106 protein-coding genes, 1 other RNA gene and 1 pseudogene are annotated in these 115,343 nt (G+C 37.5%); 36 read left to right on the top strand and 72 right to left on the bottom strand.

What is annotated here, in order from left to right:
• The first annotated feature begins 116 nt into the window (after positions 1–116).
• Positions 117–299, top strand: a complete 183-nt coding sequence (locus LKW28_RS00545) for a YhzD family protein (protein WP_229138391.1) — start codon at positions 117–119, stop codon at positions 297–299.
• Positions 300–370: 71 nt separating this feature from the next.
• Here the strand turns inward: LKW28_RS00545 and LKW28_RS00540 are convergent, their stop codons facing one another.
• The 7 genes from LKW28_RS00540 to LKW28_RS00510 all read right to left on the bottom strand — a co-directional run bounded on the left by LKW28_RS00540 (position 371) and on the right by LKW28_RS00510 (position 8,504).
• Positions 371–1,159, bottom strand: coding sequence for an enoyl-CoA hydratase (locus LKW28_RS00540; protein ID WP_229138390.1), 789 nt, complete (start codon positions 1,157–1,159; stop codon positions 371–373).
• 108 nt (positions 1,160–1,267) lie between these two features.
• Positions 1,268–2,887 (bottom strand): long-chain fatty acid--CoA ligase, encoded by a 1,620-nt coding sequence (locus LKW28_RS00535; RefSeq protein WP_229138389.1) that lies wholly within the window; start codon positions 2,885–2,887, stop codon positions 1,268–1,270.
• Between the two features lie 38 nt (positions 2,888–2,925).
• The gene (locus LKW28_RS00530; protein ID WP_229138388.1) at positions 2,926–4,065 is read right to left on the bottom strand and encodes an acyl-CoA dehydrogenase family protein; all 1,140 of its coding nucleotides are present in this window, start codon (positions 4,063–4,065) and stop codon (positions 2,926–2,928) included.
• 223 nt (positions 4,066–4,288) lie between these two features.
• Positions 4,289–5,803 (bottom strand): coproporphyrinogen III oxidase, encoded by a 1,515-nt coding sequence (locus LKW28_RS00525; RefSeq protein ID WP_229138387.1) that lies wholly within the window; start codon positions 5,801–5,803, stop codon positions 4,289–4,291.
• A 120-nt stretch (positions 5,804–5,923) separates the two neighbouring features.
• The gene (locus LKW28_RS00520; RefSeq protein WP_229138386.1) at positions 5,924–6,787 is read right to left on the bottom strand and encodes a Cof-type HAD-IIB family hydrolase; all 864 of its coding nucleotides are present in this window, start codon (positions 6,785–6,787) and stop codon (positions 5,924–5,926) included.
• A gap of 139 nt (positions 6,788–6,926) precedes the next feature.
• Positions 6,927–7,283 carry a YlbF family regulator gene (locus tag LKW28_RS00515; RefSeq protein WP_229138385.1) on the bottom strand — a complete coding sequence of 119 codons (357 nt, stop codon included), beginning with the start codon at positions 7,281–7,283 and terminating at the stop codon, positions 6,927–6,929.
• An 87-nt stretch (positions 7,284–7,370) separates the two neighbouring features.
• Positions 7,371–8,504 carry a DUF445 domain-containing protein gene (locus LKW28_RS00510; RefSeq protein ID WP_229138384.1) on the bottom strand — a complete coding sequence of 378 codons (1,134 nt, stop codon included), beginning with the start codon at positions 8,502–8,504 and terminating at the stop codon, positions 7,371–7,373.
• A gap of 171 nt (positions 8,505–8,675) precedes the next feature.
• Here LKW28_RS00510 and LKW28_RS23085 point away from each other — a divergent pair, with 171 nt between their 5' ends.
• The 8 genes from LKW28_RS23085 (at position 8,676) to LKW28_RS00470 (ending at position 16,337) form a co-directional block, all read left to right on the top strand.
• On the top strand, positions 8,676–10,034 hold the full coding sequence (locus LKW28_RS23085) for a YheC/YheD family protein (protein WP_229138383.1): 1,359 nt from the start codon (positions 8,676–8,678) through the stop codon (positions 10,032–10,034).
• Positions 10,035–10,064: 30 nt separating this feature from the next.
• Complete coding sequence (locus LKW28_RS00500; RefSeq protein WP_229138382.1) at positions 10,065–11,138, top strand: YheC/YheD family protein; 1,074 nt, start codon at positions 10,065–10,067, stop codon at positions 11,136–11,138.
• Positions 11,139–11,151: 13 nt separating this feature from the next.
• Complete coding sequence (locus tag LKW28_RS00495) at positions 11,152–12,510, top strand: YheC/YheD family protein (RefSeq protein WP_229138381.1); 1,359 nt, start codon at positions 11,152–11,154, stop codon at positions 12,508–12,510.
• Positions 12,507–13,691 carry a YheC/YheD family protein gene (locus LKW28_RS00490; RefSeq protein WP_229138380.1) on the top strand — a complete coding sequence of 395 codons (1,185 nt, stop codon included), beginning with the start codon at positions 12,507–12,509 and terminating at the stop codon, positions 13,689–13,691. Before LKW28_RS00495 ends, LKW28_RS00490 begins: the two co-directional genes overlap by 4 nt.
• A 12-nt stretch (positions 13,692–13,703) precedes the next feature.
• The gene (locus LKW28_RS00485; protein WP_229138379.1) at positions 13,704–13,913 is read left to right on the top strand and encodes a YheE family protein; all 210 of its coding nucleotides are present in this window, start codon (positions 13,704–13,706) and stop codon (positions 13,911–13,913) included.
• 51 nt (positions 13,914–13,964) lie between these two features.
• Positions 13,965–14,150, top strand: a complete 186-nt coding sequence (locus LKW28_RS00480; protein WP_229138378.1) for a hypothetical protein — start codon at positions 13,965–13,967, stop codon at positions 14,148–14,150.
• Between the two features lie 72 nt (positions 14,151–14,222).
• The gene (locus tag LKW28_RS00475) at positions 14,223–15,131 is read left to right on the top strand and encodes a PucR family transcriptional regulator (protein WP_229138377.1); all 909 of its coding nucleotides are present in this window, start codon (positions 14,223–14,225) and stop codon (positions 15,129–15,131) included.
• 108 nt (positions 15,132–15,239) lie between these two features.
• Entirely contained in the window at positions 15,240–16,337 is a 1,098-nt protein-coding gene (locus LKW28_RS00470) for an ABC transporter ATP-binding protein (RefSeq protein ID WP_229138376.1), read from the top strand.
• Positions 16,338–16,464: 127 nt separating this feature from the next.
• Here LKW28_RS00470 and LKW28_RS00465 read toward each other — a convergent pair whose 3' ends face one another.
• Positions 16,465–16,707 (bottom strand): hypothetical protein, encoded by a 243-nt coding sequence (locus tag LKW28_RS00465; protein WP_229138375.1) that lies wholly within the window; start codon positions 16,705–16,707, stop codon positions 16,465–16,467.
• Positions 16,708–16,994: 287 nt separating this feature from the next.
• Between LKW28_RS00465 and LKW28_RS00460 the strand changes: the two genes are divergently transcribed.
• From LKW28_RS00460 to LKW28_RS00450, 3 genes are all read left to right on the top strand, one after another.
• Complete coding sequence (locus tag LKW28_RS00460; protein ID WP_229138374.1) at positions 16,995–17,204, top strand: alpha/beta-type small acid-soluble spore protein; 210 nt, start codon at positions 16,995–16,997, stop codon at positions 17,202–17,204.
• Positions 17,205–17,354: 150 nt separating this feature from the next.
• Positions 17,355–17,576: a YozQ family protein gene (locus LKW28_RS00455; RefSeq protein ID WP_229138373.1), complete on the top strand. Its 222-nt coding sequence runs from the start codon at positions 17,355–17,357 to the stop codon at positions 17,574–17,576.
• A 17-nt stretch (positions 17,577–17,593) separates the two neighbouring features.
• Positions 17,594–17,983, top strand: a complete 390-nt coding sequence (locus LKW28_RS00450) for a hypothetical protein (protein WP_229138372.1) — start codon at positions 17,594–17,596, stop codon at positions 17,981–17,983.
• 52 nt (positions 17,984–18,035) lie between these two features.
• Here LKW28_RS00450 and LKW28_RS00445 read toward each other — a convergent pair whose 3' ends face one another.
• Positions 18,036–19,301, bottom strand: a complete 1,266-nt coding sequence (locus LKW28_RS00445) for a hemolysin family protein (RefSeq protein WP_229138371.1) — start codon at positions 19,299–19,301, stop codon at positions 18,036–18,038.
• Between the two features lie 259 nt (positions 19,302–19,560).
• Here LKW28_RS00445 and LKW28_RS00440 point away from each other — a divergent pair, with 259 nt between their 5' ends.
• Positions 19,561–19,944, top strand: a complete 384-nt coding sequence (locus tag LKW28_RS00440) for a globin (RefSeq protein WP_229138370.1) — start codon at positions 19,561–19,563, stop codon at positions 19,942–19,944.
• 287 nt (positions 19,945–20,231) lie between these two features.
• Here the strand turns inward: LKW28_RS00440 and LKW28_RS00435 are convergent, their stop codons facing one another.
• The 13 genes from LKW28_RS00435 to LKW28_RS00375 all read right to left on the bottom strand — a co-directional run bounded on the left by LKW28_RS00435 (position 20,232) and on the right by LKW28_RS00375 (position 30,999).
• Positions 20,232–21,251, bottom strand: coding sequence for a thiazole biosynthesis adenylyltransferase ThiF (locus LKW28_RS00435; RefSeq protein WP_229138369.1), 1,020 nt, complete (start codon positions 21,249–21,251; stop codon positions 20,232–20,234).
• Positions 21,252–21,359: 108 nt separating this feature from the next.
• Positions 21,360–21,674, bottom strand: coding sequence for a YbjQ family protein (locus LKW28_RS00430; RefSeq protein ID WP_229138368.1), 315 nt, complete (start codon positions 21,672–21,674; stop codon positions 21,360–21,362).
• Positions 21,655–21,864, bottom strand: a complete 210-nt coding sequence (locus tag LKW28_RS00425; RefSeq protein ID WP_229138367.1) for a hypothetical protein — start codon at positions 21,862–21,864, stop codon at positions 21,655–21,657. Before LKW28_RS00425 ends, LKW28_RS00430 begins: the two co-directional genes overlap by 20 nt.
• Positions 21,861–22,064 (bottom strand): sigmaY antisigma factor component, encoded by a 204-nt coding sequence (locus LKW28_RS00420; RefSeq protein WP_229138366.1) that lies wholly within the window; start codon positions 22,062–22,064, stop codon positions 21,861–21,863. Before LKW28_RS00420 ends, LKW28_RS00425 begins: the two co-directional genes overlap by 4 nt.
• Positions 22,048–22,410: a YxlC family protein gene (locus tag LKW28_RS00415; RefSeq protein WP_229138365.1), complete on the bottom strand. Its 363-nt coding sequence runs from the start codon at positions 22,408–22,410 to the stop codon at positions 22,048–22,050. Before LKW28_RS00415 ends, LKW28_RS00420 begins: the two co-directional genes overlap by 17 nt.
• Positions 22,364–22,927 (bottom strand): RNA polymerase sigma factor SigY, encoded by a 564-nt coding sequence (sigY, locus tag LKW28_RS00410; RefSeq protein ID WP_229138364.1) that lies wholly within the window; start codon positions 22,925–22,927, stop codon positions 22,364–22,366. Before sigY ends, LKW28_RS00415 begins: the two co-directional genes overlap by 47 nt.
• A 167-nt stretch (positions 22,928–23,094) precedes the next feature.
• Entirely contained in the window at positions 23,095–24,630 is a 1,536-nt protein-coding gene (locus LKW28_RS00405) for a flotillin family protein (protein ID WP_229138363.1), read from the bottom strand.
• Positions 24,627–25,172 (bottom strand): NfeD family protein, encoded by a 546-nt coding sequence (locus LKW28_RS00400; protein ID WP_229138362.1) that lies wholly within the window; start codon positions 25,170–25,172, stop codon positions 24,627–24,629. The genes LKW28_RS00405 and LKW28_RS00400 overlap by 4 nt, the downstream gene beginning before the upstream one ends.
• Positions 25,173–25,322: 150 nt before the next feature.
• Positions 25,323–27,365 carry a transglycosylase domain-containing protein gene (locus LKW28_RS00395; protein ID WP_229138361.1) on the bottom strand — a complete coding sequence of 681 codons (2,043 nt, stop codon included), beginning with the start codon at positions 27,363–27,365 and terminating at the stop codon, positions 25,323–25,325.
• A gap of 104 nt (positions 27,366–27,469) precedes the next feature.
• Positions 27,470–28,156 carry a TenA family transcriptional regulator gene (locus LKW28_RS00390; RefSeq protein ID WP_229138360.1) on the bottom strand — a complete coding sequence of 229 codons (687 nt, stop codon included), beginning with the start codon at positions 28,154–28,156 and terminating at the stop codon, positions 27,470–27,472.
• Positions 28,157–28,168: 12 nt separating this feature from the next.
• Positions 28,169–29,188, bottom strand: a complete 1,020-nt coding sequence (locus LKW28_RS00385; protein WP_229138359.1) for a GNAT family N-acetyltransferase — start codon at positions 29,186–29,188, stop codon at positions 28,169–28,171.
• The gene (locus LKW28_RS00380; protein ID WP_324254995.1) at positions 29,185–30,234 is read right to left on the bottom strand and encodes a DUF3419 family protein; all 1,050 of its coding nucleotides are present in this window, start codon (positions 30,232–30,234) and stop codon (positions 29,185–29,187) included. Before LKW28_RS00380 ends, LKW28_RS00385 begins: the two co-directional genes overlap by 4 nt.
• A 15-nt stretch (positions 30,235–30,249) precedes the next feature.
• The gene (locus tag LKW28_RS00375; protein ID WP_229138358.1) at positions 30,250–30,999 is read right to left on the bottom strand and encodes a hypothetical protein; all 750 of its coding nucleotides are present in this window, start codon (positions 30,997–30,999) and stop codon (positions 30,250–30,252) included.
• A 292-nt stretch (positions 31,000–31,291) separates the two neighbouring features.
• Here LKW28_RS00375 and LKW28_RS00370 point away from each other — a divergent pair, with 292 nt between their 5' ends.
• The 4 genes from LKW28_RS00370 (at position 31,292) to LKW28_RS00355 (ending at position 34,588) form a co-directional block, all read left to right on the top strand.
• Positions 31,292–31,912 carry a DUF47 domain-containing protein gene (locus LKW28_RS00370; protein ID WP_229138357.1) on the top strand — a complete coding sequence of 207 codons (621 nt, stop codon included), beginning with the start codon at positions 31,292–31,294 and terminating at the stop codon, positions 31,910–31,912.
• A gap of 15 nt (positions 31,913–31,927) precedes the next feature.
• Positions 31,928–32,926 (top strand): inorganic phosphate transporter, encoded by a 999-nt coding sequence (locus tag LKW28_RS00365; RefSeq protein WP_229138356.1) that lies wholly within the window; start codon positions 31,928–31,930, stop codon positions 32,924–32,926.
• A gap of 72 nt (positions 32,927–32,998) precedes the next feature.
• Positions 32,999–34,078 (top strand): hypothetical protein, encoded by a 1,080-nt coding sequence (locus tag LKW28_RS00360; protein ID WP_229138355.1) that lies wholly within the window; start codon positions 32,999–33,001, stop codon positions 34,076–34,078.
• Between the two features lie 141 nt (positions 34,079–34,219).
• Positions 34,220–34,588, top strand: a complete 369-nt coding sequence (locus LKW28_RS00355) for a potassium channel family protein (RefSeq protein WP_229138354.1) — start codon at positions 34,220–34,222, stop codon at positions 34,586–34,588.
• Positions 34,589–34,623: 35 nt separating this feature from the next.
• Here the strand turns inward: LKW28_RS00355 and LKW28_RS00350 are convergent, their stop codons facing one another.
• Positions 34,624–35,370: a GTP cyclohydrolase II gene (locus LKW28_RS00350; RefSeq protein WP_229138353.1), complete on the bottom strand. Its 747-nt coding sequence runs from the start codon at positions 35,368–35,370 to the stop codon at positions 34,624–34,626.
• A gap of 109 nt (positions 35,371–35,479) precedes the next feature.
• Positions 35,480–37,942, bottom strand: a complete 2,463-nt coding sequence (locus tag LKW28_RS00345; RefSeq protein WP_229138352.1) for a YhgE/Pip domain-containing protein — start codon at positions 37,940–37,942, stop codon at positions 35,480–35,482.
• A 246-nt stretch (positions 37,943–38,188) separates the two neighbouring features.
• Here LKW28_RS00345 and LKW28_RS00340 point away from each other — a divergent pair, with 246 nt between their 5' ends.
• The 3 genes from LKW28_RS00340 (at position 38,189) to LKW28_RS00330 (ending at position 40,517) form a co-directional block, all read left to right on the top strand.
• Complete coding sequence (locus LKW28_RS00340; protein ID WP_229138351.1) at positions 38,189–38,605, top strand: MarR family winged helix-turn-helix transcriptional regulator; 417 nt, start codon at positions 38,189–38,191, stop codon at positions 38,603–38,605.
• A gap of 17 nt (positions 38,606–38,622) precedes the next feature.
• Entirely contained in the window at positions 38,623–39,837 is a 1,215-nt protein-coding gene (locus LKW28_RS00335; RefSeq protein ID WP_229138350.1) for an MFS transporter, read from the top strand.
• A gap of 116 nt (positions 39,838–39,953) precedes the next feature.
• Positions 39,954–40,517 (top strand): FAD-dependent oxidoreductase, encoded by a 564-nt coding sequence (locus LKW28_RS00330; RefSeq protein WP_229138349.1) that lies wholly within the window; start codon positions 39,954–39,956, stop codon positions 40,515–40,517.
• A gap of 42 nt (positions 40,518–40,559) precedes the next feature.
• Here the strand turns inward: LKW28_RS00330 and crcB (LKW28_RS00325) are convergent, their stop codons facing one another.
• Both crcB (LKW28_RS00325) and crcB (LKW28_RS00320) read right to left on the bottom strand, forming a co-directional pair.
• Entirely contained in the window at positions 40,560–40,919 is a 360-nt protein-coding gene (crcB, locus tag LKW28_RS00325; protein WP_229138348.1) for a fluoride efflux transporter CrcB, read from the bottom strand.
• Positions 40,916–41,299 carry a fluoride efflux transporter CrcB gene (gene crcB / locus LKW28_RS00320; RefSeq protein ID WP_229138347.1) on the bottom strand — a complete coding sequence of 128 codons (384 nt, stop codon included), beginning with the start codon at positions 41,297–41,299 and terminating at the stop codon, positions 40,916–40,918. The genes crcB (LKW28_RS00325) and crcB (LKW28_RS00320) overlap by 4 nt, the downstream gene beginning before the upstream one ends.
• Before the next feature lie 125 nt (positions 41,300–41,424).
• Between crcB (LKW28_RS00320) and LKW28_RS00315 the strand changes: the two genes are divergently transcribed.
• The 3 genes from LKW28_RS00315 (at position 41,425) to LKW28_RS00305 (ending at position 43,545) form a co-directional block, all read left to right on the top strand.
• Positions 41,425–42,249 carry an EcsC family protein gene (locus LKW28_RS00315; protein ID WP_229138346.1) on the top strand — a complete coding sequence of 275 codons (825 nt, stop codon included), beginning with the start codon at positions 41,425–41,427 and terminating at the stop codon, positions 42,247–42,249.
• Between the two features lie 97 nt (positions 42,250–42,346).
• Positions 42,347–42,958 (top strand): hypothetical protein, encoded by a 612-nt coding sequence (locus LKW28_RS00310; RefSeq protein ID WP_229138345.1) that lies wholly within the window; start codon positions 42,347–42,349, stop codon positions 42,956–42,958.
• Between the two features lie 119 nt (positions 42,959–43,077).
• Positions 43,078–43,545, top strand: coding sequence for a hypothetical protein (locus tag LKW28_RS00305; RefSeq protein ID WP_229138344.1), 468 nt, complete (start codon positions 43,078–43,080; stop codon positions 43,543–43,545).
• 187 nt (positions 43,546–43,732) lie between these two features.
• On the opposite strand, the gene LKW28_RS00300 is transcribed toward LKW28_RS00305, so the two are convergent.
• From LKW28_RS00300 to LKW28_RS00290, 3 genes are all read right to left on the bottom strand, one after another.
• Positions 43,733–44,263: a CBO0543 family protein gene (locus LKW28_RS00300; RefSeq protein ID WP_229138343.1), complete on the bottom strand. Its 531-nt coding sequence runs from the start codon at positions 44,261–44,263 to the stop codon at positions 43,733–43,735.
• A 116-nt stretch (positions 44,264–44,379) separates the two neighbouring features.
• Entirely contained in the window at positions 44,380–45,858 is a 1,479-nt protein-coding gene (locus tag LKW28_RS00295; protein ID WP_229138342.1) for a SulP family inorganic anion transporter, read from the bottom strand.
• 274 nt (positions 45,859–46,132) lie between these two features.
• The gene (locus tag LKW28_RS00290) at positions 46,133–46,492 is read right to left on the bottom strand and encodes a putative zinc-binding protein (protein WP_229138341.1); all 360 of its coding nucleotides are present in this window, start codon (positions 46,490–46,492) and stop codon (positions 46,133–46,135) included.
• A 336-nt stretch (positions 46,493–46,828) separates the two neighbouring features.
• Between LKW28_RS00290 and LKW28_RS00285 the strand changes: the two genes are divergently transcribed.
• Positions 46,829–49,861 carry an efflux RND transporter permease subunit gene (locus tag LKW28_RS00285; RefSeq protein WP_229138340.1) on the top strand — a complete coding sequence of 1,011 codons (3,033 nt, stop codon included), beginning with the start codon at positions 46,829–46,831 and terminating at the stop codon, positions 49,859–49,861.
• Between the two features lie 39 nt (positions 49,862–49,900).
• Here LKW28_RS00285 and LKW28_RS00280 read toward each other — a convergent pair whose 3' ends face one another.
• Positions 49,901–51,313, bottom strand: a complete 1,413-nt coding sequence (locus tag LKW28_RS00280) for a SpoVR family protein (RefSeq protein ID WP_229138339.1) — start codon at positions 51,311–51,313, stop codon at positions 49,901–49,903.
• A 122-nt stretch (positions 51,314–51,435) separates the two neighbouring features.
• Complete coding sequence (locus LKW28_RS00275; protein WP_229138338.1) at positions 51,436–51,789, bottom strand: DUF3889 domain-containing protein; 354 nt, start codon at positions 51,787–51,789, stop codon at positions 51,436–51,438.
• A 201-nt stretch (positions 51,790–51,990) separates the two neighbouring features.
• Here LKW28_RS00275 and LKW28_RS00270 point away from each other — a divergent pair, with 201 nt between their 5' ends.
• Entirely contained in the window at positions 51,991–52,230 is a 240-nt protein-coding gene (locus LKW28_RS00270; protein WP_099353313.1) for a YhdB family protein, read from the top strand.
• A gap of 168 nt (positions 52,231–52,398) precedes the next feature.
• Here LKW28_RS00270 and LKW28_RS00265 read toward each other — a convergent pair whose 3' ends face one another.
• The 3 genes from LKW28_RS00265 to glpK all read right to left on the bottom strand — a co-directional run bounded on the left by LKW28_RS00265 (position 52,399) and on the right by glpK (position 57,852).
• On the bottom strand, positions 52,399–54,129 hold the full coding sequence (locus LKW28_RS00265) for a phospho-sugar mutase (RefSeq protein ID WP_229138337.1): 1,731 nt from the start codon (positions 54,127–54,129) through the stop codon (positions 52,399–52,401).
• A gap of 438 nt (positions 54,130–54,567) precedes the next feature.
• Entirely contained in the window at positions 54,568–56,229 is a 1,662-nt protein-coding gene (locus LKW28_RS00260; RefSeq protein WP_229138336.1) for a glycerol-3-phosphate dehydrogenase/oxidase, read from the bottom strand.
• Positions 56,230–56,361: 132 nt separating this feature from the next.
• Complete coding sequence (gene glpK, locus LKW28_RS00255; protein WP_229138335.1) at positions 56,362–57,852, bottom strand: glycerol kinase GlpK; 1,491 nt, start codon at positions 57,850–57,852, stop codon at positions 56,362–56,364.
• 161 nt (positions 57,853–58,013) lie between these two features.
• Between glpK and LKW28_RS00250 the strand changes: the two genes are divergently transcribed.
• Positions 58,014–58,259, top strand: coding sequence for an HPr family phosphocarrier protein (locus LKW28_RS00250; RefSeq protein ID WP_229138334.1), 246 nt, complete (start codon positions 58,014–58,016; stop codon positions 58,257–58,259).
• Between the two features lie 72 nt (positions 58,260–58,331).
• Here LKW28_RS00250 and LKW28_RS00245 read toward each other — a convergent pair whose 3' ends face one another.
• From LKW28_RS00245 to LKW28_RS00170, 16 genes are all read right to left on the bottom strand, one after another.
• Complete coding sequence (locus tag LKW28_RS00245) at positions 58,332–59,294, bottom strand: formylglycine-generating enzyme family protein (protein WP_229138333.1); 963 nt, start codon at positions 59,292–59,294, stop codon at positions 58,332–58,334.
• A gap of 78 nt (positions 59,295–59,372) precedes the next feature.
• A complete protein-coding gene (locus tag LKW28_RS00240) occupies positions 59,373–60,620 on the bottom strand; it encodes an anaerobic sulfatase maturase (protein ID WP_229138332.1) in 1,248 nt (415 codons plus the stop codon).
• A gap of 108 nt (positions 60,621–60,728) precedes the next feature.
• Positions 60,729–61,673, bottom strand: coding sequence for a 1-phosphofructokinase (pfkB, locus tag LKW28_RS00235; RefSeq protein ID WP_229138331.1), 945 nt, complete (start codon positions 61,671–61,673; stop codon positions 60,729–60,731).
• 97 nt (positions 61,674–61,770) lie between these two features.
• Entirely contained in the window at positions 61,771–62,646 is an 876-nt protein-coding gene (gatY, locus tag LKW28_RS00230; protein WP_267497815.1) for a tagatose-bisphosphate aldolase subunit GatY, read from the bottom strand.
• A gap of 60 nt (positions 62,647–62,706) precedes the next feature.
• Entirely contained in the window at positions 62,707–63,852 is a 1,146-nt protein-coding gene (nagA, locus tag LKW28_RS00225; protein WP_229138330.1) for an N-acetylglucosamine-6-phosphate deacetylase, read from the bottom strand.
• 25 nt (positions 63,853–63,877) lie between these two features.
• Complete coding sequence (locus LKW28_RS00220; protein ID WP_229138329.1) at positions 63,878–65,026, bottom strand: SIS domain-containing protein; 1,149 nt, start codon at positions 65,024–65,026, stop codon at positions 63,878–63,880.
• 40 nt (positions 65,027–65,066) lie between these two features.
• Positions 65,067–66,578 carry a sulfatase gene (locus tag LKW28_RS00215; RefSeq protein WP_229138328.1) on the bottom strand — a complete coding sequence of 504 codons (1,512 nt, stop codon included), beginning with the start codon at positions 66,576–66,578 and terminating at the stop codon, positions 65,067–65,069.
• A complete protein-coding gene (locus LKW28_RS00210; protein ID WP_229138327.1) occupies positions 66,544–67,470 on the bottom strand; it encodes an ROK family protein in 927 nt (308 codons plus the stop codon). The genes LKW28_RS00215 and LKW28_RS00210 overlap by 35 nt, the downstream gene beginning before the upstream one ends.
• Positions 67,471–67,570: 100 nt before the next feature.
• Positions 67,571–68,302, bottom strand: coding sequence for a GntR family transcriptional regulator (locus tag LKW28_RS00205; RefSeq protein WP_229138326.1), 732 nt, complete (start codon positions 68,300–68,302; stop codon positions 67,571–67,573).
• 188 nt (positions 68,303–68,490) lie between these two features.
• Positions 68,491–69,090 carry a YesL family protein gene (locus tag LKW28_RS00200; protein ID WP_229138325.1) on the bottom strand — a complete coding sequence of 200 codons (600 nt, stop codon included), beginning with the start codon at positions 69,088–69,090 and terminating at the stop codon, positions 68,491–68,493.
• A 61-nt stretch (positions 69,091–69,151) separates the two neighbouring features.
• On the bottom strand, positions 69,152–70,351 hold the full coding sequence (locus tag LKW28_RS00195) for a glycoside hydrolase family 88 protein (protein ID WP_229138324.1): 1,200 nt from the start codon (positions 70,349–70,351) through the stop codon (positions 69,152–69,154).
• Positions 70,348–71,790 carry a sulfatase gene (locus tag LKW28_RS00190; RefSeq protein ID WP_229138323.1) on the bottom strand — a complete coding sequence of 481 codons (1,443 nt, stop codon included), beginning with the start codon at positions 71,788–71,790 and terminating at the stop codon, positions 70,348–70,350. The genes LKW28_RS00195 and LKW28_RS00190 overlap by 4 nt, the downstream gene beginning before the upstream one ends.
• 118 nt (positions 71,791–71,908) lie before the next feature.
• Complete coding sequence (locus tag LKW28_RS00185) at positions 71,909–75,295, bottom strand: polysaccharide lyase family 8 super-sandwich domain-containing protein (protein ID WP_229138322.1); 3,387 nt, start codon at positions 75,293–75,295, stop codon at positions 71,909–71,911.
• Between the two features lie 107 nt (positions 75,296–75,402).
• The gene (locus LKW28_RS00180; RefSeq protein ID WP_324254991.1) at positions 75,403–76,284 is read right to left on the bottom strand and encodes a carbohydrate ABC transporter permease; all 882 of its coding nucleotides are present in this window, start codon (positions 76,282–76,284) and stop codon (positions 75,403–75,405) included.
• Positions 76,285–76,315: 31 nt separating this feature from the next.
• On the bottom strand, positions 76,316–77,215 hold the full coding sequence (locus tag LKW28_RS00175; RefSeq protein ID WP_229138321.1) for a carbohydrate ABC transporter permease: 900 nt from the start codon (positions 77,213–77,215) through the stop codon (positions 76,316–76,318).
• A gap of 86 nt (positions 77,216–77,301) precedes the next feature.
• On the bottom strand, positions 77,302–78,603 hold the full coding sequence (locus LKW28_RS00170) for an ABC transporter substrate-binding protein (protein ID WP_229138320.1): 1,302 nt from the start codon (positions 78,601–78,603) through the stop codon (positions 77,302–77,304).
• A gap of 150 nt (positions 78,604–78,753) precedes the next feature.
• Between LKW28_RS00170 and LKW28_RS00165 the strand changes: the two are divergent.
• Both LKW28_RS00165 and LKW28_RS00155 read left to right on the top strand, forming a co-directional pair.
• Positions 78,754–80,252, top strand: a pseudogene (locus LKW28_RS00165) (sensor histidine kinase).
• Between the two features lie 28 nt (positions 80,253–80,280).
• Positions 80,281–80,964, top strand: a complete 684-nt coding sequence (locus LKW28_RS00155; protein WP_229138318.1) for a response regulator transcription factor — start codon at positions 80,281–80,283, stop codon at positions 80,962–80,964.
• A 39-nt stretch (positions 80,965–81,003) separates the two neighbouring features.
• Here LKW28_RS00155 and LKW28_RS00150 read toward each other — a convergent pair whose 3' ends face one another.
• A complete protein-coding gene (locus tag LKW28_RS00150; protein ID WP_229138317.1) occupies positions 81,004–82,983 on the bottom strand; it encodes an alginate lyase family protein in 1,980 nt (659 codons plus the stop codon).
• A gap of 11 nt (positions 82,984–82,994) precedes the next feature.
• On the bottom strand, positions 82,995–83,654 hold the full coding sequence (locus LKW28_RS00145; RefSeq protein ID WP_229138316.1) for an HAD family hydrolase: 660 nt from the start codon (positions 83,652–83,654) through the stop codon (positions 82,995–82,997).
• A gap of 179 nt (positions 83,655–83,833) precedes the next feature.
• Here LKW28_RS00145 and LKW28_RS00140 point away from each other — a divergent pair, with 179 nt between their 5' ends.
• Together LKW28_RS00140 and LKW28_RS00135 are read left to right on the top strand one after the other, a co-directional pair.
• A complete protein-coding gene (locus LKW28_RS00140) occupies positions 83,834–84,274 on the top strand; it encodes a disulfide oxidoreductase (RefSeq protein ID WP_229138315.1) in 441 nt (146 codons plus the stop codon).
• A gap of 2 nt (positions 84,275–84,276) precedes the next feature.
• Positions 84,277–84,756 carry a thioredoxin family protein gene (locus tag LKW28_RS00135; protein ID WP_229138314.1) on the top strand — a complete coding sequence of 160 codons (480 nt, stop codon included), beginning with the start codon at positions 84,277–84,279 and terminating at the stop codon, positions 84,754–84,756.
• Positions 84,757–84,861: 105 nt separating this feature from the next.
• On the opposite strand, the gene LKW28_RS00130 is transcribed toward LKW28_RS00135, so the two are convergent.
• Positions 84,862–85,263 (bottom strand): DUF5365 family protein, encoded by a 402-nt coding sequence (locus LKW28_RS00130; protein ID WP_229138313.1) that lies wholly within the window; start codon positions 85,261–85,263, stop codon positions 84,862–84,864.
• A 360-nt stretch (positions 85,264–85,623) separates the two neighbouring features.
• On the opposite strand from LKW28_RS00130, the gene LKW28_RS00125 reads away from it, so the two are divergent.
• The 3 genes from LKW28_RS00125 to LKW28_RS00115 all read left to right on the top strand — a co-directional run bounded on the left by LKW28_RS00125 (position 85,624) and on the right by LKW28_RS00115 (position 87,762).
• Positions 85,624–86,535, top strand: a complete 912-nt coding sequence (locus LKW28_RS00125; protein ID WP_229138312.1) for an RluA family pseudouridine synthase — start codon at positions 85,624–85,626, stop codon at positions 86,533–86,535.
• Positions 86,536–86,627: 92 nt separating this feature from the next.
• Entirely contained in the window at positions 86,628–87,500 is an 873-nt protein-coding gene (locus LKW28_RS00120) for a sulfite exporter TauE/SafE family protein (RefSeq protein ID WP_229138311.1), read from the top strand.
• A 163-nt stretch (positions 87,501–87,663) separates the two neighbouring features.
• On the top strand, positions 87,664–87,762 hold the full coding sequence (locus LKW28_RS00115) for a YjcZ family sporulation protein (protein ID WP_229138310.1): 99 nt from the start codon (positions 87,664–87,666) through the stop codon (positions 87,760–87,762).
• Between the two features lie 89 nt (positions 87,763–87,851).
• Here LKW28_RS00115 and LKW28_RS00110 read toward each other — a convergent pair whose 3' ends face one another.
• Positions 87,852–88,781 (bottom strand): alpha/beta hydrolase, encoded by a 930-nt coding sequence (locus LKW28_RS00110; protein ID WP_229138309.1) that lies wholly within the window; start codon positions 88,779–88,781, stop codon positions 87,852–87,854.
• Positions 88,782–88,898: 117 nt separating this feature from the next.
• On the opposite strand from LKW28_RS00110, the gene ssrS reads away from it, so the two are divergent.
• Together ssrS and LKW28_RS00100 are read left to right on the top strand one after the other, a co-directional pair.
• Positions 88,899–89,081: non-coding RNA, 6S RNA (gene ssrS / locus LKW28_RS00105), on the top strand.
• A gap of 136 nt (positions 89,082–89,217) precedes the next feature.
• Positions 89,218–89,658, top strand: coding sequence for an OsmC family protein (locus LKW28_RS00100; protein WP_229138308.1), 441 nt, complete (start codon positions 89,218–89,220; stop codon positions 89,656–89,658).
• A 226-nt stretch (positions 89,659–89,884) separates the two neighbouring features.
• Here LKW28_RS00100 and LKW28_RS00095 read toward each other — a convergent pair whose 3' ends face one another.
• The 3 genes from LKW28_RS00095 to proC form a co-directional block, all read right to left on the bottom strand.
• Positions 89,885–90,802: a ketopantoate reductase family protein gene (locus LKW28_RS00095; protein WP_229138307.1), complete on the bottom strand. Its 918-nt coding sequence runs from the start codon at positions 90,800–90,802 to the stop codon at positions 89,885–89,887.
• A gap of 82 nt (positions 90,803–90,884) precedes the next feature.
• Positions 90,885–91,811, bottom strand: a complete 927-nt coding sequence (locus LKW28_RS00090; RefSeq protein WP_229138306.1) for a VanW family protein — start codon at positions 91,809–91,811, stop codon at positions 90,885–90,887.
• 377 nt (positions 91,812–92,188) lie between these two features.
• Positions 92,189–92,995: a pyrroline-5-carboxylate reductase gene (gene proC, locus LKW28_RS00085; RefSeq protein WP_229138305.1), complete on the bottom strand. Its 807-nt coding sequence runs from the start codon at positions 92,993–92,995 to the stop codon at positions 92,189–92,191.
• Positions 92,996–93,107: 112 nt separating this feature from the next.
• On the opposite strand from proC, the gene LKW28_RS00080 reads away from it, so the two are divergent.
• Entirely contained in the window at positions 93,108–93,245 is a 138-nt protein-coding gene (locus tag LKW28_RS00080) for a hypothetical protein (protein ID WP_229138304.1), read from the top strand.
• Between the two features lie 35 nt (positions 93,246–93,280).
• Here LKW28_RS00080 and LKW28_RS00075 read toward each other — a convergent pair whose 3' ends face one another.
• The 15 genes from LKW28_RS00075 to LKW28_RS00005 all read right to left on the bottom strand — a co-directional run bounded on the left by LKW28_RS00075 (position 93,281) and on the right by LKW28_RS00005 (position 114,777).
• The gene (locus LKW28_RS00075) at positions 93,281–93,838 is read right to left on the bottom strand and encodes a DNA-3-methyladenine glycosylase I (RefSeq protein WP_229138303.1); all 558 of its coding nucleotides are present in this window, start codon (positions 93,836–93,838) and stop codon (positions 93,281–93,283) included.
• A gap of 45 nt (positions 93,839–93,883) precedes the next feature.
• Positions 93,884–96,208, bottom strand: a complete 2,325-nt coding sequence (gene helD / locus LKW28_RS00070; protein ID WP_229138302.1) for an RNA polymerase recycling motor HelD — start codon at positions 96,206–96,208, stop codon at positions 93,884–93,886.
• Between the two features lie 181 nt (positions 96,209–96,389).
• Positions 96,390–96,527 carry a hypothetical protein gene (locus tag LKW28_RS00065; protein ID WP_229138301.1) on the bottom strand — a complete coding sequence of 46 codons (138 nt, stop codon included), beginning with the start codon at positions 96,525–96,527 and terminating at the stop codon, positions 96,390–96,392.
• A 153-nt stretch (positions 96,528–96,680) separates the two neighbouring features.
• Positions 96,681–97,388: a TerC family protein gene (locus LKW28_RS00060; RefSeq protein ID WP_229138300.1), complete on the bottom strand. Its 708-nt coding sequence runs from the start codon at positions 97,386–97,388 to the stop codon at positions 96,681–96,683.
• A gap of 71 nt (positions 97,389–97,459) precedes the next feature.
• Positions 97,460–97,597, bottom strand: a complete 138-nt coding sequence (locus tag LKW28_RS00055; protein WP_229138299.1) for an FbpB family small basic protein — start codon at positions 97,595–97,597, stop codon at positions 97,460–97,462.
• A gap of 253 nt (positions 97,598–97,850) precedes the next feature.
• A complete protein-coding gene (speD, locus tag LKW28_RS00050) occupies positions 97,851–98,660 on the bottom strand; it encodes an adenosylmethionine decarboxylase (protein WP_229138298.1) in 810 nt (269 codons plus the stop codon).
• A gap of 391 nt (positions 98,661–99,051) precedes the next feature.
• Positions 99,052–101,280, bottom strand: coding sequence for an alpha-galactosidase (locus LKW28_RS00045; protein ID WP_229138297.1), 2,229 nt, complete (start codon positions 101,278–101,280; stop codon positions 99,052–99,054).
• 60 nt (positions 101,281–101,340) lie between these two features.
• Complete coding sequence (locus LKW28_RS00040) at positions 101,341–104,382, bottom strand: glycoside hydrolase family 2 TIM barrel-domain containing protein (RefSeq protein WP_229138296.1); 3,042 nt, start codon at positions 104,380–104,382, stop codon at positions 101,341–101,343.
• A 27-nt stretch (positions 104,383–104,409) separates the two neighbouring features.
• A complete protein-coding gene (locus tag LKW28_RS00035) occupies positions 104,410–105,234 on the bottom strand; it encodes a carbohydrate ABC transporter permease (RefSeq protein WP_229138295.1) in 825 nt (274 codons plus the stop codon).
• Positions 105,231–106,133: a carbohydrate ABC transporter permease gene (locus tag LKW28_RS00030; protein ID WP_420708785.1), complete on the bottom strand. Its 903-nt coding sequence runs from the start codon at positions 106,131–106,133 to the stop codon at positions 105,231–105,233. The genes LKW28_RS00035 and LKW28_RS00030 overlap by 4 nt, the downstream gene beginning before the upstream one ends.
• 235 nt (positions 106,134–106,368) lie before the next feature.
• A complete protein-coding gene (locus LKW28_RS00025) occupies positions 106,369–107,655 on the bottom strand; it encodes an ABC transporter substrate-binding protein (RefSeq protein WP_229138293.1) in 1,287 nt (428 codons plus the stop codon).
• Between the two features lie 242 nt (positions 107,656–107,897).
• The gene (locus LKW28_RS00020) at positions 107,898–109,667 is read right to left on the bottom strand and encodes a sensor histidine kinase (RefSeq protein WP_229138292.1); all 1,770 of its coding nucleotides are present in this window, start codon (positions 109,665–109,667) and stop codon (positions 107,898–107,900) included.
• Positions 109,668–109,677: 10 nt separating this feature from the next.
• Positions 109,678–111,207, bottom strand: a complete 1,530-nt coding sequence (locus tag LKW28_RS00015; protein WP_229138291.1) for a response regulator transcription factor — start codon at positions 111,205–111,207, stop codon at positions 109,678–109,680.
• 120 nt (positions 111,208–111,327) lie between these two features.
• Positions 111,328–112,509: a sporulation protein YhbH gene (gene yhbH / locus LKW28_RS00010; RefSeq protein ID WP_229138290.1), complete on the bottom strand. Its 1,182-nt coding sequence runs from the start codon at positions 112,507–112,509 to the stop codon at positions 111,328–111,330.
• Positions 112,510–112,881: 372 nt separating this feature from the next.
• Positions 112,882–114,777: a PrkA family serine protein kinase gene (locus LKW28_RS00005; protein WP_229138289.1), complete on the bottom strand. Its 1,896-nt coding sequence runs from the start codon at positions 114,775–114,777 to the stop codon at positions 112,882–112,884.
• Positions 114,778–115,343: the final 566 nt, after the last annotated feature.

Below are 115,343 nucleotides of genomic sequence, written 5' to 3'. Positions count from 1 at the left end.
AAAGTTTCATAAAAGTATCATAACACATAATTAAATTGATTTTTGGTTGCATGAAGACTAGCTATCCACTACACTTTAAGTATCAGAATTTTTAACTTATTATGGGGGAATCTGACATGAAATACGTATTAACTGTGTTTGATAAAACTGGTGAAAAACTAGTCGAGGAATCATTTGAAGCGGCTACTGAAAAGGAAGCAAAAGAAACTGGGGAAAAAATTCTTAAAGAAAAAAATTATTTAGAAACAACCCACCGTTGCACAAGCTCCGCTGGAAAATTGGTGTTGTTCCATCGATAAGCAGGTACTCCACTTTGAAGTACATTTTTTACGTAAAAAGCCCCGCCGTTCTTCCGGCGGGACTTTCATCATTATTCCCCAGTAAAAGATGGTTTTCTTTTTTCTAAAAAGGCTTGAATGCCTTCACGGTGGTCCTTTGTATTTCGCATTGCTTTCTGACCTTGTTTTTCTAAATCCAGTATTTTTTCCAGCTCTGGTAAGTGCATTTGATTATAAATGGATTTAGATTGAATAATAGCGAGTATTGGTCTCTTCTTCCACTTATTCACCTTATGAAGTACTGCTGTTTGCAGTTCTTCCTCTGCAACCTCGTCAATCAAACCGATGTGCAAAGCTTCCCCTGGTGACAAACGCTTTCCTTCCCAAATTACATGCTTTGCTTTTGCTTCACCAAGTCTTTTTTCAAGGAAGAAATGTGCACCTCCATCCGGAATCAAACCAATCCGGATAAAATTCATGGCTATACTTGATAGTCGGTCAGCAATAATATAGTCAGCACCTAGTGCAAAGCTTAAACCAAGTCCTGCTGCTGGTCCATGAATCGCGCTGATTACTAATTTTGGTAATAAATATAGCGTTTTTATAATTTCGGAAATAAGTTCCATTATAGGTTCAAATTCTGGATCTTCTGCCCCGTTCAACATTGTTTTTATGTCCCCGCCAGCAGAAAAACCAGTTCCACTTCCTGCCAATACAAGGATATCCACTTCATCATTGGCAGCTACCTCTTTTAAACTATGTAAAATTTGATTTAACATGTCAACATCCATTGCATTTAGTGACTTAGGTCGATTTAGAGTAAGATATGCTACTCGATCATCCATATGTAGTAATACTTTTTCTACTTGCTCGGTTGTCATTCATATGCCCCCTTAGTGGTGTTTCTACTATTATACAATTATATCAATATAAAAGAAACCGTTTTCAAAAATTAAACCATCCAAAATCGCTTGGATGGTTTAGCAAATTTATTTTACCTGTGACAGATGGTTCTGCAATTGATCTCTTAATGCTCTCTTTAAAAACTTGCCTACTGATGTTTTTGGAATTTCATCCATAAAGATGATATCATCTGGTAACCACCATTTTGCGAATTGTGGCTTTAGAAACTCGTATAGCTCTTCTTTTGTGGTTTTCCCCTTTGCCGCATCCTTTAACACAACACATGCCACCGGACGTTCCTGCCATCTTTCATGTGGTACTGCGATAACGGCTGCTTCAAATACAGCTTCATGGGCCATGAGTGCATTTTCAATATCAACTGAGGAAATCCATTCCCCGCCACTCTTGATCATGTCTTTCGTTCTGTCAACAATCTTCACAACACCTTCTTCATCAACTGTGACAACATCTCCGGTATGAAGCCATCCATCACGGAATCCCTCATTTGTACGCTCATCCTTATAATACTCATCAGCAATCCAATTTCCTCTTAACAAGAGCTCTCCCATTTCTTTGCCATCATTGGCAACCTCCCCATTTGCCCCAACGACCTTCATCTCGACTAAAGGCACGAGAGACCCTTGTTTTGCGCGAATCTCTAATTTTTCTTCATCTGAAAGATCACTCTGGTAGCTTTTTAGTCGGGATAAAACAACCAGCGGGGTTGTTTCTGTCATCCCATATGCATGGATAAATGGGATTTTGTATTTTGATTCAAAGGCTTTAATAAGCCCTTTTGGTGCTGCTGATCCACCACATAAGATACGGGTTAAACTGCTTGTATCGTAATTTCCTTGCTCTAATTCATTAAGAAGTCCCAGCCAGATTGTGGGTACTCCTGCAGTTGTTGTTACCTTCTCAGAATCGATTAACTCAGCTAATATCTTTGGAGTAAAATAAGGTCCTGGCATAACAAGTGTTGTACCAAACCACACCGCGGCAAACGGTATTCCCCATGCATTTACATGAAACATTGGAACAACCGGCATGGCAATATCGCTTTCCGATAACCCAGCGCTATCGGTAAGACCAAGCGCCATACTATGCAACACAACGCCACGGTTAGAATAGATTACCCCTTTCGGATTTCCTGTAGTTGCGGATGTGTAACACATTCCGACCGGATCGTTTTCATCTAAATCCTTTCTAAATTCAAATGCAGGATTTCCTTCATTTATCATTTTTTCATAATGATAAAGAGGTTCTAAGTTTGATTCAGGTAATTCATCTTTATCGGTCATGAGAACATAAGCTTTAACTGTTTTAAGTTGGTCCTTTACTTTCTCCAATAGTGGAAGCAGGTCCTCGTCAAATAGTAAAACCTGATCTTCAGCATGATTGATAATGTAGATAATATGCGCTGGTGAAAGGCGAATATTAATTGTATGCAAGACTGCACCAATTCCAGGTATGGCAAAATAAGCTTCAAGATGGCGATGATGATTCCAAGCTAGCGTTCCAACACGGTCTCCTTTGTTCACGCCTATTTTTTCTAAGGCACTTGATAATTTTCTTGTTCGCTCACCGATTTCCTTATAAGTATGGGTTACCATTCCAGATGAAGTTCTCGAAACAACTGTTTTCTTTGGAAAATACCTTTCCGCGCGTTCGAGCATTGAAGAAACTAGCAATGGAATATTCATCATAATTGATTCCTCCACTTCAAATTTTATATTGTTTAATCTTATAGCCCCAGATTTTTGACAATTATTGTTTTCATAATTTCGTTTGTTCCTGCATATATTGCCGATACTGGTGTGTCGCGGTACCTTCTAGCAATCTCGTATTCCTCCATATATCCATAACCGCCATGGAGGTGCATACATTCGGCTGCTACTTTTTTTGCCAAATCGGTTAGCCACCATTTTGCCATTGAAACCTTTGTCACCACATCCTTTCCAGCGATATGTTGGTCAATTAAATCATCTAAAAATGTTCTCCCAATCTCAATTTCTGTTGCCATCTCTGCAAGTTTAAATTGAATATGTTGGAATTTACTAATCGATTTGCCAAAAGCCTCCCGCTCTTTTACATATTTCATAGTCAGCTTTAACATCGTCTCGGCCGCAATTTGTGCCGATATTGCAACAATCAGGCGCTCCTGCTGAAGCTGCTGCATTAAGTAATAAAAGCCCTTGCCTTCGATTCCGATGAGGTTTTCAGCAGATACGATTGCATCTTCAAAAATAAGTTCTGCCGTATCTTGGGCATGAAGCCCTACCTTATCAAGCTTCCTCCCTCTTGAAAATCCAGGTGTATCTTTTTCAATTACTAATAAACTAATTCCTTTATGTTTTGCTTTCGGATCTGTTTTACATACAACAACGACCAGATCTGCATGGATGCCATTTGTAATAAAGGTTTTCTGACCATTGACAATATAATGGTCACCCTTTTTTACAGCAGTTGTTTTAATTCCAGCTAAATCAGAACCAGCCCCCGGCTCTGTCATCGCAATCGCTGAAATGATTTCGCCCGTGATACATTTTGGCAGCCATTTTTGTTTTTGTTCTTCTGAACCATATTCATTCAAATATGGAACAACAATGTCACTATGAAGGCCGATACCAATCATGCTTGCACCAACTCGTTCAAGCTCTTCATTTATGACCACTGAATATGCAAAATCAGCGTTGAAACCACCATACTCTTCATCGACCCACGGGCAGAGAAATCCATTTTCCCCCATTTTTGTCCAAAAGGAACGTGGTATCATCCTGTCTTTTTCCCAGTCGTTATAAAAAGGGTAGGCTTCTTTATCAAGAAACTTCCGAAAAGCATCTCGAAACATATGATGTTCACTTTGTAAATAACGCGCTGTCATCACTATCCCTCCTAATTTAAGGGTTCTCTCTCAAAATATATATGTATGATATTGGGTAAATATATTTAGGTAGGCACTTGAAGTCTATAATTCTGGAAAGCGTTTACATTTTATTAAAAAAGAAGTTTGTTAATCTTTATGAGGTCCAACACTTGAATAATTCCACATTTAAAAGAAAAATCCTTTAAATTATTTATTATTTTAAAAAGAAGGAGTATAGAATCTATACCCCTTTAGCCACTCCAAAAAGCTCGTTTAAAATATCAATTTTTTTATTCGTATATTCCATAAAACTATCATTGTAGGATTTTGGATCCTTCGGGTTTGCAAACTGATTAATTTTACCTGTTATGGGATCAACAAATTTACTAGCTGCCCCACAGCCAAGGCCGATGATTGTTTGCATTTCTTCCATAATCATAATATTGTAGATGCTTTCTTGACCAGGAAGTGAATAACCTACATTTTCCAGGTTTCCGAGAATATTCTTCATTCGATATAAATAGTAAGGTACATAGCCATGTTCTTTCGTCCAAGTAGAAGCATTGTTCATCATTTCGGTTATTTCTTCACGGCCAGCAACCTTATACTTGTTCTTGTTTCGTGTCATTTCGGAGGCACGCTTAAAAGATAGAGTATGAACGGTTAATGACTCCGGCATTAGCTTTTCAGTTTCAGAAAGTGTATAGTTAAACTCTTCCACCCCTTCGCCAGGAAGGCCAATGATTAAGTCCATATTGATATTGTTCATTCCCATGTTTCGCGCTAGATGGAATTTATCAATTGTTTCCTCTACTGTGTGATGACGGCCAATTGCCTTTAAAGTTTCCTGAATATAGGACTGTGGATTGATACTGATTCTGTCAATATTCCACTTTTTTAAAACTTCCAGTTTTTCAGGTGTAATCGTGTCAGGTCTTCCCGCTTCTACGGTGATTTCCCGGATATCTTTCACATCTGGGAAGGACTGATACATTTCTTCATATAACATATCCATTTCTTCAGCTGTAATGCTAGTTGGGGTCCCCCCACCGTAATAGACAGTGGTAATTTTTATATTATTTTCCTTTAGCCAATGCCCTATCTCGCGCATCTCGTAATGAAGGCCCCCAAGGAAGGAATCTACTGAACCTTGTCTGCCATTAATTGCGTAAGCAGGGAATGTGCAATAAGCACATTTTGTTGGGCAGAAAGGAATTCCAATATAAATACTCACTTCATTTTGAAGTTGATATAAATCTGGAACCATTGTAAGTTGACGTTCGACAATTTGTTGCATTAATTCAAGTTTTTCATCAGTAATTAAATAATCTTCTTTTAATTGTTGGTGAGCTGCCTCTGGAGATACTCCCTCTTGATTCTTTTTGTGTAAAAGCTTTGTCGGGCGGATGCCAGTAAGCATTCCCCACGGCTGTATAAACCCTGTATAGTCTTGCATTACAATGACATACACATGTGAAACAGCATTTTTTATCTTTTTAAAAAGCTCTTTTTCATTTTCAAACGGCGGAAACTCCTTGCTAAAGCTTCCTTTGTAAACATTCCCCGTCTTCAAATCAGTCAGCTTTGCATATGCGGTAATAATCGGATTGTTATATTCATATTGAAAATCTACTACAAGCCTGGGATCTTCTAGCTCAGTAAGGGAAATTTCACTTTCCTCGAAAAATAGATTCGTGATGAGCTGCAGAGGTCGATTAAAACGTTCATCCAGTGGCCCTTTAAATAAAATACGCATGATTTGCCTCACCTTTTCAAAAAATTAGCTCCTATTAGTGTACAGAATGAACGTTTTTTAATCAATATAAGAGTTTTCCAAACAAAGAACCCCCACAATTTGTGGAGGCAGTATCCAGCTTTATTTTTCAATTTTAATTTGCTTTAAGAAATCAATTCTTTGCTGCTTTCGGAAATGCTCTTTGATCATATAAGAGACGCCATTCATATTGTTGGAACGGGTCACCCAGTCGGCTGCAAATTTGACTTCCTTCGGCGCATTCCACATTGCCACCCCTAACCCAGCAGTTTGAATCATTTCAGTATCATCCGATGAATCACCGATTACTACTGTTTCGTGCAATGGGATATTTAAGTGATTAGCTAAAGTTTTTAACCCATTAAGCTTAGAAACTCCTAATGGTGTGATTTCTAGCTTATGTGGTTCAGTTAAATCAACTTGGATATCCTGGAAGTGCTCATTGATCGTTTCTTTGATCGTCCCCAATTCATCTTCACTTTGTGAATAGACCTCAATTTTAGGCGGTGCCACTGGATTGTCTGTTAAATGGTCACCAAGTGAATCGACGAACTGCATTGGATAAAAGAGTGGATCGCCTGATCCAAACATCGCTTTTGCGATAAGGTTTCCAGGGAACCTCATCCGATTACCGATTGAAAACTTCTCATGCTGAAGGCGAATGCTGCACTTAAAGTTTTCCAATACCTGAACAATGTTAAATGTTTTCTCTTCAGAAATTCGTTTTACATAAAGAGGATTATCTAGATCGTCACCGATGAATCCCCCATTATGTGTAATTAGCAATGAGTCTAGCTTTAACGCTTTTGCTATTTTTTTCGTCGATGCGAAGTGACGCCTTGTTACAAGAGTCACATACACTTCCTTTGCACGGACATAATCAATGGCTTCCTTCGTTCCACTTTGAAGCCGACCATTTGGACGCAGTAATGTTCCATCGACATTAATTGCTAGTAACCTATACATAAGGCAGGCCCTCCTTCTCGCTGTTGCTGTCCCTATATATATGGTTATGAAAAAATGAAACTGATTAGAACATTTGGTTTCTACATGAATGAACGAAAAAAAGAACCCTCGCCAATTTCGCGTAGGGTTCATCCAATCCTTATTGTTGGTCCATGCTGCCATAAAGTTCTTCAAGTGGCTTAAGCATGATTTGGTTTAGTTCTCCGATGACAACACTCATGCGCTGTTCAGCTTCCATAAGCTTTGCGATTGTATCATGTTGTTGTACAAGAGCTACTTGCTTTTGAGCTTGCTCAACTTCTTCTTGTGAAATATCTTCACCCATCATTTGTTTCTGCTGAAGGGATAATTGTACGTTTCTAAAAGCTTCAAATAATTTCTTTGCACCTTCGTCATTGTTGACTTGATCGTATAATTGCTTTAGTTGTTTAAACTCATCGCTCTCACGAATCGCTTTTTCAACTCCATATGCAACATCATATAAATTTACTCCCATTTTTACCGACCTCCTTTTCCAGATTTATTACGAGGGAAAAATGGTTCTTTTCCACTATACCAAAGATTTCCACAGAATTCATCCCAATTAGAAAAACTGTGCAATAATCCCTTGGAAAATACCGATGATTCCACCCAGCAATGCCCCTAGATAGGTAATCATCTTGAATTCACGTTTTGAGATGCCTAACACCATTTCCTCCAAGCGCTCCACTGAAAACGTTCCAACCTGATCCCTCACTATTTCCTCTAACTTCAGGCTCTTCATCATTTTATCAATGCGGTTTGCTAAAAAAAAGCCTGCCACTTCAATTCCTTTAGGGACAAAATCTTCAATTATTCGTTCTTTGTATGGTTGTAATACCACATTCGCAGGAGTTGCAAGATACTTCTTAACAGGGAAGATGTGTAAAGTCTGTTCTTTCGCGAAGGAAAGAATTTTATCTGAACCTACCTGCTCGACAACTTTATTAACTTCCCAAGCTTTTACCTTCATCCACTCTTTTTCAATTAAAGAATGTAAAAGCTCCTTTGTTCCTGGGTTTCTTAAGAACTTAACGATTTCCGGCTGAATTTTATCAATTAAGCTTGTGTTCCCTAAGAACATTTGCACCATATTCCCAAGCATTCCTCTGGTTGATAGAAAATCGTCGATCATTCTCTTTAGTCGGAGTTTTCCTTCCTCACTTTCGAAATACTCCACGCCTTTTTCTGTAATAAATTCTGCTGCTTCAGGAATCTTCATTTCTATTTGCGACAGAAGTCCCTCGGGAAGGACATGTCCAATTTCCTTCGTTCCGAACTCATTTAAAAGATTTACATATTTCTTTTCAATCAAGTTAATCAGTTTTTCCTCTGCCACTTCATTAAGATTATGTATTCCTATATATTCAGCAAGTTCATTGAGATTTTTTTCAGTCTCAAGTAGTTTAGCTGTCTCTTCCTTTGCCCAGTCTTCGATTGTACTGACAAATTTTTCGTCCTTAAGCTTATTCTTTAGACTTTCAGGTGTTAAAAGATGTTCTACTACGGTTCTTCCCATTTGATATGCCAGCTCATCTCTTCGTCTCGGGATTAACCCAGGAGTAAATGGAAGTCGCTTTCCACCAATATAGATCGCTTTATATGGACGAAAAAGCATTTTAATTGCGAGATGATTCGTTACTCCTCCAATGAGGGCTCCAACCACCATCATAAATACGATCATTAAAAATACATTCATACAATCACCCTTTAAAATTGAACTTTATTAAGTAACAGTTTCACCTATTTTTTCATACGATACGTTACAAGACATTCGCCTAATTTTATAACTGAATCGAATTTCCAAATTGAGTACCACCTAATCAATTATAGTGTTTAAACGTCAGTTTTCGCAAATGGGGTTATCAAGGTGACGGAAAAAATTCTAATTGAGGTGATACCTGTTTCAAACAAGCAGGATTCCTCTTTACAAATAAAAATGAGTGACATGATCTTCAAGGAGCTTGGCCTGCAAAACCAACAGAAAATTGAATTATCATGCAGCAGGAATAGTGTCATCGTTGAAATCGTATCTATAAATGAGAGCGAGCCTGTGATTCAGTGTAATGACTTGATATTGCAGGAATTACAGCTTCCTGCTGAGAATTTTCCAATTACTCTATTCAAGAGGTCAAATCAGATACTTGAAATCGGTCCAGTTGTCGGACTATTAACAGAGGTAAGCGATAAAAACAATCAAGTATCACTTGGTTCAATCAAGGAATTTTGCGAGGAATTATCGTTGTATGCAAACGAAATCGGGGTATTTTTTTATGTATTTTCATTAAATACATTTTATATCAATAGTGGTTACACCTATGTTGATGGAACCTGGAAAAAGTCGATTGTACCGTACCCTCAGGTGGTCCATAATCGAATTCACTCACGCAAACGCGAACAATCCAGAAGGTTTCTCGATTTTACAGATGAATTGGAAATGAACAATATTCCCTATTTTAATGATCATTTTCTAAATAAATGGGAAGTACATGAAATCCTCAACGAGCAGGAGCATCTCCATTCCTATCTTCCTGATACCGAGCTGTTAACGAGTAAAGAAGTTCTCTTTAAAATGCTCGAGAAATATGAATGCGTTTTTGTAAAACCGGTCCACGGTAGTCAAGGAAGGAATATTTTTCGTATCCATAAATCGGATAAGGATCAATATTTATTGGATTATACAACTTTCTCAGGTGACATTGAGACTGTCCATCAAAGCTTTGCATCCTTATTTCAATCCTTATTTTCAAGATTGAAGCAACATACTTTTATTGTTCAACAATGTATTTCCCTTCTCCAATATAAAGAAAAACCACTTGATTTTCGCGTGCTTTGTCAAAAGCAATTGAGTGAAAAATGGCAGCTAACCTCGGCTATTGCTCGAGTTTCGTCAAAGGATCAATTTGTTTCAAACCTTGCAAGAGGCGGAGAAATTCAAAAGGTCAATAATGTCCTGTTTGACAACTTTGATTCAAAACAAATTCCTCATATAAAAAGGTTAATAAAAGAGTTAGCCCTTGAGGTTGCGGAGATTATCGATGGGACGGCTGAAGGAATTTTTGCTGAGTTAGGAATCGACTTAGCGCTCGATGAAACTGGTAAACCAACGATTATTGAAGTCAATACAAAACCATCGAAAAACCAGGAGCAATATCAATTATCAACTAAAATCCGTCCTAGTGCAAAAGCGATTTTACACCATTGTGTCTATCTATCCAACTTAGATTAATAAATTATTAATAAGAAAGGAGAGGGTCTTATGATTTCACTGGGTTTTATTACTCTTTATCCGAACCAGGAACTAGCTTACGCAACAGAACTTGCCAAACTAGCCCCTGAATTTGGGATAGAGCTTTTCCGATTTACTCCTACATCGATTGAACCAACCACTGAAATGGCTCGTGGAGAAAAATATAATCACACGACAAATACGTGGGAACAAAGCATGTTCGATGTTCCATTGTATTTATATGACCGCTGCTTCTATTCAAATGATGAGGTCTCTAAAAAAAGTCAGCCAATCATGAACTGGTTAAAGCTACGTCCAACAAATGTTTTTCTCGGTCACGGTCTTCCAAATAAATGGGAAATTTACAATACTTTACGTCAAGATAAGGAATTATCACCTTATCTCCCTTCTACTGAACAAGCTCTCTCCTCTTCTGCCATCCTGCGAACCTTAATGAAAAAGCATCAAATCATCTTAAAACCGGAGAAAGGTTCAATGGGAAAAGGGATTATCGGTCTTTTTCTTCATCAAAATTATGTAGAGGCAGTCTATAAAGATGCAAATCTTCTTAAAAGGGATCATTTTGCAACAAGAGCGGATTTAAAAAAGTGGATTGACTCCGTGATTACGAGTCAACCGTATTTATTACAAACATATTTACCACTGCATGATGAAGGAAATCGTCCTTTTGATATTCGAATTTTACTTCAAAAAGACGGCCAAGGAAAATGGATTGAGCAAGGTCGTGGGATTCGTCTTGGATTGCCGGATCATCTCATTTCAAATCTGGGTGGCGGCGGTGAAACTCATTCTTTTGAAAGCTGGACTGAAAATATGTCTTTTACTCAAAAGCAATTACTTTCGGATAACATTCATACAATTATTAGTAGACTGCCAGATACGCTAGAAGTACACTTTGAACCTTTGTTTGAAATAGGAGTTGACTTAGGTCTTACAAATGACGGTGCCATCTGGATTTTAGATACCAATTCAAAGCCAGGTAGAAAGGTTATTTTAGAAACCAGTCCAGAAAAAGAAGATGCACTATACACGACATTATTACAATATTGCCTCCATCTTCATTCAAAACAATCTGCCAAATAAGGAGCTGAAAAAAGTGAGAACACCACTGCCACTTAAAATTACGCAAAAAGAAAACGGAAAAGTGTATATTCCTAAAACCATCCATTTAAAAACACCTATCAAGTATATTCTTTTCGGAACATCCTCTTGTGATTGTGAGGTTATCCAATCGGAAAATCAGGAAATCAAAATATCCGAGGATCTATTTTTATCGTTAAATATCCCATACACAAGTACAACACAGGTGTTTATCCATGAAGATAATCTTTACATTGGCCCACTAGTTGGGATTTTCACAGCCGGTTTTGGCGAGTCGATGATTCGTCCAATCGGAGAACGAACCTTGTTCTTTGCAAAACTTTTAGCCCAAGAAAAAGCAGTCGGAGCCTATGTGTTTATTTTTGGTGCAAAACATATCGATTGGGATAAGGGAACCATTCATGGACTTTTTCATAATCACAATGGCTGGGAAACGATTGAAGTCCCCTTTCCTAATGTGGTCTATGACCGCCTCCCAAACCGCCGAACTGAAAACCATAAATCCTTACGCGAAATCAAACAGCGTTTACATCATGAGTACTTAATTCCATGGTTTAATCCAGGATTTTTTGATAAATGGGAAATTCACCAGCTTTTAGAGGGTGACCACCGTGTTGCAACGTATTTACCAGAAACTCATAAAAATCCTACATTTACATTAATTGAACGGATGCTCTCTAAATATCAGCATGTATATATTAAACCTGCGAACGGCAGTCTTGGTTTAGGTATTTATCAAGTTCTTTTTGACCGTGAAACTGATGATTATTATTGCCGTTATCGTGATCAGGATGGGAAAAATCGTCTGCAGCGGTTTTCATCGATTGAATCATTTATCAACACTCACTTTCGTAACAAACGATTAGAACATTATATTGTCCAGCAAGGAATTCATTTGATTCGAAGCGATCATAAATCGATTGATTTCAGGATTCATACAAATAAAGATGAAAAAGGCAAATGGCAAGTTAGTGTGATGGCGGGTAAAATCTCTGGACGCGGCAGTGTGACGACACATCTAAACAACGGAGGCGTCGTTCGTACAATCACAGAAATTTTTCCAGATGTCGCAGAATGCAAGAAAATGACCGATTCCCTTAAACAATCCGCACTAACGCTAAGTGAAGTCATTGATTCAAGACAAAAAGGAAATATTGGGGAACTTGGCTTTGATTTAGGTGTTGATAAAAATGGCAGTGTGTGGCTGTTCGAGGCAAACTCAAAACCAGGCAGATCCATATTCTCACATCCTAAGCTCAGGAAATATGATAAGCTCTCAAGCAGGCTTCCATTGCAATATGCCGTTTACTTAACTGAAACGACAATTAAAACCCCTGAGGAAGTTTTCAAATGACCACTATTTATTATCACATTGAAAAACAGAAGTGGTTTCAATGTGAAGTAGAGAATGGATTAAACTTTGGGAAGACCGACACAATCGTACCTTTTGTAGGGAGCAGCCCAGAGCAAGGGCTCCCTTTTTCTGTTAAAAAAGACGGAAATAAGGTAGGTCCTATTATTGGGATTTTAACAGGTTCCTCAAAAGACAACACCTTTATCGGAAATCTCGCGGGACTAAAACGAATTTTATTATCCTTACAGCAAAATGGTGCCCTAGGAATCGTCATTACTCCATTATCAATACGGGAATGGTCAGTGGAAGCTTTTACTTTTTATCAACCATTACAAACATGGATCAAATTAAGAACTCCACTTCCAAGTGCTGTGTATAATCGTATTCCTTACCGTCACATGGAGGAATCGCAGGATTTTATGGATGTCGTTTCTTTCTGTAAAACGAATGATATCCCCTTTTTTAATCCGTACTTTTTTTCAAAATGGGAGGTTTATCAAATGTTAAAGGAGAATGATGTTATTCATCCATTTCTGCCAGAGACCACTCTTCTCAAAGATAAAAATGATCTCAATGAAATGTTAATAAAACATCAAATCCTTTATTTGAAAAGCTCAACCGGACATAAAGGAATTGATCTTTATAGAATAAAGGCATTTAAACATGGAGTAATTGTAGAAACACCACATGGAAAACAAAGCTACCCTACCCTAACTTCATTTTGGGAGAAGTACAAAGATGGCCTTGTGAAAACTGACTATCTCTTACAGAAGGCCGTACAAGCGGACACCTATGAGGGTAAGCGTTATGATTTGCGTCTTTTATGTCATTATCATAAAAATGGACATTTCATCAGTGGCATCGGAGTAAGAGTTGAAGGTGAAAACGGGGTAACTACACATGTCCCAAATGGAGGGTCAATTATCCCTTTTGAGTTGGTTCGTGATCGTTTTGACAAAGCTACTTTGCAAACACTCGTGTATGAAATCGGAAAATCGCTTATGAACAAAACAGGTGAATTTATCGGCGAATACTCGGTTGACCTTGGTCGCTCTGAAGATGGTCATATTTTCATTTACGAAATTAATTCAAAGCCGATGGTATTTGATGAGCCTCAAATTCGGGAAAAAGGACTTGAAAATTTAACCAAACTGCTTATAATGAAAGCAAAGACAACCTAAGGGGAGCTTACAATGATCTCACATTTTCAATGGAAACCTTTATATAAAAGCAGCAAAATTCCCGGGTGGAGTTTTTCATTTTACTTCCAAGGAACAAAATATAATGGAATTTATAATAAGGATGGAAGCATTGATTGGCAAGGAAACCATCCGGAACTGAAAGTCATCAATGACATTACAAAACAAATTCATGAATTAATGCTTTTTCATGTCTACGAATAAGAATGATTTCCACACCTCCTTCACAAACTAGATGACAAAGGAGGATTTTTTATGTCAAAAAAGGGAAAAGAGCGTAAGGACCTTCAGTATGAAGGAAAAAATGAAGTATTTATGGATGTAGATCGCTTTATAAATGAGGGAATGGCTGGTGGCAGCGTCCACCGTTATCACGATCAAACGAATATAGAGGAAGCTCGTGATTTCGAGAAAGAAGAACCACCACATATAATTGAATAACAAATTAGAAACTTGGTCTCCTTCTGTTATAATAGAGGGAGACTTTTTCGATTTATTTAAAGGAGTATTTACATGATTGAAAATTTAAAGATGCATTATAAAGAAGCTTTGATTACAGCTGAATCACCTTTTAAAACAGATGTATATTCGTGGTTTTTAACTGAAGCGGAAACTTTTTTTGGAATTAAAAAGGATCACCTTTCCGAAAAGGAGACATCCCTTTTATCTTCCCTTTTCACTCCATATGGCACTCATCTAAATGATATGACCGACACCCAGGCATTTTGGTATAACCTGTTGTTTTTACAACAAGGCAGCTTATCACCTGATCAATTTTCTTTTTCAGAGTGTAGGTTTATTCAATTTTATGCTGACCAACCGATTACCGACCGACTTGAATTCCAGGAAGCCATTCAGGCACTTTTACCAAGAGATACGATCTTTTTATGGGAAAGTGACTCAAGCGGCGTTCTCATTGAAACGATTAATGAGGAAATGGCAGAGGATGTCTTCTACGATGAAATCACTGTTACGTTAACAAGTGATTTTTATACGGATATGCGCTTGTTCATTGGGCAAACCCATCCCCTTTCTGAAAATCTGGGCTCACTTTTTCATACTGAAAGAGAATGGTTTCAAAAAGGAATCCATTTTTTACATAAACAAAAGGTTTATCAATTACATGATATTTTACCAATCCTTTTACTTGAAGATATGAATGCGGATTTTCGTAACCAGCTTAAAAATGTCATTCCGGTAGAACTGCAAGCTGATCGTGAACTACTTGAAACATTAAAGGTTTACTTTGAAAGTGATTTAAATGTCTCGAATGCCGCAAAGCGTCTATATATGCACCGTAATAGTTTGCAGTATCGAATTGAGAAGTTTATTGAAAAGTCGGGAATTGATATTAAGCATTTTCACGGCGCAGTTACAACCTATTTAGCCATTCTGGACCTTGAACATTTTCCAGATTCGTAGACATGCACGAAAACCTTTTCATCGTTTTGTGCAATTTACACATTTACGCATTTCTCTCTTTAAAGTAAACTTTACTTATCGAAAACGTTTACACTAGGAGGAGAAATAATGGCTGAATTAGTATTAGATCATATTTATAAAGTATACGACAATAAAGTAACTGCAGTAGAAGATTTTAACCTTCATATTCAAGATAAGGAGTTTATCGTATTCGTAGGTCCATCTGGTTGTGGTAAATCAACTACATTACGTATGATTGCTGGATTAGAAGAAATTTCTCAAGGGGATTTCTTTATTGATGAAAAACGCGTGAATGATGTTGCTCCGAAAGATCGTGACATCGCGATGGTATTCCAAAACTATGCATTATACCCACATATGAGTGTATATGATAACATGGCATTCGGTTTAAAGCTTCGTAAATTTCCGAAGGATGAAATCGATCGTCGCGTAAAGGATGCTGCTAAAATTCTAGGCCTAGAAGAATACTTAACCCGTAAGCCTAAAGCATTATCAGGTGGTCAACGTCAGCGTGTTGCATTAGGACGTGCAATCGTTCGAGACGCTAAGGTATTCCTAATGGACGAACCTTTATCAAACCTTGATGCAAAGCTTCGTGTGCAAATGCGTGCTGAAATTTCCAAGCTTCACCAACGTCTGCAAACAACTACTATTTACGTAACGCATGACCAAACAGAAGCGATGACAATGGCTACTCGTCTTGTTGTTATGAAAGATGGTATTATCCAACAGGTTGGAGCACCAAAAGAAGTTTATGACAATCCAGAAAACGTATTCGTTGCTGGTTTCATCGGATCACCTGCAATGAACTTCTTCCCTGGTAAATTACAGGAGGGTACATTCACAATCGGTGACGTTAAAATCGCTGTTCCTGAAGGAAAAATGAAGGTTCTTCGTGAACAAGGTTACGTAAATAAAGATATCATTCTTGGAGTACGTCCAGAGGATATTCATGACGAGCCTGTATTTATTGAATCTGCTCAAGGTTCTAAAATCAATGCACTTATTGAAGTATCTGAATTAACTGGTGCTGAAACAATGCTTTATTCACAGCTTGCTGGTACTGACTTTGTTGCTCGTGTTGATTCACGTACTCAAGCAAAACCAGGTGAAACAATTGAACTTGCATTTGACATGAACAAATGCCATTTCTTCGACGCAGACAATGAAAAGAGAATTCGCTAATCAGAAATGTAAAAGTCGCCCAGCTATTGTTGGGCGACTTTTTTTGTGCGATCAATGAGGGGGTTTTAGCTGTTTTACAAAAAATAGGAAAACACAGGAACCGTCCCTTTGTTTTTCCTGTTTTTTTCTATTCCTTGATTACCTTCACCTCTTGGTTATGGCAATTTCTACAATAGAAGAGATGGCCACATTCATTGTTTTGTAAGGTGGTTTGGATGCCATCTATTTTTTTCATGTCATCAATTTGCATGTATGCACTATAATCATCAAAGTAATCAATAATACGTCCAGAATCCTCTAGGGAATTTCCACATTGTGCACATGAGAAGCTAACTTTGTTAAAGCCATTACATAATGGACAAATAGGCATGTTCTTCTCTCCTACTCTTAATCATTTTTAGTTATAAGTAGTTTTCGATGAAACATGACTGTTATGCTTTCTTTTCGTTAGGAATTAATTGGCAAAGTTAATTTCGAATATAATACTCACTTCGTCACATAATACTTAGTACAAACACAGCAACACACAACTCACCAGCGACACCGCATTAACTTTTAAAATTAACGGGTTAGCCTAGAGGCTAAGGAAACCCTTATATCCGGTGCAATTCCGGAGTAACCCACCAAAAAAAATCAGTTTAAGGAGATGAAGGAAAAATGGCAAACAACAATAGCAACAACAGTAACCAATTACTAGTACCAGGTGCAGAACAAGCTATCGACCAAATGAAGTATGAAATTGCTCAAGAATTTGGTGTTAACTTAGGTGCTGACACTACATCTCGCGCAAACGGATCAGTTGGTGGAGAAATTACAAAGCGTTTAGTATCTTTCGCTCAACAATCTATGGGTGGTCGTCAAGGTTAATAACAATTAAATATTTTGGCTAAAGGGGCACCCTTAATGGGTGTCTCTTGTTTTTTCTTGATATTACTCTTCCCAACTTTTGACTTGATTTATTACATAATGTTGTTGGAATACTAAGGCTTGAAGATACTATTTGTAGGAGGAATTGCGATGAAAGAGAAATTGCAAAACAGTACCGAAGGATTAGCTGCAAGACATTACCAACCAGAAGATTACAAAAAAAACGATGAATTATCCTCAGGACTTGCTACTACACATGAACAAGTAAGTGATTCCTATATGGAAGGTGAAATTCAAGCATCGGTTAATCAAACAAATGGTAAAAAAAATAAGGAAACATTGAATGAGGGCTACCAAGATTATTATTCGTAATTTAGGAGAGATCCGAATTGAGTGAAGTCAATCAATTTATTCGGGATATAAAATCAAAAGCAAAAGAAACATTTACTACTACATCCCAAATGGTAAAAGAAAAAATAAATAATGTTTTGCAAAGACCAATGGCAACAATAGATGACCTAGCACAATATATTGCAACTCACCCAGACACGAGCTTTGACACAAAAGAATTTCTTGGGTTTCAGTATCATTTTTACCATCTTACTTTAGCGGATACTGCTTTTTACCTCGAAACAAAGGGTGACCATGGTGATTATATTCTAGACCTGTCGGTGTCTTCACCCGAAGGTATCCTTTTTGAATACCACTCTTTCGAAAAGAAATTAAAAGTCGATGATAAGGTCCCAATCCCTGCAAATTTGGCCAATATTATTCAATAAATGATAAATATAAGGGGGACGGTTCCATAAGAAACCGTCCCCTTAGCTATCATTATTCGACTTCTAAGATTGGTTGATTAACTTCAACATTTACTTTTCTGATACGGCGGTTTTCTACTTCTGTAACCGTTAGAGTGAGATGCAAGTAATCAAAGGTGTCACCGGAAACTGGAATTTTTTCAAATGATTCAAAAATCCAACCCCCAACTGAATGGTGTGAGCTTTCCGGTTCTTCAATTCCGATGATTTCCGAAAAATCATCTAATGGCATATCCGCATTTATTTCATACGTGTTTTCATCTATTTGTGTAATGTATTTTATTTTTTCATCATGTTCATCCCAAATCTCACCGACGATTTCTTCGATGATATCCTCTAATGTAATCAAACCTGAAGTTCCACCAAATTCATCAACGACAATCGCCAAATGAGTTTTACTTTTTTGAAGCTCCGGAAGCAAGGTTGAGATCTTCATTGACTCCACGACGAAAAATGGTTTGCGAACGATTGAACGTACATTTATTTTCTTTTGTTGAACGAGAAGACTTAAAAATTCACGTTCCGATAAAATCCCAATGATATTATCGGTATTGTCTTCGTAAACTGGTACACGGGAATAGCGTTCTTCTAAGAACATATCTCTAATTTTTTCAATCGGTTCATTTACTTCCACCGCAACCATATCAATACGCGGTGTTAAAATCTCACCAACTAAAATATCATTGAAATCCAAGGATCGGTGTACTAATTCTTTTTCTTTATTATCAATAACTCCTTCTTCCTCACTCAGATCAACCATTACTTTGATTTCTTCTTCAGTAAAGGACGGAGTATCATTATTACTGGTGATGAGCTTAGCTGCTAATGCTTTTAGTAATCCAAATAAGTAGGTAATTGGTGTCAGTATCTTCATTAAGATAAATAATACTCCGGAAACTTTTAATGAAAAGCTTTCTGCATGTTCTTTTGCAAAAGATTTTGGAAGAACTTCTCCAAATATTAAAATAAGCAATGTCATCACAAACGTACTTATAACGAGACCGGTATTTCCTCCAAGAAGATCTGAAGCTAGTTTTGAAGCAATTGATGCAGCAGCAATATTTACTACATTATTTCCAACTAGAATGGTGGAAAGGGCGTTATCAAAGTGTTCGGTAATGTAATATGCTTTCTTACTTCCACGTCGCTTTTCATCTACGTAATTCTTCAATCTTATTCGGTTTACACTTGAATAGGCTGTTTCACTTGCAGAGAAAAACGCTGATAACATGATTAGAACGAGTAACAAAATGATGGTACTCAGTGGCAAATCGTCCACGTAAATTTCACACTCCTAAAATTGTAATTGACTTTGTTTTTGTTTATGATGGAGATAATAAGGGGAAAGTCAAAATTTTTATTCGATTGATTATTTTTATAATAACAAACATTCTTTAATATGGGAATGATTATCTAATCAAATGCGCCTAGTCGTATTGGAGCTTCAACTGAATATAGTTTGGTGTGATTTATATCACACCTAGTTATTTGTAGTATTGATATAGTACTAATAAATAAATTTATGTGGCGGTGATATCATGGACTATAAATTAAATACCTTATATGAAGAAATTGGCGGCGCTGAGACAATCCAAGATTTAGTGAATACGTTTTATCCTAAAGTATATGCAGATCCGGATTTAGCTCCTTTATTTGAAGGTGATATAGAGGAGATTAAAAGAAAGCAATATATGTTCTTAACGCAATTTACAGGTGGACCCTTATTATATAGTAACGAATTTGGACCTCCGGCAATGAGACATCGTCATTTGCCTTTTGAGGTTACTCCAACCCGTGCAAGGGCTTGGCTCCGTTGTATGAAAGAAGCATTCGAGGAAAATGAACTTACTAGTGATGCAGCGAAAAGCTTCTATGCGCGTCTTCAACAAGTTGCAGGCATTATGGTAAATACTGCTGATTAATTGGAAAAGCGCAGGCTCTGAAGCTATTCATTAAAAAATCCACGAGAAGACCCGTGGATTTTTCTTATGATTCGATGATAATTACGCCGATAAAGAATACTAGTACTAAAGCTGCCGCAATGTTAAATGTAATTGATAATTCTTCCACAATGAACTCCCCCATTATCTCTTCTATGGTTTAAGAGTATCATTAATTGTAGAAAAATCAGATTCAGTTTTAAGGCAGTTTTTTGTCGAAGGTATGAACATTCTGTGAAACTGCAGTTTCGAAATGCAATCTGAAAAAATCATCCTAAATACCGATGATACAGGCTTTTCGCTTCTAACAGATCCTTTGTTCCATGGATAAGAACGCGACCGTCTTTGAAGACCACCATTCTGTTTGGACCCTTTGTAAACGAGAGTAAGTATGGATTTTTATCAACTTTGCCACCTTGTGCAGTTAAAAGAATGGCAAGTGAATCTAAATCTCTTTCCATTCGTTCGCTTGGTCGGATTTGAACTGAATCCCTCCCACATAAAACGGCTGTCTTTGTTTGATTCTTGAAGGACAAAAATGGATAGGTGGGATTAGTTCCACAGGATAGACAGTCTTCTTTTTTTATACGGTTTACCTTAATAGCAGTATGTTGATTTTTCCATAAATCAAATGAAACGAGACTTTTTCGAAGCGCATCATAATCCTCAACCAATATTTTAAGTGCCTCTGTTACCTGATATGCAACCACCATTTGAACAGCTGGACTAATAATTCCGACCGTATCACATGTTAGTCCTCCCATAGGTACCGTTTCTAAGAGGCAATGCAGACAAGGTGTCTTGCCTGGAAGTATGGCATAACTAATTCCATAGCTTCCAACACATGCTCCATAAATCCATGGGATGTTGTATTTTTGTGATGCGTCATTTAAGATCATTCTTATGTCAAAATTGTCTGTTGCATCGATTATTAGATCTACGCCCTCAATGAGCTTTTCAATCTCCTGTATCGAAACATCCATTACATATGCCTTGATTTCAACGTCCGAATTAATTTTTTTCAAGCGTTCCTTGGCTGCAATCGCTTTTGGTAGCCGGTTGGCAGCATCTTCTTCACTATATAATTGTTGTCTTTGTAGGTTTGTCCATTCTACATAGTCACGGTCAACTATTGTCAGCATTCCGATGCCTGCACGGACAAGTGCCTCAGCACTTACCGTACCAAGCGCACCAGCCCCCACTATAAGAACATGTTTACTTCTAATCTTTTCTTGCCCTTTTACTCCAATTGGAGTAAATAGCTCTTGACGAGAGTAGCGTTCAGTCAACTCGGATTCCTTCCTTCCAATATAGTTCCTTTTGCTATCGTACCACAGGAAGGACCATTAGATAAAAGAAAAAGCTAGGAAAGAATATCAATCCTAGCTGGAAAGCGATTATTCTACGTATACAGCTGTTCCGTATGCAATAATTTCGGATGCATTTTGCATGACCGATGAGGTTTGCAGGCGTAACCCGATAACTGCATTTGCACCTTTTGCACTTGCATCTTCCACCAATCGGCCAATTGCTTTTTGACGAGCTTCCTCTAGCATTTCGGTATAATCGGAAATTTCTCCCCCAACGATTGTTTTTAAACCTGCCATGATATCTTTTCCGATATGCTTAGATTGGACAGTACCTCCCCGTACAAACCCCTTTAGTTCTTTTACTTCTTTACCAGGTACATAATCAGTAGTCACGATAATCATTTTCGCCATCCTCCTCTTTCTCACGTTTTCGCTCCCAAACCAATAAGGCAAATAATAAAACAATGGCAACCATGTAAAACACATAGAACGTCAGTGCCTTTGAAATATCAATAAACAAAAATACAATTCCTACGATTTGTCCAACAATGGCTATCATCAATACAATATATTTCGCGATAGTTCTCATCATTCCCTATCTGCTCCGCGTCGATAAATTTTTCTTGCAAATATAAGATATAAAATAAGTGGCAATGGTGTTTGGATTAATCCCCATATCCCCCAAAACCAATAATTATGTCCCCGTTTTCTTGCATCTAAAAATAACCACAAACCTTGAATAAGTACGATGATCACTACAACTATAAAAAGTAGATCATGATTCGTATTCATTTACACTCACCCGTTTTCGATATCGAAAAAAACTATAGACTGGCAAACTAATTGTGGCGACACCTTGAATGATGATAAAGGCAAACGGAAGTTGGAAAAAAGCTGTAATTAAACCTGTCATAATTAATAAAGCAATCAATATAAATGATGTTAAATCCCGCCTAAATTTCTTCTTTTGTTTTTGTTGTTCAACTGCTACCATTTGTTCAAAAGCTCGCAAATCAGGAGTGAAAACCGAATAATGATAATCAATTTTAGATAGTGCTTCATTTATATCTTGAATCGTTTCTAAGTCTTCTTCATGTTGTTGTTCGTTCTTTAGTAGGATTAGCTTGTTTTTCTTCATTGGGTCTCAACTCCTTTCTCACTGTTTGGATTCCATTATGTATTCTTGATTTAACAGTACCAATTGCAATATGAAGCATATCCGCTATTTCTTCATATGAATACCCATAGTAATGTTTGAGTACAATTGGAATCCGAATTTCATCCGAAAGCCTTCCTAAAGCATTCAGCACATCACTCCAATCCTCAGACTGGTTATCAAATTGCCACTTCATTTTACGCAATGCTTGTTCCTGTTGCTGATAATTATGCTCGCGTTTCTTTTTTCGAAGATCATCAATGTATAAGTTTGTTGCAATTGTTATGAGCCATGAGGAGAATTTTGCTTTACCGTTATACATTTTGATTTTTTCCATGCTTTTCAGCATGGCTTCCTGTGCCAGGTCTTCGGCAATATCAGGCTTCATTGTAACCTTTATTAGATATTTTACTAAAAAAGGGTAATGCTCCTTAAAAAGCATTGCAAACGCGATTGTGTCACCACGCTTCGCACTGCGAATTAGTTCCTTTTCATCCATGCAGTGAATTCTCCCCCAAGAAAATTTTCTTATCTTTATATTTTCGTTCATAATACGACTATGGCCAATAAATAGTTCACTTGAATTTATATTTTTTTTTGCTTTTTCCCTAGTTTAACCCAAAAAAGAAGCCAGAACCAATGGTCTGGCTTCTCTTTATACGGTTTTTATTCGTTATCAGTTGATGCAGGTTTTCTTGTCTGAGCTAATTCCTCAGTTAAGTTATCGATAGAGTTTCTAACATTCCCTTTTCCTGAGAGGTTTTCGATAATTTCTTTTACATCGATACCAGAGGATGCTTTCAACGATTCTTGTAGGGTAGACATTAAGTTTGTTGCATACCCAGTTACCTTATTAGCACCGCTATTTTCCCCGCTGCTTCCAGTATCCACAACTGTAATTTTATCAATATTTGATAATGGTGCAGCCACTTCTTTTGCATATTGAGGTAGCATTTTAATAACCATATCGAGGATAGCCGCTTTTCCATATTGCTCGAACGCTTCGGCAATTTTTTGTTTTGCTTCGGCTTCTGCTAGACCTGTTAAGCGGATAATATCTGCTTCTGCTTCCCCCTGTGCACGTTGGGCTTCAGCTTTAGCAAGACCATCGATACGGATTTTCTCGGCTTCTGCTTTCGCCATTGCTTCAATTCGATATTTATTTGCATCTGCTTCAGCCAACTGCTTCGCTTTTTCCGCTTCCGCTGCTTGAACAACTGAATAGCGATCAGCATCTGCTTTTTTCTTAACCTCTGAGTCGTATTGCTTTTCACGACGTAAGATTTCTTTTTCTTCGAGTTCAATTTGCTTCTGTCTTTCAATAATCTGGACTTGCATTTGTTGCTCGGTAACCTCTTGTTTTGCTCTTGCTTCTTCTAGGTGGTAGGCTTGGTCAGCACGTGCTTTCGCAATATCTTGCTCTCTGCGGTACTCAGCCATTTTTAATTGGTTTATTTTTGCTGCTTCTGCTACTTCTGTTGCGCGTTCTAATTCAGATTTTTGGGCTTCTTTATCTGCCTCGGCACGTTTAATTCTAGTTTCTTTGTCTGCTTCAGCAGTCGCAATATCTGCATCACGTTTTACTTGAGCAATTCTTGGCTTACCTAATGAATCGAGGTAACCATTCTTATCACGAACATCCTTGATGGTAAACGATACAATGATAAGACCCATTTTTGCTAAATCCTGTGATGCAACGCGTTGTACTTCCTGTGAAAACTTTTCACGATTTTTATAGATTTCTTCAACGGTCATCGAACCTAGGATTGAACGAAGATGACCTTCTAATACTTCTCTTGCTTCATTTTCTCTATCTTCTTTTCGCTTACCTAAAAATTGTTCAGCTGCGGTTGCAATTTCAGAAATCGAACCTCCGATTTTAATAATAGCAGTTCCATCGGCCATAACCGGTACACCTTGCTCTGTATATACTTCAGGTGTTTGAACATCCAGTTTACTCGATAAGAGACTTAGTGGCTCAGCCTGTTGGAAGACTGGAAGCACGAATGTACCGCCACCGCGGACAATTTTGATGCGATTTCCAGATTCATCGACATGTACATTTTTCCCGCCTAAATAACTTCCTGTTACAATTAAGGCTTCGTCAGGCCCCGCTGTTCTGTACTTTGTAACAAATACCCCAATAAGTGCAAGCAGTAAAAATGCGACAACTCCAATTACAATCCAAATTCCTGTTGTCATAGTTCATTTCCCCCTTTAATCTTCATGTTTTGGTAAGGTAAGACGTACACGACGCCTTCTTTAATATCTATAATAAGAACCTTTTCATCATAAGGAATGGGTTCATTATTAAAGCTTTTTGCTGATTTAGCGATTGTTCCACTGATTCCTTCAATGACTACTTCACCGAATCCATCAACCGGAATTGAAGTGATAACCTTGCCAATTCGTCCCTTCAAATCCTCTTCTTTGTAAACCATTGATTCTTCTGCTGAAGACAATGGAATCAATACGAATACATTCAATAATGTAACTAAAATTAGTGCTAATACGAGTGATATAACAAAAATTAAGAAACTATGAAAGGAAAGCAATTTTTCAAAAATGTAACCAGATGCACTTAAAAATGTGAGGAAAGAAAAAATGAGTGTTGGGCTCAAAAAACTTTCTGGGAAGATCCCTTCTAAAAAGTCACCAAATAAGATAAAGAGTAGGGTACCAATTCCGCTTACAACTAAGCCGATCAAATAGATAGTTTGAATGTCATAACCAAATAACTCCATAGCCTCACCTCCAACCACTTTTTACATTTTCTTTACATTCCATTTACGAAAGAAAGCGACAAAAGGTTTCACATTTACATGAAATTTTTTCAAAATATTTTTTTACCCCCATAAAAGAGGAAGCTCCCTATTTGTAAGGGAGCTTCCTCTTTAGTCATCACCTTTGTCTTTCTTTTTTTCTTCTTTTTTCCGCTTTTTCTCTTTATCTTTATGCTTTTTTTCTTCTTCCTTCTTCTTCTTTTTTTCCTCTTTCCAATTCCCCTTATTATTACCCTGCCCATTGTTTTCTTTCCACTCATTCTCTTGCTTTTTTACAGGAGGCTGATAGGCTGGGAGATTGAATGAACTTGGCGCTACATTAGTTAATGATTGCTGAATAATCTCTCTAAAAATGGCCGCGGCAGTAGAACTTGTATTGGTTAGGTAATGATTCTCATCTGTCTTGTCATATCCAAGCCATACTGCACCAACAACTTCTGGCGTATATCCAACCATCCAAATATCCTTTGCTCCATTAATTCCCTTGATGGGAACCTGGGTAGAACCGGTCTTCCCTGCCACTTCTCTTCCTTCAATTTTAGCATGGCGACCAGAGCCGTTTTCAACCACACCCTTCAGCATAAATGTCATTCTCTTAGCAACCTCGGGAGTTGTAATTTGTACTGGCTCTTCATTCCACTCGGCAATCATTTCTCCATTCGCATCGACAATTTTTGAAATGGCATGTGCCTTCGTCTTTTTCCCTTCATTCGGAAAGGTTGTAAAGGCTTCGGCCATATGAATCGGAGCAACCCCTTCATCAAGGCCGCCAAGAGCAATACTTAAGTTTTGATCATTTTCTGTTATTGGAAGTCCAAATTCTTTTACCGAATCAATCCCTGTTTTTAGTCCAATTTTATTTAAAAGCCATACCGCTGGAACATTATCTGAGTCCCTTACCGCATCGTATATGGTCACACTGCCTTTAAATTTTCCGGAAACATTTGATGGCTGATAGCCGTTAAAACTCATTGGCTGGTCCGGTAATACATCATAAATGCTGTAACCGTGCTCAAGTGCTGGTGTATACACAGCGAGTGGTTTAATCGTTGAACCTGGCTGTCTTTTTAATTGGGTCGCATGATTGAAACCTCGAAACACATGCTTACCTCGTCCGCCAACCAAGGCGCTAATTCCACCGGTCTTAGGATCTACTAAAATGGCGCCGCTTTGAAGCAATTGATCTTCACTGCTAGCAGGAAATAAACTGTCATTTTGATAGATATTTTCTACCGTTTCCTGCATGTGAGGATCAAGCTCCGTATAGATTTCTAAGCCACCTGACATGACTTCATTTTGCGTTAGACCATATTTTTCGATCGCTTCCTCAATAATATGATCAACATAGTATGGATACTTTCCTTCATACGGATCAAGCTGGCGCCCCTTAAATACCATTTCTTGTGCTTTTGCTTCCTTCATTTGATTAGAAGTAAGGTATCCTTGCTCCTCCATCATTGCTAAGACAAGATCTCTTCTGGCAAATGATTTTTCTTGGTCGATTAAAGGGTTCATTCGGGAGGGTGATTTAATTAAACCTGCAAGAATAGCCCCCTCACTAACCGTTAATTCCTTAACCTCTTTACCAAAATACGTCCTTGCAGCATTTTTTATCCCCCATGCCCCTTCACCAAAGTAAATCTGATTTAAGTACATTTCCATGATTTTCTCTTTTGAAAAAGTACGTTCAATTTTTTGGGCAAGGAAGAATTCCTCTATTTTTCGTTTCAATGTTTGTTCATGAGTCAGAAATACATTTTTCGTTAATTGCTGAGTAATCGTACTACCACCCTCTACGATTTCCCCTGCTTTTAAATTCCGGAAAAGTGCACGAAAGATCCCAATATAATCCACACCGGGATGTTTGTAAAATCTCCTATCCTCAATAGCGACAACTGCATGAATAACATGCGGCGGGATTTTTTCATAGCTGACCCCTTCCATTTTAGGTCCAGGTACCTTGCTCGCAATTTCCCCATTTTTATCATAAATAATGGTTGGTTCTGGTAATGGATTATTTAAAGCAGTAACATCCCGAGATTTGATATACATGTTGAGTCCAATTGCCACGAATAAAATAAAAAGCAGTCCCACCAACAGGATGATTTTTACTTTTCCAACCTCGGAAAAAGTCTTGATGAATTTTTTTCCCATTCGAGTCTCCTCCAGATGCAATACGTTGTTAAATTTGCATTACATATATTGATTCGAATGGGAATTTATTTTTTGGGGATATCGATCATTTATTTAGCAGACAATTAAGCAAGACGGCGAACTTCTTCCAGAATATCCGTGTACATTCTTGAATGGTAATACATGCCAAATTGTAAGCCACGTTCAATGATTTGCTTTTGGTCTCCATCATAGCTTAGTGCCACGACTTCATAAATTTCGTTTGCATGCTGAACATCCAATACTTCATGATCAGTGAAGTGAACAAGTGATTTATTTTCACTTCCATAATTACTTTTCGCAAATTGTCCAACCAATGGGGATACACGAGCAACAATCTCTTCGATAACACCCAATGCAGCAAGCCCCTCTAAATAGTGATAATGAAGGCATAGGTCGGTCAATCCGCGATTATAGGCAATAACAGCGATGCTCGGCTTGCTCTCCTTAATTTCCTCTTCTGAAACACCAATCCCTGTTAAAAACTCCTTGTACGTTTCACTATGAACATATTTTTCATTCATTTTTCCATGCTCTTCAAACAAATTTTCCACAAGGGGCATTCTCATACGGTAATCAGACATATTTGTTAAAATCGCCGATAAAAAACGCGGAAAATACAGAACAACATGATATATTTGAAGGGCGATTTCCTTTCGTTGTTCATCCGAGAAATCGCCATTATTTATAGCCATAAACAAAGGATGCTCTTCTATTTTCTTTTCTTGAAACAAACGATCTGTCACTTTCTTTAACTCTACAAATTTCTCCATGATAAAATCCCCCTAAATAAGTGTTAATTCATGAAAATCCATTGAAAGGTTTGCCGGAATATCTCCATACGCAAATGTCGTTGAAGATAGCTTTACAAAAAAAAGATTGCTTCGGAAATTTTGGGCTTCCACACTCGATACTCCAAAAAACAAATAGCTATATTTTTGCCTAAACTCCTTTTGAATAAAAGAGATAAATTCCTTTTGATAGGTTTGTGGCGTTTCCTTTGCTGCGAAAAACGCCAAGTAAGCATGTCGAAATTCCTCACCCTGATTTGGGAGTGGTGGGCAGCCTGCAATCCTGCAAAATAAATTTACTAATTTAAACGTAAAAGGAAGTTTCTTAGAAAGCCTAAGTTTTCGAGCTTGGGATTGGTCTACAAGCTTGCAAATGGCAAGATCTGCATTTGAGTCATCCCTCAAACTTAAAAATACACCATTTTCTTTTAAAAACATTTGTTTTCCACATGGAGCAAATGCTTGAAACCTTGCTAATTTTTTATAAATCCCCCATGCTTCATCCCCGCTAATTTCAGATACATGCAGTCCGTTACTCCTGTATTTCAGAAACAAAGGTACACCAATATGAACGGTATTTCCAATTTCAATTCCACCCGGAAGGAGCCCTTTACCTTTAGTCATTGTAGCTTTGTTGGTGTTACTATCAAGTACAGTGGAAAACATCCATTTCACGTTTCCTTCGTTTCGATAGTGAGTTAATAATTGCTCTGCTAAGCGATAAAAGGCAAACGTTCGATGATAATCAGGATGAATTCTTAAATCATTTAAGTAATACACTTTTTGGCATGTTTTATTGACTACCCGCATCTGCTCACTAACAGCAATACAGCCGATTAATTCATTTTCCTTGAACAAACCAAAATTTCTTGTCGTCCCGAATTCCACTGGCAAGTGAAAAAAATTGGGAGAACGGTCAACATAGAAAAGATCGCTTCCCGTATTTGTTGTCTTTGCCAATTGAAGTAGTTGTAGGTTTTGAGATTCATTTAGCTCCAAAAATTCATAGGTCATACAAACTGACCTACGGTTATTTTTTGATATAGCATAGAACGTTCTAATTTTTCACAACGCATAGACAAATCAACATCATGAATAAATTGCTTCATAAAGACATCAGGCAATTGACTGGTACTGAGCATATTTCGGAACAGCACGACAGCCTTATCCGATTTGGCTTGTAGAATTCCGTTGCAAATTGCTCCTTTGCTATTTACATCCGCCCAATCAAATGCATTCGACAAATAAAAAGCATCAATAGAATCTTCCTTACTTAATAGCTCTTGGATACTCAAAGGATTTATTGAAAGTTTATCAATATTCCTTTTCGCCGCTTCGTACCCTTCTTCAGATAAATAAAACGGAACTCCCTCGTTTTGGTTATACAAATAGGAAGAAAATAAAATCTGAGTTAAAAAATAATTATTGTGGATCGGCTTTGTTTTTACTTCCTTCTCAAACTGACTTATGAAGAATGTTGCGAAATCATTTTCGCTTGCATTAGCAAACATAAAGCTTGGGAAGAATTGAAGATGTGTTGTTTTGCTTAGCAATATTTTTGCAGCTGTTCTCCACTCAGCTGTGGTCATGTATTTTCCGTAAAAATCCGCCTGCTCTTCTAAATTCTTCGCAGTGAATAATTCTCTCCAAACCGTTTCATCATAAATATTTCTGCAAATATTTTCTCCAATGAATCGATAAAAGCGTTCATTTACACCGCAGTGATTGATACCGAATTCGATCTGATGAAGATGCTGTTGCCAATATTCTCTCGCATATTCAGGTAAGTCCTTTGCTATTTTTTCATACAAGAGGACACGATTATCGGTTGCACTTTCCCCAATAAAAGCAAGAAACTCCTTCAACGAAAAATGCCGGATAGCCACTTTTTTTAACTCAATCAACGCACATTGTGCTGGATTAATATCGACACAGAGTACTTGATCAACTGAGTCATTTAGAATGGAAAATGCCGTGCATCCTCCAGAGCCAATGACTAAAACTTTCTTTGGTATTCTAATTTTCGTAATCTCTCTTTCTACTAAACTATCCTCTCTAATTGTGAAAAAAAGATATCAGACATTGCTTACAATCCCCCCTTTAAATAAGGTTAGCACTTCTTGTTTTCCTTCCTTCCAGTTGGTCATCCGGTTTCCCCCACGTTCCAGCTGCCGCTTAAAATTTTCACGGTCATTTGATTCGGCTGGCACATATGAATACAAAACGACATTCATTCCTTGTGAAAAATCTATGTTTCTTGAATGAAGCCAATTCTCTATTTCTGCTGGGTGAATAGACTGCTTATAATATAGATTGTCAGTTGATTTAGTGGTCATCGTTTCAACATCAAGGTCATGGATATGGGAAAGCTTCCCGGAATATATTCGAACGTTTTCCTTAATTTCTTCTGGAACCCGATTTTCGTGGAATTTTGGATAAGCAAGATCCTCAAATAATGCTTTAAAAAACACCAATACCTCTGGATTCTCGATTTCAGCGAGAAGATGAATCTTCCGACCTTTATTCTCTTGCATTACCACTTGCATATAGTTTAAAAAAAGGTCAAGAAAACAACTCATTCTCGAAAACAAAGGTCCAAAATAGACAAATTTTTCACCCTTCTGTTCAAAGGTTTGAACAAGTTGAAACCCATGAAGCTTTTGATTACGCCTTAAGCAAATTACCTGATCGTATATTTTAAATCTAGAGAGAAGATATTCTTCCCTAACTTTACTCACCTTTTTTGAGAGCGATCTCATTTCTTCCTTGAGATTCGTAGGCAATTGCTTTGTATCGATTCTTTGAATATTCAATAAATGTGCCACACATCCCACCAACCAATTCCTCTAGTGTAAAATTACACCATATGCTATTTAGTGTAATTTTACACTATTATAGATAAATTTCAAGTATATTTCCTTAATTTTCTATAGATAATAAGATAATTGAGTTCATTCTTTCATTATTCAAAACACAAATGTACGTTCAAAAAAGACAACTAGTTCTTTTAATATTACATTTTTGTAAACTTTGTTAATTTTTCATTGTAAATTCGACAAATTTAGGCGAAAATCTACATTGTGCTTATTTTAATCTCATTATTGGAGGAACAATATTATGTTCGCAAAAAAGAAAAAAGATGTGTTCTTTGACGCACTTACATCAATCTCGGCAAATGTAAAGGAAGCCGCAGACTATTTTGTACAGTTTAAAATTAAAAATGTAAGTGATCTTAAAGAGTTTTCAATTGAAATGAAAAATTATGAGAAAAAAGGCGATGATGTCATTCATGGTTTAATTACTGAACTAAATAAATCGTTTATTACTCCGATTGAACGTGAGGATATTCTTCAACTAGCAATGAAAATGGATGATGTATTAGATGGAATGGAACAATGTGCAGCACGTTTCGAAATGTATTCATTGACACATACTGACGAATATATGACCACATACTCTGACCTCATCCAAAAAAGCACGGTTGAGATCTACCATGCCATTGAACTTCTTTCAAGTAAGAAGCTTTTAGATATGCGTAAACATGCAATCAAAATTAATGATTATGAATCTGAATGTGATGAATTATTGAGGGTTTCAATCAAACAACTGTTCCAAACAGAAAAAGATCCAATTAAAATTATTCAGTTAAAGGAGATTTATGAGATTCTTGAAGGCATTTCGGACTACTGTGAAGATGTTGCGGATACGCTTGAAACCATTATTATGAGAAATGCATAAGGGAGAATCTTTTAAATGGACACTTTACTAATATTAACAGTTTTAATTGTTTTCTTTGCATTGGCATTTGATTTTATTAATGGATTCCATGATACAGCTAATGCAATTGCTACAAGTGTTTCAACGAAGGCACTAAAGCCAAGGCATGCCATTATCCTTGCAGCATCGATGAACTTTATCGGTGCAATAACCTTCACAGGTGTGGCCAAAACGATTACGAAGGATATTGTCGATCCATTTGCCATTCAAAATGGATCAGTAGTCATCCTTGCAGCACTCCTTTCGGCAATTGCGTGGAACTTAATTACTTGGTACTACGGAATTCCTAGTAGTTCATCCCATGCATTAATTGGCTCCATTGCAGGTGCAGCTATTTCTGCTGCGGGTTTTGGAATTTTGAATTATGGTGGTTTTATTAAAATACTGGAAGCACTTATTCTTTCACCATTTATTGCTTTAGCAGTTGGTTTTCTCATGATGAGCCTATTTAAAATCCTATTTCAGAATTCCAGTCTTTATAAAACAAATAAAGGTTTTCGTACCTTTCAAATTTTCACTGCTGCTCTTCAATCTTTTACACATGGAACGAATGATGCCCAAAAAGCAATGGGTATTATCACAATGGCATTGATTGCTGGCGGATTCACAACATCAACCGATATACCATTATGGGTCAGATTTGCAGCCGCAACAGCGATGGGGATAGGTACCTCAATTGGAGGATGGAAGATTATTAAAACAGTCGGTGGTAAAATTATGAAAATCCGTCCAATCAATGGAGCTGCAGCGGATCTTTCTTCCGCACTTATCATTTTCAGTGCGACATTCATCCATTTACCTGTAAGTACAACCCATGTTATTTCTTCAGCGATTATGGGGGTTGGTTCAGCTCAACGGGTAAAAGGGGTAAAATGGGGCGTTGCTCGAAAAATCGTCTTTACTTGGATTATTACCCTTCCAATTTCTGCAGCTTTAGCTGCAATTATTTACCAAATTATTAACATATTTTTATAAAAGGTGGCTATTGCCACCTTTTTGTATTTGTTATAATTATCTTGTAAGCAAATGAAGTTGGGAGGCAACCCTATGGCATATTCACTAAAAAAGAACAGGTCTATTTATATTTTTATGGTCCTTGCCCTTTTAATTCTTAGTTCGAATTATACTGTGATGATCATTCAACCATTTGAACCTGTTACAGATACATTGATACTTGCATCCTTATTTGATTTGACAATCGTCTTACCACTCTTTTTCTATTTATTTGTGGTTCGAAACCGCCTTTCTTTGATTACCCTTCTCCCAGTTGTGATTGGTGGCTTTTGGTTTGCTTACTTCATTGTTCCTCATCATGACTTAGTGATCTTTGACTATGTAAAATACGGGATATTTGGACTTGAAGGCCTCTTTATTATAGTTGAACTTTTTCTTGCGGCCTTATTATTACGTAAAATTCCTACTCTCTCTCGCAATTATAAAAACCAAAAGGAAATCGAGTACTTTTACCCTCCAGCAATGCGTACAGCACTAACTCAAACGTTTGGAAAGAAAAAGCTGATTGATATTCTCGTCTATGATTTTTCAATCTTCTATTATGGCTTCTTTTCATGGAAGAAAAAATGGGAGTCTAAAAATCATATTCGTTCCTTTACAATACACATAAATTCGGGATATTTCGGGCTATTTATCATGCTCGTCCATGCAATGGTTATAGAAGTAATTGGAGTTCACTTTTTAATCGCACACTTCTGGAGTCCAACTGCTGCTTGGATTTTTACGGCATTAGATTTATATGCACTGCTTTGGATTATTGCAGACTATCATGCTGTACGTCTTTCACCAATTGTAATAAAGGATGGTAAGTTTTTTGCACAGGTTGGAATAAGACGTGAAATTGTAGTTAATTTAAAAACCATTAAATCGATTCAGCCAACCATTACAGGTAAAAAAGAAAGGGCTCAAGAAAAGCATAGTTTTGCAATCACGTTACCAAATCTTTTTGAAGAAGATCCACAATTTGAGATTAAATTATCTGAACCTGCTTTGGCTAATCTCCCATTTGGATTAAAACGAGAAATGACCAAACTTTATGTAACAGTTGATGACAAAGAGGGCTTTTTACAGGAATTGAATAGCTATCTTGAAAAAAAAACCATAAATGAATAGTAACATAGCCCTAACTTGGCGAAGTTTTGCCGGGTTTTATTTTTTGGTAAAAAGGCATATCGGGAGGCTAGTCTATTCCTCCGATTTCATAATATATATATATATATATATATAAAAGCTGGCTTTAAGGATGTGAGTATGATGAAATCGTTCATACATCGAAGGAAGACCCTGTACCGGGCGCTGATCTTTATGGTTGTGTATCTTAATACATTATTAACATTTGCGATTATATATATTTTGTTAGACTTGCTAGATTTAGGAGCCGTGCATGATCATTACGCGTCTGTTTCTCATCAGGAGCAATCGCTGGATGTTGTAACTAGATCCTTGTATTTTAGTGCGATTACACTTCTATCGGTAGGGTATGGGGATGTGACACCATTTGGAATTTCAAGAGCAGTTGCAATTGCAGAGGCACTGATTGGTTATTTGTTACCTGTGGTGATCGTGATTCAATTTCTACCTCCTTTCCGAAACACAGAAGGAGAAAATTTTCCGTATGATTAAAAATGAGCTAGCCTATTCAGGTTAGCTCAAAACGTTTAGAAAGGTTGTTCATCTTGGGCCATTTCGACCAAGTGTCCGGCTTTTTCTATTTTTGTCTTTAAATATTTACGATTATAATCGGACACATCTCCCCAGATAGGCATCCTCTCGGAAACATTCATTCCAGAGTCTTTTAAGGCGTTCATTTTTTTCGGATTATTCGTTATTAAAGAAACAGGTTTGGACCGCAATGTTTTTAATACGCGAATGGCATCATCATAATTTCTAGCATCATCCTTAAAGCCCAACTGGATATTTGCTTCTACTGTATCCAAGCCATTTTCCTGAAGAATATAGGCCATCGCTTTACTGAATAACCCGATCCCGCGTCCTTCATGATTTGCTAAGTAAAACAAAGCTCCAGCCCCGTGATCTACAATAATTCTCATCGATTGTTTTAGCTGATATCCACAATCACAACGCTTGCTTCCAAAAATATCACCTGTATGACAAATACTGTGCATCCTTATTAAAGCCTCTTCCGCATTTTCGAAATCCCCATAAACTAAAACACTTGATTGCTGCCTTTCAGCAAGATTTGTAGAGGATAGCTTTTCAATAATTCGATTAGCATCAACAGTTACCTCATCACATAACAGCCAACAATACCAGTTAAAAAGAACTGTCTCTCCATCCAAATTGACTGGAAGCATGATTGGTCCAACTAAGTAAATTGCTTTATCTTCTCTTTCAATGAGTGTTATCTTCTCTTGTAAAATGGAAAGAATCTCTTTTGAAATCAAGTAAAATCCCCCTAGGTTTAGTAGATGTTTGTAGTATTTGATTTTCAAGTGATTTTATCCTATTATAAAAACCCGATTACGCCTTTTTGAGGGTAATCGGGTTTACATATTATGCTGAAATGTTCATGTCTTCAGATTGCTTTTTCCCACTTACTAAGAATACGCTTAAAGCGAGAACAGCAAAAATAGCGAAGTAAATAAAGAGTATTCCAATGTTTGCCCACATAAAGCTGGTATCATTAAGTGAAATAATCGACTTAAATCCAGCATTTGTATACGTTAACGGTAAGAATTGACTTAGATTTCGTAAGTTTTCTGGTAGCATTTCGACCGGTAGATTAGCGCCTGTAATTGATAATTGCAGAACAATAAATGCTAATGCTGCAAATCGACCAAGGTTACCACCCACTGCCACAAGGAAGAAAATAATTGTCATAAATGTCATACTCACGAAAATCGTAAACAAGATAAACGAAAACGCATTTCCTACCTGTAATTGCAGGAATAGTAATGCAAAAATTGATACGAGTAATGCCTGTCCAATTGCATAAATAGATAGCTGCATATACTTACTAGCAAACCAGCTTAACTTGGAACTTGGTTCTTCTGCTGGCTTCTTAAAGTCAACAATAAATGACATAATAAGCATACCAACAAATAATGCTAAAGAGATAATATATGGTGCTGTTGAATCACGATAATATTGATAGCTATTCACTTTTTCACCAACTGTTTTAACAGGAGAGGAGAACATTGCAATATTCGCATCTGATGCATTGATACCTCCTGTTTTTTCAGCACCCTCACCAAGACCCGAAGCCAGCTCTTCACTACCGTCTTTAATTTTGCCTACCCCATCATTGATTTGAGTAGCACCATTTGTTAAATCGCCCCAGCCAGTTTTGACAGTTTGTGTACCGTCACTCACTTGCTTCATACCATTATGGATTTTACCTGCTCCAGCAGATAGCTGTGTCCAGCCCTTGTTAACGTCGGCATTTCCTGCAGCGATTTGTGAAGTACCGGCTTGAAGTGTAGTTACACCAGCAGTTAGTGTTTGCCAGCCCGTGTTAACTGTTTGGTTTCCAGTTGCAATTTGGGAAGCTCCATTATACATTACTGGGATTTTTTCGAGCATTTCTAGCCAAGAGTTGTTTAGAACTTCAGTTCCTCCAGATAGTTGTTTAAAGCCAGGAATTAATTCCTTATTTACTTTATCATGTACGATTGTTTGACCTGCAAGTAAAGCAGCTACTCCGTTTCTTAAGGTTTTTGGATTAGAAGGGTCATCCGACTCATGATAAATTCCATTTGCAAGAGCTTCAACCCCAGGTTTTAATTCTCCATCGACCTTCTTTACCATCTCTGTAATACCACCGCTTATACCCTGGCTAAGCAACACCAGCTGCTGAAATACTGGATCATTAGCTAATGCAGGATGTGCAGCGTATCCACTTAAACCATTAGCAAGTTGTGATGATAAACCCGATAACTGTGTCGTGCTTGTACTTAGTAATCCTACTCCAGCACTAAGTTTTACGCTCCCTGGATACAATAGAGTTTCAACACTTCCATTTAAGTTTTGTAGCCCTATTAAAATTCTATCTGTCCCATCTTTTAATAATGGACTTGATTCATCTAACCTTTTTGCACCTTCATATAGTTGAGTTATTCCAGGTGCTCCACCTTTTATTTTAATGAGAAGTTCTTCAACACCAGTCTCAAGATCCGCAGACCCCTTAGCAAGTGCTGCAATATCCGCTGACTTTCCTTTTAAATTACTAAGGATCTCAGCTGTACCATCATTAGCAGCTTTGGCACCCGCGGCTAGTTTTGCAATATCACCTTTCTTTCCAGTGAGATTGTTCAGTAATTCTCCTGTTCCAACTTCAAGTTCCTCAGCTCCAGCTGCAAGCTTATCAATATCTGGAGCTTTTTCCTCTAAGGAATCCACCATTGTAGTGGTACCCTCGTGAAGTTCTGTTGAACCAGTATGGATTTGCTCAGAACCATCTGCTGCTGATTTGAAACCGGTTGCAATTTCTCCTAGTTGTGTAAATAAATTTTTCGCATAGGTTTCTGTTATTTGATTTCCTAATTGCTCACGAATTCTTTCAGTTGCACTATTTGTTACCTGGGATGCCATGAAGTTGAGTCCTTCATTTTGGATATAGCGCAGCTCCGGGATTTGTGGACTTTCATCCAATACAGTTGTAATCTTCTCTGAAAAATCTTCAGGAATCTCAATAACCATGTAGAAATCTTGATTTTCAAGACCCGAATCTGCTTTTTCTTTGCTGACAAATTGGAAACCTAATGTCATAGATTCCTTCATACTTGCAACAAGATCTTCCCCAACATTAATTGGCTCATCGCCCGATACCGCACCTTTATCAAGGTTTACAACAGCTACTGGCAGATTCGAAAGATTGTCATACGGTGACCATGTTGCAGAGAGTAGTATTGCTGCATATACAATTGGTATGAGCAACACAGCTATGACTGACAGTAGTACCCCCCTTTTCCTAGTAAGTTTAACTAGGTCTGCCTTTAGTAATAAAAATGCATTCATTCGGAAACCTCCTTCTATTTTTTTAGTCGCAATGAATGAATACTCATTCATATAATATCCATTTTATTCCGACTTTTCTTTATATTCTTATCAGTCTGTTAAAATTCCTTCCTAAATCCAAATTGTCGAAAAATTTATTTTCTGTCGAATATTCCCCCCCTAATCTTCCCCTTGCTTTTTAATATAAATAGCTATATAGTTACCTAGGTAACTAATTTATGAAGATATGTGCATTGGGGTGATTTTATGCAAACAGGTCATAGCTTATTTCACGCAGTGCATCAGTTGTCACGTCAGCTTACGAAACAAATAAACGAAACATTGGAACCCTTCGGACTATTTAGCGCACAATGGTCCGTTTTATTTGTTTTAAAAACAAAAGGGACTTTAACACAATCTGAGCTATGTGATTATTTAACTGTTGAAGCGCCACCTATGACAAGAAACATTCAAAAGCTTGTGAAGCTCGGGCTTGTCAGACAAGTCCAAGGAACTGACAAGCGGATGAAACATATTGAATTAACGGAAATGGCATTAGCTGAATATCCGAATTGGGAACAGGCTGTAATCGAAATGAATCAAAGACTAGTAGAGAATTTTCCAATTGAATTACAGGAGCAGCTTACTGGACTTTTAAATCAATGGTTCCATCAGATCAAATAACAACAGGAGGAGACATAATGGGGCAACAGAAGCTTTGGACGAAAGATTTTCTCAACCTTTCTTTGAGTAATTTCTTCGTTTTTTTAACATTTTATTTTTTATTGGTAACACTGCCGGTTTACACATTAAATGATTTAGGTGGAAATGAATTAGAAGCAGGGCTTATGATTACTGTATTTTTATTCTCCGCAATCATCATCCGCCCATTTGCAGGACAATGGTTAAATACGATTGGAAGAAAGAAAGTCCTCTCTCTTTCCTTGCTTATTTTTATGATTTCATCACTTTTTTACTTCTTTACACCTTCCATTTATTCCGTTTTACTCTTACGTTTGTTTCACGGAATTGGATTCGGAATGGCTACAACCGCTGCTGGTGGGATTGTTGCAGACATTATCCCAGATTCACGCAAGGGTGAAGGTATGGGATACTTTATCATGTCTAACAACCTGGCTATGGTTATTGGTCCGTTTTTAGGATTAACATTAATGAATCAATCAGGAATGAACAGTGTGTTTATCTTTGGAGCGATTTGTGCCATCCTTGCATTACTGACAGGTTATTTTGTAAAAGTACCTGCAAGCGCACAAGAAACTCAAGAAGTTGCAAAAACAAAATTATCTTTTTCGGATCTCTTTGAGGTTCCGGCTATTAAAATCTCTATTGTAGGTGGGCTATTAGGGATTGTATACTCATCCCTCTTATCTTTCGTTTCTGTATATGCTCAGGAAATTGGGCTATTAGAGGCTTCAAGTTTCTTCTTTGTTGTATATGCAGTTGTACTTCTCGTTTCAAGACCTTTCACTGGAAGATGGTTTGATGAATACGGGGCCAACAAAATCATCTACCCATCGATTGTGGTGTTTGCAATCGGTATGCTTCTCCTTGGAATTGCGTCAACTGCGATTATGTTTTTACTAGCTGCTGCCTTAATCGGATTAGGCTGGGGAACTTTATTTCCTAGCTTCCAAACGATTGCTGTACAAGCTGCTGCGCCAAGAAGAAGAGGTACAGCAACAGCTACATTTTTATCCATCTATGACACTGGAATTGGCTTAGGATCGGCTGTTGTCGGCCTTCTTAGTTCGAAAATTGGACTAGGTACTTTTTATTTCTTTAGTGGCTTTTATGTGTTACTTGGAATCGTACTTTATTATTTTCTTCATGATCGGATCACTAAACCGGTTGTTCAAACAAAACAAACCTATAACGAAACATCAGAGACAATGTAGAATAAAAAGGGTTTCCTTTTTATCCTTTTTTAAAGCAAAAAATTAGATTGGCATGATAGAAATGGGTATAATTATCATTGAATACATACTATTTTTACATAAGGAGTGATTTAGGAATGTTTGATGTTGTGATTGTAGGAGCTGGTCCTGCTGGGGCAAGTGCTGCATTATTTACTGCAAAAGCGGGAAAGAAAACTTTACTTTTAGATAGTGATAAAGGTATGACGAAGCGTGCTTGGGTTGAAAACCATTATGGTGTCATGGAAATTGAAGGTCCGGAATTAGTGGAGATTGGGCAAAAACAAGCAGCAAAATTTGGTGCGGAAGTTGTTCAACAAGCGGTTACTTCAGTAGAAAAAACTGAAAATGGTTTCAAGGTTGTAACTGAAAATGGCGAGCACGAAGGTAAATACGTTATTTTTGCAACAGGAGCTTTAACAGATGTAGCAGCAACAGCAGGAGTTGCGACTAAGGATGGCACTGAGCCGCGTATTAAAACAGTTCTTGATGTTGATGCATCTGGTAAAACAAATGTAGAGGGCATCTGGGCTGCTGGTACATGTGCTGGTGTAAGTGTACACACAATTATTACTGCTGGCGACGGTGCGAAAGTTGCAATTAATGTAATCAGTGAAATGAATGGCGAACGTTATGTTGACCATGACGTACTAAAAAAATAAATCAATCATATGTGAGCCAGGTGTAATATTCACCTGGCTTTTTTATGTATTAATCATAATCCCAATATAAGCGGATATGGTACAGAAAATTGTTGAAGCCACTATATAAAGGATTGCCTGTTTTCCTTTCTTCGAAAGAAGTAATTGAAGGGCTTCATATCCAAAAGTAGAAAACGTCGTGAATGCCCCACAAAACCCTACTCCTACCAGCAACCAACACCACTCTGGTATGGAGTGATTTAGTTTCATTCCCGCTAAGATTCCTAACAAGAATGATCCTGCAATGTTAATGAACATGGTGGGGTATGGGAATTGAGTTCCAGTCCTCTTGCCAATCCATATTCCAACAAGGTACCTGCTTGTCGCTCCCAATGCTCCTCCAATTCCTGCTAATAACATCATGATGCCTCACCCAATTTTCGCAAATTAGCCAATTGATAACCCAAGAAAGAAAGCAGGATTCCTGCAAATAGGCTCGATATGACATATACAAAGGCGAGTCCAACATTGCCTCTTTCCATTAAATGAACTACTTCAACTGAAAAAGTAGAAAATGTCGTAAACGACCCAATAAAACCTGTGCCGAATAACAAAGATATTTTGGGATACCTATTTTTTTGATTAGCGATAAAGGATAATAACCATCCTAAACAGAAACAACCTATTAAATTTACGGTTAAGGTTCCAATCGGAAAACCATTGGGTGCTGGCACCAATTCGCCAACTAAATAGCGACAACAAGCCCCAAGAAATCCTCCGATCATGACAAAAAGTATATTCATCCAATCACTGCCCTAATCATAGTTAGAATATTATACCACTTTCATGATGATCCTGTATTATTTGAAACTATTTTAACATCCAATCGTATTACCCATAACGGATTAAAAAAGAAAGAGGAGTGCTTATGGAGTCCAAACAACTACTCGAAAGTGAATTAGCGAAGATAGAGGCTTGGGAAAAAAGTCAAAATGGATTATGGTTTTGGGAACGGATTGGTCGAATCCCTTTTAAAATTTTAGATAAGCTGACACCAAAGTTTATTCATGAAAAAATAGGCATACTCCTTGATGAAATCGGCAGCTATATACAAACCGGCGGCAAATATCTCATCCAAGAAAAAGCGATTTTAAGTCTCGTTGAACGCAAAAGCAATACACAGATTGACAGTATCTCAGATATTGAACAAATTCCGCTGCAATCAATGATTGATGCCAGTCATGAGCATGCTAAGAAATGGGCGAAGGTGGCCACGCTGCAAGGTGCAACTACAGGAATCGGTGGAATATTTACACTGGCAGTTGATATTCCTGCTTTGCTTGGAATATCGTTAAAAACACTTCAAGAAATAGCCATTATTCATGGTTTTGACCCCAAGGATAAAAATGAACGTATTTTTATCATTAAATGCTTGCAGTTTTCATCCGCAGATGTAGTTGGAAAGCAGGCGATCCTAAAGGAACTTTCCAGCTTTTATCAAGGCAGAAATTCCCCAAATGAAATGATGTCCCAACTACAAGGATGGCGTGAAGTTGTGTATACATATCGTGATCAATTTGGCTGGAAGAAGCTTCTACAGATGATCCCAATCGCGGGCATTGTTTTTGGAGCCATCTCAAATCGTTCAATGATTCAGGATCTTACTGAAGTTGGAAATATGTTATACCGAAAAAGAAGGATTTTAGAAAGATTACAGGATGAATCAACAGCATCCTTGCCGCCCCATTCATAGGGGCTTTTTTTATTTGTACAACCTAATGCTTAATCTTTCACGTTTTATTAAAAAATCGAATAAGATACAAAGAGACTACTAAAAGGAGTTATCAGTGATGAAATGGAAAAATTACGGATTATGGGTCTCTCTTGCATCGATATTGTATATGGTGTTTAAAGATTTAGGCTTGCAAATAGATTTAACAACATGGGAAACATATGTGACGGCTATTATCGGTCTTCTTGCCGCATTAGGGATTATTTCTAACCCTGACAAAGGTAAAGGATTTTTCGATAAGATTCCGAACTCTCCTGCTGAAGCGATAACACAGGTGGCGGAACAACTACAATATCAAGATGAATCATCTAATGGTCAACAAGAAATGCCACCACAAAATCAAAATCCAGGTAAAGTACAGCAATTCCAAGAATATCCTCCACAACAAAACCAATCACAACCTGATCAAAATATTCAACAAAACAACTTAAACACAACAAACTCTGAACACAATAAGTATCAAGACTACACTAATGGTATGCAAAATAATTTAAATCATAACGGTCCCCCCTTTTCGCAGGAAGTCGAACCTACTCAGATTCAACCAGGAATTAATGTACAAGTAGATCAATATACAGAAACACCATCACGAAAGCAAACACCAAGCAACACATCCTTTGACAGAACCAGTATCCACGGGATGCCAGCACCCCCTAATGAGCATATGTAGCTTTCAAAATGAGGCACCTGATCTTCAGGTGCTTTATTCCATAAAAATAAATGAATAATTAACTGGGAAATATAAGAAAATAGGGTTATAGAAACGATAAGAGTGGTGGTAAAACGAATGTGAAGGCAGTAGAGCGTATTTTTTGGAGTATTGCATTACCAGGGTTCGGACAATTATTAAATAAGCAATATGTGAAAGGACTTACTTTTATATTCTTAGAGTTCTTGGTCAATACCTGTGCAAACTTTAATGAGGCAATCATGCTAAGCTTCTTAGGTGAAACAGGGCAAGCTCTAACATCAATTGATTATGGGTGGCTCATGTTTTACCCCTGTCTTTACTTTTTTGCCATGTGGGATGCTTTTAAAGAAGCTGGTGGTGGAAAAGCCCCCTATTCCTTTCTGCCATTTGCCTTCTGTGCTTATTGTGTGACAGTCGGTTTAATGGTTTCACCGAAAGCAATCTTTTTTGGAATCACTTTTGGGCCAGTCTTTTTCCCAATGATTTGTGTCATTCCAGGGATTGTAATTGGGTTACTTATCAGAAAGATTATCCTAGCCTTTGGTAAAAAAGACGCTTTGGCGTAAATTACATAAACCAAAAGGTTGCTGAGAAACAGCAACCTTTGTCATTATTTAACCTTTTTATATTTTTTGTCTTTTACCTAATCTTCGTAAAAAACCTTTAAAAACATCCCTTCCAAAATTCTTACTTCCTTACATATGTAAAAGATACTACTGAGTTATCAGTAGTATCTGTTTATAATCACAGTTTTTACCGAAACACCGAGGAAGGTACATCAAAGATAAACCAGAGGAATAGGACAAATATAAACGAGGCAACCCAGGCACGAAACGGTCGCACATGATGCAACCGAAGAATGGAAAACATCACGAGATTGAATAGAATCGACCACCAAATGTTCCAGCCATTATCATATTTTATCAGTCCAAAATATGAGTCAAATGCTTCGTTGACTGCATAAATGCCACTCCATATAAAAATATAGCCCATTTGCTTAAGCCATGTTTTTTCCTCAGGATATCTACCTAAAAAAATTAGTATGGTTGCAGGATATTTAATGGCCATGATTGAAAGGCTGATATGTGTATTAGTTAATCCTATGTCTTGGTCAAGGCCCTGAGGAACATAAGTCCACATAGGATAATAATCTGACAAAAAATATAAATAGAGAAAATCACCCATAAGCAAAAAGAGGTACGTTGGATAGTATTTTTTAAAATTTCTCCAATCACCCCAAATAAATAATGCAGCTATCCACACTAAACCATACAATGCATTCACAAAAGGCACCTCGTTGTTCCAACTGTAAAAATTTTGAAATTCTCTATTATTCTATCCCATTCAATCTTGAAATAGACAAAAAACACGCTATCACAATGACAGCGTGTTTTCATAAATTATTGACCCACAGCTTTTTCAAGACCTTCTTGTGTCTTGTAAACAGCGAGTTTTTCAACTAATTGATTACTTTCAGTGTTTAACCCTTTAATGTTTACTTTAGTTCCATTTTGATGATATTTTAAGACGATTTTATCAATTGCACCCACCGCCGAATCATCCCAAAGGTGAGCTTTTGATAAATCTAAATCAATTTCTTTTACATCCTCTTTGAAATCAAAGCTATTTACAAAATCAGTAACCGATGCAAAAAACAGCTGACCTGATACATGGTACACTTTTTTATATGAATCCTTTGCAATAAGACTTGTTACTTTCACTTTTGAAATCTTTGAAGCAAAGAAAAGCGCACTTAAAATGATACCAACTAAAACACCTTTTGAAAGGTCATGGGTTAGTACTACCGTAATAACCGTTACAACCATAACAATTGTATCCGTGATTGGAACCTTATGAAGGGTACGTAATGAAGACCAGTCAAACGTTCCGATACAAACCATGAACATAACCCCGACAAGGGCTGCCATTGGAATTTGTACTAAGAAATCTTTTAATAATAATATTAAGACCATTAAAAACGTACCGGCAACAAACGCAGAAAGTCTTCCGCGTCCACCTGATTTTACGTTAATTACAGATTGCCCAATCATCGCACAACCAGCCATCGCTCCAAAGAATCCAGAGACAATATTCGCAATCCCTTGTCCACGTGCTTCTTTATTCTTATCACTTTCGGTATCTGTCATATCGTCAACAATCGAAGCCGTTAATAAGGATTCAACTAATCCAACAATAGCGATGGATAGTGAGTAAGGGAAAATAATTTTTAATGTTTCAAAATTCAACGGAATATCAGGCAGTAAAAAGATTGGTAATGTTGATGGGAGTTCGCCCATATCCCCTATCGTACGGACTCCACTATTTGTCATAACCGCGATAATTGTCATGACAATAATTGCAACTAATGGCGATGGGACCACCTTTGTAAAACGCGGGAATATATAGATAATCGCTAAAGCCCCCGCTACCATTGCATACATTGGCCACGATTCACCTGCAAAATGCGGCAATTGAGCAGCAAAAATAAGGATTGCTAGTGAATTCACGAATCCAATCATAACAGAACGTGGAACAAATTTCATGAGCCTTCCTAGCTTTAACACACCCATGATAATTTGAATAATCCCTGTCAAAATTGTCGCGGCAAGTAAATATTGCAGGCCGTGATCAGCAACTAATGTTACCATTAACAATGCAGTCGCACCTGTTGCCGCAGAAATCATGCCAGGTCTTCCCCCGAAAAATGCGATTGTGACCGCAATACAGAATGAGGCATAAAGGCCTATCATTGGGTCAACCCCTGCAATAATTGAAAAGGCAATTGCCTCGGGAATAAGTGCAAGTGCAACCACAATCCCAGCTAGGATATCTCCTCTCACATTACCAAACCATTCATTTTTATATGTTGATAAATTCAACTCAGCACCTCTTTCTATCTGGAATAATTTTGTCTTAGACTTTCAACTCTTATGAAAGTCGGGTCCGTCTTGAACAAATCATAGTATATCGGATTGTTGCAGTTCTGTTAATTCACTATGTAAGCGCAAACATCAGGTTTTATCTTTCCTTCCTTCCTCTTTCCTCTCATTTTCACTATGATATTATAAAAAAATAAATGTTTAATGGTAGTTTTTAGACAAAACAAAAGGCAGTTAGTCCCTTTCATCGAAAGTCTAACTGCCTTACTCTTTTCTAATTACTTGTTAGTTCCAAAATCTGATTGTAGGCATTTTGGGTAAGTGCTGGATCCGGATCCACATGCTGTTTTTTCGGAACCTCAAAATTTGTTAAGACAAAATGATGCTTTGCTTCAAGATCATGTCTTGCCAAAATATGTTTACAGCAGGCTAGAGGACATCCATCGATCGCAATTATATCTCGGCCTGATTTTGCCGTTTTAACAAGTGGTTTGACATCCCCACCTACCCCAGCTATACAAGACATTTCAGCAACATTTTCTCGATCCATTTTTATTGCAATTGAATTTGCGGTTTGTGCTGCTGATGAACACCCTGAACACGAGTACACGATAGGTAAATTCTTTCTTTCCACATTCATTCCCCTCCCGATATGTTTGACATCAATTGTAAGTTATTTCTTTTTTTAATTCTGTGAAGAATCTCACCTTTTTTCAGAATTTTTTATGAATAATTAACTGAATTTTTGTAGAGTGGAAAATCCCTCCATAAGCCCCAGGTCCTAGAAAAAGTTAATCCTATGGCTCAATGTTTTAAAGGTTCTCTTTTCCTAAAATGATAAAGGAGTATAACAAATGGGAAAAGAGGGAAAATTATGAAAATAGTTCAAATTCATTAACCATCGGAAAATACAAACAAGATTTATCGTATTTCGGTATAAAAATTATTATTTTAAAGAGGTGACTGATCAGTGTCGTTCATAACGAAGTGGGCATTTGGCAATAAGGCTGCAGTTGCATTAATGACCATCTTAATTTTAATTATTGGTGTTGTTAGTTATTTTAGGCTGCCAATGGAGTTTTTACCTGAAGCTGATAATCCACAAGTAACAATTATTGCAATGGGACATGGGACGGATTCAAAAACAATGGAAACTGAAGTAACCATCCCAGTAGAAAGAGCTGTAAATAGTGTAAATGGAAAAACATCCGTCTACTCGACGACTGGAGATGGATTTTCAAAAATTGATCTATATTTTGAATCAGGTTCGAACATGAAGCAGGCGAAACAAGAAGTACTAGATGCACTTAATATTGTTGTATTGCCACCAAACATATCAAAGCCTACCGTTACTCAGCTTAATACTTCAATGATCCCGATCGTAAACATTGCTGTAACTTTTGAAGATGGAATGACCGCGGAAAATATGGCATTTGCACGTGAAAAGCTGCAACCTCTTTTTCAGGATATTAAAGGAGTCGCAAGTGCTGATGTGTATGGAATTACTGATTCTATCGTGTCCGTAAAAATTGAGAATGACATATTATCCGAAAAACAAGTTTCACTTCAATCAGTTATGAGTGTACTACAAGGTCAAAACACCGCCCTATCTGTCGGAGAGAAAATAATTGATGGCAAATCTAGTAATATTAAGGTGATTGGTGACGTATCAAGTTTAGAAAAACTAAAAGGTTTATATGTATCTCCTGATGTTACGCTTGGAGACATCGCAACGATTGAAGAAACAACAAATGCGAATTTCATTAGCCGTTTTAATGGGAAAGATAGTTTAGATATTAGCATCACGAAAGACAGCCAATCTAATGCTGTAACAGTCAGCAAAGAAGTTGAAAAAGTTACAAAGGAAATCAACGAAAAGTATGATCAGCAGGAGTCAGTCGTTTATGTATCATCTGCTGATATGGTTGAGACTTCTGTCCAAACAATGATGAAGGAAGTCCTTCTCGGAGCTTTATTTGCTACCATTGTCATTATGGTATTTTTACGAAATATCAGATCGACTTTTATTACGATTGTTTCAATCCCGCTTTCCCTTTGTTTTACATTATTCCTCCTTTCATGGTCTGGAATTACATTGAATATTTTAACTTTAGGCGGAGTTGCAGTTGCAGTTGGACGCCTTGTAGATGACAGTATTGTTGTTATTGAAAACATTTTCCGCAAAATGCAAACGGAGAAGTTTTCTGTTCAAATGGTGATTGACGCTACAAAACAAGTAGGGGTAGCCATAACTTCCTCTACACTAACAACAGTAGCCGTTTTCTTGCCGATGAGCTTGTTAAATGGCGGACTGCAAGAATTTCTTTTACCATTCGCATTAACGGTTACGTATTCCTTGCTGGCTTCCTTACTTGTTGCATTGACTCTTGTACCTTTAATGAGTGCCGGTTTATTGAAAAATACAAAGCTTCCCGAGCATAAACCTGCTGTTCGTTTTCCAAAAGTGGTTACATGGTCATTAAATCATAAATGGATTATTTTCACGATTTCATTCTTGCTATTTGCCGGTTCTATCGGAACATACTTTGCCATACCAAAGGGTTCTGTTGACAACTCTTCGGCTGACTATGTTGTTGCCACTCTGAGCTATCCGAATGATACTCCAATTGAAGTGGTAAAGGAAAAAACGATTGAACTTGAATCCTCCATTCGAAAAATGGATGAAGTTAAATATTTGTTTTCTCAAGTGGGATCTCCCGCCGAAGCGGCTCAATTCGGTCATGTTGGCTCACCTACGGAAGCAAGCTTCAGTATTTTACTAAACGATACAGAAGACACGGACAAAGTAATTGAAGCGGTTGAAAAGAAAAAGGATCAATATCCCGATGCCCAGTTTGAAGTATTTGCATCCTCATTCATGATGGGTGGAGCTAGTGCTGCGATAACAATTGATGTAGTTGGGGAAAACATCTCCGATCTTGAAACAGTTGCGAACAAGATAAAAGAAAAAGTGGAAGACATTGATGGTGTCGAAAAAGTAACAACGAATCAGGATGAAAAGAAAACTATTTATTCATTAAAAGTTGATCCTTTGAAAGGAAATACAGAACAAATAGCTGGGCAAATAGGTATGATGATTAATCAAACACCGATTGGAACCATTACTTTAGATGGTAAACAAACACCTGTCGTTCTAGAACCTGTCATTGATACAAAAACACCGGATGACTTAGGGAATACTCCTGTCTTAACGGATGGCGGTCTAGTACCAGTTTCAACTATTGCATCTTTACAAAGTGAAGAGCGTTCAACAAATCAGTTCCATAAAGATGGAGAGGCCTACCTTCGTGTCACAGCTGATGTTGATTCTGCTAAGCTGTCTGACATATCTAACAAGGTGAATTTCAAAATATTTGGAGACAAAAAGGATAATGAAGGGATCCAGCTTCCAGATAATGTTGAAGTTCTTGTTGGAGGGTCCAGCACGCAACAGACAGAGGATTTTACTGATTTATTTCTCACTATGCTTGTTTCAATTGGGATAGTATTTTTAATCATGGTTATTACGTTTAAATCAATAAAAGCGCCAATAGCGATACTATTCTCACTTCCGCTAGCTGCAATTGGAGCTATATTAGGAATTGTCGTAAGCGGGATTTCAGTTGATATAACGGCACTTCTTGGAGCTCTCATGCTCATTGGAATTGTCGTCACGAATGCGATTGTTCTTCTCGATCGGGTTAAACAAAATGAACAAAAAATGACGATCCGTGAAGCACTCATCGAAGCAACAGCTACTAGAATGAGACCGATTTTTATGACTGCTGTCGCAACTATTTGTGCCATGCTGCCGCTTTTATTTAAGCAAACTGAAACAGGCAGTTTAGTCTCACAAAGTCTAGCAGTCGTTGTTATTGGTGGTCTAGCTATGGCTACATTACTGACCCTAATCGTCATTCCTTGCATATATGAGCTGCTATATTTTAGAAAGTCTAAGAAACAGCGTTCTATTCAAACTATTGAACAAGATATTACTTTATAAACAAAGAACAGTCCTCGTATAGGGACTGTTCTTGGTCTTCTATATATATTTCCGATGCACCGTCTTCCCATCATACGTAAACACAACTATTTTATTCTCGAGCACAGTTTCCATATGCACGGGTCTGCCCCAAAGCTGGTGAAGGTAAGGCAGCACTTTTTCAAGATATTTTAAGTCTAACTCAATATCTTCATACCAGTGTTTTAAGTAGAGCTCACCACTTTTTAGGTAATCCCCATCATTAACAGTGATATACGGGAAGCCCCCATTTACACGCATATTGACAAGTTGGTCACGGACTTGGGTCCATTGTTTATCAATAATTTTATAGTCCCTGCCTTGTTTTTGGAACAGATACATATCTTCACGAAAAACTAAATCCTTCGTTAAATAATTTCGAATAAATGAAATATCGGATTCGACTTCACGTACTTCAAAGATTTTTTCGCGACCAGAACCAGGTTTTACACCTCGCTCTAACATATCTTTTGAAGGGTTATCATAGCGTTCCTCAATGTCTTCAAAGATCTTTAAACCTAAATAATATGGATTAATGCTTGTTTTTGATGGCTGAACAACACCTGCATTAAGCTTTGCAAACTCAATTGCCTCATCAGAGGTTAAATCCATTTCTCGTAAAATACGCTGGTGCCAATACGAAGCCCAGCCTTCGTTCATGATTTTGGTTTCTAGCTGAGGCCAGAAGTACAGCATTTCCTCACGCATCATCGTCAAAATATCACGTTGCCAATCCTCAAGCTCACGGCTGTATTGTTCAATAAACAACAGAATATCTTTTTCAGGCTGTGGCGGGAATCTCTTTTTCTTTCGAGTAACCGGCTTCTCATTTGCCTGTTTTTTATCCAAATTCCATAAATCATCATATGGTGAAGTCTTGCGTATGACTTCTTCCTCTTCATCATCCTCAAGACTCCATGCAAGCTTTGGCCTCATAAGAGACGGGTCGATATGCTCTTGGATCGCCAGTACTGCATCTAAAAACGTCTCTACTTCATGTTTACCGTATAAATGTTCATAATGTTTTACACGCTCAGCTGTGGCTGCCATGCTTTCAACCATGTCTCGTTTTGTATTACTAAAACGAAAGTTATTCTTGAAAAAATCGCAATGCGCAAGCACGTGAGCAACAATTAATTTGTTTTGAATAAGTGCATTGGAATCGAGCAAAAACGCATAACAAGGGTCCGAATTAATGACAAGCTCGTAGATCTTACTTAATCCTAAATCATACTGCAGCTTCATCCGATAAAATTGCTTTCCAAAGCTCCAATGGGAAAAACGAGTTGGCATCCCGTAAGCACCAAATGTATAAATGATATCCGCAGGACATATTTCGTATCTCATTGGGTAAAAATCAAGCCCAAAACCTTCTGCAATTTCTGTAATTTCATCAATTGCATACTGAAGCGCCTGACGGTCTGAATCTCTCACAGTTGATCTCCCCCTTTTCGTCCTTATCACAATTTATGAGTAATTGGTCAAAATGATGAATGGGGGAATCCAATGTTATTCTTTTTTAACATGAAAAGGCCACAATTTGTGGCCTTAAATGGTTATTTTACCTCTTCAATACTTAAAGATAAAAGCGATTCTGTTTGCGGATTAAACAGGATCATTACCTTTGCAGTAAGCGTACGATCTTTTGTTTGAATGGTTAATTCAAATGTATCCTTTGATTGCTTATCCGTAATTTCTTCCCGGCCTTTGTATTGATAATCACTAATTTTACTGTCCGGGTAATTTAACTTCGCCACATCAACTGCAATCTTACCCCATTTTTCATAATCTGTTGGAAGCTGTTGTCCCTGTTGTGGTGGTTTTTGAGGCGGCTTCTGTTGTGCACTTACAAGGCCGCCTCCCAAGAGAAACATACTGCATAAAACTGGAATGAATAAGCGTTTAACCAATGACATTACCTCCTATGTAAAAATCAATTGTATTTTGCACTTTTACAAGTGATATTAGTCATTTTATTTTTTCCAGAAAATTTTAAACGGCCCTCATTTATGTATTCAAAATTATTTTGGCTTCTTGTCCAAGATTTACACCGAGAAAATTCTTGTTTTCTCCACAAACTATAATCAACTCCTAAGAAGGAGGGAATAGCAGTGAATACTGTAGATTATGACAAAGCACTTTACTACACGCATCGTTCCCAATGGGATAACCTACTTATTCTTATGGTTCGTACAAAGGATGATTTCCTTTCGAAAAAAATTGAACACTTTCTACATGCATATAATTTTGAAAAAGATTATTCAGTTATCGAACGACAGTTATATTCTTTGCTCCGCTATATCGATCATGCATCCACGGAAAGCATGGAAGAATTAGCTGCTCATATGTAACTAATGCGGAAGCGCCTTGAACAGCCCCGACAAGCACAAGACGAGCTGGCTAGTAGGTTGTTCTTTGACCTTCTTGACAGATTGGCTTGTGACCTCGAGGGGCTAGGCGCTGAAGCTGGATGTAGAAAGACTTATTTACATAAAAAAACAAGACCCGAGGGCCTTGTTTTATTTTAAGGTTTTATGAACTTGTTCCATGACATCCGATGAAATTTCTTTTAACACATTTTGGCTGTCTTCGAGCGAATTTCCTTTTACACCAAAATAGAATTTTACTTTTGGCTCTGTTCCAGATGGACGCAGGCAGAACCATGAACCATCTTCAAGGAAGTATTTTAAGACATTTGATTTAGGAAGCTTAATTTCTTCTTTGTGAGCTTCCTCAACATTAGTGCGAACACTTTCTTTATAATCCTCAATACGTGTTACCTTACGACCAGCAACAACAGTTGGAGGCTGGCTGCGGAAGCTTGCAAGAAGACTGTTGATTTGCTCTGCCCCTTCTTTTCCTTTTAATGTTAAGGATTCAAGCCCTTCACGATAATAACCATATTTCTCGAATATCTCCATCAAGCCTTCATACATTGTCATGCCTTTATTTTTATAATAGGCGCAAACCTCAACGGCTAATAACGCCGCTTGGACAGCATCCTTATCACGAGCAAAATCCCCGATTAAGTAGCCATAGCTTTCTTCATAGCCAAATTGGAATTTATATTCAGCAGACTTTTCAAATTCCTTGATTTTTTCACCAATAAATTTAAAGCCAGTCAGCGTATCAATTGTGTCAAGACCAAATGATTTAGCGATTTCTCGTCCAATTTCAGATGTAACGATTGTCTTAAGAACGACGCCATTTCCAGGAAGAATGCCTTGCTTTTTCTTTTCTGACAAAATGTAGTGAAGTAAAATCGCCCCTGTTTGGTTACCTGTCAAAACGACATATTCACCTATGTCATCTTTTACAGCTACTCCTAAACGGTCTGCATCCGGGTCGGTTGCGATTAAAATGTCAGCATCGATCTTCTTACCCTCTTCAATTGCAAGTTCAAATGCTGCGTGCTCTTCCGGGTTTGGTGATTTAACTGTTGAGAAATTTGGATCTGGAAGTTCTTGTTCTTTCACGACTGTAACGTTCTCGTATCCAAATGCTTTTAAACCATTACGAACTGGCTTATTAGCTGTTCCATGAAGTGGTGTAAATACAACCTTTACACCAGTCTGCGAAAGCTCAGGATTAATCGAGATTGTTTTTAGTTTTTCTGTATATGCATTATCAATTTCAGTTCCAATGATTTGAATGAGTCCAGCAGCCTTTAATTCTTCTTCGCTGCCAACTGTTAATTCAAGTTCGTTCTCAATGGCATTTACTTTTTCAATCACAGTATCAGCAGCTTCAGGCGGCAGTTGTCCACCATCGGAGCCGTATACTTTATAGCCATTATATTCTGGAGGGTTATGGCTTGCTGTCACTACAATTCCAGAAAAAGCATTTAAATGACGAACCGCATATGAAAGTTCTGGTGTAGGTCGAAGTTCATCAAAGACATAGGTTTGAATCCCATGTGTAGCAAGGGTTTTCGCAGCTTCCATTGCAAATTCAGGTGATTTATGACGGGAGTCAAATGCAATTGCAACTCCGCGACGCTTTGCTTCTTCACCGTAAGACTCAATAAAAGCAGCAAGCCCAGCAGACGCTTTACGGATCGTATATATATTCATACGGTTTGTACCTGGTCCAATTTCCCCACGCATTCCACCAGTTCCAAACTCGAGATTTTTATAAAAACATTCTTCAAGTTCCTTATGATTTTCTTTCTTTTCAAGTAATGCATTTTTGATTTCTTGATCTAACCCCGGCGCATTCAGCCATTGGTTATACTTATCCATCCAGCTCATGTACGATGAACCTCCCGTTTTAGTTGTAAAATGATGTCTAGTTTATCTTCTATATATTCTATATAAAATCCTGTTCATTTCCAATTATTTTACCATAGATTGTACGATTTCAAATGAAAATGAGGAAAAAGACACGATTACTGACCGTATGTACTGAAATTATAAAACTCTTCACCATTATATCACTAATTGCTTTTTCCACTTCTGATATACCGCTAATCCCTTTTACGGTATATCACCTTCTACTTTTCACTCCTCCGATATACCGCTAATCCTTTTTACGGTATATCATCTTCTATTTTTTTCTCCCCTGATATACCGCTAATCCCTTTTACGGTAAATTTCCTTCTACTTTTCACTCATCGGATATACTGAATCGTTGGCCAAATACAATAAAAAATCAGACGGATCCCTCCGCCTGATTTTTTATCACCAAACTTACATATCTTCCCCACTCGGCTGAGTTGCGTCTTTAATATAAGACTCAACTTCAGCTTCGTAGCCTTGTTTCTCTTCTTCGCTCCAGTTTAACTTCTCAGCCATGTAAGCAATTATCGGTTGTTTCCACTGGTTTACCCAATCAATGTTGAAGAACATCGCACCTGTCCGGCGAATCAGGAAATCAATTGGTTTTGTAACCATTTCGTATTGGATCCCATACTCCATAGATGCCAAGATGGGTAGCGGAAGGCCAGTGTCGGTGACATTATCTTTTGATTCAGCCATGATTCCTTTCACAATCTCAATGTTCGAACCATATAATTTCGTGAGTTTTCTAGCATCCTCATGAGTAAGCTGGAACTCTTTTACTAACTGCTCGATTTTCTCAGCAACAAATCCTGGATAATTTTTTGATCCTCCAACATCCCCCCCGGAAATCGTCATTTCCTTCGTTTGGCAAGGTTTATACCCTTCTTCCAGCAAGAGCTTCCCTACCTTATCAACCACGGTTTCGGCCATTTTGCGGTAGCCTGTTAATTTTCCACCTGCGATTGTGATTAATCCCGAATCAGATTCCCAGATTTCATCCTTACGTGAGATTTCTGAAGGATCTTTTCCTTCTTCATAAATTAGTGGACGTACTCCAGCCCAGCTCGATTCGATGTCGGAATCCTTTGCATTTACAGTTGGAAACATGTAGTTAATGGTATTAATCAGATAAGCCCGGTCTTCTGCTGTAACGGTTGGATGTACAGCATCTTTGTCATAAAATGTATCTGTTGTGCCGACATATGTCTTTCCATCACGTGGGATTGCGAACACCATCCGTGCATCTGGAGTATCATAATATACGGCTTGTTTTAACGGAAACTTGGATTGGTCGATTACGATATGAACACCTTTTGTAAGCCTTAATACTTTGCCTTTTTTCGATTTGTCAACTTCACGCATTTTATCAACCCAAGGCCCTGTTGCATTGACGATTTTCTTTGCAAAAATTTGATACTCTTTACCTGTCAGTTGATCAATTACTTTTACTCCTTTTACCTTTTCATTTTCATAAATAAATGATTCAACCTTGGCATAGTTGACCGCTTTTGCCCCTTTTTCAATGGCTTTTTTCATAACCTCAATCGTTAGACGTGCATCATCTGTCCGATACTCAACATAATAGCCGCCGCCTTTAAGATCATCTTTTTTGATGAGTGGTTCCTTTTCCAATGTTTCTTCAACACTTAACATCATTCTTCTTTCAGATTTTTTCACTCCTGCCAAAAAGTCGTAAACCCGAAGACCGATAGAAGTTGTAAATTTCCCAAAGGTACCGCCCTTATGAAAAGGCAACAGCATCCATTCAGGAGTTGTTACATGTGGGCCATTTTCATAAACGATGGCTCTTTCCTTCCCCACTTCTGCTACTAAACCAACTTCAAATTGCTTTAAATAACGAAGTCCACCATGCACAAGCTTTGTAGAACGGCTAGAAGTCCCGGCCGCAAAGTCCTGCATTTCAACAAGAGCCGTTTTGAGTCCGCGACTTGAAGCATCAAGGGCAATTCCAGCACCCGTGATTCCTCCACCAATAATAAATAAATCTTGAACCTCCTTCTCCATGTCCTCCAAAATCGATCTTCTATCTATACTTGAAAACTGTGTCATTTATTTCCACTCCTTAAAAATAGGTAGAAAAAAAGAGACCACAAAAGACATTGCACAATAGTGACAATGCTCCTGCGGTCTCTCCCCAATCTCCTACCGAATTATTAACTTAACTTTATCTTATCATATTTTTTATTTAAATGCCATAGCTGCATGTACAGCTTTTTTCCAACCGTTATACAATTCCTCGCGCTTATTACTACTCATCTCAGGTTCAAAGGTTTGATCGATTGCCCATTTACTTGAGATTTCAGATTGATCCTTCCAAAAGCCCACTGCTAAACCCGCTAAGTATGCTGCCCCTAAAGCTGTTGTTTCATTAATAACTGGACGTTCTACAGGAACTCCTAAAAGGCTTGATTGGAAATTCATCAGAAAATTATTTTTAACCGCCCCACCATCCACACGAAGTGTTTTCAAAGAAATTCCAGAATCAGCTTCCATCGCAGTTAGGACATCTTTTGTTTGATATGCTAATGATTCTAAGGTTGCACGGATAAAATGTTCCTTTGAAGTTCCACGAGTTAAACCAAAAACAGCACCGCGAACATCGCTATCCCAATAAGGTGCACCAAGACCTACAAATGCTGGAACAACATAGACACCTTCCGTTGAATCAACCCTCCCTGCATAGTCTTCGCTATCTTTCGCATCTTTAAACATCCGAAGGCCGTCACGAAGCCACTGAATTGCGGATCCTGCAACAAAGATACTACCTTCCAATGCATACTCCACTTTTCCGTTTAAACCCCATGCAATTGTTGTTAACAATCCGTGCTTGGAAGATACTGATTTTTCACCTGTATTCATTAACATAAAACAGCCTGTGCCATATGTGTTTTTCACCATGCCTTGCTCATAGCATGCTTGCCCAAAAAGAGCCGCTTGTTGGTCTCCAGCAGCACCTGCGATAGGCACTTCTTGGCCAAAGAAATGGTAATCAACCGTTTTTGAATAAATTTCAGATGATGGTCGAACTTCAGGAAGCATTGATTTTGGTATGGTTAAGTGCTCCAATAACTCATCATCCCATTTTAAATCATAGATATTATACATTAATGTTCGGGAAGCATTTGAATAATCCGTTACATGAGCTTTTCCACCTGACAGTTTCCAAATTAACCAAGTGTCAATTGTTCCAAATAGAAGCTTACCAGCTTCTGCCTTTTCACGTGCTCCTTCTACATTATCTAAAATCCATTTAACTTTCGTTCCAGAAAAATATGCATCAATTAATAAACCTGTTTTATTACGGAATGTATCACTCAATCCCTGAGCCTTAAGCTCTTCACAAATACTGGCAGTTTGACGAGATTGCCAAACTAAAGCGTTATATACTGGTTGACCAGTTTCTTTATCCCAAACAACTGTGGTTTCACGTTGGTTTGTAATTCCAATTCCGGCAATTTGCTCCGCTTTCACATTTGCTTCCGATAAAACAGACGCCATAACTGATAGAACGGAGCCCCAAATTTCATTAGCATTATGTTCAACCCAGCCGGGTTTTGGAAAAATTTGAGTGAATTCCTTTTGTGCTACATGAACAATCTCACCTTCTTGATTAAACAAAATGGCGCGTGTGCTTGTGGTACCTTGGTCTAACGAAAGTATGTATTGTTCCAAATTATTTTCCTCCTCACTTACATTTTCTACTTAAAATTAAAACATGCTTGCCTCTTTTTATCTACCTGTGAAGGAAAGTTTTTTTAGGTCTAAAAATATTTTTCCAGAATAAATGTAGTAATGGTCGTTTTAAAATTAACTCTTGTAAGGAGTGGAATGCTTTGATTGAAAAAGAAGTGACAGTTACGATCAAGGAAGGACTGCATGCTAAGCCAGCCGGGGAATTAGTTCAGAACTTAAGCAGGTTTACGAGTGATGTGGAATTTCGTTTTAAGAATAGATCTTATAATGCCAAAAGTATTTTAGGATTAATGGGAGCTGCTATTCGAGAAGGACAAATCATAACGGTTCGTGTTGAAGGTCCGGATGAAGACGAAGCGTTTGAATGGCTTGAGAAGTTCATTTGATACTTTGCAATAGTAACCACGAAGGACCTATAATTAGATTCCTTCGTGGTTTTTCAATTCAATATAGTATACTCAAGCGTCCTTCACACATCGGAAGCCAAGATTTCCGGTTGAGCTATCAGGTGTATTCGAACTCCTAGCAGCAACCCGGTACCGATTGCAGTACGAATGATGGCAAAGATAGGACCCGCCACGCATCACTTTGTTTTGTCCAGTAGATGGTCCTTTCGGATGATCCCGACTCTCAAATACATGAAAATTAGGACTAAACCAATCCGCACACCACTCCCATACATTTCCAACAATATTATATAACCCATAGCCGTTAGCAGGAAATGCAGTGACAGGTGCAGTCGATAAGTACCCGTCTAATTTTGTATTTTCATTTGGAAAGTTACCTTGCCAAATATTGCAAAGATATTCACCGTTTGGATTCAATTCATCTCCCCAAGGATAAATCTTTTGCTGCAGACCTCCTCTTGCTGCAAATTCCCACTCAGCCTCGGTCGGAAGTCGCTTCCCAGCCCACTTGCAATAGTTCATGGCATCGTTCCATGAAATATGAATGACTGGGTGGTCCATTCGGTTTTCAATTGAGGAATCTGCTCCCTCAGGCTGTTTCCAATACGCACCTTCTACTACCCACCACCACGGTGTAGACGCGACCTGATTTTTAACAGTCTTTGCTACTTCCTTCGAGATTAATTGATAGAACACAAATGACCATCCGAAACTTTCCGCTTCTGTTTTATATCCTGTATCATTCACGAACTCGGCAAACTGTGCATTCGTAACCGCATAAGTATCCATATAAAAGGGATCTACTTTTACATTACGAATCGGGCCTTCTCCATCCGCTGGAAATCCTTCTTTCAAATCTGTTCCCATTAAGAATTCTCCACCGGGGATATAAACCATATCGTCGAATGATGACTGTTTTTCTGAATTTATCTTTGGTTCACTTGAAGTTTTTTTCACTTGAGGCTCTATTGCTGTTCTACTTACTGAACAACAAGACTTGATTTCATTACTCATGCTGATTCACTCCTTCAATATAACAATTCGTTATTTTCTTACTTATTCCTGCTGGTTTTCTATACCCCTCCCAATGAATCAAGTTAACACGGTATATTTCCCACAGCATTTTTTAAACTTTTTCCCGCTGCCGCATATGCAAAGTTCATTTCTTTCAGGAGGCCTTCCGCCATTTTGAATGTATTCTCCTAATCTTCTTTCCTTCACTTTATCTGCTACCTTTTGCATTCTTTCGTCTGCATATCGATAAATTTGTTTATAGCTTTGGCAGAAATATTCTACATTCGTTTGTTTCTGCGGATCCCAGCTGCGAGCTCTCGGACATCCTCCATGACATAGATGAAGAAACTCGCAGTTCAAACACTGTTCGGACAGATCTTCTTTTAAACTCGTAAATTCATTAAATTTCTTATGATTAATAATATCAATTAGTGGATCATTGCCCACATTGCCTAAATAATAGTCTTCATGAATATAAAAATCGCAGGGATATGCATCTCCATTTTGTTCCAAAATTAATGTTTTTGGACACGTCTTACGGTGAATACATATTTCCGCCTCTTGGTGAAGATAGACGGCCAACATATTATCAAAAAATCGCTCAGATAGAAAAGGATTTCCGTCATTGTACCAAATATCAAATACCTGGCATAAGAAATCACCATACTGTTTGGGTGTTATCGTGTATCTTCCTAATTGACCTACTTCTTGTGATTTAAAATCCATACATGGAATAAATTGAACAAATTGAAATTCCTCTTCTATGTAAAACTCCATCAGTTCTTTACCTTTAGTGACATTTCCCTCATGAATGACAGTTAGGATATTAAAATCTACATTCTCATCTCTTAAATGCTGAATCCCTTTCATAATCGAGTTAAAGCTCCCACCTCCTGAGCCTGTAACCCGCTTTGCATCATTAATATGTTTCGGACCATCAAGACTAACGCCAACTAAGAAATTGTATTTTTTAAAAAATCCTGCCCATTCACGTGTGATTAACGTCCCATTTGTTTGAATCGAATTGCTAATAATTGTATTTCGTTTTGCATATTTGGCTTGAAGGGATACTACCGTTTTAAAAAATTCTAATCCCGCTAAGAGTGGTTCTCCACCTTGCCATACGAAAGAAGCCACACCATTCGATATCGCCATATATTCCTTAATAAACTTTTCCAGTACATCATCTTCAATACGATTTAAGTTATCAATTCTGCCTTTACATTTGCTATAGTAACAATATTCACAGGCTAGATTACAAGCCTCTGATACCGTTTTCCAAAGAACTCCCGTTACATTAGCTGTTGTTACCCCACATGTACTCACCTATATCCCCTACCTTCGTGTCATCTATATCCATATTAGTAAAAAATTCAAAAAAGTTATGTGAATCTTATCACTTAGGTTAGGACATGATCGGCAACGAGGCTAAAATTAGATAAATTCCTGTACGATTTGTTCTACATTCATTTCTTCCAAACACCAATTTATCTTATTCACGTCAATACTTCCAGTTTTCTCTTCCAAGGTATTAATTGTACCCATAGCAAGACCGAATTTAATAAGGTCTTCTTCCTTAAAACCACGCGATAATCCGGCAGCGAAACCAGCAATAACCGAATCTCCGGAGCCCACTGGGTTTACAACCTTTACTTTGGGTATTCGGACCCGATAGAGATTCTCCCTATGCTTTACAATCGCACCTTTTCCACCTAAGGTAACAACTACCCATTCTACCCCTTGAAAAATCTCTTGTTGTAAAGCTGATAAAATCTCTTTTTCACTCGTTAACGCGGTCCCAATCAAGTCTCCTAATTCTTCTTGATTTGGTTTGATTAAATATGGTTTATTCTTACTTTGCAATGTTACTTTAAGCAGGGAACCTTTTGTATCTAATAAAACAGGCTTATGAAACTTATGAGCCAGCTCGATTAATTGGCTGTAATATTCGTCGTTGATTCCTTGTGGAGTGCTCCCTGAAATCGTAACATACCTTGACTGCTGTACGGCTTCTGCATATCTTTCTAAGAAATCTACTGATTCTTTTTGACTTATATTAGGTCCGCTTTCTAATATTTCAGTCTGCTTGCCCTCATGAATGATTGCAATGCAATTCCTTGTGTTACCTTCAATTTCTACAAAAAAATCTTTGATACCTTTATTATTTATTTCTTTCCGAATAAAATCTCCTAAACTACCACCCAGAAATCCAGATGCAGCTGTCTCTTCCTCTAATTGCCTTAGTACATGGGCTACGTTTAGTCCTTTCCCACCTGCTGTTTTGCCAGCATGATTGACTCGATTCACTCCATCTAAACTAAACTGATCCAACTTGTAGTTTATATCGACAGAAGGATTTAACGTAATGGTTAATATCATGAATATACACCTCACCTCATTATTTTAAAAAAAGGTGAGGACCATCGCCTTGCGCGTCTAATCACACACAGGTTTTTGATTCCCCACCTCATCAAGGTTATGCTTTTCCGTTACTCATACAGATCAGGATCTTTTCAATTACTGCTTCCTTCATTTTCGCTTTTGCTAATCCAAAATATTTTCTTGGATCTGTTTCTTGTGGGTTTTCAATCAAGTGTCCACGTAAACCTTCAGAGAACGGAATTTTTAATTCGGTTGAAATATTAACCTTGGCACATCCTAAAGAAATACATTTTTGAACATCTTCTTTTGAAATGCCAGAGGCACCATGTAATACAATTGGTACATCGACCAAACTCTTGATTTTAGCTAGTCGAGCAAAATCAAGATTCGGCTTTGTTTCATATAAACCATGACCTGTTCCAATCGCAACTGCAAGTGAGTCAATACCTGTTCGTGCTACAAATTCTTCTACTGTATCAGGATCTGTATAGGCAGCATCTTTCGCCTCAACGATAAGGTCATCTTCTTGCCCTACTAGTTTACCTAGCTCTGCCTCGACAGTAGCCCCATATTCATGAGCCTTGTCAGCTACTTTTTTCGCAAGGGCAATATTTTCTTCGAATGATAAATGGGACCCATCAATCATCACCGATTTTGTTCCTAATTCCAAGGACTCTACAATAGATTCATAGGTTTCATGGTGGTCAAGATGAAGAGCGATTGGTATATCATTTTCCTTAGCCGCAACTTCTACAATCGCTTGAATATAGGCTCGCCCAGCATACTTCATTGTACCCGGAGTAGCTGCTAGAATAACTGGCGACCTCATTTCAACGCAAGCTTCCACAACTGTTTGGATTGTTTCGAGGTTATGAATATTAAATGCCGGTACAGCATAATCCTCACGACTTGCTTTTAACAACATTTCTTTTGTATTTTGTATATAACTCTTTGGTTGAACAGATACCATATCTATCATCATCCTTATCTAGGAATTTTTACTTGCAATCGTGTTCTAAGACATATCCAATTACTTCTGATATTTTACTTCCCCAGCAACAGCTGTTGCTTGAACTTCAAATTGGTTATTCAATACGACATAATCTGCAATCTTTCCCGGTGAAATACTGCCTAACTGAGTATCTTTCCCTAAACTTACTGCAGGAGTTAGTGAGCCAAGATGCCATATTTTATATAAAGATTCGCTGCTCCACTCTTGCAGATTTTTAACGCCATCAATTAACTTCAGCGTACTGCCTGCAAGGGAACCGCTTTCTAATTTGGCGACTCCATCTTTCATGACAACTGAAAATTCACCAAGGTGATAATTACCGTCAGGCATTAATCCTGCTTGCATGCAGTCTGTAATTAGTATTAGCTTGTCATCCTTAATCCGTAAGGCAAGTGCGGAAACATCAGGATGAACATGGAAACCATCACAAATCAGTTCAGCAAAGGCTCGGTCATCCACTAATGCCGCTCCAACTACACCAGGCGTTCTGTGATGCAATCCAGTCATTCCGTTAAATAAATGGACATAGTTCCTGGCCCCAGCATCCACTGCCTCCTTGCAGCATTCAAAACTTGCATTAGTGTGAGCAATACTCACCAATACACCTTCTTCGGTCACTTTTCGAATAAAATCGAAAACCCCTTGTCTTTCAGGTGCAATTGCAATTTTTTTAATTGAACCATCCGCTAATTGTTGCCAATATTGAAATTCTTCAACATCTGGATCCCTGAAGTAGCTTGAGTTTTGTGCTCCTTTATGAAGTTCCGTGAAGTATGGGCCTTCTAAAAAAATCCCCTCTGATTGAGCACCCGGAAGACCGTTTTCTACTGCTTCACGAATCGCGATGATTGCACGATCTAAGTCATCTTTTAAAGACGTTAAAGTAGTAGGTAAGAATCGTGTCACACCAAGTGATAATAGCGTTTTAGATATTTCGTTGATTGCTTCAACTTCTCCATCCATAATGTCATGACCTTTTATACCGTGAATATGAGTATCGAAGAGACCTGGTGCAATCGTGTAGCCACTATAATCAACTACTGTTGCTCCCTCTGGGATCTGACTTACAAAAGATCCAAATTTCCCGTCCTTGATGAATAAGTAGCCACCCATTTTCTCCTCGTTTTCTAACAGAAACTTTTCAGCTTTCAAATAGTATGTCATTGTCATTCTTCCTTTAACTAACATCTCACTTGTAATCGTAGATTGTTACGCCCTGAACGACACGGCTAATTACACCATCTGGACTCGGATTATCAGGTGAAATGCCTAGATTTATAGATTTCTTCATTGCCAATGTTTGGGCAAAGACAATATATAATAAAGCTAAGTAAAAATCGTTTTTCACTAATTCACCTGATGTGTTCACAGGAATTTTCCAATCAGCATATTGTTCTACTGTTTCGTCTAATTTTTCACTTAAGGCGATCACTTTTACACCTGGAATTCCTGAGATTTCTTTAAGAATATCAAGATCATATTTTCTCGTATAAGGGTCACTTGATACGAACAATGCAACAACAGATTGATCGTTAAGAATTGATTTTGGACCATGACGGAAGCCTAATGAAGATTCGAATGCTGCAACCACTTTTCCAGCTGTTAGCTCTAGCATTTTTAAAGAGGCTTCGTGGGCCAATTGGCCAAGCAGCCCTGATCCAAGATAAATAATACGATTAAAATCATATTCCAATACCGTATCTACTGTTGTATTTACCGTAGTGACTAAATGCTGACCATTCTCAATAACTAGATTCATCTCTTGGTCAAAAGAAGGATTGTTCGTAAACAATGCGTATGCCATTAACATCATGCAAGAAAAGCTACTAGTCATGGCTAACGATTTATCATTCGCTTCCTCAGGCAGCAGAATAACAATACTATTCTTATCGTCTTGAACGTTTTTTGCGAGCTGACCGTCTTTATTACAAGTAATGACTACTTGATAAAAGTCTTTTATTAGCTGCTGCCCAAGATTTACTGTTGCCACACTTTCAGGACTTTGTCCGGAGCGTGCAAACGAAACAAGAATTGTCGGTATTTCTGAAACCAAATATTCAGTTGGATTAGACACAATATCGGTTGTTGGAACAGCTTCAAAAAAGACTTTATTTTTTCCCTCTTGTTTAAAGATTGGTGCCAGAATATCACCGATAAAAGCAGAAGTTCCAGCACCGGTTAAAATAACTTTAACAACTTCATGCTTTGAGTAGATTTCCTGTAAAAAACCCTTATATTCATTCCTTTTCTCTGCAAAAAGAGAAATTGACTTCTTCCAAACTAATGGTTGTTGGAAAATTTCAGAAGCCGTATGAGTAGCTCCATCTAACTTCAACATAAAAGCATCTCCTCACTTTAATAGAATTCGATATTCATTGTTATGCATGGGATATCCGTGGCATCGGGAGAAGTTCTTTCCCCAATTCAGCCCAAATATATTTCAGCAAGAGCTCCATTTTCAAGGTAGCGTAATCTGGATTATTCCATAGATTGTGGTTTTCGTTGGGATCCTCTTGCAAATCAAATAGCTCCCCATATGATTGGTTATAGTAAACTGTTATTTTATACCGCTCATCTACATACGTTTTTTGATGAATGGTCGTAGGTTCATGGCGGAATTCACAAACGATATGATCACGGGCACTGCTTTGTTTTCCTGTCCAAACTTCCTTTTGACTGATACCCGTCATGTCAATTGGCAGCTCCAAACCTGCAAAATCCATAAAAGTAGGTGAAAGATCGACCAATGATTGCAACGCATCCGAAACAACTCCTGCTGGAATTTGTCCTGGATATCGGACAATAAAAGGTACCTTAATCAAATCTTCGTAATGAAACCCGCCTTTATACTGAAGACCATGCTGGCCAAAGAAATGACCATGATCGCTTGTAAAAACAAGGATCGTATTATCAGCAATACCAAGTTCATCAAGCTTATCAATTATTTTTCCGATATATTTATCCATCATACTAATCATTCCGAAATAGGTAGCAGTAAGCTTCTTATGATCTTCCTCCTCCACGTCACGATGTGAATGGTATCCATGAATTCCAAAACCAGTTTCCATGTAAGAGCTGAAATCAGGGTTCAGTTCCTGAGTTAATTGAAAATGAGGGGGATTTTGCTTATGCTCCCCTTCCTTTCCTTTTGGTATGGTCAATTGCTCTGGATCATACATCTTATCCCACGGTTCTGGTACAAGATAAGGTGGATGGGGATCAAAAAAGCTAGACCATAGAAAGAAATTCTCACCATTTTTCACGTAATCTTCTAGCAGAGCGTTTGTCCTTTCCGCTATCCAGGTATCATAGTGATACTCTTCAGGAATATCCCATGTATATTTTATTTCTGGGTCCATGTTACCCGTGGGTGCAAGAAAATAATCCCGCCAATTTTCACAGCCCTTTTCTTCCATCCATAAAGCATAGTGTTGCCCAACTAGATGTTCATTTGTATGGTTTCTTGCCAGTTCAACATGCTCAAACCCATAAAATTCTTGATCAAATGACTTCCAATACTCTAAATCTGCTAATAATGGATAGGATTCTACCGACTCGTATTCCTCGGTTGTTTTAGTTGGTTGGAAATGAGCCTTTCCTACCAATGCAGTACGATAATTATTTTTCTGTAAGTATTCCCCTATTGTATGTCGATCTTCTAATAATTTTGTTCCTAGAGTCCATGCCCCGTGCTGGCTCGGATACATTCCCGTAATAATGGATGCGCGTGACGGTGTACAGGTTGGATTAGGACAGTATGCTCGCTGAAATGTAATACCCTCCTCAACTAGGCGGTCAAGGTTTGGTGTTTGAATTTCTGAATTAAATGCTCCTATCGTATTAAAGTGCTGTTGATCACTCGTGATTAATAAGATGTTTGGTTTTTCCACAGTCTTCAACACCCTTCCTATTGAACACTCTGAGTCCTGCACCAAGTACACCAGCGTCTCCCTTTGATTGACTTATATGTAATCGGCTAACAGCAGCTTTCTGGTCTGGAATGCAGTACTCTTCCATTTTCTGCTTGATTAATGGAAGAAGAAAAGCATTATTATTAATAACGCCTCCCCCAAAGACTATTTTTTGAGGGTCCAATATACAGGTTATGGCATAACAGCCATGGGCAAGTGATTCAACTACATTTGAAATCACAGAATGTGCATATTCATCCTGTTGCTGATACTTTTCTAACACTTCTTTGGACGTCATCGTGTTGTTCGTCAATCTTTGAATGGCTGGACCTGCTGCCGCTTGCTCAAGTCTTTCTATTCCATTCGCCGCTTTCACAGGAAATAGTCCTAGCTCACCTGCAAATCCCATTCCTCGGATAAAATCTCCGTTATGAATGATTGAAACCGCAATACCAGTACTGATCGTAAAGTAAACAAAGGTTTCATTTTGATTTGCTCCATACATTTGCCACTCCGCAAACGCCGCCATATAAACGTCATTATCAATCACAACTTTTTCTACTGGAAAAGCTTCCTTTATTCGTTTTACAATCGGAAAGCCCTTCCAGGGTAAATTATTTTGGAAAATAGCAATACCTGAATCTCGATCTAAAATTCCTGGTACTCCTAAACCAATGCCCTCTATTTGTTGTATGTTTAAATGGGATTCATCCAATACATTGTTAATTACGTTCACTACTTGCTCAAACATCTTTTCTTTATCTGATGGATCACTTGGTACCTCCGAACGATAAAGAATGTTTGCCTCTTCATCAATAATTGCCGCAGCAATCTTCGTTCCTCCAATATCCACTCCTAATGCTCGTTTCATCTTCTCACTCTCCCCTCACTACAAAAATTTGTTTTAAATATACTGTATTCTCATTATACCGTTGACAGGTTGTTGGGTGCAATTTTATTTTCAAAAAATTTTAGAGAAGTTCTGTATAGAACCTACAGCGATCTCCTCTAACAATTGAGCGGCAAAATTCTACCGGATTACCTTGAATATCATATGCAGTACGGTCTAATAAAAGACTAGGCGCACCCTCTTCAATCTGCAGGTATTTACTCTCTTCTTTACTTGCTAGAACGGGTTCAAATGCTTCGACTGCTTTCGATACAATAATCTCATATTTATTTTCTAATAAACCATATAAAGAAGATGCTTCGATATCTTCACGTCTTAACCCAGGTACTAACTTACTTGGTATATAAGATGTCTCCAGGATAATAGGTTCGTTGTTAGCCGTACGAATACGCTGTAACGTTACCACTTTTTCTTCAACACTAATTTGAAGTTCCTTAGCTATTTTATTAGGAACAGTTTGGATATCTAAGTTCAAAAGAATATCTTTTGGGTTCATCCCTTTATTCTCCATAACTTTACTAAAGCTATAAAAACTAGTTAAGGATTGCTCTATTTTGGGTTTAGATATAAATGTTCCTTTTCCTTGAATTCTTTCTAACAACCCTTCTGTAACGAGGTCATTTAATGCTTTTTGAACTGTATTTCGACTTACATTATAGGATGTCCGTAAGTCATTTTCAGAAGGAATCTTGTCACCTGGCTTCCATTCGCCCGTTTCAATCTTCTTCTCAATGATTTCTTTTAGCTGATAATAAAGTGGAATAAATGTCCCATGATTTAATGGGTTAACCATATTGCCTTCATCCTCTTCTAACGATTTTCAATATTCAACAAGTTAATAATACCATGCATGTTGGGACTTTCAAACTAATACATTTTTAAAATACCACCGTTCAGTTGACGGCTCAACCCGATAACTAAAAAAATTAAGTAGTTAGATAATTAATTTCCACTACTTAACTTTCTGCTTTTTTTTGATTTTCAGAGTACTTCTTCTGTTACCTTACTAAAAGTACGGTCCGCAACACTATAAATGCAATATGCAGCTATACTAAAAATTAACATTGTAGCTCCTGCAAAATAATAAATAGTAACAGCACCAATAATCAGAATCAATAGCAATATAAGAGTATATTGAAGATTGCTAATCGATAATATAAGAGCATTTCGAATTGCTTGCATCCAAGTCACTTTAAATTGAACCATGACTGGGAATAAGTACATCGAAGTAAAGATAAATAAGAGTAACACCAAGAAATAGAGCATGAATAACAAATACTTCACATTGGATGGAATTTGGTTCGTGAAATTAAAGTTAATGATAAAAAGAAAGGCAATGAATAACCAGATTAACTGGAGGACAATTCCTTGTTTTATATTTTCTTTAAAATAACGGAAAAAGGAGGCGAATATCCTGATATCGCCTTCTCTTTTCCATTCACGGACCACTCCAAACATAGCAGCTGTTGCAGGAAAAATCGTGATAATGGGAATACACGTGAGAACCCAAATTAAGTTTAATAAAAAGGTGTTCATGATAAAATCCATTGCCCTATATAATTTACTGTCGTTTATTCCCATATCCGTCTTCCCCTTCTCTAGTTAGATGTCGACATTATGTTACATTAACCCATCTATTTGTTTACCAGTACTTTTTCCAGTCTTTTGCCAACCGAATGAGGGCTTCAAAATAGTAGTAATCTCCCCAAATACAGCTTTCATCAATTCCGCGACCGCCGCCTTTATAATAGACCGCATGCTTTAGAATTCCATTTGCTTCACTATCAATTTCAGTTCGATAGTTTTCATAAAGTGATTGAACCATCAATAATGCAGCATTTTCGTATAATTTTTTATCTTCATCGGTTAGTGGCAGATACTTCGTTAATTCAAGTAATCCACATGCCGTAATAGCCGCTGCAGAGCTATCTCTTTCTTCCTCACCATCAGTAAAGATTAAATCCCAATAGCAAATATAATCCTCAGGTATTCTATTTAAATAGTAGTTTGTCAGTTTTTTTGTTAATTCAATTAGGCTCCAATCATTCGTATATGAATAACTTAACGGAAAACCGTAGATTCCCCATGCTTGACCGCGTGCCCAACAAGAATCATCGGAATATCCTTGTCTTGTATTTCCATACAATGGCTCACCCGTTTCCGGATCCATATAATACGTATGGAATGTAGAAGCATCTTCCCTCACAATATATTTTGCTGCTTGTTTGACATGGCTTTCTGCAATTTGATGATATTTTTTGTCGCCTGTAACTTCAGATGCCCAGTAGAGTAATGGTAGATTCAGATTGCAATCAATAATCATTCTGCCACGTTCTGCTGGATCATTAAGATTTCCCCATGCTTGGATAATTCCCGCTTTGTCGTAATACCTAGTAATTAAAAGGTCAGCCGCTTTAATGGCTGTTTCCTTTGCCTTTTCATTTCCAGTTAATTGATAAGCATTCACACATGACAACGAATATAGAAATCCTAAATCATGATGATCAACTTCAATTCTTTTTTCTAGACGTTCTGCAAAACTGTCTAGCTGCTTTTCTGCAACTTTTCGATATTTTTCATCCCCCGTCCATTCATAAGCAAGCCACAGCATTCCTGTCCAGAAGCTTGTCGTCCACTCTACGTTTTCGATTGGAGGATACACTTGATTATGGCTATTTGAATCTGGAAAATAATCTGTGAAAATATCTAGACTTTGGTCAATTTTCGCTAAAACATGGTCAATTGCTTTTTCAACGAATGCGCGATCTACTTTGGAATTCTGTTCAAATCTTGCCTTATCTATAATCTTTTCTGTTTTTACTTCATTTACAATTACAGTCATTGTTCTACCGCCTTTTTCGTTTGATTTAGTAAAAATGGATCATTCATTTCTTTTAACCAATTGCATAATTTTTCCTCTAAACTTGAAACGATTGGATGTTTTTCCGGTTCTAGGATTGTTTCCGGGCGTTGTTGATAATGATCCTCCATTAATTTATAAAATAATCGGTTTTGCGCATCCTCAGGAGAATACCCATTATGAATCACATACAAATATTCTTTCGTTCTTATCGCACGCCACCCATAGGCGAGATTACTAACTCCTGCATTTTGGAACTGTTCTAATGCCTCTTTTCGACCAGGATAGCAAGTTATAAATGCATGGCCAGGTCCATCATTGCTTTGTTTAATAATGTAATCCGACAGATCTGTCCCCTCGACTGTATCAGGCGTTGTCAGTTTCATTAATGATAAAATAGTAGGCATAATATCAACCGTATTTAGTAATACATCTGATTTGACGGATGGAATTTTATTTGGCCAACGAATGATAAACGGTACTCCGATCGACTCCTCATACCATACATGCTTCGCCATTAGCCCATGTGATCCCATCATTTCACCATGATCTGAAGTAAGTACAACAATTGTATTTTCCTCAAGTTTTTTCTCTTTTAACGTTTCTAGAATCCTACCAAACTGTTCATCTAATCCTGTTATTGCAGCAAAATAATTAAGTTGATTCTCTTTTAGTCTCTCTTCTCCACCTTCTATATGTTCCCCTGTATGTACCAATAGGGGATCTTGAATTTCTATATTTTCTCGGAACTTGATGTCTGTCCCTTCATATACTTTTCGATATTTATCTGGTACCTGATCAAACGGGCTATGTGGTGGATTCCAAGAAACAAAGAGTGCAAAAGCGCTATCTTGATTCCGCTTTTCAATAAACTCAATCGCTTTATCTGTTTCATGTTCGGGAGACCATTGTTGAACTTTTATTTTTTCGGGGCTATCTCCCCAGTAATGAGGAGCTAAGTGGTCGTCCCATGCTCCGTATGAATACCAATGCTGAAATCCATGTCGTTTTGGACCAGGCGGTGTGTAGGCATCCCATCCATTAGCACCAGAAACAGGATTATCAGACACATTAAGTTCAGGTAAATCTAAATGCCATTTTCCGATATAGCAGGTTTCGTATCCTGAGTCTGCCAGTACATCACCTATACAAATTTCATCTGGTTGCAGCATTACGTCTGCACCAACTTTACAGTTGGTAAATACACCTGTGCTTATTGGATATTTTCCTGTAAGTAAGGATGCACGGTGGGGCGAGCATAATGGTGATACCGTTAATGCATTTGAGAAAACGGTACCTTCTTCGGAAAAAGCATCTATATTGGGTGTGATTACTTGATCTTCCCCTTCATAACCCACCGCCTGTCTTCTCCATTGATCCGCAAATATATACACTAGGTTGGGTCTCGGGTTACTCTCCATTTAACTCACTCTCCAAAATGTGTTATAGATTATTCGACCTGCCTTGAGTCAGATTGAATTGTTTGCCTCTTTTGCACTCATCCCCCACTTTAATAAGTAGGGGACTTCTGCTGTTAAACTAAAACTTATATTGATTTGGAATAAGTTTTAGTTTTGTTTTAAAAGTTTCACCTTTTGCGTCTTTTACATTTACTTTTAATTTAATTGAAGGTTTTGTTTTCACTACTTCAATGTTCTTATCAGCTTCTAATACAGAAAATGCCTTACCTTCAATTTCAATTTCGATATAACCCTCGTTTTCCATGGTCGGGTCAGAAACTGCAATTTCTAGAACCCCATCTTTTGCCTGCATTGTAATGGAAGCTTGCTGGTCAACGGTTAAAGGTCCAACTGTCTGCCTCTCATTAGTCCAGAAATTTGCCCCAACGATATGTTCTCTTTTATCATAAACCGCCTGAACAGCATCATCGTTTTTCAAAATCTCAATATCAGGGTTGAGAGCATATTGTTCTGTTTGTTCTTGACTCTTACTTGGAAGAAGGACATATGCATACGTATCTTGCTGCGGTGCAACACCATGGTTAATCCACATCGATGCATACGACCTGCTAACCTTATCTGTTGGTTCTGTATAATTAATGTCAGACCATGCGCCTGTTCTTTCTTCCTTTTTTACAGTAATTTGTTTTTCGTTAGGGAAGTAATAACCGATATCAGCACCTTTTACAGTCCCTTCAAGGAATGCCCAATTCGCAGTAAGCGTTTTTTCTTTGCCATCCTGAATTTCTCCATTAATAATTAGCCGGTTTGAACCATCATCTCGAATTTTTCGATTTTCAATAATCGTTTCCACGTTTCTCGTTTCATCACTTGAAATTCCTGCTCCTAGTGCAACAATTTCATCATTGAACATAAACCATGATTTCTTAGCTACTAAAGTGCTATTCCATGCATCATAAGACATTCCAGCAGTTCCGTAAGTATTGAGCGTTGAACCGCCCACCCATGTTTGTGTGGAATTATGCTCACCGCTGCCATCTGCTCTATGCATAGTATCAATGGTAGTTCCTGGCATCCGGTAAGGATTAACTGTCGCCCAAAAATCATCACTATATTGGGCCAGGTCGCCATTATACAAATATGTCATTCCTTCTCCGGTATACCAGCCTTTTCGATTTTCGTTATTCATATCTTCGTAGTTTTGTACACGTTTTGAGTACATGCTTATACCAAATGCATATCCTGTTTTACGGTGAATAATCCGATCCATATTTGCATAAGTTACATGAAGATCCAGTTCTCCTCTTGAAATGACGGATGCATCATTGATTAAATCTTGTGCAAGTGAATAGTCCTTGAAGTTACTTGTATTTTTAAAGTAGTTATAATATTCATCCTCTTCAATCCAGAATTTTGCCATAGCCTTATATTTTTGAGCATATGGTTCTGGTGCAAATTCCGCCATCCGTATAACAGTTTTAATGATTGTTTGCCCCGCTTGATGGTCTTGTAAGAATGACCTTGAAATCGCTCTTCCTCGCACCATATCCATTAGTGCACCTTTGTACATTAGCGGTTCATATGATTTCCCCACCCATTCATACACATTTTCAACATTAGGGTCAGTGACCTTCCAAGTAGAATCACTTAATAGTTCTAACATATCTGTTAACCCTTCTAGGAGGACATTACCGTAGGAGCCAGTGTATGCAACATCTTCATGCTGGATAAAGGAACCGTCCTCATAAAAACCATCTCCTTGAGTAACATTTAGGAAGGTTTGACTAAGTGCATCGCGCGCAGCTGCGATTTTCCCACTATCCTTTACAATTACACCTCGAACAGCAACGACTTTACTTACATCTATACGGTTTGCACCAACTGCTTCTCGGTAATTATTTGGTGTAGTTGCTCCCGATTTTGTGGGATCTGGCTGAAAATGATCGACTACAGCTAAATAACGATGAACGGTATCTAAATCTACATAATCGTATAAGAGTACCATTAAATCATTTAACTCCTTAGGAACTCCGATTTCCCAATGCCACCAATTGCTCCATTGACTAATTGATTCATTATAGTGATTTTCATAAAGCCATTCTAATCCAGAAGCAATATCCTTAAATAATTCCGGATTCTGATATAAAGTGGAATGTTCATTTGCAAATGATTTCGCCATAGCTGTTAAGTTACGATAACTATCCCGAATATCAGAGGAATTATCGAAGGCAGAATACTCAATCCATAAGAAGGATCTCTCTTGGTTTTTGTTCATGGTCCTCCACAAATGTTCTGCTTTAGTGGTTTGGTTTTCAATTACTTGAATCATTCGCTCATTGGTTGGATCGTAATATTCATTGGAAGTTAGCGAACTCTCCCATCTTTTTCTGAGCCCGTCGTATTCATCCTTAATAGCCTCAGTAACAGTAAACGTTGTTTCACTTGTTAAAGTACCCTCTTCATTCTGCACCTTAACAACTGCTGATCCTGCACCTAAGGCTTCGACTACACCATTTTTAACATTAACGACCTCCTGATTGGAAGAAGACCAAACGAGATTATCCGTAACCGCATCTTGTGGTTGAGATATCACATCAATGACTCTTACTTGACCAGTAACTAATGCTAGTTCAGCAGGCTTTAAACTAATTTTTTCTAATTCTGGCTTTGCCATTTCTTCATTACGACTTACTTTCACGGTAACGCTATCTTGTAAACCATTGTCTGAAAAGACAATAATCTTAGTTTCACCTTCTCCAACTGCAAAAACCTTTCCGTTTTCAATCATTGCAACCTTCTCATCCAAGGACAACCAAGTTATTGTAGAGCTAGAATTTGAGGGTTCAACCATTAAATGTAACTTGGTGCTTTCCTGCTCTACTAATGTGATTTCCTCTTCATGAATAGTAATCTTTTTTGCAGGGTTAATATGCTCTACGGACACATTGTCAAACATTGCTGTACCCGTTCCAGTTTCAAAGAAAAGCTGAACTCGAATTCGATCAACTTCTGCCGGAAGATCTAAATCCTTTTCAATCTTTGTCCAGTCATGAGTTCCTGTGAATCGATCCGAATAAATTAAATCCAATTGTTGATCCCCTACAAATGTGGTAATGCGGATCCTAGCCCCCTGACCGCTAACAATGTTATCTGTTTTAAGCCAGCTGCTAACCCGGTAATGGTCCCCGCCTGTGACAGGAATATCCTGATTAACAGACGTACGTGCTGTTTCATTCGCTCGAATCAATAGGCCATATTTACCTTCCATTCTCGCTTCTTCTGAGATTGAAACAATGGGATCACCAGTTGGCACCCAAACATTCCAATTTGATGCTCCTAACCCATCCCACCCCCCGCCCGGGTCAACCGTTTCTTCAAATCCGGGGTTTAATAAATTTGCATTATTGACATTGTTGGCATTCGCAAAAAATTGATTTCCTGTAAGACTAGTTAATACTAAGAAGCAAATCACAGTTAGTATTCCTATTCTTCTGATAGATCTCATTTTTTTCTACACTCCCAATTATGTTTTCTTAATGCCACTCATGTCGTCGTTCCTTTGGAGAATTTGAAACAGTGGGGACATAATACTTTTCACCACTAATTCATTTTTTATCCTTTAATACCCGATGATGCAATTCCTTTAACGAAATGGTCTTGCGCTAAGAAAAAGACAATAACAGTCGGGATAATCGCAGAAACTGCAGCCCCCATTAATAAGGCGTACTCAGTGTTATATTCGGTCACAAAATGCTGGATCCCTAATTGGATCGTGTATAGATGATCCGATGTTAAATAAATCAATGGTCCAAGGAAGTCATTCCATGTATGCATGAAAGAAAAGATAACTAAGGTCGCAATTGCCGGTTTCGACAATGGCAAAATAATTCTGAGATATATTCCAAATTCATTTAAACCATCAATTCTTGCAGCCTCTAATAATTCATCAGGGATAGATGTGAAAAATTGGCGGAACAAGAATACTCCAAATGGGTTAAATGCTCCCAATAAGATGAGCGATAAATGATTATTCACTAGTCCAAGCTCACTCATCAACATAAATTGCGGAATCATCATCACTTGATACGGAATCATCATCGTTGCTAAATAAAGGAAGAATAATTTATCGCGTTCCGGAAATCTTACTTTCGCAAACGCATATCCTGCCATTGAACTTGTGATCACGTTGAGAATTACCGTGATTACAGTTATTTTTAATGTGTTCAAATAGTAAATATGAAACGGTACCCTCGTCCACACTTCTACATAATTACTCCAGTAAAACGTTTCTGGTATCCACTGAATAGGAATTCCAAATATTTCAGATTCTGCCTTAAAAGAAGAAGAAAGCATCCAAATAAAAGGAATTACCATTAAGAGTGACAAGGCAATTATAAATACATATTTCATGATGGTGCCTAGTTTCATTTTTGGCAGTAGTTTTTTATGATTTTTCTTCAATTCCACTTTTTTTGAATTCGTTACTAATTCCATAAATCGATTCCCTCCTCTTTGTCTAAATTCGTTATGCATTAAGGGATTTTCGTTGCCCTAAATAATTTAATAAAGCAAAAATAAGAATTAAAATAAACAGAACATAGGCCATTGCAGAAGCATACCCATATTCATACTCCTTAAAGGCTGTTGTATAAATATCGTACACTAGCACTTGCGTAGAACGACCTGGTCCTCCTCCTGTTAACGCGTAGATAAAGTCGAACACTTTAAAGGAATTGATGATTGCAATAATAGAAGTAAAGAACATAATTGGCGATAGCATTGGCAATGTAATTTTAAAGAACTTTGTAATGGGCCCTGCGCCATCGATGTTTGCCGCTTCATAAACATCATCTGAAATTCCTTGCAAACCTGCTAAAAAGATAATCATGTAGTATCCGACAGAATGCCATATGTATACAATGGATACGGATACGAGTGCCCAATCAGGAGAAGCAAACCATCCTGGTAGATTTTCAATCCCAAGGTTCGATAAAAATCCATTAACGGGTCCAGCCGTAGGATTAAAAATGAGTTGCCAGACAGCGGCTACAGCAATTGTTGAGGTTACATAAGGTAAAAAAACTGCTGTACGGAACACTTTTACAAATCGCATCCCTTTGTTAATTGCTACCGCAATTAAGATTGATAAAAATAAAGTAACAGGCACTGAAATGAGGGTAAATAATACGGTGTTTACTAATGAAATTTTAAAATCCGTATCCCCAATCAATCTCACGTAATTCTCTAACCCAATAAATTCAATTTTTCCAAACCCATTCCATGACGTAAAACTCATTAAAAATGACGCAATCACTGGCAGGAAAATAAAAGCTAGAAAACCTAAGATATTTGGCAGAAGAAACGAATAACCAACGAGGCGATTTCTCTTTTTTAATGTCGTATTTTTTTTGTTATTTTTACTCATCGTTTTTCTTCCCTTCTATGATAAGAATGAAGCACCGTATTTGTTAATACAGTGCTCATCCCACCATGTTTTGGTGTCATTGATACCTATTTATCAGCGTATTTACTAGCCCATTCGTCTTGAACACGCTTTGCAATATTCTTGATGGCTTCATCTGCCGTCTGTTCACCGATTAGAGCAAGTTCTCCTTCTTGTTTGTAAATTTGCTGCACTACAATATTTTTAACCCCAACGTACATCGGATACTCTGGGTATTCAGTAGTTTCCAAGAAATAGTGTGCATTTACGGGCTTTAGTGACCCATCTCCTAGATAAATAGATTTAACATCTTCATCTACATAACCAGTAAGATATCCGTCGCCAGCAAAGATTTCAGCGCCTTGTTTACCTGTCATATAGCTCAGGAATGTAAATGCCGCATCTTTGTTTTCTGACTTGGAATTCAACATGAGAGAAACTGGTAACGCAAGTGTCGTATTTGCCTCTACGCCCTCAGGATGTGGTACAGGAACGACATCCCAGTCAAAGGATAACTTTCCTTCTTCTTCAGCTTGACGAAGCTGGGCAACATGCCAATCACCAATGATATTCATTGCAACATTTCCCTTTTGAAAGGCTGCATTATAATGCGCACCTGTTGAAACTTGTTCTGACCAGCTCATAATAGAACCATCTTTTTCCAAATCCATACGGTATTGAAGAGAATCTTCGAAAATGCTTAAATCTTTATCAATAATGGATGCTCCAGTTTGGACACCTTGCATATACCAAAGCTGAGGCCATTGTTGAATATACGCACCGTAAGTTTTATCTGCACCACTTCCGCTAGTGAGTTTCTTAGCAACCTCACGGAATTCCTCCCAAGTCATGTCCTCGCTTGGGTATTCCACACCAGCTTGATCAAATAAATCTTTGTTGTAGAACATCATATTATTTGATTTACGATAAGGTAGTCCTAAAACTCCTTCATCGTACTTCATTGCATCATACATAGAAGCAAATCCTGCTACATCTAAATCACTTTTTTCAATATAAGAATCAAGTGGCTCAATAATACCAGTATCCATCATTGTATCGATTTGACCCGCAAAGACGTCATAACCTATACCACCAGAAAGCTGCATTCTAATTTTTTCATAGTATTGTTCTTGCGGGAATGTTTCAAATTCTACTTTGATATCTGGATTTTCTTCTTTGAACTTTTCGTATGCGCTTTCAAATGTTGGTAAATCTGCTGGAAATACCGCTACTTTTAAAGCAACTTCTCCAGATTCTTTTTTACTAGAAGAGTCATCAGTCTTTTCTCCATCACCTGATGCAGAGTCACCACAAGCTGCTAAAAACAGGACGAGTGCAATAAAGATTAGATAACTAAATACCTTTTTCAAAATATTTCCCCCTTTTAACTTCATTTATTTAGTATAATTGCCTTGTGTAAAGGCTTACTTTATTGTAACTTTTCAAACTTTTTTGTAAAAGGTGAAAATTTCATTCCCCTTTTACTTCATTTTTAAATACATACTTCAAGGGGGACAGAAATGTTCTTTATCGCGATTTTGCTATTATCCATTACAATTATCTTAATCTATCGAAATATAACGAGTTACTCCACCATTTTTCTCTTTAGTTTAACAATTGGCTATACACTATCTTTTATTGGTTTGGTGCTCTATCTTAGTAAATCCAATATTTCTTATAAAATTGTGAGTAAGTTTTTTAACTTCACCCCAGGTTCCTGGAATTATCTGGTGCTGCAAAATTTCGATCCAAATTTTCTGATTCGGCTGTTGAATTTTGGGGCAATTCTATTTTATCTTTGTTTTCTATTATTCTCTATTTCATATACAAATAGCAGAATAGGCAATCGAAAAATGATCCCATGGTACATCGTTCTCACGATAATTGCAATCATGCAGTACATTTTCTATGATCCGAAGATAAACCTATTTTTACAAAACGTAGCAATTGATCATAACCTGCATGGACTTTACAATTCCTACATTAAAGTAGTTGACAAAGCCTTTATGTATTTAAATATTGGATTTATTGTTATCGGTATTGTTCTATTCATTCGGTACTATATCGCACATTCACATATTCGTTTTATTAAAAGATACACCCTTTTTAACCTTATTGGTTTATTTCTGCTAGCATGTGTTTATTTATCTATGTTCTCTTGGGCACCAGACATACTGGTAAGGGCCACTTTTAGTACCGATTATCCAAATTATTTACATCCAAGTATGAGTAATTTTTTATTGAATATACAAATTTTCCCGTTAATAGCCGTCCTTATTTTAGTATTTATGGCTTATATCGTTTTTAAATATAATTCAATTGAGATGTACTATAAAAACCTAGTCCATACTACTGACCGAAGAATTGACACCGCTTCTTTGGGGATACGTGCTTTCACCCATTCAATCAAAAATCATTTAGTTGCAATACGTTCAGAAGCGGAGTATTTAAAAGAACGGGCTGGTAATGATGAGGAGGCTCATTATAGTCTTGATCTGATCCATGATTATTGTCAGCAGGCGTTTAATCGAATTGAAGATGCCGGTAACAAACTAAATCAAATTACTTTGAATTTCCAGGCTATTGATCTGGACATTCCTGTCAAAACCGCTTTAAAAAGGGTTAATTTAAAAAATTCAAAGATTTTATTGAAATACCACCCAGCCAATCATTCAATTATTGTTCGCGGTGATGAAGATCATTTACAAGAATCCATCTATAATATGATTAAAAACGCATTAGAAGTTGTTTCAGCAGAAACAGGCATAGTGGAAGTTGAAGTTGAGGAAATCGGCGATTGGGGTGTTATCATAATCAAAGATAATGGGAGTGGCATACAGACCGATAATTTTAATGAGATTTTCCCCCTTTTTATTCGACGAAATCATCCTCAACAAATTGGGGAATAGGACTTTCCTATTGTCATAAAATTGTTTCAGGCCATGAAGGAAAAATAGAAATCGATAGTGTTCAAAATAAAGGCACACAATTTAGTATCTTTTTACCACTTTTTCTTTGATTAACTAATTCGTTAGGAGGCGATTAATATGGAAAAAATTGATATACTTATTGCAGATGACATTGAAGCACATCGTAGACGTTTAGAACGTATTATTTCAAATGAATCCAACCTTGTATTAACTGATTCCGTTGGAACTGGTCAGGATGCGGTCAGAGTGTCATTAGCAAAGAAACCTGATATTATCTTAATGGATATTGAAATGGAAGATTATATGGCTGGTATAAATGCTTCTTCAGAAATTAGCAGCCAGTTACCAGATACTAAGATTATTATACTAACAGTACATCAGGATAATAATCTTGTTTTCGCTGCTTTTCAAACAGGGATAGTGGACTATGTTCTAAAAAATGCGGCAAAAGAGGAAATCATTGAAGCAATTAACTGTGCCATCACAAATACATCTCCAATTCGGCCAGTTATCGCAAGTAAAATTCGTGAAGAATTTGCTAGAATAAAACAATTAGAAGCTAATTTTTCTTCCATATTTAAAATCATATCAACCCTAACACCATCCGAATTGATTGTTTTAAAGTTATTATGTAATAACTATTCTCGGAAAGAAATAGCCAAACTGCGTTGTGTCGAAATAGATACAATCAAAAAGCAAGTGAATAGTATCTTAAAAAAATTTGATAGACGAAATACGAAGGAAGTCATAAAGCTGCTTGTACAACATGAGGTAATCGACATAATAAATAATATGTCTTGAGGGGTTGGGTGGCTATTAATGAAGCCACCCGATCTGTTTTTAAGCCTTTAAATTGTGAATCTTAAATCCTCGATCATCCTGTTCAGAAATGACTACTGTTTCCCCGCATAATTGAAAATCTTCAACTAGTAAACTATCGGCACCATTTAATGAAAATACTAAAATATCTTTTTTACCATCTATTGATATTTCATAGGCTACAGCTTCCATTTCATTCTTGATTGCTCCATTTAAGTGTGATACTTCTAGTTTTCTTGTTTTAACATCTTTTTCCTTTGTTAGCGCCATCATAAGGAAGGGAGCAACGAATGAACCTTTATCCTTATATTGAACTAGAACAGATGGAGCGGAAGTTTCTTTATTATAATGTCTTGATATCTTCCCCTTATTGATCGTTACATGATCTGTTTGAGTCAGATTCAATGGGATGATCTTTAAATTAGTGCCATTTGGATACGTGGTCGTTAACTCCCCATTTTCTGTCCATTCTATCGGTGTTTTTTCAGGAAAGTGCAAATATTGTTCATAGTTATGTACCCCGTTTGTTTGAAAAATATCAAGGACAAACCAATATTTTGATGGGCAATAAATCATTTTTCTCGTTACATGAACAGGGGATTCCAAGCGCCAATAGCCAGTATGTCCGGCCTCTGCGTATTGGTATTTTCCTTCGGTACGGCTAAACTCATTTACCTGCCTAGCTGCGTTTTTCCACTCCCATGTATTCACATATTCTGAAGCAGAAAAGCCATCAACAGTGATTGTATTATGGCGTTTTGCCTCTTTATAATATTTTCTTTCTTCCGTTTCGCAATAGGTATAACGTCCGCCGTCCATTAAAAACTCTCTGCCCCCAGCCATTAATTCAATATGCAAGGTATCGTCATGTCCATGGCCTTTGTTTACATGCCCCATTATTCCATGGTCAAAAAGGAGGTATTCATCCTGTTCAGCCCACCCGCTGCGGAAAACGGTTACACCAGAGTCCGCAAGATTTGCCGAAGTAAATAATGGTTCCTTAGATTTTAATGCATGAAATCTTTGTAATCCATCTTTTCCGAAGTACCAGAGTGCTTCAAACATAAAAGATTCGTCTGTCAACGACTTTAAATCTGGGCGGTTTAATAAAACGGCTCCGGTTGCAAGAATACCCCGTAGATCTGTATCATCACTATCGCCAAGCATTGGTTGATGTCGATTAGGTTTCATTAATTGAAACGATGCCGTATACATTCGATTGGCAGCATCCGTAATATAGTACGGGACCTCATACTTATTTTTTTCTAAAATTAACTTTATTTCTACTAAACAATGAAGCACTTCATGATGATACATTGGCGATTGTTCCTTTTGGTAGCCATCGTTGTAGATTTGTAAAGGAATCATTTTATTAATACGCTGGAGACTTTCGTTTATCCATTGGTTCCTTGTATCTTCATCCATCAAGAATGCTGCTTGAATCAGTCCGTTCAACTCCAAAAATCCCCAATTACTCTGAAAATCAAAAGCTCTAAATGGCTTACTTAAAAAGTTTCCATGCTCTTTCAATTGTTGAAGAAAAACAGCGTTGTCTGATTCATCCCAAAGTGGAGATTGCTGTATGTATTGATAACCCTTTAACCAATTTGTAACACGAATTCCTGCATCTATTTTTCGAAAGGTATATGGGTGAATGCGATTGTCTTCATTCGCTTTAACCCATTCATAAAAAATTCTTTTCCAGTGGGTCACATATTCTTCATTCTTTTCTAACAAATAGGCCATACCTATTTCAGCCATAAAACGCTGGCGATTTAACATAAAAGCCCATTCTTCATCACCATTAAAACAGTAAGTCCAATCTATTGATTTAGGAAAATGAATTTCTTCCTCACACCGTTCCATATCCCAAGGGTGAGTAAAAATAAAGGTGTTTTTACATGCTAACTTAGCCCTATGTAAAGTTTCTTCTGTTTCTTTATTCGAATACTTTCCCACTGCTTCTCTTAAAAATGCTTCTTCATCTACCAATATCCCCACATTTGTTCCCCCTACTTATTTTCAATTTTTTGAATCAATTGTTTTAACTCCACCAATGCCATCGATTCCAATCGGTCATCAACCTCACAGAAATCCAAATCCTTAGTGACCTGGTTCGGTACTATTACACAATACATTCCTGCACGTTTCGCTGCTAGCGCCCCATTTGCGGAATCTTCAAAGACAAGACATTCTTCGGGTGCTACACCCAAGCATTTTGCCGCCTCTAGATAAAGTGATGGGTCTGGTTTTACCTTTTCAACATCATCTGATGTACGGATGCACTCAAAATAATCAAATAGGCAAAGGTTTTTTAAATGAGTAGAAACCCAATTAAAATCTGAGCTTGATGCTAACCCGATTTTTAAGCCTGCTTTCTTTGCGGCAGATAGATATTCCTCGACACCAGGTAGTGCTCCTTCATTCTTCATTCGTTCATTAAACCTGTCCTGTCTTATCTTAGTCAATTCTTCGTGGTCAATCTTTTTCCCAATTTGCTCTTCTAAATATGCAAGGGCATTAAAACCCGCTTGCGTTCCAATCACCTTGCCCCAAACAGACATTGGCAGCTCAGAACCATGCTCCTGAAAGATTTCGTTTAGTACGTTATATTCATTTGTTTCTGTATCATATATCAATCCATCAAAATCAAAAATAACTGCTTTTATCATAAGATCATCTCCTGTCCTTCTAATCCACCTTCTATTATAAGGTAATGTATAAGAAAGTCCATTTCCCTAAACTGACACACTTTGTTCACAAAAGTATCTTCAGTTCAAGATTTTACATTTTACAATCTCCTCTAGTGATACTATAATTTTGAGTATAGTTATGTGAAATGAGGTATAAGATGAACTCTAAAATAACTGAAAAGATACTAGAGACGTATTTATTTATTGCTTTTGCTGCTGCTTTGATATCCACACTTGGCAGTCTTTATTTTTCTGAAATTCTCAAATTCGTGCCATGTGAATTATGCTGGTACCAGCGAATTTTTATGTACCCTCTTGTCATTATCTTGGGAATCGCTATTTTTAAAAAAAATTACTCCATTGCACTCTATACATTTATACTATCTTTAATTGGCGGCTCCATTTCGATCTACCATTACCTTGTTCAAAAAGTGCCAACAGTTGGTGAGAATTCACTTGCATGTGGAATCGTCCCTTGTACAAGCCAATACATAAACTGGTTTGGTTTTGTCACCATTCCTTTTCTTGCCCTAATAGGTTTTACAACCATTGCAATTACCAGTTTTATTACACTAAAAAAGTTGAAAGAAGGAAAATAGATTTGAAAAAGATTGTCATTTTTACAGTTGTAATCGTTGCTATTTTTGGTGCGCTCGCATATGTAACTACTACACAAAACAAACAAAAAGCAGAAGGAAATCCATTCGGAAAAGAAAAATTAGACCCTGCAACAACAGCGCAGCTTGATGATCCGAACTACCAAAATCAAATTCTGCCTAATGAATTAGCATCTAAGTTAGAAAATGGCGAATCAATGACTGTTTATTTTTACAGTCCAACATGTTCACACTGCCAAAAAACAACTCCTGTCATCGTTCCAATGGTCGATGAGATGGGACTTGACTTAAAGAAATTCAATCTTCTAGAGTTTGAAGAAGGCTGGAAAGATTATGGTATTGAATATACACCTACTTTAATTCATTTTGAAAATGGTGAGGAAGTTTCACGTCTTGTTGGGTATCATCCTGACCATAATGAATACAAACAATGGTTCGAAGGCGCAATGGCAAGTTTGAAATAACGAAAAATCCCTGCTCTCGAATTGAGCAGGGATTTTTTCGTGCTTGTCGACGATTGGCAGGTGCCTTACGCCATTTGTGTTAAAGGCTGCCGTCGCCTTTATGTATTAAGCTAAATATTGATTAGCTGGCTTTGAATATTTACTTAACACTTCTGGATTGTTCACACTTTGAAATTCTTCAATTGTGAAAGGAAACAAATAACCGTAATCATTCAAAATTTGCACATTTTTCGCAAAAATATCCCCATGGTTTTTCTGGTAGCCCTCTTCTCGAATCGTTTCCAGAACAGCAATTATCGCTTGAAGGCTTGACATGACTTTAAAAGCCTTATCCAATGTTCGGTTATAGTAGACGTCTTCCTCTTTTGGCGCTAACACATTCCATTCTTCAAATTTTCCAATATACTCATCCTCAAAGTAGGTTGGAAAGATGGAAGAATACATGTAATCAATTAGCTCTGTAATGTGATGTTCCTGCTCTGGAGTTGATGCTACTACAATTTTCAATGTAAAACCCACCCTTATATCTCCAATATAATCAAATGCGCCTTGGCGTATTTGCGCCCGATTTTTTTCGAGCAAGCTCGAAAAATTTCCTTTGAAAAATCGTGGCATCCGCCGGAGGCTATAACTGTATTCAGTCGGTGTTGGAACCCCACACTGAATTGAAGACCCATTACATTCATCCCTACTTACAAACAATGTGGGTGAATGCTGAATAAAGTTAAGTATAGAATAACATAGGATTATTTACTTTTGGTACGGTAAGTCTTTCCTATATATCCACCTTTCTCTTCCATTCACTATGTGGATTGGATATACTTTTAAAAGAATTCAAAGACTAAAGATAATCAAAAGGATGATTATATGTTAACAAAAAAAGCAGGTGAATGGCTGGAACTGTCCGTTCCTAGGGATTGGGAAGGCTTAACCATTGAAGATATCCTTAAAAATGCATGGTCGATGCCAAAGCAAATGATTCATCAATTACGGATGGAAAAAGGTGTAAGACTAAATGGAGAATCTATATACTGGAATACTCCACTGGCACACAATGATAAACTGCGAGTCCATCTTTTTATTGAAGAGGATTATGGAGTTCAGCCAGAATATATTCCTGAATTAAACATTTTATTTGAGGATGATCATCTTTTGATTGCCAACAAACCACCAAGAATGGATACGCATCCGAACGAAGAAAATCAACTGGGCACACTTGCGAATGCGATTGCCTATCATTTTCAAGCAAACGGTGTGTTCACCAAGGTTCGCCATATACATCGCCTTGACCGTGATACAACAGGTGCGGTCATTTTTGCGAAGCATAAACTTGCCTCAGCCATTTTGGATCGCCGACTTGAAAAAAGGGAAATCAAACGAACCTATCTAGCCTTGGTACACGGAATCATCAAACAAAAAAAGGGGACAATTGATGCGGCCATTGGTCGGGATCGTCACCACCCAACTCGCAGAAGGGTATCCCAGAGAGGGCAAAAGGCAATAACTACATTTAAAGTCGTTCAAACTTTTGTAAATAAAAAAATGACACTAGTGGAGCTTGAGCTTTTAACAGGGAGGACCCATCAAATTCGGGTTCATATGAGCCATCTAGGCTATCCGCTTGCAGGTGATACATTATATGGCGGACAACCCATTGTTCCAAGGCAGGCACTACATGCAGCCCGAATAAGCTTAGAACATCCGCTCACTAATGAAAAAATCAATTGTGAGGCGCCTTTCCTAGATCACCCGCCCATTTTTGATAATCTTCTTGTCTAATTTTACAAAAATGGGTCCGTGCACATACGGAAATGGCTTTTTTCCTATAAAATTTACAGAAGACAGAAGTGAACAATGAAAGGAGTTTACCATTGCAGGACTTACTTATTTACCTCATATTAGGCCTTAGTATTGGCGTAATGTCCGGCTTTTTTGGTATTGGCGGTGGCTTTATCCTTACACCAACGCTAATCCTTATGGGATTTGCTCCAGTAATTGCAATCGCAACAAGCTTATTGTATACAGTTGCTACCTCACTCTCCGGAGTGGTAGCCCATTTTCGACTAAAAAATATTAAATGGGAGACATCCATTATTATTGGAATAAGTGGGATACTAGCGACGCAACTAGCCCACCCATTTGTGATTTTCTTAGGAAGATACCAATTAGAAAACACTGTCATTCCATTGATGTATTTAGCACTCATCTTGTATTTTTCAATTTCAATACTTGTTAGTAAACCTCCTAGTAAGGAGCAAACCAATACTAAAACGAAATATGCTTATGTCAAAATCGTGTTAATTGGGTTATTCGCAGGCTTTGTTTCAACTGCATTAGGAGTAGGCGGCGGCTTTATTATTGTGCCATTATTAATGGGCGTGCTTGCTTTCCAGCCAAAATATGCGGTTGGTACAAGCCTCTTAAGTGTATTCATGATTGTTGTGGCGGGATTTACGACCTATGCATCAACTGTCGAGCTTGATTTTGCCGTAATTGGAAGCCTGATTATTGGCGCACTTGTTGGAGGACAGCTTGGCGCAAAAGTTACAAAAGTTTACGAAGATAAACAGGTTAAACATTTCTTAGCGGGTCTATATATCGCAACTGGGGTGAGTCTCGTATTTAAGCTTTTCCATTTAGACTTTTTCGGGTTGCTCATTCTGTTTACCTATTGCTTATATATGCTTTTACATTTCTTACACCATACAGTTAAAATTCGTCTTAAGGAAAAAGAAGTTGGATAACGAAACAACATCCCCTGCATATTAGAGGATGTTGTTTTTTGTTTTTTGTTCGTTCATAAAAAATAGGTTTGAACCTTTTTTTCAATTTTTCCATGTTTGTCCATTTCACATTCGTTGCTCTCCCATACTATATGGTATCTCTTGAAAAAAGGAGGTGCTACCTATGAGCTATGATGGAGGCGGACGCAACAACAACTTTGCGTTAATTGTGGTTCTATTTGTCCTATTAATCATTGTAGGAGTTTCTTTTGCAAGCTACTAGTCACTAGGTTTTAAGCGCATCCACCGCGTATCCCTGTAATATCTCCTCTTTCGGGTGTTTCAGAGGCTAAGGCCTTTGGGACACCTTTTTTATATGTGCGAGTCTAGCCAATTGATAACATCATTAAATACTTCCTCTTTGTTAAGTTCATTTAAGATCTCATGCCGGCTATTTTCATACAGTTGGACAGTTACATCCTTGATTCCTATTTTTTTGTACAGATCCGCTGCTTGGAGAACTCCTTTTGAATAGTTACCAACAGGGTCTTGATCCCCGGCAATAAAATACATTGGTAAGCCGTTTGAAACATTTTTATTTGCGCTATGGTTATTTACTTTTGCTACTCCTCCTACAAGGTCATAGAAGAAGCCAGCTGTGAAAATTCCTCCACAAAGTGGATCATCGATATACTTGTCTACTTCCTTGTCATCCCTTGAAAGCCAATCAAATTCAGTTCTAGTTGGACTGAATGCTTTATTATAGCTGCCGAACGTAAGCTTATTCATAAGCGGACTCTTGGTTGTCTTTCCTTTTCGCTTCATTTCAAACTTGGCAATTCCAAGTCCGACTTTGCCAATGAAACCAGGGTCTCCTCCTGTTCCAGATAGTATCACACCCGCTAATTGCTCACCATGGATTTGTATGTATCTCCGTGATAAAAAGGAGCCCATGCTATGTCCAAATAGAAAAATCGGAACATTAGGATGATCCTTTTTCATAATTTTGGTGAGCTGATGCATATCTTCAACAACTCTATCAAACCCATTTTCATCTGCAAAAAATCCCGCCTGATTTGAGTTCGCACCTGTTTTCCCATGGCCACGATGGTCATTTCCATAAACGACATATCCTGCCATTGTAAGTCCCTTTGCAAATAAATCATAGCGTTCGATATGCTCAGCCATCCCATGGGCAATTTGGACGACTCCTTTTGGTATTACCTGACCATCATTTTCCCACTTTTTACAAAATATCGTGACCCCGTCATCGGTCATAAACGTAAAATCCGTACAAGTCATCAACACTGCCTCCTTCTACGTCTATTATATTCAAATTTAAACTGAATGGGAATGAATTTGGTAACAACCACCTATTTTCAATTAGTAGAGGGTTCGGTAAAATAAAGACATAAGCAATACATGCTGTGATGTTTGTTTCCTACTATTGTTTCAACCGAATACTAATTTATTGGGAGTTTAAGAGATTAAACTGCAACACCAGGCCTTTTATTTATTGGAAGGTGGCGCAATTTATGCAAACACCCACCTGTGAGAGTGCAGGTTGTGAAACAATATGGGGACGGCATATGTGGCATTCCCTTTGTATACTAAGCTGATTTTCGTTTTATGCGAAATCAGCTTTTTGTTTTTTCTGATATATCTCTTCCTTGTTTCCATTTTTTGTGCATATAATAGAAGTAGATTGTTAGAAAAATAGATGAAGGGAATGAACAATATGAGTTCTTTTACTGTGAAAGGTACTTGGATGGGAAACAGAAATGGGGAGGGCACGATTACCACTGATGGACTCCATACAGTCGTCTCGGCTCCAAAGCAGCTTGACGGACCTGGAATTGGTGCAAATCCAGAGGAATTGTTAATTGCTGCCGCAACAAATTGCTATATGCTTACCCTTTCCGCTATTCTTTCGAACCGTGAACTTGAATACACTCATCTTGAGGTTGAAACGGAGGGAACCGTTGGCAAGGATGGAAAGCGCTTAGTCTTCGAAAAGATTGTTCATAAACCTATTATTTTTGTCAAACAAGCCGATGATGAATTACAGGAAAAATTGATTCAGCTTGCCCACCGTGCAGAAAAGGCATGCTTCATTTCACAAACGCTGAAAGGCAATGTCGAAGTTACGGTTGAACCAGTTGTAAAAGTGGTTGGATAAAATGTCTTTCTCCCCTTGTTGAGGGGGGTATTTTTTGAATAAAAAAATGGAGTTATAAAGCTATTAGCTATATTTTCAAAATATTGGCTATAAATCGGATTTATTGGCCATAAATCCAATTTAACAGCCGTAAATGAAATTTATTGGCCATAAATCAGCGCGAACCCCCACTTTTCCCAATTATAAACAAAAAGGCAGTGCGTCTACACACTACCTTTTTCAAACATTATCCTCTTTGTGCTTGATAAACCTTTAAGTTTGAATAAATGATCTCTAATATTGGAGTTTCGATCCCTTTTTCCTGGGCAATTTTATATAAATAGCCTTGTAATTGATCAGCCTCAATATCCAAACCTTTTTCCATATCACGCTGCATCGAGGATTTCATTTCAAATGTCATTTGATCCGTTGTTTTTAAATGTTTTTCCTCAATATCTTCATCAATCGGTGCACCAATTGACCGCATCAAAGAACCGATTTCTTTAAAAAGCTGTAAAATAAACTTTTGACCATTTTTCTCTTCACGAATCGGTCCAATCGGTGATCTCATTAGAGTTGTAAGACCTGAAAATCCAGTGATGAACATGTATTTATGCCATATTTCCCGAATAATGTTGTCACTTAAATCAATATTTGTTTTTGTACCAGACATAGTTTCGGCTAGTTTGGTAATACGTTCTGTTCTTTCTCCAGAAAATTCTCCAAATAAAGCGCGATGGTTAGGGCTTGTCTGCACAATTTTTCCTTCTGAATCCAAGGTTGATTCGATAAAGCATAAACCACCTATTACGTTGTCAGGGTTAAATCTAGATTTAATCACATCCACATGACTGTAACCATTTAATAATGGAAGAATCATTGTGTCTTCGCCAACATATGGTTCAATACTATGTAAAGCACCTTCAAGGTGATACTGTTTTGTTGAAAGAATGATCACGTCAAATGGATCAGCTTCTTCACCTGACTTGATTGTCTTCGGCCTCAGTGACACATTTCCATGAATGCTCTCTATTTGAAGTCCATGCTCCTGCAATTGTTTATACCTATTTTCACGGACTAAGAATGTTACTTCTTCTCCCTTTTCGAGTAGTCTTCCTCCAAAATACCCGCCTACTGCTCCTGCCCCTACAACTAGTATTCTCAAAACATTGCAACCCCTTTCATTTACGAAACTATCAATATTATAACAAAAAAAGGCCAGCCACGCTGACCTAGTAAATATGTTTTTAATTTGATACATAATTCGCTGCGGAACGAACCTCAACTTGAATTGAACTAGCAGTTACAGTTGTTTTCAAGATAACTGGATACGGACGATTATTCTCAAATTTAAAGTCCAGGTATGGGTATGCAACCGTTGCATCAGCCCCTAGTGGAACATAGCCAACAGGTTTTGAATGATGGTGAAGTTCTACGATCTCAAGGCCAGCTTTAGCAACTGCATTATATAGAGTGCTTGAAGTTTGGCATATCCCTCCTCCATATCCTGGTACAAATTCCTTGTTAATAATAACGGTTGCTAGCGCATATCCATTCTCCTTGGATCCATTTCCAACCACATGGTTAAAAGAAAAACGATCGCCAGGTCCTAACACGACATCGTGAACTTCATTTGCTGACTTAGTAATATTAAAGTTTCTTCCGGTTACAGATGGATCGAAATAGGTTGTAAAGCTTCCTAGGACAACATCATTAATGCCTTGGACTTGATCCGGTGTAACATTTGGATTGGTTTCCTCAATTGGAAGAACAACTTGTTTATTAAAAATGGAATCATCTAGTATTCTATTGACAAGCTCATCTTCTTTTAAAATCATTCGGCTTTCTCCACCCTGCAATTCTCCAGTATTACTTAGTTTTACTGGTTTCATAGGGCGATCAATTGTGGCTGCTAAATCACTTGCTAATTGTGCGGCTTTCGCTCTTAATTCCTCTTCGTTTTGGAAATCATCCCGATTTAGGACTTCGATGACACTATTATCCCTAGGGTCTATGATGGAAACTTCTCGTGTTTCGGTAACTTGCTTTGTTTCAATCACTTCAACAGGTGCAACATGATGGAGCTCCACACTTACTGGCTCTTTTTTCTCAATGAGACTACACCCGCTCATCAATAAAACACCTAATAATAATGGCAATGTTGTTTTCTTCAAATTACTCTCTCCCATAGTTTTATTGTCTTTTTTTCTTTTTGGACAATGTTACAAATATTAAAAATGGTTAACAAAAGAACTTACATAGGAATTTTATTAATGAAAAAAGAATATATTCCTATTTACTGTAAGTTCTTCTTGCCTTCTCATATATGGGAAATAGACTAGGATGCATAGAGAATAGAAGAGATTGTGTAGTGAAAGTAGAAGTTTTTACGAATGAAGAAGGAAACCTTTTTCACCTCATTAGACGTTGGATAACTTGTATTTGTTACTAACTTTTGTAATATTTGTCATATTTTTATTATACGTTCTTTTCAACGAACAAATCAACTAAAAAATCTGCAATTAAAAAGATAATTGCAGACTTTTTCCTCTTATTGGGATAGTTCTTTAGATTTTTGAGAACAGCTTTCCATAGCGGCAATAACACTCGCACGGAAGCCCTGTTTTTCTAGGGTTGCGACCGCCTGAATGGTAGATCCACCTGGGGTGCAAACCTCATCCTTTAATTCACCCGGATGTTTTTCCGTTTCCAAGACCATTTTTGCTGCACCTAGTAAAGCCTGTGCGGCAAGCTTGTATGCTTGTTTTCTAGGTATCCCCTGCATAACAGCACCATCAGCTAATGCTTCGATAAACAAAAAGGCATAGGCTGGGGATGAACCACTCACCGCGGGGATAGCATCCATGAGTTGTTCCTCAATAACCTCAGCCTTCCCAAATCCTTCAAACAGTCGGATAATTTCAGATAAATCTTCCTTACTCACGTAAGAGTTGATGCAAAGCGCACTCATTCCTTCACCAACCAAGGATGGCGTATTTGGCATGGAGCGTACTGTCTTCATTGGCCGTTGAAATTGCTGTTGGATAAAATCAAGCGTAATTCCAGCTGCGATTGTAATAATAATCGTGTTATCTTTCACAACTTCCCTAACCTCGTTGATCACTTCCGCATATAGATTTGGCTTAACAGCTAAAAACAAATAATCAGCATTCTCTGCAACCACTTTATTATGTTGAGTAGTTTTAATTTGGAATGTTTTTTCCACGAATTGAAGGGTATCCTCCGTTTTTGCACTTACAATTAATTGCTGCGGGGTTGCAACCTTGGAAGTAAGCATCCCTTGAATCATCGCCTGAGCCATTTTTCCACAGCCAATAAAACCTATCTTTCTGTTCATAAATAATCCACCTCTATCACCTATTATAGGGAAATTGTTAGGTTAAAAAAACTTTCATGATACATACAATTTAAAAGAACGGACAGACTAATCCAAAAAAGAGGTGAAAACAATGACTCGATTTGAAAGACTCCTTGACACCGTTTTTGGATATTCGGGGTGGCATGATCTCACAAATACATTAGCAACCAGGGAACAAGAAATGGGTTATTTATATGAAGATGATGATGATGATGAACCCGTTATGTAAGTTTTAGGGGCTTTCCAATGAGGAAAGCCCTCCTTTTATGTACGGTTATAACAATGGCAGCTTATAATATGATCATTTACCATTCCTGTTGCCTGCATAAATGCATAGCAAATCGTCGAACCAACAAATTTGAACCCGCGCTTTTTTAAATCTTTGCTTAACCGGTCACTAATGTCCGTTGTCGCTGGGACTTCATCTAACGTTTTAAAGTGATTTTTAATCGGTATTCCATCAACAAACGACCAAATATAGGTATGGAAGCTTCCGAATTCCTCTACAATACGAAAAAATGCTCTTGCGTTTGTGACAACTGCGTTGACTTTTAACCGATTTCGGACGATCCCTTTATTTGATAAAAGCTCTTCTATTTTCGTCTCATTATATGTAATGATTTTAGCTGGCTCAAAATTATCAAAGGCCTTTCGGTAATTTTCTCGTTTCTTTAAAATCGTGTACCAGCTTAAACCAGCCTGTGCCCCCTCTAAATTCAAATACTCAAAAAGCAAGCGATCATCGTACACGGGAACACCCCATTCATGATCATGATAATCTACATAAAGAGGATCCTCATTCACCCAGCCACATCTTTTCAAAGCTTTCCCACCTTATTAAAGAGCCAGCATTTGCTGACTCCAGTTTTATACTTCAATATAATCTTCCTTACCAATACCATTAAAGAAGAAGCTTCTTTCCCCAATCGAAAAAAGCTGGAGTTCATGCATAGCGCGTGTACAAGCCGTATAAAAAAGCTTTCTTTCATATTCTCTTCCGTACACTTCATTTGAAGCATTATAAATAATAACTGCATCAAACTCGATTCCTTTTGCCAAATATGTTGGTAAAACAAGAACACCTTTATCAAATTGATAGGTTTCTTGGTTCATGAGTCGTACCTGTGCTTCATCTTTTAACGCATTGAAGGCTTCCTTGCTTTCTGCATTTGTTTTACAAATCACTGCAATCGTTTCGTGTCCCTGTCCTTGAAGTGCCTTTATTTTTGTTAAGATTTCTTTGTGGAGATCCTCTTTTGTTTCCACTTCTTTGAATAATGGAAGAGCGCCTGAACGGTTAAATGGTTCAATTTCATTCCCCGCAGCCACAATTCCTTTTGAAAAATCAACAATCTCTTTTGTAGAACGGTAGCTTTTTTTCAATAGAATGACTTCTGATTTGTCTTCCTCATAAAGCTCCGGTGATAAAAGAGTTGGTGCATTCATGGAATGTGCATAGATGGCTTGATTATAATCGCCAAGGATGGTCATGCGGCAATTTGGAAACAATTGCTTTAAATATTCAAATTGGAACGGCGAATAATCCTGTGCTTCGTCTATGAACAAATGGCGAATGTTCGTATTTGATTGCTTTCCCTCAATTAAATCCTGTAAGTATAGAAATGGAATAGCATCCTCATAATTTAAGCGATTTTGTGTCAATTTTTCGATTGTAGAAGAGCAAATTTCATTCCATTTTTCTGTTACCTGGTGTTCTTTTGTATGAGAAAATAATTGTTTATAAATTCCTTTGCGATCAAGGTAATCCAGCTTTTTAATGGCAGCCTTTATTGGTTTAAAATGCTTCCGCACAATTTCTTTAGCAATTAGCTTTTCCTCACGTTCATAATCATCAAACGTATCATTTGAAAACTCCTGCTTTTTCTGCAATTGCTTAAAGATTTCAAGATGGTCCTCTTTCTCCATCAATTCAGCTTCCTGGAGAACCCAATCCTTTTTCCGTTCCTTCCGTTCGAATTTGACCACTTCTTTCATCAGCCACTCTGTAACCTTCGAAAGTCGATTTGGAATCGATATGGACGGATCTAAAGAGTAGAAATACTCCTGAATTGTTTCCTTCGATATCATCTTTTTCTTCTTAAACCCAATGTTTTTAAAAAGAATCCCATGTTCGCTAAGTTCTTTTACATAGGTTTGAATGAGTTCCTTAAAATCTAGGTTTGCTTTGTAATGAATAGCTTGAAGCCTTACATCGTAATTAGGTTGATCCATCTCTGTTAATAAGTATTCCATTTGTGAAAATGGGTCTTCTATGTCAAAAAGACCACCTAAGCGATGTTCAACGTATTCCTGAAATGTTGATTGTTGCATATTTTCTTCCCCAAGCTCTGGAAGAACGGTAGCGACATAACTATTAAAAAGGGGATTCGGTGAGAACAGCATAATATTATTAGAACTCAGCTGCTCACGATACCGATATAGTAAATAAGCCACACGCTGTAAGGCAGCTGACGTTTTACCAGAACCAGCTACACCTTGCACAATTAAATAACGACTTTTTTCATTTCGGATGATTTTATTCTGCTCCCGCTGAATCGTAGCAACAATGCTCTTCATTTGTGTATTGGCATTATTGCCAAGTACCTGTTGCAGCATTTCATCACCGATCGTAACCCCTGTATCAAACATACTTTTCAGCTTACCGTTTTTTATGATGAATTGCCGTTTTAATGTCATTTCCCCATCGATCGTTTCAAAATGGGTTTCATACTGAGCAGGCCCAGGATAATAGTCATAGTACATACTTGAGATAGGTGCTCTCCAGTCAAAGATTAAAAAGTCTTCTTCGTTTTTATCTAATAAGGATGCAATTCCAATATAAATTTTTTCTTCACTTGTTTCTCCATTTTCGGCAAAATCAAATCGACCAAAATAGGGTGATTCCTTCAATCTTTCAAGTATTTTAATCTGTTTAAAAATCTGCCGATGATTTCTTTCACGTTCACCTATAAGCTCGGATTGCTGTTTAATACTTTGAAATGTTTCAATGACATCATCAGGTTCATCAAGATTGACAGTTACGTCTTCCCAAAATGACTTACGAAGGTCGACAATCTCACTTTTAAAGCTTCCCACCATTGATTCGATAGCTGCTTTCTTACTTTCTATGACCTTTAGCGCATCTTCAAGTCTATCTTGTTCCTGAATCCAGTCTGAATTTTGCTTCTCCATGAACACCACTCCTCGTCTACGTGAACTTCTGTCTTTATCTTAAAAATCTCATAGTTGACAAACACAATAATTTGTTATAAACTTATAATAGGATATATTGAACGTGTTTATTTATAAGTTTCAAAAAAAAAAGACAGAACAATGACATCTTACCATGTCGTTCTGTCTTTTTCAATGTTTTTTAACTATTTTTCATCATACAATCCAAGGTTCTCTTAATTCCTTCCTCATAAGATGTTGCCGGAAGAGGGCCGATTTCCTGCTCATATTTTGATCCATCCAGTACCACCGGATCTATCGTTAAATACAGCATCTCCACAACTTTTTCCTACTATTTTTATTAACCACCGGTCAATGGGATGCAAAAAATAATTTCAAGATTAATGCGGTTGTTAATCTATTCCATGCACATTTTCCGACCATTATTTATACAATATAAAAGCGGACCCGTATTCGAGTCCGCCCTAAATGATTATTCAGCTTTACTTAATACTTGTTGTTCTTGTTGCTCTTCGACTGTATTTGCAGCTTTCTTTTGCTTCACATAACCAATTGCAATTACAGCTGCGACAACGAGAATTTCAAAGCCATACTTCACAAAACCGTTACTAAAATATGTGCTTAGGAATGGTTCCGCAACAATCATCTTTGATGCAGTCCAAGCTAAAATAGCGGCACCAATCGTAATGATAATTGGGTAACGTTCCACTAACTTAATAAACAATGTACTTCCCCAGATCATAATTGGAACGGAAATAATAAGTCCTAATACAACAAGTAAGAAGTTACCCTGAGCAGCTCCAGCAACCGCTAATACATTATCTAGACCCATTAATGCGTCCGCAATAATAATCGTACGGATGGCTGCCCAGAAGCTTCCGACAGCTTTTATTTCATGGCCCTTGTCATCAGATAATAAATTATAGGCAATCCATAATAGAAGGATTCCGCCGATAAGTCGTAGCCCTGTGATTTCGAGAAGCCATACAACTGCTAGTGTTGCTGCAATCCTAATTACAATGGCCCCTACTGTCCCCCAGATAATAGCCTTCTTTTGTTGTTCCTTAGGCAGTTTTCTTGCTGCCAAACCGATAACGATGGCGTTATCTCCTGCTAACACTAAATCAATCCCAATAATAACTAAAAGTGCGGTTAAAAACTCTACGCTTAAGATTTCCATCAAAAGTCTCCCTTCTATTCTTTTATTCTATAAATTTAGGAAAAACAACAATGAATTTCACTAGAATAAACTTATTTCAGTGATGATGCATACTTATCATCTAAACGTTTTTCAATCTTTGCGAGCTCTTCCTTGTCTCGTAAAATTTCTTCTTTATTCTTTTTAATTAATTCTTCAAAAGAAGTTGTTTCTACTTTTCTCTTTAGCATACCTTTCACCTCACTATCATCGTAAAACAAAAATGACCTTTACCGTAATTGGTAAAGGTCATAAATAAAGACCTCTACCGTAAACTCGGTAAAGGTCTTGCTAACAACATTTAAGTTGCCAACAAAGCCGAGAGTGGTTACACTCTGAAATGACGACTTTGCTGTAAAAGCTACTCCCCTTTAGGAGATAATATTCGAAATATTTATTATAAAATTAATTTTACATAGGTTTTATGTTAATGTCAACACTTTTTCAAATAATATTTTTCCCGTAAAAAATTTCATCCATTTCGGTAATCAATTTATCAGCAATAACTTGTTCCTCTTCTGGTGTAAGTTTTTCTTTTGTATTACTGAAAAACAAGTAATGCTCCAAATCAAATTCCTTCAGTTTGCATTTTGTGTGGAATATATTTTCCTGATATACATTCACATCAATCATATGATACATTTCTTGGATATCGTCCGGAATATAATTTTGAATGGAATTGATTTCATGGTCGATAAATAGTTTATGTCCCCTGACATCCCTCGTAAATCCTCGTACCCTGTAATCAATCGTCATTACATCGGTCTCGAACGATTGGATCATATAATTTAACGCTTTAAGAGGAGAGATTTCCCCGCAAGTTGATACATCAATATCCGCCCGAAATGTGCTAATTCCTTCGTCCGGATGTGATTCCGGATAAGTATGAACGGTAATATGACTTTTATCCATTTGCGCAACAACTGATCCTGGAATCGGCCCTGGGGACTCTTCAAAATCTTCGGCATGCGGCTCTTCTACTGGTCCTTCTGATACAAGGATGGTTACACTTGCCCCCTGCGGTACGTAGTCTTGCTTGGCAACATTTAAAATATTTGCTCCAATAATATCCGCTACATTGCTTAGTATTTCAGTTAAGCGATCGGCATTATATACATCATCAATATATTCAAGATACGCATTACGTTCCTTTAACGACCTTGTATAACAGATATCATACATGTTAAAACTTAATGATTTCGTCAAATTATTGAAACCATGTAGCTCTGTTATCTGGTATTTGGAAAGCTTCATGTAATTGTCCCCTTTTTCTATATTTTTTTCCATATTTTTATGTTGGTTGAATCACAGAATTCTATTCATGTTATACAGATTTAATAATGCATAAAAAAAATATCCGGCCAAATGGCCGGACGTTGAAAATGATTTATGATCATTTAAAAGGGGGGATGAAAAAGCTTATCTTTTCCATGTCTTAATAATACTTTGTAAATATGAACAAAGTATGAATAAAGGGTTAAGTTTCTATTAATTAAATCTTTTCAATCTGCTAGAGTGCGACAACGATTTCTGTTACAAAGATTATTAATCCACTAAATTGCCCAACCTCTCAGTTGGCCATTATCACGTTTTCATCTTAATATTCATTCTTCTAATACTAGCTCGAAGCCAAGTATTATCACATTTATTCTCTTCCATTCAAGTAATATACAATCGACTGATAATCTCCACCGCGCTCTGCAAGCTTTCCATTAACACCGTTAAATTCAGTTGATAACGGTAAGCCTCTGAACATCAATTCATCACCGTAATGAATTTCCTCTGTTCCATTTATTGAATAAGAGATGGACTCATCCAGTCCTTTTAAAGGTAGAATTTGTTGCTTTTTTACATTTGGAGTCGCTAGCACTTTGTAATATCCGACCAGTGCTTCTTTTTTATCTTTGGAAACGATCATCCATGCTGTTTCATTTTGTTGGAATGGACTTAAGAGTCGATAAAAGTCTCCGTCACGAACAAGGGTACGATGTGTTTTATAAAATTCAATCTGCTTCTTTATCTCATCACGTTCTTCTGCACTTAGCTCTAACGGATTTAATTCATAACCAAATGTTCCAAAGTAAGCTACATTCGCTCGGGTTTCAATGGACGTTGTTCGTAATGTTTGATGATTAGGAGCAGCTGAAACATGTGAGCCCATGCTATAAATCGGATATACGAGTGATGTCCCATACTGAATCTTAAGTCTTTCAACAGCATCCGTATCATCACTTGTCCAAGCCTGCGGTGCATAGTAGAGCATACCTGGATCAAATCGTCCGCCCCCGCCTGCACATGATTCAAACATCACAGCTGGAAATTCAGATGTTAACCTTTCGTATAAGGCATATACTCCTAAAATGTAACGATGATAAAACTCACCCTGTTGTTCGATGGACAAAGCATTTGAAAATGCATCAGTAATATTTCGATTCATATCCCATTTAATATATGAGAGATTGGTTTTCCTAATGATGTCTGCCATTTTCCCATAAAGGTAGTTGACAACTTCTTCTCTTGAAAAATCAAGAACAAGCTGATTTCGACCAAATGTTAAATGCTCATGTGGTCTTCCAACAATCCAATCAGGGTGTGTTTCGAACAATTCGCTATTAGGGTTGATCATTTCAGGTTCAAACCACAAACCGAATTTCATTCCTAACTCATTCACTTTTTGGGAGATAGAAGTTAATCCATTCGGTAATTTCTCCTTATCTTCAAACCAGTCACCTAGCGAAGATGTATCATCATTTCTTTTTCCAAACCATCCATCATCTAATACAAATAACTCAATTCCTAGTCCACTTGCACTCTTTGCGATATCTGCTAGCTTTTCCTCATTAAAATCAAAATAGGTGGCTTCCCAGTTATTAATTAAGATTGGTCTTTCTTCCTTTTTCCATGGCTCACTTATTAACTGGTTTCGATATAAATCATGATACGTTTGACTCATCCCGTTTAGCCCATTTTCTGAGTAGACCATAACCACTTCTGGGGCCTGGAAGCTTTCTTCCGCTTCTACTTGCCACTTGAACTGATGAGGATGGATTCCCATCATTACTCGTGTTACGTCATAATGGTCAACTTCAACCTGAGCTAAAAAGTTACTACTATACACAAAATTAAATCCATAAACCTCATGATTATGTTCTGTTGCATCTTTTCTTTTCAATGCGATAAATGGATTATGATGATGGGAGCTGGCTCCTCGAATACTAGCAATTGAATGTGTTCCAGGTACAAGTTCGCGTTCTTCGATATGTCTTTCTCTTGACCATGTTCCCGCTAAATGAACCATTTTAAAATCAGCATCTGGAAGATCAATGGACGAACTCATAAGCTTTTTAATATAAATGGTGTCCGAGCCAGTATTTTTCAACGCTACACTTCTCGTGATCACAGGATAATCATGAAAAATGGTATAAGTTAAGAGAAGCTCGGTTTGAATTTTCTCATCAAGTAAAGTAAAGGTTATGGTACTTGCTTCGTTTTCATTTGCATACGTAGCAGGTAATCCCTCAAGCTTTGGTTTTCCTTGTGTGATTTCATATTCCTTAAAAATGAAACCATTACCGATTCTTCCTTCATTCGTTTCTAGCTCAATTGCTGCATCACGGAAATCTCCTTTTCCGTAAATAGGGTATTCCTGTCGAATCGTTTCTAGTGAGAATGCAGGATCATTTTGAAAGAAATGACAGCTTGCTGCAGTTGGAATATCAGTAAGTTGAAAATGAGAAAAGTCATTACGATGTTTGATGGCTTTCCCGAAATATAACTGACCAAGACTACCATTTTTTAAGACGTTAAAAATATAACTAATTTTTCCGTTCGTTAAGTGGAATTCATTATTATGCTCATTAATAAGGATATGCATGTCTGTTCTCCTTCCAAAAGTAAAGAGCCTGATGCTTCAAGCTCTTTACCTTTCAATGATTTAGATTGGCTGAATGATAAACTCAAATTCTTTATCTTCATTTGCCTTTAGTAGGTGTTCATCGTGCACTGGTGCGCCCCAGCTATCATCACCGCCGACACCCATTTGTTTTCCTGCGACCGTAACAACTGTATAATGCACAGGTGGAAGCTCGTAAATATGCCCGGCATTTTCTAGCTCAAATGCTGTATATGGTGAAAAATTACATTCAACTGGCTCAGTAACTGAAGAAATCTTAATTCCAGTTCCTTCGTTGTTGGTCAAACGAACCCAGCGAACACCAGTGCGATTTCCAGATTCCTGTGGCATGACATAACCTGAAAGATTATCTTTGACGGTATTTGAGAAGATACCTAATTTAGCACCTTCTGAACGATCCGAGTAATTTTCAGCAGGTCCCTTCGCATACCATTCTAATTGGTCATAATCTGCCGAAACCTTAAATGAAATGGCATGAATAGGCATTTGTGGTAAGCCTTCAACACCACGATACACCGATTTCACTTTAACACTTCCGTCTCGTAGTACGGTATATTCAACTGCAACATCCACTTCACTATGAATCGGTAGTTTGTAGGCAAAGCGAACACGAACGAAATCTGTCTCTTCTTGTACGTCAATACCCACACATTTCCGGGCAAGACTTGCTGTTAACCAAGCTCCAGAGTGATAGGTTTGTGAAAACCCTCGATCATTGTCAGTTGTCGCTCTCCAGAACAATGGTGCAGGAGGCATTTCAATCATTTCTTTTCCAGCATAATTTAACGAAATTAAAGTACCCGCCTGTTTTGAGAAAATAACCGAGAACTCTCTTCCATGTACACCAATATTTACGTCACCATATGCAACGCGTAAATCACTTACTTTATCCTTTTGAATTTCTATCGTTTTTTCACCGACATTAAAAATAAATTGTCCAAATGCGATTTCATAACCAGCATCCGCCCAAATGGTTTTGTTCTTTAAACGGAATGAGGCTACAATACTATATTCACCTGATACATCCATTACACTAGAAGGCCAATCGAACGCAACTTTCCCCTCACTTAACGGAGCAATCTCAACATTCGTTGAAGTACGATACACCTCGACACCTTCACGATATAACGTATATTCAAACACATACTCAGATGTATTTGTAAACAAATGATCATTTACAATTCTTACGCCATCTTTATCTGGAAATAACTTAATATTTTGGTATAGGAACTTCACTTCCTGCATCTTTGGTGAAAGCTCTCGATTGGCATACACTATTCCATTCGTACAGAATCCGTAATCCGTTGGACGATCGCCAAAGTCCCCTCCATATGCTAGGAACTCCTGACCATATCGGTCTTTTTTAATAAGAGATTGGTCAATATAATCCCAAATGAAGCCACCCTGGTACATCGGATACTTACGTTCTAAATCTGTATATTTGTTCATGCCTCCGAGTGAATTCCCCATCGCATGCATATATTCACAGCTGATATATGGTTTTTCTGGCTGTTCGTTCAAATATTTTTCAATATCAACAGGCTTTGCATACATACGACTTTCCATATCACTTATCTCATCATAATCGCGATTATGGAATACCCCTTCATAATGAACAAGACGACTTGAGTCAACTTGTTTGAAATATTTAGAAACACTTAATATCACTTCACCGGCATACGATTCGTTACCACATGACCAAATTACAATAGATGGATGATTTTTGTCTCTTTCAAACATGGAAACAGCACGGTCCATTACGATATCATGCCATTCTGGCTTATTACCTGGAACATTCCAAGATGGCTCGACTGCACCCATCTTTTGCCATGATCCATGTGTTTCCAAATTCATTTCATCAATTACATAGATTCCATATTCATCACAAAGCTCGTACCAAAGGCTTTGATTTGGGTAATGGGATGTACGTACCGCGTTCATATTTTGCTGCTTAAGGGTTTTAATATCCCAAAGCATATCTTCTTTCGTTATAGAACGACCCGTCCGATGATTAAATTCATGACGGTTAACGCCTTTAAAGACGATTCGCTCACCATTTATTTTCATCACTTTATCAACTAACTCAAATCTTCTAAAGCCTACACTTTGAGGAATCACTTCTACTAGTTCTCCAGATTCATTGAAAACCTGTATATATAATTTGTATAAATAAGGATTTTCAGCACTCCATAGCTTAGGTTCGTTAAGTGTCACCGAAAATGAGTGAGTGCTATCTGAGAGATTCATATTTTCTGTCAAAACGGGTTCGTTGTTTGCATCACAAAGTTCAGCTACAAGTTTTGAGTTTGAAGGAGCAGTACCCATTAATTCAAGATTCACATTAAGAGTTCCAACTGTTAGTGTTTCGTTTAGTTCCGCTTTTACATGCAGATCACGAACATGAATTTCGGGTATTGTATAAAGATACACATCTCTAAAAATTCCCGAGAATCTCCAGAAATCTTGGTCCTCCAGCCAACTCCCTGTACTCCGTTGATATACTTCTACCGAAAGCTTATTTTCTCCATCCTTCATAAATGGAGTTAGTTCAAATTCAGCAGGTGTAAAGGAGTCTTCACTATAACCAACAAATTCGCCATTTAGCCACACAAAGAAAGCTGACTCAACTCCTTGAAACGAGATAAATACTGGTTTTTGAATCATGTTATCGGGAACAGTAAAATACTTAACATAGCTTCCAACTGGATTATGATCAACAGGAATTTCAGGTGGTCGAATCTCATGATGTCCATCCCACGGATACATTGTATTCACGTATTGCGGTTGCCCATAACCTTGCAGCTGGATATGCCCAGGAACTTTAATATTCTCCCAGCTCCGACAATCAAAATCTACTTCATAAAATACTTCAGGTCTTAGGTTTGGATTGTCTGCATAGTGAAACTTCCAGTTTCCATTTAAATCATAGCGCAGTTTCATTAATGCTTTATTTTTAGCTTCCGCTACACTTTCATAATAGACATGGTCTGAATGTGCCGGTACTCGGTTTACTGCAAAGATATTCAAATCAGTTAGCCAATTCAAGTTTGGAATTATCGTCATCTTGTATACTACCTTCCTTTACTACTGTTATTTTACGGACCCCATCATTCCTGCAACGAAATGCTTTTGCATTAGGAAGAAGATGATTGCTGCCGGTAAAGTGGCGATTACAATCGCTGTCATAATTACTCCATAATCTGGTGTATAGCTTGATCCTAGATTCGAAATAAGTAATGGTATTGTTTGATTCTCTGGAGATTGCAACACGACCAATGGCCATAGATAGTTATTCCAGCTAGCCATAAATGTAATTATCGCTGCTGCTGCATATGTTGTTTTCATAGTCGGAACATAAATTTTGAAAAACACTCCTAATTCGCTCAACCCGTCTATTCGTCCTGCCTCCAGTATATCCTTAGGAAACATCTTTGTATTTTGACGGAAGAAGAAAATGAGAAACGCGGTAGTGATACTTGGTAATACAACCGCAGTTAATGTATCAATCCCCATAAATGGAGCATTTTGTGAAATGGAACCGAACATACGGAACAACGGTACCATTAATGCTGCAAATGGAATCATCATTGAAAGTAATAAAATATTGAATACAACGTCTTTCGCTTTACTTCTATGAATTTCAAATCCATAACCGGCTAGCGAACCAATTAATAATGCTAGAATGGTTGTCGAGATTGATACCTTGGCTGAGTTTACTAGTGCAGGCACCAAATTAACGGAATCTAATAGATTTTGAAAATTCTCGATTAAATGTGAGCCTGGCAATAATCTGCCTTTTGTTACGTCGACTGACTTATTCGTCGCACTTACAATCATCCATAGAAATGGGAAAATGGAGATAATTGTCGCCATAATTAGTATTCCATAGCTTATTACACGGTTGAATTTACTCATTTTTTATCACCTGCCACTTTAAACTGAATGATTGAGAAGAAAATAATCATGATTACGATTGCATAAGACACGGTCGCTGCATATCCAAAGTCTGGTGTATATTTGAATGAAATATTATAGATATACTGTGATATTGTGATTGTGGAGTTACCTGGTCCCCCACCAGTGATATTCATAACCTCATCGAATAATTGCAGTGTTCCGATGGTTGACGTGATCGATGTAAATAAAATGATTGGCTTTAACATTGGTATCGTAATTTTGAAAAATTGTTGAATAGGTGATGCTCCATCTATTTTTGCTGCTTCATAAATTGACGGGTCAATGTTTTGAAGAGAGGATAGATAAAATATCATATTGTATCCTGTCCATCTCCAAGTAATGGCAATAATAATCGCTACCTTCGCCCAGAATGGGTCTGTAAGCCATTGAATGGGTTCAGAAATAAGTGATACTTTCATTAACATTACATTAAGAATTCCGTCTACTCCAAATAGATATTTAAAGATAACAGAATAGGCAACCAACGATGTAACAGCTGGTAAAAAGATTGCTGTCCGGAATAAGCCCTTAAACTTTAATGTCTTGTCATTTAGCAAAACTGAGAATACAAGGGCTAATAAAATCATGACTGGTACTTGAACTAGCAGATAAATGACAGTATTTTTTAATGCTGCAATAAAGGTCGGGTCCAGGAATAAACGCTTGTAGTTGTCCAATCCCACAAATGTTAAATTCGTTCCTGTCCCTGATTGGAATGACATGATCAATGCTTGAATCATTGGGTAAAAATAAAACCAGCAGATCATGATCGTTGCAATGGCAATAAATGACCAGCCAATAAGGGCATTTTTCGTACGAAGACCTCTTGTAGATTTTTTAGGTTTCGGGGTAATAATGGCGTTGGATTTCGCTGTGTTCATTCTATGTTCAACTCCCTGCCTCTTAAAATAATTTAAAAACATGATTTGCCGCCAATGCTGGAGGAAATTGATGTCTTTTTTCGCTGTAAGTTAAAGTAATAGCCTCGGAAGATCTCGCCATAGCTCACTCATAAACATTAGGAGTTGCGAGTTTTCCGAGGCATTGCCTCAATATCATGAGTCAGATTCTTTAAGACTTTTTGGTGTTACCTTATTTCACTTGTGCTTCTGCTTGTTTTTGAGCATCTTTTAACACATCGTCAATTGATTTACCTTTTAGGTAGTTTTGCATTTCAACAACTAAGATGTCTTCGAGCGCATACGTATGCAAGCCATAATTCACTTGAGGAATTTCTTCTGTCCATGTTGAGAAATCAGAAATGATTTTTTGTCCTCCAAAGAACTCGTCTGCAGCTTGATAAGCTTCACCTTCAGCAGCTGGCATATAAGAACCGATCGCACCGATTTCAGTAACTAATGTTTGATACATATCAGCGTTAGAACCAAATGTTTTTGTTAAGAAATCTACTGCATTTTCTTTACCTGCTACATCAAGTACATACCATGAGCTTCCGCCTAGGTTTGAAGCATTTACAGAACCTTCAATACCAGGAAGAGTTGGGAATGGTACGACTGCCCAATTTCCAGATTGTGAAGCTTCGGCTTTGACTGATGGTGTTATCCAGTTACCTGTTGGAACTGATGCAACATCTCCACTATTGAATGCAGCTAAGAACTGGCTCCAGTCAGAAACAGGTTTTGCAATATTAGCATCTAGAATTGATTTATAAACTTCAAATGCCTTAGTAAGTGCTTCATTTCCTGCTAGATTTGGTGTAACACCATCTTCTTTTAAGTACCAAGATCCACTAGATTGGATCATCATACGAATTTGTCCAAGGTCATTTGGATCAAGCGTTAACAAATCCTTACCAGTTGTTTCTTTAATTTTTTTACCAACTTCAATAAATTTGTCCCAATCAACATTAGTGATATCTTCTACTGAGTAACCTGCTTCTTCTAGGTAGTCTGTTCTTACATAAAAGCCTGCTACACCAGTGTCAAATGGTACACCGTAGTTTTCTCCTTCATAGCTTGTTGGAGCAATTTTGTATGGTGCAAAATCATCTACATTAATTGAACCAGTGATTTTGTGAAATGCATCTGGATATGCTTGCAGGAAGCTTTGTGCACGATAATCTTCTATTAATACGATGTTTGGTAAACCCTTAGTTGTTCCAGAGCTTAAAGCAGTATTAAGCTTTTGGATAATATCGTCTTGAGCATTCTCTACGATATTCACTTTCACATCAGAATTTTCACTTGCGTATGCTTCTTTCGCGATTTCCATTGCCTTGATGTTAAAGTTAGGGTCCCATGCCCAAACTGTTATTTCATTTGTATCTTTTGACTTGTCCGCTGTTTTATCTGAATCCCCAGATGAACATGCAGATAACATTAAAATACTAACTACTAATAACGCTAAAATCTTCTTCACAAATATTCCCCCTCGGATTATTCTTTTTTTGAAAGCGTTATCCTTTCTACATATTTATCTTAGCACCCAAAGTCGCAGATTCGTTAGGACGATATTTCACTAAATTTGTGATATTTTTACTAGTTGTATCCGTTTTCAAAAATTAATTTGCAGGATTTTTATATATTGTGATTATTTTTATAAGTATTAGTCGATTTTGTTCTATAAAAAAGACCCCTTTCAAAAAGGAGCCCAGATTTGTGTTATTCTTTTTCAACAGGTAATGTGATTCTTACTTTTGTACCGTTGCCTATTTCACTCGTAATAGAAACTCCATAGGTTTCGCCATAAAGGAGTTGGATACGCTCATGGACATTACGAATACCAATTCCAGTGAAACGGTCTTGCTTTCGATTAGAGACAGGAAGTTCATTCTCCTCCGCCAAATCCATTCCATCCCCGTTATCTACAATTTCACATATTAGATCTACGCCCTGTTTCCAAATTAAGACCTTTATTGAACCATCAGGCTTCCTATTGAATCCATGAAAAAAGGCGTTTTCTAAGAAAGGTTGAAGAATTAATTTAGGAATCATATAGTCTTCACAATTAGCTCCCACAAAATAACTTACCGTGATGCGGCTGCCATAACGCATTTGGTTAATGAATACATAGTCCTTTAAGGTATTAACTTCCTGCTTTACTTGTACAGTTTCACTACCATTCCCAATCGTATTTTGTAAAATAGAGATAAATGCATTTAGAGTTTCCTCAGCTTCTGCTTTACTACCATGTTTGACCATAAACTTAATCGACGTTAATGTATTATAAAGGAAGTGCGGATTAATTTGTTGCTGAAGTGCAGCAAGCTCCGCGTGGCGTATCTTCTTTTGCGATTCAACATGCTGGTCTACATAATCATGAAGCTCATCCAGCATGGAGTTAAATGCTTGTCCCAACTCCCTCGTTTCATACGTTCCATTTACCGATACATATTGATGGAAGTTCGTTTTTGAAGCATTTGAAATTTCACGTACGAGTCGGTACAAAGCGTTTGTTATTCGCCTTGACATGAGAAATACAAATAGAATTGCGACGACAATGATGACACTCAATGTAACAGCCATTTCTTTTTTATCAATTAATCCACTAACCGCCGTATCCTTATCAATCACATTTAAAATATATAAATCAAATGACTCTAAGTATTGGCCAAAGAAAATATGTGCTTTGCCATCAAACTCCTTTATGACGTACTTGTCAGGGTTTTTATTAAGCTCAGATGCATAATCTTGAAGGACAGGGTCTCCTTGACCAATTAGTTCGTCACGATTGCTCGAAACAATTCGGCCATATCCATCGATAACAAAGATGTCATTTCCAGGGCTTGTATAGTTTGTATAAAAACTTCGAAACTCCTTTTCTCGAATCGCAAAATACATGACCCCATATATATTGCCTGAACCACGTTCTAATAAGGCCCGTGTTGCGATTACGAATGGGCTCATTTGCTTTGAATTAAGATTCTCACGTTGGTCGTAATTATAGATTAGCTTTTTAAAATGTCGCTTTGTACTAGCTGTAAGATGACTTTCCGATAGCTCATTATCAGAAATCGGCCAATAATTTCGATTTGTTGAATAGCTAATCCCATTTTCCCCTAGTACCGTTATACTAACGTCATATGCCTCAAGATTAGGCTCCACTCTCTTCATTAACTGGCGAAGGTTAAAATAAGAATTCATCTTCTCTGCATTTGTTTGCTCCTCTGTCAGAATTGTTTTCAACGTCCCACTCTGCGATAAATTATTAGAGGCTGTGACGATTGCATAATGAAATGATTCGAAGCTGTCTGTTACTTGGTCCAATACTTTTGCATTGGTGATACTAAATTTATCGATAAAAAAATCTTCTGCCATACGCAGAGTCGTCCAAGTTATAATAATGGCGACTGAAATGATACTTATGACTGTTAAAAAAAACATGATTAAAAATAAGCTATTATGCTTAAGATGAAATCTACGATTCTTCATTCTATTATCCTTATCTCATCGATTTCCTGCGATACTGGCTAGGTGACATCCCTTTTATCTTCTTAAATATTTTTGAAAAATAACTGTGATCTGAATAACCGACCATCGGACCGATTTCTGAAATTGGAATATCACTCTTAATAAGTAATTTTGCAGCTTCCTCGATGCGAATTTTATTTAAATATTCAATAAAACCTTCTTTATTATGAACTGAAAAGTAATTGGATAAATAAGAAGGATTAAAATGAAAATAAGTGGCTACTTCTGTTAGAGTAAGCGGCTCCGCATAGTGATCTTGTATATATTCAAGAATCATCTTCATGTTTGAATTACTAGAATAATTTCGTGTTGTTTTGATACATTTATAGAACTCCTCAATAAACATATTAAATTGCTCTACAACCTTATCCGCAGTCTTCGCTTCCTCAATAATCTGTAAAGACTCATACTTCATACTTTCAAGTTCCTTCACATCGTATTCCATATTCCCCAAAAGAATGGATATATTAAATATAATATTTCCAAAAAATGATTTAAACCTCGCCACATCAGTTGTATAGCATGTTGAATACGTCTTTGTATATTCTCTTACATATGTAAGTGCCAAATCAAAACGCTCATGTGTAAAATCATCTGTGAAGCGATCTAAGTTAAACGCATCACAGGTTGGTGCTTTCATAGGCAGATCTGATTTCTGCAAAAAGGTTTTCTCAGGGAAATAAAACCGATATTGAAGCATAGGCAGGATGTCTTCTCTAAATACTTTTCCTACCTTACTAAAAGCAGAAAATACATCACTTAAAATAATAGCCACTTGTGGGATTGTTTTCTCAATTTGAGATATCCTGTTCACCACCTCTGGTACATGTCCTTTATTATAATTCAGCAGGACTAACTCAAGGTTTGGTTCTAGTTGATAACGATAGCTTGTGATTGAACCCGTTTTTAAATCATCAACTATTTTTCTCATAGATGTTTGGTTATCGGTAACTCCATTTGTGTCGACCGCTATTAAACAAAAACTACTATAAGGGAATGCATTCAAGCGCTTCGTTGAATTAACATCTGTTTCATACCCTTTGATTTGTTTTTCAATAGCTTGTCCGATCAAAATAGAATCTTCAATCGTATTCTTTGTACTTTTCGTTAATGGGATTTTCTCTCGAGCTCTTTTTAATACAGTTAACAATCCCTGTGCATCTAGCTTAGGCTTTAATATATAATCCACAACACCGCTTTGGAAAGTAGACCGAACATAATCATACTCGCCAAAACTGCTTAAGATAATGACTTCGATGTCCTGATAATTGGCTTTTATCTCTTTTGTTAACTCTTCACCATCCATGATTGGCATGACGATATCCGTGATGACAATATGGGGATTTGTCTGATCAATTAATTCAAGTGCCTCTTTCCCATTTGAAGCTTCTCCAACGATTTGAAAACCTTCCTCTTCCCAATTCAAATAGTATTTTATTCCTTGCCTTATTAATATTTCATCGTCAACAATTAGAATTCTGCATAATTCGTTAGCCGTCAATTACATCACTCCACCTACCGAGACTATTTACAGTTTGAATTTATTTTACATTATACACGTCAAAATCTGCACTGACATCTTTTCAACAATTTTAATAGCCAGCTTCTCAGCTGGCTAATTTTAGGCATACGCCTTATTTTCTTCATCTTTATGAAAGAAACTCTTCATGGCATGGAAGACATCTGCTTTTTGTTTTAAAATATAATACTTAAATCGCTCATCCTCAATGTTCTTATAGGCTGACATAAGGGTAGAATGACGATTGTATTGATTTACTTCTCCGTAACCGAACATATTCGAAACCTTCATTAACTCGCTGACTAATTTTACACATCTTGCATTATCTGAGGTTAAATTATCTCCATCTGAGAAATGGAATGGATAAATATTGTAGCGTGTGGTTGGATATTTATCATCAATGATTTCTAATGCCTTTCGATAAACGGATGAGCATATCGTTCCTCCACTTTCACCCTTTGAGAAGAAATCTTCTTCAGATACAACCTTGGCCTCCGTGTGGTGGGCAATAAATTCAATTTCGACTGTTTCATATTTCGTGCGCAGGAATCGAGTCATCCAGAAGAAGAAGCTTCTTGCCATATACTTCTCCCAGATCCCCATTGATCCACTCGTATCCATCATCGCAAGCACCACAGCCTTTGAATCTGGTTTTACAATCTCATTCCACGTTTTAAATTTCAAATCCTCACGATAAATCGGATGGAAACTCGGTTTCCCAGCCATCGCATTTCGTTTGTATGCCGACATCATCGTACGTTTCTTATCAATATTCCCCATCAATCCCGTACGACGGATATCATTAAATTCAATATTTTCAACAATGTTTTGATCCTGTTCTTTTCGTTTCAGGTTCGGCAGCTCTAACTCCTTAAACAAGGCTTCTTCAAGCTCCATCATGGAAACTTCAGCTTCATAATAGTCTTCACCAGCTTGATCGCCTGCACCCTGCCCTTTTCCAGGACCCGCTTTGCCTTGATTTTGACCTGATCCATCTCTTGCTATAACGTCACCTACCTGGCTTTCTCCATCCCCTTGGCCAACGTGTTTATTTTTGTCATAGTTATAGCGGATTTTATATTCGTCTAATGATCGAATTGGAATTTTAACGACATCTCTCCCGTTTGACATAATGATACTTTCTTCCGTTATCAAATCAGGTAAATTATTTTTTATGGCATCCTGTACCTTTTCCTGGTGTCTTGTTTGATCATCATGGCCTTTGCGATGGAGGGACCAATCTTCTTGGGAAATGACAAAGTTCTTCGAATTACCTTTCGACATAATTCTTCCCCTCCTAAACTATTTTTTTATAACCATTCACATTTTTGCCTTGGCCTTCATACATTATCTTGACTGCTTTTAGTAAACTTTCAGTAAACGAAATACTGTAAAAATTGCACCTGTCTGAATTAAAAAGAGATCCACTTCTTACTACTTTGAAAAAAATGAAGCAATAGTAGATTACTCTATACTATGCAAAAATATCGTATTATTGACAAAAGATTTCGCAATTTAGGCGGTATGTCTTAATAATAGACAAGTTTCCCCTTGGCACATAAATTGGCCACACAAGTTTTTTGTTTGTTCTTATCTAAAGCCTCATTTGAAAAATAAGGGATTAGACCAATCAACTGGTCTAACCCCTTATTAAAATTATCGATTTAGCAAGCTTCCGACATAACGAAGCAGTTCATTCGCTGATGTTGAATTATAGCCGTGTTCATCAATTAGTCTTGCTACAACTTCATTCACTTTTTTCAGCTGTTGCTCATCTGGTGTTTTTGTTGAAGTAGTAATTTTTACGACGTCCTTCAGGTCGGCAAATAATTTCTTTTGGATTGCCTCACGCAGACGTTCATGTGAATTGTAATCAAATCTTCTGCCTTTTCGTGCATATGCCGAGATACGAATTAGGATTTCTTCTCTAAATGCCTTCTTTGCATTTTCAGAAATTCCAATTTGCTCTTCGATTGAACGCATCAGCTTTTCATCTGGATTCATTTCTTCGCCCGTTAATGGATCACGGAGCTTGTTTTTATTGCAGTATGCTTCAACATTATCCAGATAGTTATCCATTAATGTTTTCGCGGACTCTTCATATGAATACACAAATGCCTTTTGCACCTCTTTTTTCGCGATATCATCATACTCACGTCTCGCGATTGAAATGAAGTTCAAATAGCGTTCACGGTCTTCATTTGAAATCGACGAATGATGCTCAAGGCCATCCTTTAATGAACGCAATACATCTAATGCATTAATAGATGGATTTTCCTTCCGGATGATGGTTGAGGAAATACGATTGATTACATAACGCGGGTCAATACCGCTCATACCCTCATCCTGGTATTCCCTCTTAAGCTCTTCTACATCAACTGCATTAAAGCCTACCACACTTTCTCCATCATACAGTCTCATCTTTTTAATAATATCGACATCGCCTTTTTTTGGCGCTTTTAATCGTGTTAAGATCGTAAACATTGCTGCGACTCTAAAGGTGTGTGGCGCAATATGAACATCTCGGACATCACTTTCATTAATCATCTTTGCATAAATACGTTCTTCCTCAGAAACTCTGAGATTATAAGGTACAGGCATTACGATAATACGCGAATGCAATGCCTCATTTTTCTTATTAGCAATAAAGGAACGATACTCTGTTTCGTTCGTATGGGCGACAATGAGTTCATCCGCTGAAATCAGGGCAAAACGTCCTGCTTTAAAATTCCCCTCTTGCGTTAAGGATAATAGATGCCAAAGGAACTTTTCATCGCATTTTAACATTTCTTGGAACTCCATCATTCCACGGTTCGCTTTGTTTAATTCCCCGTCAAAACGATAGGCACGCGGATCTGATTCTGATCCAAATTCTGCAATCGTTGAAAAGTCGATGCTTCCAGTTAGATCGGCAATATCCTGGGATTTCGGATCTGATGGACTAAATGTTCCAATTCCGACACGCTTATCCTCGGAAAAGAATATTCGTTCAACCCTTACATCCTCAATTCTGCCGCCATATTCTTCCTGCAATCTCATCATATTTAATGGTGACAAATTACCTTCAATTCGAACCCCGTACTCATCAAAAAAGTCTTCTCTTAAATGATGTGGAATAAGGTGTAAGGGGTCTTCATGCATCGGACAACCTTTAATGGCATAAACCGCACCTCGCTCCGTATGGGAATACGTTTCTAATCCCCTTTTTAACATGGAAACAAGTGTTGATTTACCGCCGCTCACAGGACCCATTAATAATAAAATTCGTTTACGAACATCTAGTCGTTTGGCTGCTGGATGAAAATATTCTTCGACTAACCGCTCAAGTGCTTCCTCAAGACCAAATAATTGGTGGTCAAAGAATTTGTACTTGCGCTTTCCATCTTCCTCTTCAATTCCTGCGTCCTTAACCATATTATAAACTCTGGAATGAGCAGACTGAGCAACCCAAGGCTTTTCTTTTAGAAGTTCCAAATATTCAGCGAAGGTTCCTTCCCACTTCAAGCGTTGTTCCTCTTCACGAAACTGTTCTATCTTTTTTAAGATATCCATTAATTAGGGGCCTCCTCCATCTTTGATGTCTTTTGCACGGTTTATTTAAATGTATGCGAGGATGTCCTTTAACATGCTTTAATCTTACAAAATTCAACATGTCCAATTCTGAATTATGAAATAACAACCTTTGTTTTCCTGTTTGGACAAATTGAAAAATATTTTTATAAAAGTAAGGGTATAAATAGAGGAAAGGCTGCTGGATAATGTTAAAGGAGTTCACTACTAGTGTATGTGCCAGTTTTGAAAGGTGCGAAAATGTTTACAATTTGTCCATAGATAACATTCACACCAAATTGAAATTGGGTTATAATACACATAGATGAGTTTTTTAGGTATTCTTGAGGGTTCAAACTTATTGAACTTCATACATAAGGGAGGAAATGAACATGAAATTAATCCTTATTTTAGGTGTAATCGTGACCTTTTTAGCAGCGATCTTTACATCTGCATACGAAGATAAGCCAAGTGTTAATAAAAAATAATTACAAAAAAATGACCTGAACTGACCTAGCCAAATGAGACATATATAAAACACCTATCCATATTAAATTTAACACTTTTTC

It is taken from the genome of Bacillus sp. REN16 (genome assembly GCF_020731355.1).
GTDB lineage: Bacteria > Bacillota > Bacilli > Bacillales > Bacillaceae_L > Ferdinandcohnia.
The sequence above is the reverse complement of the archived record's forward strand: the minus strand, read 5'-3'. Positions and strand labels throughout refer to the sequence as shown.

Coding starts and splice junctions, on each gene's coding strand:
- LKW28_RS00140 (WP_229138315.1), top strand. CDS start 83,834: ATGAACTCTAAAATAACTGAAAAGATACTAGAGACGTATTTATTTATT.
- LKW28_RS00200 (WP_229138325.1), bottom strand. CDS start 69,090: ATGGGAATAAACGACAGTAAATTATATAGGGCAATGGATTTTATCATG.
- LKW28_RS00340 (WP_229138351.1), top strand. CDS start 38,189: ATGCAAACAGGTCATAGCTTATTTCACGCAGTGCATCAGTTGTCACGT.
- LKW28_RS00530 (WP_229138388.1), bottom strand. CDS start 4,065: ATGACAGCGCGTTATTTACAAAGTGAACATCATATGTTTCGAGATGCT.
- LKW28_RS00125 (WP_229138312.1), top strand. CDS start 85,624: ATGTTAACAAAAAAAGCAGGTGAATGGCTGGAACTGTCCGTTCCTAGG.
- LKW28_RS00385 (WP_229138359.1), bottom strand. CDS start 29,188: ATGACCTATGAATTTTTGGAGCTAAATGAATCTCAAAACCTACAACTA.
- LKW28_RS00395 (WP_229138361.1), bottom strand. CDS start 27,365: ATGGGAAAAAAATTCATCAAGACTTTTTCCGAGGTTGGAAAAGTAAAA.
- LKW28_RS00190 (WP_229138323.1), bottom strand. CDS start 71,790: ATGGAGAGTAACCCGAGACCCAACCTAGTGTATATATTTGCGGATCAA.
- LKW28_RS00440 (WP_229138370.1), top strand. CDS start 19,561: ATGGACTATAAATTAAATACCTTATATGAAGAAATTGGCGGCGCTGAG.
- LKW28_RS00455 (WP_229138373.1), top strand. CDS start 17,355: ATGAAAGAGAAATTGCAAAACAGTACCGAAGGATTAGCTGCAAGACAT.
- pfkB (WP_229138331.1), bottom strand. CDS start 61,673: ATGATATTAACCATTACGTTAAATCCTTCTGTCGATATAAACTACAAG.
- LKW28_RS00180 (WP_324254991.1), bottom strand. CDS start 76,284: ATGGAATTAGTAACGAATTCAAAAAAAGTGGAATTGAAGAAAAATCAT.
- LKW28_RS00035 (WP_229138295.1), bottom strand. CDS start 105,234: ATGAGTAAATTCAACCGTGTAATAAGCTATGGAATACTAATTATGGCG.
- LKW28_RS00520 (WP_229138386.1), bottom strand. CDS start 6,787: ATGTATAGGTTACTAGCAATTAATGTCGATGGAACATTACTGCGTCCA.
- LKW28_RS00525 (WP_229138387.1), bottom strand. CDS start 5,803: ATGCGTATTTTATTTAAAGGGCCACTGGATGAACGTTTTAATCGACCT.
- LKW28_RS00185 (WP_229138322.1), bottom strand. CDS start 75,295: ATGAGATCTATCAGAAGAATAGGAATACTAACTGTGATTTGCTTCTTA.
- LKW28_RS00470 (WP_229138376.1), top strand. CDS start 15,240: ATGGCTGAATTAGTATTAGATCATATTTATAAAGTATACGACAATAAA.
- LKW28_RS00355 (WP_229138354.1), top strand. CDS start 34,220: ATGAAATCGTTCATACATCGAAGGAAGACCCTGTACCGGGCGCTGATC.
- LKW28_RS00485 (WP_229138379.1), top strand. CDS start 13,704: ATGATCTCACATTTTCAATGGAAACCTTTATATAAAAGCAGCAAAATT.
- LKW28_RS00545 (WP_229138391.1), top strand. CDS start 117: ATGAAATACGTATTAACTGTGTTTGATAAAACTGGTGAAAAACTAGTC.
- LKW28_RS00145 (WP_229138316.1), bottom strand. CDS start 83,654: ATGATAAAAGCAGTTATTTTTGATTTTGATGGATTGATATATGATACA.
- gatY (WP_267497815.1), bottom strand. CDS start 62,646: ATGGTATCTGTTCAACCAAAGAGTTATATACAAAATACAAAAGAAATG.
- LKW28_RS00245 (WP_229138333.1), bottom strand. CDS start 59,294: ATGAGTAATGAAATCAAGTCTTGTTGTTCAGTAAGTAGAACAGCAATA.
- LKW28_RS00115 (WP_229138310.1), top strand. CDS start 87,664: ATGAGCTATGATGGAGGCGGACGCAACAACAACTTTGCGTTAATTGTG.
- LKW28_RS00480 (WP_229138378.1), top strand. CDS start 13,965: ATGTCAAAAAAGGGAAAAGAGCGTAAGGACCTTCAGTATGAAGGAAAA.
- LKW28_RS00195 (WP_229138324.1), bottom strand. CDS start 70,351: ATGACTGTAATTGTAAATGAAGTAAAAACAGAAAAGATTATAGATAAG.
- LKW28_RS00020 (WP_229138292.1), bottom strand. CDS start 109,667: ATGAAGAATCGTAGATTTCATCTTAAGCATAATAGCTTATTTTTAATC.
- LKW28_RS00205 (WP_229138326.1), bottom strand. CDS start 68,302: ATGGTTAACCCATTAAATCATGGGACATTTATTCCACTTTATTATCAG.
- LKW28_RS00500 (WP_229138382.1), top strand. CDS start 10,065: ATGATTTCACTGGGTTTTATTACTCTTTATCCGAACCAGGAACTAGCT.
- LKW28_RS00330 (WP_229138349.1), top strand. CDS start 39,954: ATGTTTGATGTTGTGATTGTAGGAGCTGGTCCTGCTGGGGCAAGTGCT.
- LKW28_RS00060 (WP_229138300.1), bottom strand. CDS start 97,388: ATGGAAATCTTAAGCGTAGAGTTTTTAACCGCACTTTTAGTTATTATT.
- LKW28_RS00265 (WP_229138337.1), bottom strand. CDS start 54,129: ATGAGCTGGATGGATAAGTATAACCAATGGCTGAATGCGCCGGGGTTA.
- LKW28_RS00315 (WP_229138346.1), top strand. CDS start 41,425: ATGGAGTCCAAACAACTACTCGAAAGTGAATTAGCGAAGATAGAGGCT.
- LKW28_RS00335 (WP_229138350.1), top strand. CDS start 38,623: ATGGGGCAACAGAAGCTTTGGACGAAAGATTTTCTCAACCTTTCTTTG.
- LKW28_RS00390 (WP_229138360.1), bottom strand. CDS start 28,156: ATGGAGAAATTTGTAGAGTTAAAGAAAGTGACAGATCGTTTGTTTCAA.
- sigY (WP_229138364.1), bottom strand. CDS start 22,927: ATGGATGAAAAGGAACTAATTCGCAGTGCGAAGCGTGGTGACACAATC.
- LKW28_RS00425 (WP_229138367.1), bottom strand. CDS start 21,864: ATGATGAGAACTATCGCGAAATATATTGTATTGATGATAGCCATTGTT.
- LKW28_RS00465 (WP_229138375.1), bottom strand. CDS start 16,707: ATGCCTATTTGTCCATTATGTAATGGCTTTAACAAAGTTAGCTTCTCA.
- LKW28_RS00535 (WP_229138389.1), bottom strand. CDS start 2,887: ATGATGAATATTCCATTGCTAGTTTCTTCAATGCTCGAACGCGCGGAA.
- speD (WP_229138298.1), bottom strand. CDS start 98,660: ATGAAGCTTTCCAAATACCAGATAACAGAGCTACATGGTTTCAATAAT.
- LKW28_RS00490 (WP_229138380.1), top strand. CDS start 12,507: ATGACCACTATTTATTATCACATTGAAAAACAGAAGTGGTTTCAATGT.
- LKW28_RS00040 (WP_229138296.1), bottom strand. CDS start 104,382: ATGACGATAATTCCAAACTTGAATTGGCTAACTGATTTGAATATCTTT.
- LKW28_RS00005 (WP_229138289.1), bottom strand. CDS start 114,777: ATGGATATCTTAAAAAAGATAGAACAGTTTCGTGAAGAGGAACAACGC.
- LKW28_RS00220 (WP_229138329.1), bottom strand. CDS start 65,026: ATGTTGAAGTTAGATGGAGCTACTCATACGGCTTCTGAAATTTTCCAA.
- LKW28_RS00175 (WP_229138321.1), bottom strand. CDS start 77,215: ATGAGTAAAAATAACAAAAAAAATACGACATTAAAAAAGAGAAATCGC.
- LKW28_RS00430 (WP_229138368.1), bottom strand. CDS start 21,674: ATGATTATCGTGACTACTGATTATGTACCTGGTAAAGAAGTAAAAGAA.
- LKW28_RS00400 (WP_229138362.1), bottom strand. CDS start 25,172: ATGGAGTTATTTGGTTATGACATTCAAACTATCTATTTGATCGGCTTA.
- LKW28_RS00155 (WP_229138318.1), top strand. CDS start 80,281: ATGGAAAAAATTGATATACTTATTGCAGATGACATTGAAGCACATCGT.
- LKW28_RS00515 (WP_229138385.1), bottom strand. CDS start 7,283: ATGGGAGTAAATTTATATGATGTTGCATATGGAGTTGAAAAAGCGATT.
- LKW28_RS00420 (WP_229138366.1), bottom strand. CDS start 22,064: ATGAATACGAATCATGATCTACTTTTTATAGTTGTAGTGATCATCGTA.
- LKW28_RS00210 (WP_229138327.1), bottom strand. CDS start 67,470: ATGAAACGAGCATTAGGAGTGGATATTGGAGGAACGAAGATTGCTGCG.
- LKW28_RS00345 (WP_229138352.1), bottom strand. CDS start 37,942: ATGAATGCATTTTTATTACTAAAGGCAGACCTAGTTAAACTTACTAGG.
- crcB (WP_229138347.1), bottom strand. CDS start 41,299: ATGAATATACTTTTTGTCATGATCGGAGGATTTCTTGGGGCTTGTTGT.
- LKW28_RS00365 (WP_229138356.1), top strand. CDS start 31,928: ATGGACACTTTACTAATATTAACAGTTTTAATTGTTTTCTTTGCATTG.
- LKW28_RS00110 (WP_229138309.1), bottom strand. CDS start 88,781: ATGACTTGTACGGATTTTACGTTTATGACCGATGACGGGGTCACGATA.
- LKW28_RS00475 (WP_229138377.1), top strand. CDS start 14,223: ATGATTGAAAATTTAAAGATGCATTATAAAGAAGCTTTGATTACAGCT.
- LKW28_RS00460 (WP_229138374.1), top strand. CDS start 16,995: ATGGCAAACAACAATAGCAACAACAGTAACCAATTACTAGTACCAGGT.
- LKW28_RS00415 (WP_229138365.1), bottom strand. CDS start 22,410: ATGAAGAAAAACAAGCTAATCCTACTAAAGAACGAACAACAACATGAA.
- LKW28_RS00510 (WP_229138384.1), bottom strand. CDS start 8,504: ATGAATGTATTTTTAATGATCGTATTTATGATGGTGGTTGGAGCCCTC.
- LKW28_RS00055 (WP_229138299.1), bottom strand. CDS start 97,597: ATGCTAAAGAGAAAAGTAGAAACAACTTCTTTTGAAGAATTAATTAAA.
- LKW28_RS00370 (WP_229138357.1), top strand. CDS start 31,292: ATGTTCGCAAAAAAGAAAAAAGATGTGTTCTTTGACGCACTTACATCA.
- LKW28_RS00260 (WP_229138336.1), bottom strand. CDS start 56,229: ATGACACAGTTTTCAAGTATAGATAGAAGATCGATTTTGGAGGACATG.
- yhbH (WP_229138290.1), bottom strand. CDS start 112,509: ATGTCGAAAGGTAATTCGAAGAACTTTGTCATTTCCCAAGAAGATTGG.
- proC (WP_229138305.1), bottom strand. CDS start 92,995: ATGAACAGAAAGATAGGTTTTATTGGCTGTGGAAAAATGGCTCAGGCG.
- nagA (WP_229138330.1), bottom strand. CDS start 63,852: ATGACATACTATTTGAAAGCTGAAAAGTTTCTGTTAGAAAACGAGGAG.
- LKW28_RS00360 (WP_229138355.1), top strand. CDS start 32,999: ATGGCATATTCACTAAAAAAGAACAGGTCTATTTATATTTTTATGGTC.
- crcB (WP_229138348.1), bottom strand. CDS start 40,919: ATGATGTTATTAGCAGGAATTGGAGGAGCATTGGGAGCGACAAGCAGG.
- LKW28_RS00405 (WP_229138363.1), bottom strand. CDS start 24,630: ATGACAACAGGAATTTGGATTGTAATTGGAGTTGTCGCATTTTTACTG.
- LKW28_RS00310 (WP_229138345.1), top strand. CDS start 42,347: ATGAAATGGAAAAATTACGGATTATGGGTCTCTCTTGCATCGATATTG.
- helD (WP_229138302.1), bottom strand. CDS start 96,208: ATGGAGAAGCAAAATTCAGACTGGATTCAGGAACAAGATAGACTTGAA.
- LKW28_RS00540 (WP_229138390.1), bottom strand. CDS start 1,159: ATGACAACCGAGCAAGTAGAAAAAGTATTACTACATATGGATGATCGA.
- LKW28_RS00080 (WP_229138304.1), top strand. CDS start 93,108: ATGACTCGATTTGAAAGACTCCTTGACACCGTTTTTGGATATTCGGGG.
- LKW28_RS00045 (WP_229138297.1), bottom strand. CDS start 101,280: ATGCATATCCTTATTAATGAGCATAATAATGAATTCCACTTAACGAAC.
- LKW28_RS00100 (WP_229138308.1), top strand. CDS start 89,218: ATGAGTTCTTTTACTGTGAAAGGTACTTGGATGGGAAACAGAAATGGG.